Source organism: Enterobacter sp. QK-SA4, assembly GCF_056856775.1.
Genome location: NZ_JBXFXH010000007.1, coordinates 3,178,545 through 3,293,887, shown reverse-complemented (window position 1 = coordinate 3,293,887; position 115,343 = coordinate 3,178,545). Strand labels below are relative to the sequence as shown.

General features: G+C 56.6%; 100 protein-coding genes and 4 pseudogenes (2 of these 104 cut by a window edge). 61 read left to right on the top strand and 43 right to left on the bottom strand.

The annotated features are described in order from the left end of the window. On the top strand, positions 1 to 645 hold the 3' portion of the coding sequence (gene fsa / locus AC1VYI_RS17545) for a fructose-6-phosphate aldolase (protein WP_134866616.1). 18 nt of this gene lie to the left of the window's left edge; the window shows 645 of its 663 coding nt (coding positions 19–663); its start codon lies off the left edge, out of view; its stop codon occupies positions 643 to 645. 98 nt (positions 646 to 743) lie between these two features. Here the strand turns inward: fsa and moeB are convergent, their stop codons facing one another. Continuing rightward, on the bottom strand, positions 744 to 1,496 hold the full coding sequence (moeB, locus tag AC1VYI_RS17540; protein WP_134866615.1) for a molybdopterin-synthase adenylyltransferase MoeB: 753 nt from the start codon (positions 1,494 to 1,496) through the stop codon (positions 744 to 746). Position 1,497: 1 nt separating this feature from the next. Then, positions 1,498 to 2,730: a molybdopterin molybdotransferase MoeA gene (gene moeA, locus AC1VYI_RS17535; RefSeq protein ID WP_134866614.1), complete on the bottom strand. Its 1,233-nt coding sequence runs from the start codon at positions 2,728 to 2,730 to the stop codon at positions 1,498 to 1,500. A 188-nt stretch (positions 2,731 to 2,918) separates the two neighbouring features. Here moeA and iaaA point away from each other — a divergent pair, with 188 nt between their 5' ends. From iaaA to gsiD, 5 genes are read left to right on the top strand one after another with little or no spacing between them, the layout of a single operon-like run. Then, on the top strand, positions 2,919 to 3,857 hold the full coding sequence (gene iaaA, locus AC1VYI_RS17530; protein ID WP_226483662.1) for a beta-aspartyl-peptidase: 939 nt from the start codon (positions 2,919 to 2,921) through the stop codon (positions 3,855 to 3,857). An 11-nt stretch (positions 3,858 to 3,868) separates the two neighbouring features. After that, positions 3,869 to 5,740: a glutathione ABC transporter ATP-binding protein GsiA gene (gene gsiA / locus AC1VYI_RS17525; RefSeq protein WP_482882152.1), complete on the top strand. Its 1,872-nt coding sequence runs from the start codon at positions 3,869 to 3,871 to the stop codon at positions 5,738 to 5,740. Between the two features lie 23 nt (positions 5,741 to 5,763). Further along, positions 5,764 to 7,302: a glutathione ABC transporter substrate-binding protein GsiB gene (gene gsiB / locus AC1VYI_RS17520; protein WP_134866612.1), complete on the top strand. Its 1,539-nt coding sequence runs from the start codon at positions 5,764 to 5,766 to the stop codon at positions 7,300 to 7,302. A 5-nt stretch (positions 7,303 to 7,307) separates the two neighbouring features. Next, positions 7,308 to 8,228 carry a glutathione ABC transporter permease GsiC gene (gene gsiC / locus AC1VYI_RS17515; RefSeq protein WP_482882146.1) on the top strand — a complete coding sequence of 307 codons (921 nt, stop codon included), beginning with the start codon at positions 7,308 to 7,310 and terminating at the stop codon, positions 8,226 to 8,228. Position 8,229: 1 nt separating this feature from the next. Then, complete coding sequence (gsiD, locus tag AC1VYI_RS17510; RefSeq protein ID WP_023310912.1) at positions 8,230 to 9,141, top strand: glutathione ABC transporter permease GsiD; 912 nt, start codon at positions 8,230 to 8,232, stop codon at positions 9,139 to 9,141. Between the two features lie 114 nt (positions 9,142 to 9,255). Here the strand turns inward: gsiD and rimO are convergent, their stop codons facing one another. After that, positions 9,256 to 10,581, bottom strand: coding sequence for a 30S ribosomal protein S12 methylthiotransferase RimO (rimO, locus tag AC1VYI_RS17505; protein ID WP_023310913.1), 1,326 nt, complete (start codon positions 10,579 to 10,581; stop codon positions 9,256 to 9,258). A gap of 216 nt (positions 10,582 to 10,797) precedes the next feature. Between rimO and bssR the strand changes: the two genes are divergently transcribed. Together bssR and AC1VYI_RS17495 are read left to right on the top strand one after the other, a co-directional pair. After that, positions 10,798 to 11,181, top strand: coding sequence for a biofilm formation regulator BssR (bssR, locus tag AC1VYI_RS17500; RefSeq protein ID WP_023310914.1), 384 nt, complete (start codon positions 10,798 to 10,800; stop codon positions 11,179 to 11,181). A 106-nt stretch (positions 11,182 to 11,287) separates the two neighbouring features. Further along, positions 11,288 to 12,406 carry a PQQ-dependent sugar dehydrogenase gene (locus AC1VYI_RS17495; RefSeq protein ID WP_059446367.1) on the top strand — a complete coding sequence of 373 codons (1,119 nt, stop codon included), beginning with the start codon at positions 11,288 to 11,290 and terminating at the stop codon, positions 12,404 to 12,406. Here the strand turns inward: AC1VYI_RS17495 and AC1VYI_RS17490 are convergent, their stop codons facing one another. After that, positions 12,407 to 13,033, bottom strand: coding sequence for a glutathione S-transferase family protein (locus tag AC1VYI_RS17490; protein WP_045403705.1), 627 nt, complete (start codon positions 13,031 to 13,033; stop codon positions 12,407 to 12,409). 240 nt (positions 13,034 to 13,273) lie between these two features. On the opposite strand from AC1VYI_RS17490, the gene dacC reads away from it, so the two are divergent. Further along, a complete protein-coding gene (gene dacC / locus AC1VYI_RS17485) occupies positions 13,274 to 14,479 on the top strand; it encodes a serine-type D-Ala-D-Ala carboxypeptidase (protein ID WP_023310917.1) in 1,206 nt (401 codons plus the stop codon). A gap of 97 nt (positions 14,480 to 14,576) precedes the next feature. Here dacC and deoR read toward each other — a convergent pair whose 3' ends face one another. The 3 genes from deoR to AC1VYI_RS17470 form a co-directional block, all read right to left on the bottom strand. After that, positions 14,577 to 15,335: a DNA-binding transcriptional repressor DeoR gene (deoR, locus tag AC1VYI_RS17480; protein WP_008503427.1), complete on the bottom strand. Its 759-nt coding sequence runs from the start codon at positions 15,333 to 15,335 to the stop codon at positions 14,577 to 14,579. A 67-nt stretch (positions 15,336 to 15,402) separates the two neighbouring features. Further along, the gene (gene ybjG, locus AC1VYI_RS17475) at positions 15,403 to 16,011 is read right to left on the bottom strand and encodes an undecaprenyl-diphosphate phosphatase (RefSeq protein WP_226483664.1); all 609 of its coding nucleotides are present in this window, start codon (positions 16,009 to 16,011) and stop codon (positions 15,403 to 15,405) included. A gap of 7 nt (positions 16,012 to 16,018) precedes the next feature. After that, positions 16,019 to 16,747, bottom strand: a complete 729-nt coding sequence (locus tag AC1VYI_RS17470; protein ID WP_134866611.1) for a phosphatase PAP2 family protein — start codon at positions 16,745 to 16,747, stop codon at positions 16,019 to 16,021. A 168-nt stretch (positions 16,748 to 16,915) separates the two neighbouring features. On the opposite strand from AC1VYI_RS17470, the gene AC1VYI_RS17465 reads away from it, so the two are divergent. Then, positions 16,916 to 18,148 (top strand): MFS transporter, encoded by a 1,233-nt coding sequence (locus AC1VYI_RS17465; RefSeq protein ID WP_134866610.1) that lies wholly within the window; start codon positions 16,916 to 16,918, stop codon positions 18,146 to 18,148. Positions 18,149 to 18,238: 90 nt separating this feature from the next. On the opposite strand, the gene AC1VYI_RS17460 is transcribed toward AC1VYI_RS17465, so the two are convergent. Next, entirely contained in the window at positions 18,239 to 19,051 is an 813-nt protein-coding gene (locus tag AC1VYI_RS17460) for a Cof-type HAD-IIB family hydrolase (protein WP_045355702.1), read from the bottom strand. Then, positions 19,041 to 20,255, bottom strand: a complete 1,215-nt coding sequence (locus tag AC1VYI_RS17455) for an MFS transporter (RefSeq protein ID WP_134866609.1) — start codon at positions 20,253 to 20,255, stop codon at positions 19,041 to 19,043. The genes AC1VYI_RS17460 and AC1VYI_RS17455 overlap by 11 nt, the downstream gene beginning before the upstream one ends. Positions 20,256 to 20,336: 81 nt before the next feature. On the opposite strand from AC1VYI_RS17455, the gene AC1VYI_RS17450 reads away from it, so the two are divergent. Continuing rightward, positions 20,337 to 20,888: a TetR/AcrR family transcriptional regulator gene (locus tag AC1VYI_RS17450; RefSeq protein ID WP_047742376.1), complete on the top strand. Its 552-nt coding sequence runs from the start codon at positions 20,337 to 20,339 to the stop codon at positions 20,886 to 20,888. 21 nt (positions 20,889 to 20,909) lie between these two features. Here the strand turns inward: AC1VYI_RS17450 and arsC are convergent, their stop codons facing one another. The 4 genes from arsC to AC1VYI_RS17430 form a co-directional block, all read right to left on the bottom strand. Continuing rightward, on the bottom strand, positions 20,910 to 21,341 hold the full coding sequence (gene arsC / locus AC1VYI_RS17445; RefSeq protein WP_023310924.1) for a glutaredoxin-dependent arsenate reductase: 432 nt from the start codon (positions 21,339 to 21,341) through the stop codon (positions 20,910 to 20,912). A 12-nt stretch (positions 21,342 to 21,353) separates the two neighbouring features. Next, positions 21,354 to 22,643, bottom strand: a complete 1,290-nt coding sequence (locus AC1VYI_RS17440; protein ID WP_045403700.1) for an arsenic transporter — start codon at positions 22,641 to 22,643, stop codon at positions 21,354 to 21,356. 40 nt (positions 22,644 to 22,683) lie between these two features. Next, positions 22,684 to 23,004: a metalloregulator ArsR/SmtB family transcription factor gene (locus AC1VYI_RS17435; RefSeq protein ID WP_134866607.1), complete on the bottom strand. Its 321-nt coding sequence runs from the start codon at positions 23,002 to 23,004 to the stop codon at positions 22,684 to 22,686. Positions 23,005 to 23,255: 251 nt separating this feature from the next. Next, on the bottom strand, positions 23,256 to 24,941 hold the full coding sequence (locus tag AC1VYI_RS17430; RefSeq protein ID WP_029739442.1) for an aspartate:alanine antiporter: 1,686 nt from the start codon (positions 24,939 to 24,941) through the stop codon (positions 23,256 to 23,258). A 273-nt stretch (positions 24,942 to 25,214) separates the two neighbouring features. On the opposite strand from AC1VYI_RS17430, the gene AC1VYI_RS17425 reads away from it, so the two are divergent. Then, positions 25,215 to 25,589, top strand: a complete 375-nt coding sequence (locus AC1VYI_RS17425; RefSeq protein ID WP_023310928.1) for an inner membrane protein YbjM — start codon at positions 25,215 to 25,217, stop codon at positions 25,587 to 25,589. 30 nt (positions 25,590 to 25,619) lie between these two features. Here the strand turns inward: AC1VYI_RS17425 and AC1VYI_RS17420 are convergent, their stop codons facing one another. Then, positions 25,620 to 25,889 (bottom strand): GrxA family glutaredoxin, encoded by a 270-nt coding sequence (locus tag AC1VYI_RS17420; protein ID WP_006809455.1) that lies wholly within the window; start codon positions 25,887 to 25,889, stop codon positions 25,620 to 25,622. 184 nt (positions 25,890 to 26,073) lie between these two features. On the opposite strand from AC1VYI_RS17420, the gene nfsA reads away from it, so the two are divergent. The 11 genes from nfsA (at position 26,074) to AC1VYI_RS17365 (ending at position 36,795) form a co-directional block, all read left to right on the top strand. Then, on the top strand, positions 26,074 to 26,796 hold the full coding sequence (gene nfsA, locus AC1VYI_RS17415) for a nitroreductase NfsA (RefSeq protein WP_045354408.1): 723 nt from the start codon (positions 26,074 to 26,076) through the stop codon (positions 26,794 to 26,796). A 69-nt stretch (positions 26,797 to 26,865) separates the two neighbouring features. Then, entirely contained in the window at positions 26,866 to 27,768 is a 903-nt protein-coding gene (rimK, locus tag AC1VYI_RS17410) for a 30S ribosomal protein S6--L-glutamate ligase (RefSeq protein ID WP_023310930.1), read from the top strand. A gap of 63 nt (positions 27,769 to 27,831) precedes the next feature. Beyond that, on the top strand, positions 27,832 to 28,308 hold the full coding sequence (locus tag AC1VYI_RS17405) for a YbjN domain-containing protein (RefSeq protein ID WP_014169308.1): 477 nt from the start codon (positions 27,832 to 27,834) through the stop codon (positions 28,306 to 28,308). A gap of 351 nt (positions 28,309 to 28,659) precedes the next feature. Beyond that, a complete protein-coding gene (potF, locus tag AC1VYI_RS17400; protein ID WP_045354411.1) occupies positions 28,660 to 29,772 on the top strand; it encodes a spermidine/putrescine ABC transporter substrate-binding protein PotF in 1,113 nt (370 codons plus the stop codon). Positions 29,773 to 29,915: 143 nt separating this feature from the next. Then, positions 29,916 to 31,049, top strand: coding sequence for a putrescine ABC transporter ATP-binding subunit PotG (gene potG / locus AC1VYI_RS17395; RefSeq protein WP_023310932.1), 1,134 nt, complete (start codon positions 29,916 to 29,918; stop codon positions 31,047 to 31,049). A 10-nt stretch (positions 31,050 to 31,059) separates the two neighbouring features. Then, positions 31,060 to 32,013, top strand: a complete 954-nt coding sequence (potH, locus tag AC1VYI_RS17390; protein WP_134866605.1) for a putrescine ABC transporter permease PotH — start codon at positions 31,060 to 31,062, stop codon at positions 32,011 to 32,013. Continuing rightward, a complete protein-coding gene (gene potI, locus AC1VYI_RS17385; RefSeq protein WP_023310934.1) occupies positions 32,010 to 32,855 on the top strand; it encodes a putrescine ABC transporter permease PotI in 846 nt (281 codons plus the stop codon). The genes potH and potI overlap by 4 nt, the downstream gene beginning before the upstream one ends. 65 nt (positions 32,856 to 32,920) lie before the next feature. Then, positions 32,921 to 33,394 (top strand): YbjO family protein, encoded by a 474-nt coding sequence (locus AC1VYI_RS17380; RefSeq protein ID WP_023310935.1) that lies wholly within the window; start codon positions 32,921 to 32,923, stop codon positions 33,392 to 33,394. A gap of 40 nt (positions 33,395 to 33,434) precedes the next feature. Further along, positions 33,435 to 34,562: a 23S rRNA (uracil(747)-C(5))-methyltransferase RlmC gene (rlmC, locus tag AC1VYI_RS17375; protein WP_134866604.1), complete on the top strand. Its 1,128-nt coding sequence runs from the start codon at positions 33,435 to 33,437 to the stop codon at positions 34,560 to 34,562. A gap of 72 nt (positions 34,563 to 34,634) precedes the next feature. Next, positions 34,635 to 35,342: a response regulator transcription factor gene (locus AC1VYI_RS17370; protein WP_023310937.1), complete on the top strand. Its 708-nt coding sequence runs from the start codon at positions 34,635 to 34,637 to the stop codon at positions 35,340 to 35,342. Further along, positions 35,326 to 36,795: a sensor histidine kinase gene (locus AC1VYI_RS17365; RefSeq protein WP_482882098.1), complete on the top strand. Its 1,470-nt coding sequence runs from the start codon at positions 35,326 to 35,328 to the stop codon at positions 36,793 to 36,795. Before AC1VYI_RS17370 ends, AC1VYI_RS17365 begins: the two co-directional genes overlap by 17 nt. Positions 36,796 to 36,871: 76 nt before the next feature. Here the strand turns inward: AC1VYI_RS17365 and artJ are convergent, their stop codons facing one another. The 6 genes from artJ to AC1VYI_RS17335 form a co-directional block, all read right to left on the bottom strand. Further along, entirely contained in the window at positions 36,872 to 37,603 is a 732-nt protein-coding gene (gene artJ / locus AC1VYI_RS17360) for an arginine ABC transporter substrate-binding protein ArtJ (protein WP_021240923.1), read from the bottom strand. 174 nt (positions 37,604 to 37,777) lie between these two features. Continuing rightward, entirely contained in the window at positions 37,778 to 38,446 is a 669-nt protein-coding gene (artM, locus tag AC1VYI_RS17355; protein ID WP_023310940.1) for an arginine ABC transporter permease ArtM, read from the bottom strand. After that, positions 38,446 to 39,162: an arginine ABC transporter permease ArtQ gene (artQ, locus tag AC1VYI_RS17350; RefSeq protein ID WP_023310941.1), complete on the bottom strand. Its 717-nt coding sequence runs from the start codon at positions 39,160 to 39,162 to the stop codon at positions 38,446 to 38,448. The genes artM and artQ overlap by 1 nt, the downstream gene beginning before the upstream one ends. Positions 39,163 to 39,168: 6 nt before the next feature. Continuing rightward, positions 39,169 to 39,900, bottom strand: a complete 732-nt coding sequence (gene artI / locus AC1VYI_RS17345) for an arginine ABC transporter substrate-binding protein ArtI (protein ID WP_008500032.1) — start codon at positions 39,898 to 39,900, stop codon at positions 39,169 to 39,171. Positions 39,901 to 39,919: 19 nt separating this feature from the next. Beyond that, the gene (gene artP, locus AC1VYI_RS17340) at positions 39,920 to 40,648 is read right to left on the bottom strand and encodes an arginine ABC transporter ATP-binding protein ArtP (protein WP_023310942.1); all 729 of its coding nucleotides are present in this window, start codon (positions 40,646 to 40,648) and stop codon (positions 39,920 to 39,922) included. Between the two features lie 226 nt (positions 40,649 to 40,874). Further along, complete coding sequence (locus tag AC1VYI_RS17335; protein ID WP_134866603.1) at positions 40,875 to 41,393, bottom strand: lipoprotein; 519 nt, start codon at positions 41,391 to 41,393, stop codon at positions 40,875 to 40,877. Positions 41,394 to 41,491: 98 nt separating this feature from the next. On the opposite strand from AC1VYI_RS17335, the gene AC1VYI_RS17330 reads away from it, so the two are divergent. The 3 genes from AC1VYI_RS17330 (at position 41,492) to AC1VYI_RS17320 (ending at position 43,525) form a co-directional block, all read left to right on the top strand. Continuing rightward, entirely contained in the window at positions 41,492 to 41,815 is a 324-nt protein-coding gene (locus AC1VYI_RS17330; RefSeq protein ID WP_023310944.1) for a heavy metal-binding domain-containing protein, read from the top strand. Next, positions 41,812 to 42,642, top strand: a complete 831-nt coding sequence (locus tag AC1VYI_RS17325) for an N-acetylmuramoyl-L-alanine amidase (protein ID WP_134866602.1) — start codon at positions 41,812 to 41,814, stop codon at positions 42,640 to 42,642. The genes AC1VYI_RS17330 and AC1VYI_RS17325 overlap by 4 nt, the downstream gene beginning before the upstream one ends. 259 nt (positions 42,643 to 42,901) lie before the next feature. Next, positions 42,902 to 43,525, top strand: coding sequence for a helix-turn-helix domain-containing protein (locus tag AC1VYI_RS17320; RefSeq protein ID WP_134867389.1), 624 nt, complete (start codon positions 42,902 to 42,904; stop codon positions 43,523 to 43,525). 18 nt (positions 43,526 to 43,543) lie between these two features. Here the strand turns inward: AC1VYI_RS17320 and AC1VYI_RS17315 are convergent, their stop codons facing one another. The 3 genes and pseudogenes from AC1VYI_RS17315 to AC1VYI_RS17305 all read right to left on the bottom strand — a co-directional run bounded on the left by AC1VYI_RS17315 (position 43,544) and on the right by AC1VYI_RS17305 (position 46,500). Then, positions 43,544 to 44,158, bottom strand: coding sequence for a hypothetical protein (locus AC1VYI_RS17315; RefSeq protein WP_103142224.1), 615 nt, complete (start codon positions 44,156 to 44,158; stop codon positions 43,544 to 43,546). Then, positions 44,158 to 45,474 (bottom strand): annotated as a pseudogene (locus AC1VYI_RS17310) (ExeA family protein); the annotation flags it as partial. The gene AC1VYI_RS17315 and the pseudogene AC1VYI_RS17310, both read right to left, overlap by 1 nt. 57 nt (positions 45,475 to 45,531) lie before the next feature. Next, positions 45,532 to 46,500 carry an IS5 family transposase gene (locus AC1VYI_RS17305; protein WP_165789347.1) on the bottom strand — a complete coding sequence of 323 codons (969 nt, stop codon included), beginning with the start codon at positions 46,498 to 46,500 and terminating at the stop codon, positions 45,532 to 45,534. Positions 46,501 to 46,535: 35 nt separating this feature from the next. Between AC1VYI_RS17305 and gspM the strand changes: the two genes are divergently transcribed. The 5 genes and pseudogenes from gspM (at position 46,536) to AC1VYI_RS17280 (ending at position 53,247) form a co-directional block, all read left to right on the top strand. Continuing rightward, on the top strand, positions 46,536 to 46,886 hold the full coding sequence (gene gspM, locus AC1VYI_RS17300; RefSeq protein ID WP_264181483.1) for a type II secretion system protein GspM: 351 nt from the start codon (positions 46,536 to 46,538) through the stop codon (positions 46,884 to 46,886). Then, positions 46,883 to 47,680 (top strand): prepilin peptidase, encoded by a 798-nt coding sequence (locus AC1VYI_RS17295; RefSeq protein WP_226483671.1) that lies wholly within the window; start codon positions 46,883 to 46,885, stop codon positions 47,678 to 47,680. The genes gspM and AC1VYI_RS17295 overlap by 4 nt, the downstream gene beginning before the upstream one ends. Positions 47,681 to 47,939: 259 nt before the next feature. Next, the gene (locus tag AC1VYI_RS17290; protein WP_226483673.1) at positions 47,940 to 50,687 is read left to right on the top strand and encodes a glycosyl hydrolase family 18 protein; all 2,748 of its coding nucleotides are present in this window, start codon (positions 47,940 to 47,942) and stop codon (positions 50,685 to 50,687) included. 133 nt (positions 50,688 to 50,820) lie between these two features. Further along, on the top strand, positions 50,821 to 51,273 hold the full coding sequence (iagB, locus tag AC1VYI_RS17285) for a type III secretion system invasion protein IagB (RefSeq protein WP_047742339.1): 453 nt from the start codon (positions 50,821 to 50,823) through the stop codon (positions 51,271 to 51,273). A gap of 143 nt (positions 51,274 to 51,416) precedes the next feature. Continuing rightward, positions 51,417 to 53,247, top strand: a pseudogene (locus tag AC1VYI_RS17280) (glycoside hydrolase family 19 protein). Positions 53,248 to 53,316: 69 nt separating this feature from the next. On the opposite strand, the gene AC1VYI_RS17275 reads toward AC1VYI_RS17280, so the two are convergent. The 4 genes from AC1VYI_RS17275 to poxB all read right to left on the bottom strand — a co-directional run bounded on the left by AC1VYI_RS17275 (position 53,317) and on the right by poxB (position 58,628). Continuing rightward, on the bottom strand, positions 53,317 to 54,330 hold the full coding sequence (locus AC1VYI_RS17275; RefSeq protein ID WP_482882078.1) for an NAD-dependent epimerase/dehydratase family protein: 1,014 nt from the start codon (positions 54,328 to 54,330) through the stop codon (positions 53,317 to 53,319). Positions 54,331 to 54,422: 92 nt separating this feature from the next. After that, complete coding sequence (locus tag AC1VYI_RS17270; protein ID WP_226483675.1) at positions 54,423 to 55,859, bottom strand: SDR family oxidoreductase; 1,437 nt, start codon at positions 55,857 to 55,859, stop codon at positions 54,423 to 54,425. A gap of 10 nt (positions 55,860 to 55,869) precedes the next feature. Then, positions 55,870 to 56,871, bottom strand: a complete 1,002-nt coding sequence (gene ltaE / locus AC1VYI_RS17265) for a low-specificity L-threonine aldolase (RefSeq protein ID WP_023310967.1) — start codon at positions 56,869 to 56,871, stop codon at positions 55,870 to 55,872. A 38-nt stretch (positions 56,872 to 56,909) separates the two neighbouring features. After that, positions 56,910 to 58,628 carry a ubiquinone-dependent pyruvate dehydrogenase gene (gene poxB / locus AC1VYI_RS17260; RefSeq protein WP_134866601.1) on the bottom strand — a complete coding sequence of 573 codons (1,719 nt, stop codon included), beginning with the start codon at positions 58,626 to 58,628 and terminating at the stop codon, positions 56,910 to 56,912. 151 nt (positions 58,629 to 58,779) lie between these two features. Here poxB and AC1VYI_RS17255 point away from each other — a divergent pair, with 151 nt between their 5' ends. Continuing rightward, complete coding sequence (locus AC1VYI_RS17255; RefSeq protein ID WP_045403617.1) at positions 58,780 to 59,214, top strand: DoxX family protein; 435 nt, start codon at positions 58,780 to 58,782, stop codon at positions 59,212 to 59,214. A gap of 90 nt (positions 59,215 to 59,304) precedes the next feature. Here AC1VYI_RS17255 and hcr read toward each other — a convergent pair whose 3' ends face one another. From hcr to aqpZ, 4 genes and pseudogenes are all read right to left on the bottom strand, one after another. After that, positions 59,305 to 60,273, bottom strand: coding sequence for an NADH oxidoreductase (hcr, locus tag AC1VYI_RS17250; RefSeq protein WP_134866600.1), 969 nt, complete (start codon positions 60,271 to 60,273; stop codon positions 59,305 to 59,307). A 10-nt stretch (positions 60,274 to 60,283) separates the two neighbouring features. After that, positions 60,284 to 61,936: a hydroxylamine reductase gene (hcp, locus tag AC1VYI_RS17245; RefSeq protein WP_023310971.1), complete on the bottom strand. Its 1,653-nt coding sequence runs from the start codon at positions 61,934 to 61,936 to the stop codon at positions 60,284 to 60,286. A gap of 144 nt (positions 61,937 to 62,080) precedes the next feature. Continuing rightward, positions 62,081 to 62,980 carry a LysO family transporter gene (locus AC1VYI_RS17240; protein ID WP_134866599.1) on the bottom strand — a complete coding sequence of 300 codons (900 nt, stop codon included), beginning with the start codon at positions 62,978 to 62,980 and terminating at the stop codon, positions 62,081 to 62,083. Between the two features lie 181 nt (positions 62,981 to 63,161). Continuing rightward, positions 63,162 to 63,725: pseudogene (gene aqpZ / locus AC1VYI_RS17235) on the bottom strand (aquaporin Z); the annotation flags it as partial. A gap of 68 nt (positions 63,726 to 63,793) precedes the next feature. On the opposite strand from aqpZ, the gene AC1VYI_RS17230 reads away from it, so the two are divergent. Beyond that, entirely contained in the window at positions 63,794 to 64,774 is a 981-nt protein-coding gene (locus AC1VYI_RS17230) for an IS5-like element ISKpn26 family transposase (RefSeq protein ID WP_000019450.1), read from the top strand. A 148-nt stretch (positions 64,775 to 64,922) separates the two neighbouring features. On the opposite strand, the pseudogene AC1VYI_RS17225 reads toward AC1VYI_RS17230, so the two are convergent. Next, a pseudogene (locus AC1VYI_RS17225) lies at positions 64,923 to 65,057 on the bottom strand (aquaporin); the annotation flags it as partial. Between the two features lie 372 nt (positions 65,058 to 65,429). On the opposite strand from AC1VYI_RS17225, the gene AC1VYI_RS17220 reads away from it, so the two are divergent. Beyond that, positions 65,430 to 67,088, top strand: a complete 1,659-nt coding sequence (locus tag AC1VYI_RS17220) for an ATP-dependent endonuclease (RefSeq protein ID WP_029739481.1) — start codon at positions 65,430 to 65,432, stop codon at positions 67,086 to 67,088. Here the strand turns inward: AC1VYI_RS17220 and AC1VYI_RS17215 are convergent. Next, positions 67,085 to 68,041 (bottom strand): VirK/YbjX family protein, encoded by a 957-nt coding sequence (locus AC1VYI_RS17215; RefSeq protein WP_059445586.1) that lies wholly within the window; start codon positions 68,039 to 68,041, stop codon positions 67,085 to 67,087. The genes AC1VYI_RS17220 and AC1VYI_RS17215 overlap by 4 nt on opposite strands. A gap of 159 nt (positions 68,042 to 68,200) precedes the next feature. Between AC1VYI_RS17215 and macA the strand changes: the two genes are divergently transcribed. Continuing rightward, positions 68,201 to 69,316, top strand: coding sequence for a macrolide transporter subunit MacA (macA, locus tag AC1VYI_RS17210; RefSeq protein ID WP_134866597.1), 1,116 nt, complete (start codon positions 68,201 to 68,203; stop codon positions 69,314 to 69,316). Beyond that, entirely contained in the window at positions 69,313 to 71,253 is a 1,941-nt protein-coding gene (macB, locus tag AC1VYI_RS17205) for a macrolide ABC transporter ATP-binding protein/permease MacB (protein ID WP_134866596.1), read from the top strand. Before macA ends, macB begins: the two co-directional genes overlap by 4 nt. A 70-nt stretch (positions 71,254 to 71,323) precedes the next feature. Here the strand turns inward: macB and cspD are convergent, their stop codons facing one another. Beyond that, positions 71,324 to 71,545, bottom strand: coding sequence for a cold shock-like protein CspD (gene cspD / locus AC1VYI_RS17200; protein ID WP_006809408.1), 222 nt, complete (start codon positions 71,543 to 71,545; stop codon positions 71,324 to 71,326). A 267-nt stretch (positions 71,546 to 71,812) separates the two neighbouring features. On the opposite strand from cspD, the gene clpS reads away from it, so the two are divergent. From clpS to AC1VYI_RS17185, 3 genes are all read left to right on the top strand, one after another. Further along, complete coding sequence (gene clpS, locus AC1VYI_RS17195) at positions 71,813 to 72,133, top strand: ATP-dependent Clp protease adapter ClpS (RefSeq protein ID WP_006174393.1); 321 nt, start codon at positions 71,813 to 71,815, stop codon at positions 72,131 to 72,133. A 27-nt stretch (positions 72,134 to 72,160) separates the two neighbouring features. After that, complete coding sequence (clpA, locus tag AC1VYI_RS17190) at positions 72,161 to 74,440, top strand: ATP-dependent Clp protease ATP-binding subunit ClpA (protein ID WP_008499992.1); 2,280 nt, start codon at positions 72,161 to 72,163, stop codon at positions 74,438 to 74,440. 260 nt (positions 74,441 to 74,700) lie between these two features. Next, complete coding sequence (locus AC1VYI_RS17185; RefSeq protein WP_134866595.1) at positions 74,701 to 75,150, top strand: hypothetical protein; 450 nt, start codon at positions 74,701 to 74,703, stop codon at positions 75,148 to 75,150. A gap of 71 nt (positions 75,151 to 75,221) precedes the next feature. Here the strand turns inward: AC1VYI_RS17185 and infA are convergent, their stop codons facing one another. The 5 genes from infA to trxB form a co-directional block, all read right to left on the bottom strand. Continuing rightward, positions 75,222 to 75,440, bottom strand: a complete 219-nt coding sequence (gene infA, locus AC1VYI_RS17180; RefSeq protein ID WP_002211347.1) for a translation initiation factor IF-1 — start codon at positions 75,438 to 75,440, stop codon at positions 75,222 to 75,224. 284 nt (positions 75,441 to 75,724) lie between these two features. Then, positions 75,725 to 76,429: a leucyl/phenylalanyl-tRNA--protein transferase gene (gene aat / locus AC1VYI_RS17175; protein ID WP_126302804.1), complete on the bottom strand. Its 705-nt coding sequence runs from the start codon at positions 76,427 to 76,429 to the stop codon at positions 75,725 to 75,727. Between the two features lie 45 nt (positions 76,430 to 76,474). After that, positions 76,475 to 78,196 (bottom strand): heme ABC transporter ATP-binding protein/permease CydC, encoded by a 1,722-nt coding sequence (gene cydC, locus AC1VYI_RS17170; protein WP_047742315.1) that lies wholly within the window; start codon positions 78,194 to 78,196, stop codon positions 76,475 to 76,477. Beyond that, positions 78,196 to 79,962: a heme ABC transporter permease/ATP-binding protein CydD gene (gene cydD, locus AC1VYI_RS17165; RefSeq protein ID WP_063930847.1), complete on the bottom strand. Its 1,767-nt coding sequence runs from the start codon at positions 79,960 to 79,962 to the stop codon at positions 78,196 to 78,198. The genes cydC and cydD overlap by 1 nt, the downstream gene beginning before the upstream one ends. A gap of 114 nt (positions 79,963 to 80,076) precedes the next feature. Further along, complete coding sequence (gene trxB / locus AC1VYI_RS17160; RefSeq protein ID WP_023616696.1) at positions 80,077 to 81,045, bottom strand: thioredoxin-disulfide reductase; 969 nt, start codon at positions 81,043 to 81,045, stop codon at positions 80,077 to 80,079. Positions 81,046 to 81,589: 544 nt separating this feature from the next. On the opposite strand from trxB, the gene lrp reads away from it, so the two are divergent. From lrp to AC1VYI_RS17110, 10 genes are all read left to right on the top strand, one after another. Continuing rightward, the gene (gene lrp / locus AC1VYI_RS17155; RefSeq protein ID WP_000228469.1) at positions 81,590 to 82,084 is read left to right on the top strand and encodes a leucine-responsive transcriptional regulator Lrp; all 495 of its coding nucleotides are present in this window, start codon (positions 81,590 to 81,592) and stop codon (positions 82,082 to 82,084) included. A gap of 135 nt (positions 82,085 to 82,219) precedes the next feature. Next, the gene (gene ftsK / locus AC1VYI_RS17150; protein WP_134866593.1) at positions 82,220 to 85,930 is read left to right on the top strand and encodes a DNA translocase FtsK; all 3,711 of its coding nucleotides are present in this window, start codon (positions 82,220 to 82,222) and stop codon (positions 85,928 to 85,930) included. Between the two features lie 128 nt (positions 85,931 to 86,058). Then, complete coding sequence (gene lolA / locus AC1VYI_RS17145; protein ID WP_134866592.1) at positions 86,059 to 86,673, top strand: outer membrane lipoprotein periplasmic chaperone LolA; 615 nt, start codon at positions 86,059 to 86,061, stop codon at positions 86,671 to 86,673. Positions 86,674 to 86,682: 9 nt separating this feature from the next. Beyond that, the gene (gene rarA / locus AC1VYI_RS17140; RefSeq protein WP_134866591.1) at positions 86,683 to 88,026 is read left to right on the top strand and encodes a replication-associated recombination protein RarA; all 1,344 of its coding nucleotides are present in this window, start codon (positions 86,683 to 86,685) and stop codon (positions 88,024 to 88,026) included. A 92-nt stretch (positions 88,027 to 88,118) separates the two neighbouring features. Then, positions 88,119 to 89,411 carry a serine--tRNA ligase gene (gene serS / locus AC1VYI_RS17135; RefSeq protein WP_008499983.1) on the top strand — a complete coding sequence of 431 codons (1,293 nt, stop codon included), beginning with the start codon at positions 88,119 to 88,121 and terminating at the stop codon, positions 89,409 to 89,411. A 211-nt stretch (positions 89,412 to 89,622) separates the two neighbouring features. Further along, positions 89,623 to 92,067 (top strand): dimethylsulfoxide reductase subunit A, encoded by a 2,445-nt coding sequence (gene dmsA / locus AC1VYI_RS17130; protein ID WP_134866590.1) that lies wholly within the window; start codon positions 89,623 to 89,625, stop codon positions 92,065 to 92,067. Between the two features lie 10 nt (positions 92,068 to 92,077). Then, on the top strand, positions 92,078 to 92,695 hold the full coding sequence (locus tag AC1VYI_RS17125) for a DMSO/selenate family reductase complex B subunit (RefSeq protein WP_023310987.1): 618 nt from the start codon (positions 92,078 to 92,080) through the stop codon (positions 92,693 to 92,695). 1 nt (position 92,696) lies between these two features. Beyond that, positions 92,697 to 93,560, top strand: coding sequence for a dimethyl sulfoxide reductase anchor subunit family protein (locus tag AC1VYI_RS17120; RefSeq protein WP_045404119.1), 864 nt, complete (start codon positions 92,697 to 92,699; stop codon positions 93,558 to 93,560). A gap of 275 nt (positions 93,561 to 93,835) precedes the next feature. Next, positions 93,836 to 94,984, top strand: a complete 1,149-nt coding sequence (locus AC1VYI_RS17115) for an MFS transporter (RefSeq protein WP_045404121.1) — start codon at positions 93,836 to 93,838, stop codon at positions 94,982 to 94,984. Between the two features lie 123 nt (positions 94,985 to 95,107). Then, the gene (locus AC1VYI_RS17110) at positions 95,108 to 95,629 is read left to right on the top strand and encodes an anti-virulence regulator CigR family protein (protein ID WP_226483677.1); all 522 of its coding nucleotides are present in this window, start codon (positions 95,108 to 95,110) and stop codon (positions 95,627 to 95,629) included. A gap of 36 nt (positions 95,630 to 95,665) precedes the next feature. Here the strand turns inward: AC1VYI_RS17110 and pflA are convergent, their stop codons facing one another. The 4 genes from pflA to ycaO all read right to left on the bottom strand — a co-directional run bounded on the left by pflA (position 95,666) and on the right by ycaO (position 101,969). Next, positions 95,666 to 96,406 (bottom strand): pyruvate formate lyase 1-activating protein, encoded by a 741-nt coding sequence (gene pflA / locus AC1VYI_RS17105; protein ID WP_023310991.1) that lies wholly within the window; start codon positions 96,404 to 96,406, stop codon positions 95,666 to 95,668. 204 nt (positions 96,407 to 96,610) lie between these two features. Beyond that, complete coding sequence (gene pflB, locus AC1VYI_RS17100) at positions 96,611 to 98,893, bottom strand: formate C-acetyltransferase (protein ID WP_023310992.1); 2,283 nt, start codon at positions 98,891 to 98,893, stop codon at positions 96,611 to 96,613. A gap of 51 nt (positions 98,894 to 98,944) precedes the next feature. Continuing rightward, positions 98,945 to 99,802, bottom strand: coding sequence for a formate transporter FocA (focA, locus tag AC1VYI_RS17095; protein ID WP_008499974.1), 858 nt, complete (start codon positions 99,800 to 99,802; stop codon positions 98,945 to 98,947). 406 nt (positions 99,803 to 100,208) lie between these two features. Further along, a complete protein-coding gene (gene ycaO / locus AC1VYI_RS17090; RefSeq protein WP_196350250.1) occupies positions 100,209 to 101,969 on the bottom strand; it encodes a 30S ribosomal protein S12 methylthiotransferase accessory factor YcaO in 1,761 nt (586 codons plus the stop codon). A gap of 127 nt (positions 101,970 to 102,096) precedes the next feature. Between ycaO and AC1VYI_RS17085 the strand changes: the two genes are divergently transcribed. From AC1VYI_RS17085 to kdsB, 12 genes are all read left to right on the top strand, one after another. Further along, on the top strand, positions 102,097 to 102,789 hold the full coding sequence (locus AC1VYI_RS17085; protein WP_023310994.1) for a DUF421 domain-containing protein: 693 nt from the start codon (positions 102,097 to 102,099) through the stop codon (positions 102,787 to 102,789). Between the two features lie 162 nt (positions 102,790 to 102,951). Further along, positions 102,952 to 104,040, top strand: coding sequence for a 3-phosphoserine/phosphohydroxythreonine transaminase (gene serC / locus AC1VYI_RS17080; RefSeq protein WP_226483679.1), 1,089 nt, complete (start codon positions 102,952 to 102,954; stop codon positions 104,038 to 104,040). 69 nt (positions 104,041 to 104,109) lie between these two features. Beyond that, positions 104,110 to 105,393, top strand: a complete 1,284-nt coding sequence (gene aroA / locus AC1VYI_RS17075; RefSeq protein WP_063408041.1) for a 3-phosphoshikimate 1-carboxyvinyltransferase — start codon at positions 104,110 to 104,112, stop codon at positions 105,391 to 105,393. Positions 105,394 to 105,578: 185 nt separating this feature from the next. Further along, complete coding sequence (cmk, locus tag AC1VYI_RS17070) at positions 105,579 to 106,262, top strand: (d)CMP kinase (protein ID WP_013097305.1); 684 nt, start codon at positions 105,579 to 105,581, stop codon at positions 106,260 to 106,262. Positions 106,263 to 106,373: 111 nt separating this feature from the next. After that, positions 106,374 to 108,047, top strand: coding sequence for a 30S ribosomal protein S1 (gene rpsA, locus AC1VYI_RS17065; protein WP_008499966.1), 1,674 nt, complete (start codon positions 106,374 to 106,376; stop codon positions 108,045 to 108,047). Positions 108,048 to 108,217: 170 nt separating this feature from the next. After that, positions 108,218 to 108,505 (top strand): integration host factor subunit beta, encoded by a 288-nt coding sequence (gene ihfB, locus AC1VYI_RS17060; protein ID WP_008499965.1) that lies wholly within the window; start codon positions 108,218 to 108,220, stop codon positions 108,503 to 108,505. A 215-nt stretch (positions 108,506 to 108,720) separates the two neighbouring features. After that, positions 108,721 to 110,985, top strand: a complete 2,265-nt coding sequence (locus AC1VYI_RS17055; protein WP_226483681.1) for a ComEC family protein — start codon at positions 108,721 to 108,723, stop codon at positions 110,983 to 110,985. Positions 110,986 to 111,021: 36 nt separating this feature from the next. After that, positions 111,022 to 112,770: a lipid A ABC transporter ATP-binding protein/permease MsbA gene (gene msbA / locus AC1VYI_RS17050; protein WP_023310998.1), complete on the top strand. Its 1,749-nt coding sequence runs from the start codon at positions 111,022 to 111,024 to the stop codon at positions 112,768 to 112,770. Further along, positions 112,767 to 113,744: a tetraacyldisaccharide 4'-kinase gene (lpxK, locus tag AC1VYI_RS17045; protein ID WP_134866588.1), complete on the top strand. Its 978-nt coding sequence runs from the start codon at positions 112,767 to 112,769 to the stop codon at positions 113,742 to 113,744. Before msbA ends, lpxK begins: the two co-directional genes overlap by 4 nt. Before the next feature lie 44 nt (positions 113,745 to 113,788). Next, a complete protein-coding gene (locus AC1VYI_RS17040) occupies positions 113,789 to 115,018 on the top strand; it encodes a winged helix-turn-helix domain-containing protein (protein ID WP_226483683.1) in 1,230 nt (409 codons plus the stop codon). A gap of 45 nt (positions 115,019 to 115,063) precedes the next feature. Continuing rightward, positions 115,064 to 115,246 (top strand): protein YcaR, encoded by a 183-nt coding sequence (gene ycaR, locus AC1VYI_RS17035; protein ID WP_006174474.1) that lies wholly within the window; start codon positions 115,064 to 115,066, stop codon positions 115,244 to 115,246. After that, positions 115,243 to 115,343, top strand: the 5' end (the start) of a protein-coding gene (kdsB, locus tag AC1VYI_RS17030) for a 3-deoxy-manno-octulosonate cytidylyltransferase (protein ID WP_023311001.1). It continues 646 nt past the right edge of the window; 101 of the gene's 747 nt are visible here — the first part of the coding sequence; the start codon lies at positions 115,243 to 115,245; its stop codon lies off the right edge, out of view. Before ycaR ends, kdsB begins: the two co-directional genes overlap by 4 nt.

Sequence of the window (115,343 nt, the reverse complement as noted above, 5' to 3'; positions counted from 1 at the left end):
ACATCTGACGTTGCGGCAGTCAACAAGCTGGCGCGTATCTTCCCGCTGGCGGGCGTGACCACCAACCCAAGCATTGTGGCGGCAGGTAAAACGCCGCTGGACGAGCTGCTGCCTGCGCTGCACGACGCGCTGGGCGGTAGAGGCCGTCTGTTCGCCCAGGTGATGGCGACCACCGCCGAAGGGATGGTGGAGGACGCGCGTAAGCTGCGCGCCATCATTAACGACCTGGTAGTAAAAGTGCCGGTGACCGCCGAAGGGCTGGCGGCGATCAAGATGCTGAAAGCGGAAGGGATCCCGACGCTGGGTACGGCGGTTTACGGTGCCGCACAGGGGATGCTCTCGGCGTTGGCGGGGGCTGAGTATGTGGCGCCTTACGTTAACCGCGTGGACGCGCAGGGCGGGGACGGGATCCAGACCGTGGTTGAACTGCAACAGCTGCTGACGCTGCACGCCCCGCAGTCAAAGGTGCTGGCCGCGAGCTTCAAAACGCCGCGTCAGGCGCTGGACTGCCTGCTGGCAGGCTGCGAGTCAATCACGCTGCCGCTGGACGTGGCGCAGCAGTTTATTACCTCTCCGGCCGTGGATGCGGCGATTGTGAAGTTTGAGCAGGACTGGCAGGGGGCGTTTGGACGGACGTCGATCTGATGCTGTTGCCGGGTGGCGCTAGCGCTAACCCGGCCTACGATTTTCTCCCTCTCCCTGTGGGAGAGGGCCGGGGTGAGGGCATCAGGCCGCAACAGGGTTTAACCTCCGCAAACCTCACACCCCGGGTTACGCATCAGCTTCATCTCACGGAACTGGCAGGTCATCGCGTCATACATCACGATTTTCCCCGCCGCAGGCGTGCCGTAGCGCGCCAGCACTTTGATTGCTTCCATCGCCTGCAGGGAGCCAATCACGCCGACCAAGGGTGCCATCACGCCCGCTTCAACGCAGGTCAGCGCGTTCTCGCCGAACAGGCGGCTCAGGCAGCGGTAGCAGGGTTCACCTTCCGCGTACGTGAAGACGCTGATTTGCCCCTCCATGCGGATCGCCGCGCCGGAGACCAGCGGGATTTTGTGGGCAAAACAGCCTGCGTTCAGCTGGTTACGGACGGCGACGTTATCGGTGCAGTCCAGCACCAGGTCATGCTGCGCAATCTGCGCCGACAGCGCGCCGTTATCCAGCATCGCGTCAATCAGGGTGAACTGAACGTTGGGGTTGATGCGCGCCAGCGCCGAGCGGGCAGAGTCCACTTTCGGCTGGCCAACCGTCGCGTCGCTGTGCAGCGTCTGGCGCTGGAGATTTGACACCGACACGGTATCGAAATCCAGCAGCGTCATCCTGCCCACGCCCGCTGCCGCAAGATACTGCGCGGCGGCGCAGCCAAGACCGCCGAGCCCAACAACCAGCACGCTTGCTGCTTTAAGCGCTTCCTGACCCTCGAAGTCAAACCCGCGCAGCACGATCTGGCGGTTGTAGCGCATCATCTCCGGGTCGCTCAGCTCCACCGTCATGTCAGCCTCCGAACAGGTGGTTAAAACGCTCGATCTCAACCCACTCGCCTGCTTCCACATTGCCGCGCTCGCGCTCCAGCACGATAAAGCAGTTGCCCTGGCTGAAGGAGCTGAAAATGTGTGAGCCCTGGTGCCCGGTGGTGCTCACTTCCAGCTCGCCGTCCGCGTTGCGCGCCAGAATGCCGCGCTGGAAATCGAGACGACCCGGCGATTTTTTCAGGCGCGTGGCGGCGCGCACGCGCTGGCGTTCCGGCAGCGGGCTGGCGCTGTTGCCTGAAAGCTTTCCCAGCAGCGGGATCACCAGCTGGTAGAAGGTGAGTGCCGCCGAGACCGGGTTACCCGGCAGGCCGCAGAACCAGCCGTGCGTGAGCTTGCCAAACGCGAACGGTTTGCCCGGCTTGATGGCCAGCTTCCAGAAGGCGATTTCCCCCAGCTCTTCAAGGATGGTTTTGGTGTAATCCGCTTCGCCCACGGAGACGCCGCCAGAGCTGATAACCACGTCGGCGGCGTTATCCGCCTCGATAAACGCGGCGCGCAGTTTTTCCGGATCGTCAGGAATAATGCCGAGGTTAATCACCTCGCAGCCCAGCTGCTCCAGCATCAGGTGTACCGCCAGGCGGTTGGTGTCGTAAATCTGACCGTCCTGCAGCGGCTGGCCCGGAAGCTGCAGCTCGTCACCGGTGGAGAAAACGGCAACGCGCACTTTACGGATAACGTCGATTTCAGCCACGCCGAGCGACGCCAGCACCGGCAGCTCACCTGCCGTCAGCTTCTGCCCGGCAGAAAAGACCGTCGCGCCAAGGGTGATATCTTCGCCCGTGCGGCGGATGTTCTGGCCCGCTTTAACGTTCGCGGTAAAACGCACGCCGCCGTCGGTCTGTTCTGTCTCTTCCTGCATCACAACGGCGTCGCAGCCGGCCGGAACCGGCGCGCCGGTCATGATGCGCACGCAGGTGCCCGCAGGCCATTCACCGCTAAACGGCTGGCCCGCAAAGGCTTTACCCGCCACCGGCAGGGCGTCACCCGTCTGGAGATCCGCCAGGCGTACCGCGTAACCGTCCATCGCGGAATTATCAAACCCCGGCACGTTGAGCGGAGAGACGATATCGCGTGCGGCAATACGGCCAAAACAGCGCACGAGGGGCAGCGTCTCAACGTCATGCAGCGGGGAAACTCGGTCAAGCATCTGCGTGAGTGCCGTCTCAAGCGGCATCAGTCCGGCGGTAAAATCCATGGTGGGCTCCTGCGGAGTAACAACGAAAGCGCTCATTATGGCAGAAAAGTGCGGCTAACTGTATGACCCGATGGGTGTACGCTTTACATCACAGTTACGTCTTTCTATATTCAAAAATCATCTGAAGTTTCGTCGACGATAATGATATTTATAGAAAAAGCCGCAAATCAGGCTAACGGGTGATGCGAATGGTTAATGCGGTAATCGCAATTCATGGTGGCGCCGGGGCAATCACCCGAGCACAGCTCAGTCCCGAGCAGGAAAAGCGCTATATCGACGCGCTGTACGCCATTGTGGAAACGGGCCAGAGAATGCTGGAAGCGGGCGAAAGCGCGCTGGACGTGGTCACCGAGGCGGTGCGCCTGCTGGAAGAGTGCCCGTTATTTAATGCGGGGATCGGTTCGGTCTTTACCCGGGATGAAACGCACGAGCTGGATGCCTGCGTGATGGACGGCGTCACCCTGAAAGCGGGCGCCGTGGCGGGCGTGAGCCATCTGCGTAATCCGGTGCTGGCGGCGCGTCTGGTGATGGAGGCGAGTCCGCACGTGCTGCTGACGGGGGCCGGGGCGGAGGCGTTTGCCTTCGAGCACGGGATGGAACCGGTATCGCCGGATCTGTTTTCCACGGAGGAGCGCTACCAGCAGCTGCTGGAGGCCCGTTCGGCGGGCATGACGCAGCTTGACCATGCAGCGCCGCTCGATGAGCGCAGCAAAATGGGCACGGTGGGCGCGGTGGCGCTCGATAAAGCCGGAAACCTCGCGGCGGCAACTTCCACGGGCGGAATGACCAACAAGCTGCCCGGGCGCGTCGGCGACAGCCCGCTGCCCGGCGCGGGCTGCTATGCCAATAACGCGACGGCGGCGGTGTCGTGTACCGGAACTGGGGAAGTGTTTATCCGCGCCCTTGCGGCCTATGACATTACCGCGCTGATGGATTACGGCGGCTTAAGCCTGAGCGAGGCCTGCGAGCGCGTAGTGATGGAAAAACTACCTGCCCTGGGCGGCGTCGGCGGGCTCATTGCGGTGGATCGCGAGGGCAACGTGGCCCTGCCGTTCAACAGCGAAGGCATGTATCGCGCCTGGGGTTATGCCGGTGATGAACCGAGCACGGGCATCTATCGTGAATAAGGGGGCAGCGCGTGCCGCACAGTGAAGAACTGGACAACCGCGAAGTGCTGGCTGTCCATCAGCTCAATATTGCGTTTCAGGAAGAGCGGCAGTTCATCCCCGCAGTAGAGAATTTATCGTTCACGCTCAGGCGCGGCGAGACGCTGGCGATTGTTGGCGAGTCCGGTTCCGGGAAATCGGTCACCGCGCTGGCGCTGATGCGCCTGCTGGAACAGACGGGCGGGCAAATCAGCAGCGAGAAAATGCTCCTGCGCCGCCGCAACCGTCAGGTCATTGATTTAAATGAGCTAAGCGGCGCGCAGATGCAGGGCGTGCGCGGGGCGGATATTGCGATGATCTTCCAGGAGCCGATGACCTCCCTGAACCCGGTTTTCCCGGTCGGGGAACAAATCGCCGAGTCTATCCGCCTGCATCAGGGGCTGAGCGGCGATGAAGCGCTCAAAGAGGCCCGGCGGATGCTGGAGCTGGTGCGCATTCCGGAGGCGCAGGCCATTCTGGGTCGCTACCCGCATCAGCTTTCCGGCGGCATGCGTCAGCGGCTGATGATTGCCATGGCGCTCTCGTGCCGTCCGGCGGTGCTGATCGCCGATGAACCGACGACGGCGCTGGACGTGACGATTCAGGCGCAGATCCTGCAGCTCATCAAAGTGCTGCAGCAGGAGATGGAGATGGGGGTGATTTTCATCACCCACGATATGGGCGTAGTCGCCGATATCGCCGATCGGGTGCTGGTGATGCACAAAGGCAGCGCGGTGGAAACCGGCCCGGTCGAGCAGATTTTTCATGCGCCCATGCATCCTTACACCAAAGCGCTGCTGGCGGCGGTTCCGCGCCTGGGGGCGATGAACGGCAGCGATTTGCCGCGCCGCTTCCCCCTGATTTCTCTTGAGGCGTCTGAGCAGCAGGAGGATGAGCGCGAGCAGGACACCGTGGTGCCGGGCAAGCCCATTCTGGAAGTGCGCGATCTGGTCACCCGTTTTCCGCTGCGCAGCGGCATACTGAACCGCGTTAAGTGCGAAGTGCACGCGGTGGAAAACGTCAGCTTCGATCTCTGGCCGGGCGAAACGCTGGCGCTGGTGGGGGAGTCCGGCTGCGGTAAATCCACCACCGGGCGCGCGTTGCTCCGTCTGGTGGAATCTCAGGAAGGCAGCATTACCTTTAACGGTGAGCGCATTGATACCCTTCCGGACAGCAGGCTGCAGGCGGTGCGGCGGGATATTCAGTTTATTTTCCAGGACCCGTATGCCTCTCTCGATCCGCGCCATACGGTGGGGTATTCGATCATGGAGCCGCTGCGGGTGCATAACCTGCTCGACGGCGAAGCGGCCCAGCGCCGCGTGGCCTGGCTGCTGGAGCGCGTCGGCCTGAAGCCGGAGCACGCCTGGCGTTATCCGCACGAGTTTTCCGGCGGACAGCGACAGCGTATCTGCATCGCCCGCGCGCTGGCGCTGAACCCGAAAGTGGTGATTGCCGATGAGTCCGTCTCGGCGCTGGATGTCTCTATCCGGGCGCAAATCATCAACTTACTGCTGGATTTACAGCGGGATATGGGCATTGCCTTCCTGTTTATCTCGCACGATATGGCGGTGGTCGAGCGCATCAGCCATCGCGTGGCGGTGATGTTTATGGGGCAGATCGTGGAGATTGGTCCGCGAAGGGCGGTGTTTGAAAACCCGCAGCATCCGTACACCCGCAAGCTTATCGCGGCGGTCCCGGTAGCCGATCCCGCGCATCGTCACGGCCAGCGCGTGCTGCTGCAGGATGAAATGCCGGGCAATATTCATAAACGCGGCGAGGCCGTGGAGCGCGTGACGCTGCGCGAGGTCGAGCCGGGTCATTTCGTCGCTCCCCCGCGTCAGGACAACGCTTTTTCGCGGTTATAACTTACAACAGGCAGGAGAACACAATGGTTACATTTGTAGCGCGTAGATGGTTGTTAGCCGCGAGCGTGACGGCAGCCCTGGCCGCTGCCCCCGCGTTCGCTGCCAAAGACGTGGTGGTTGCCGTCGGCTCGAATTTCACCACGCTCGATCCGTATGACGCTAACGACACGCTCTCTCAGGCGGTGGCGAAATCGTTCTATCAGGGCCTGTTTGGCCTCGATAAAGAGATGAAGCTCAAAAACGTGCTGGCGGAGGGGTACACCGTATCCGAGGACGGGCTGGTGTATACCATCAAGCTCAGAACCGGCGTGAAGTTCCAGGACGGGACAGACTTCAATGCGGAGGCGGTCAAGGTAAACCTCGACCGCGCCAGCAATCCTGAAAACAGCCTCAAGCGTTATAACCTCTATAAAAACATCGCCAAAACCGAGGTGGTTGACCCGACGACGGTAAAAATCACCCTGAAAGAGCCGTTCTCCGCGTTTATCAATATCCTGGCGCATCCGGCAACGGCGATGATTTCCCCTGCCGCGCTGAAGAAATACGGCAAGGAGATCGGTTTCCACCCTATTGGCACCGGCCCTTATGAACTGCTTACCTGGAACCAGACCGATTTTGTGAAGGTGAAGAAATTCGCGGGCTACTGGCAGAAAGGGCTGCCGAAGCTGGACACCATCACCTGGCGCCCGGTGGTGGACAACAACACCCGCGCGGCGATGCTGCAAACCGGCGAGGCGCAGTTTGCCTTCCCGATCCCGTACGAGCAGGCCGCCATTTTGCAGAAAAACAGCAAGCTGGAGCTGGTCGCCAGCCCGTCGATCATGCAGCGCTACATCAGCATGAACGTCACGCAAAAGCCGTTCGATAACCCGAAGGTGCGTGAAGCCATCAACTACGCCATTAACCGTCAGGCGCTGGTAAAGGTCGCCTTTGCCGGATATGCCACTCCGGCCACCGGCGTGCTGCCACCGGCGATCGCCTATGCGCAAAGCTATCAGCCGTGGCCGTACGATCCGGCTAAAGCGCGCGAGCTGCTGAAAGAGGCGGGCTTCCCGAACGGTTTCAGCACCACGCTGTGGTCCTCGCATAATCACAGTACCGCCCAGAAGGTGCTGCAGTTTACCCAGCAGCAGCTGGCGCAGGTGGGTATCAAGGTACAGGTGACCGCGATGGATGCCGGACAGCGTGCGGCAGAAGTGGAGGGGAAAGGGCAGAAAGAGAGCGGCGTGCGGATGTTCTATACCGGCTGGACGGCCTCGACCGGTGAAGCCGACTGGGCGCTGTCGCCGCTGTTTGCCTCGCAGAACTGGCCGCCAACCCTGTTCAACACCGCGTTTTACAGCAACCCGCAGGTGGACAAAGACCTGGCCGATGCCCTGAAAACCACCAAACCGGAAGAGAAGGCGCGCCTCTACAAAGACGCGCAGGATATTATCTGGAAAGAGTCACCGTGGGTGCCGCTGGTGGTGGAGAAACTGGTGTCAGCCCATAACAAAGCGTTGACCGGGTTCTACATCATGCCGGACACGGGCTTTAGCTTTGACGACGCGGATTTAAAATAAACCTCATGCTGAATTACGTTTGTAAACGCCTGCTGGGGCTTATCCCGACGCTGCTGATTGTGGCGGTCCTGGTGTTTTTGTTTGTCCATATGCTGCCGGGCGATCCGGCGCGTCTGGTTGCCGGCCCTGAGGCGGATGCCACCGTTATTGACCTGGTGCGTAAGCAGCTTGGTCTCGACCAGCCGCTGTATATGCAGTTTATCCACTATATCTGTAACGTTCTGCAGGGCGATTTTGGTATTTCGATGGTGTCGCGCCGTCCGGTGTCGGAGGAGATTGCCAGTCGCTTTATGCCGACATTCTGGTTAACGATAGCCAGCATGAGCTGGGCGGTCGTGTTTGGGCTTGGCGCCGGGATTATCGCGGCCGTCTGGCGCAACCGCTGGCCGGACAAGCTCGGCATGGCGCTGGCGGTGACCGGCATCTCCTTCCCGGCGTTCGCGCTGGGAATGCTGCTGATGCAGATCTTCTCCGTCGAACTGGGCTGGCTGCCGACCGTCGGGGCCGATACCTGGAAGCATTACATCCTGCCTTCCATGACGCTGGGGGCTGCCATTTCGGCGGTAATGGCCCGCTTTACCCGCGCCTCGTTCGTTGACGTGCTGAGCGAAGATTATATTCGCACCGCGCGGGCGAAAGGGGTCAGCGAGAAGTGGGTCATTCTCAAGCACGGGTTTCGCAATGCGATGATCCCGGTGGTGACGATGATGGGGCTGCAGTTTGGCTTCCTGCTCGGCGGCTCGATCGTCGTGGAAAAGGTCTTCAACTGGCCGGGGCTGGGACGCCTGCTGGTCGACTCCGTCGAGATGCGCGACTACCCGGTGATCCAGGCGGAAGTCCTGCTTTTCTCGCTGGAGTTTATTCTTATCAACTTAGTGGTGGACGTGCTCTACGCCGCCATTAACCCGGCCATCAGGTACAAGTAAGATGAGATTGTTGAACTGGCGACGTCAGGCCGTTTTAAACGCGATGCCGGGGCTAAAACCGGACCACGTCCGCACCCCGTGGTCTGAATTCTGGCGGCGTTTTCGCCGTCAGCCGGTCGCGATGACCGCGGGGCTGTTTGTGCTGCTGCTGATTGCAGTGGCGGCGATTGCGCCGTGGGTGGCACCGTTTGATGCGGAAAACTATTTTGACTACGACCGTCTGAACGACGGACCGTCGATGCTGCACTGGTTCGGCGTGGACTCACTCGGGCGCGATATCTTTAGCCGCGTGCTGGTCGGGGCGCAGATCTCGCTTGCCGCCGGGGTGTTCGCGGTGCTGATCGGCGCGGCCATCGGTACCGTGCTGGGTCTCGTTGCCGGGTATTACGAAGGCTGGTGGGACCGCATCATCATGCGCATCTGCGACGTGCTGTTTGCGTTTCCCGGCATTCTGCTGGCGATTGCCGTGGTGGCGATCATGGGCAGCGGCATGGCGAACGTCATCATTGCGGTCGCGGTCTTTTCGATTCCGGCGTTCGCGCGGCTTGTGCGCGGCAACACGCTGGTGCTGAAACAGCAGACCTTTATCGAGTCCGCCCGCAGCATGGGGGCCAGCGATGCCACCATCCTGTTCAGCCATATTCTGCCGGGTACGGTGTCGTCCATCGTGGTCTATTTCACCATGCGTATCGGCGTGTCGATTATCTCGGCGGCCAGCCTGTCGTTTCTGGGGCTAGGCGCGCAGCCTCCGACGCCGGAGTGGGGCGCGATGCTGAACGAGGCGAGGGCGGATATGGTGATTGCGCCGCACGTGGCGATCTTCCCGAGTCTGGCGATTTTCCTGACCGTGCTGGCGTTTAACCTGCTGGGGGACGGACTGCGCGACGCGCTGGATCCGAGGATTAAGGGATAGGCTTTTGCTTGCCCCTCACCCCGGCCCTCTCCCCAAAGGGGCGAGGGTGAAAAACCGCACCGAGCAGTCCCCTCTCCCCAGTGGGGAGAGGGTTAGGGTGAGGGGGAAAGGAGATTAAACCCGGCTACCCCACAGGTCATACTCGTCCGCGTTTTCAACCTTCACGCGAATAATATCACCCGGCTTGACGTTGGTTTCGCCGTTCAGGTACACCGCGCCGTCGATCTCAGGGGCGTCCGCCATGCTGCGGCCAATCGCGCCTTCTTCGTCCACTTCGTCAACGATGACCATGATCTCGCGGCCCACTTTTTCCTGCAGACGCTCGGCAGAGATCTGCTGCTGCAGCTGCATGAAGCGGTTCCAGCGCTCTTCTTTCACCTCTTCCGGCACCTGGTCCGCCAGCTCGTTGGCGGTTGCGCCTTCTACCGGGCTGTACTTGAAGCAGCCTACGCGGTCCAGACGCGCTTCTTTCAGGAAGTCGAGCAGCATCTGGAAGTCTTCTTCGGTTTCACCCGGGAAGCCGACGATGAAGGTGGAGCGCAGGGTCAGATCCGGGCAGATTTCACGCCACTGCTTGATGCGCGCCAGCTGGCGATCAACGGAGCCAGGACGCTTCATCAGCTTCAGGATACGCGGGCTGGCGTGCTGCAGCGGGATATCCAGGTACGGCAGAATTTTGCCTTCCGCCATCAGCGGGATCACGTCGTCAACGTGCGGGTACGGATAGACGTAGTGCAGACGCGTCCAGATACCGAGTTTAGACAGCTGCTCGCACAGGCCGACCATGCTGGTTTTCACCGGCTCGCCGTTGTGGAAACCGGAGCGGTGTTTAACGTCCACCCCGTAAGCCGAAGTGTCCTGGGAGATGACCAGCAGCTCCTTCACGCCCGCGTCGGCCAGACGTTTAGCTTCCGCCAGCACTTCGCCAATCGGACGGCTCACCAGATCGCCACGCATGGACGGGATAATGCAGAAGGTGCAGCGATGGTTGCAGCCTTCGGAAATTTTCAGGTACGCGTAGTGGCGCGGCGTCAGCTTAACGCCCTGCTCCGGCACCAGGCTCAGGAACGGGTTGTGCTTTGGTTTAGGCACGTAGTGATGAACATGTTCCAGCACCTGCTCGTAGCTGTGCGGGCCGGTGATCTCCAGCACCTTCGGGTGCACTTCGCGGATCTGGTCTTCTTTCGCGCCCAGACAGCCGGTAACAATCACTTTGCCGTTTTCCGTCAGGGCTTCACCGATGGCTTCCAGTGATTCCTGAACCGCGCTGTCGATAAACCCGCAGGTGTTCACGATCACCATATCGGCGTTGTCGTAGCTTGGCACCACGTCATAGCCCTCGGTGCGCAGTTCGGTCAGGATGCGTTCGGAATCCACGAGGTTTTTCGGGCAGCCCAGGGAGACGAAGCCGATTTTCGGCTGGTGCGTAACATTGCTCATAGGTTAAAAATTCATCAATTATGGAGTTATCAGGGCGGGATTTTACAGCGTATCGCGGGGGATTTATACACTCTTTGCAAGGCGGATGCGCCGGGCGGACGTTGTAACATTGTAAATAATGTTAATCAGTTAATAAAAATTGATCCCAGGCATTAAACTGTACAAAAAATGTACTTATCCTGACTATGCACAATGGCTGACAGAGGAGGAAAGAGCATGACCGTTGACAGACTTAAACGCGATCTGCTTAACAAGCTGATCAACGCCCGAATCGACCTGGCCGCGTACCTGCAGTTGAGGAAGGCAAAAGGGTATATGTCAGTCAGCGAAAGCGAACATCTGCGTGATAACCTGTTTGAACTTTGCAATTTCATGCGTGAAAAAGCACCGACCCTGAAGGCGAAATACGGCGAAAGTGAGCTGATCGCCCTGCGCCGCGCCGCTGAGGTGCTTTCCATCGCTGGGGTATGTTTGATGAACGGACGCCACGACTGCCCGAATTTTATCGCTGTTAACGCGGAGAAGCTTGAAAACTGCCTGACCACGCTCTCTCTATGCATCATGTGCCTGAACGAGCACGAGAAGCTTGAACAGCACTGACCCAGGGGGAGGCAACTCCCCCTTTTGATTAAGCTTTTGTAAAAGTGGTAACGCGCCCGGATGCAGTGGCTAACCTTTATGCCATATGCCGATAAAGGAGCGCGTTATGCCTCGATCCTCGCTAATTTCCCTGCCTGCGCTGTTAATTCCGTTTTCGCTTCTTGCTGCCCCGGAGGCGGTCAAGGTCGAGGTGCTGCAAAACAAACTCGATCATCCCTGGTCTCTGGCGTTTCTGCCGGACAATAAAGGCCTGCTGGTGACCCTGAAGGGCGGTCAGCTCAAACGCTGGCAGGCCGGAAAAGGGCTGTCCGATCCGATTGTCGGCGTGCCGAAGGTCTGGGCAAACGGTCAGGGAGGATTGCTGGACGTAGTCCTCGCCCCGGATTTTGAAAAATCGCGCCGCGTCTGGCTGAGCTTCGCCGAAGCCGGAAGTGACGGCAAAGCCGGAACGGCGGTGGGCTATGGCCGGTTAAGCGATGATTTTACGCGCATTGAAACCTTCCAGGTGGTGTTCCGCCAGATGCCGAAACTCTCCACCGGTAACCATTTTGGCGGGCGGCTGGTATTCGACGGCAAAGGCTCGCTCTTTATCGGACTCGGCGAGAACAACCAGCGTCCGACGGCGCAGGATCTGGATAAATTGCAGGGTAAAGTGGTGCGCCTCACAGAAGACGGAAAAGTGCCGCCGGATAACCCGTTTGTGAATACCCCCGGCGCGCGACCCGAAATCTGGTCTTACGGCATTCGCAACCCGCAGGGGATGGCGATGAATCCCTGGAGCGACGCGCTGTGGCTGAACGAGCACGGCCCGCGCGGCGGGGATGAGATCAACATTCCGGAGAAAGGAAAGAACTACGGCTGGCCGCTGGCGACGCACGGCATTAACTACAGCGGTCTGAAAATTCCTGAAGCCAAAGGCGAACACGTTGAGGGAACCGAAAAACCGCTGTTCGTCTGGAAAGTGTCGCCCGCCGTGAGCGGTATGGCGTTTTACAACAGCGACGTTTTCCCGCAGTGGAAAAACAAGCTGTTTATCGGCGCGCTGAAGGAAAAGGACGTTATCGTGCTGAGCGTGGAGGGCAATAAGGTCACGGAGGACGGGCGAATTCTGGGCGACCGGGATAAACGTATTCGCGATGTGCGGGTGGGGCCGGACGGCTATTTATATGTGCTGACCGACGAGACGGACGGGCAGCTGTTAAAAGTCAGCCCGTCCGGTGCGTAATCAGGTGACCGGGATCATTACCACGTTGCGGTACGCCGGGCGATCGCTCAGCTGTTTCAGCCAGCGCTCAAGGTGAGGGCGCGGCGTCCACTTCAGGCCCATGTTGGTCAGGTTCCAGACGAACGGCGCCACGGCGATATCGCCTGTGCCGAACGCCTCGCCGGAGAACCAGGCGTGCTTCGCCAGCTCGTCATCCATCATCGCGAAAAGATTTTCGCAGGCATCCTGCGCGGCGTGAATCGCGGGATAATCGCGTTCGGCTTCCGGCGTGCGGATAAGTCCCATCAGGATCACGCGGTGGGTCGGGGATAGCGTCTGGTTCGCCCAGTCCATCCACTTTTCACCCTGGGCGCGCTGCGCCGGGTTTTCTACCCACAGACGCCCTTGACCATACTGGGCGGCGAGGTAGCGCACAATGGTGTTAGATTCCCAAAGCGTCGCGTCGGTTTCATCATCGCGCAGCAGCGGCACCAGGCCGTTCGGGTTCATGGCCAGATAGTCGGCCTCTTTATTCACGCCGAACGACATGCCGGCCATGATTTGATTGAACGGTAAATCCAGCTCCTCGAGCGTCCAGAGCACTTTCTTAACGTTGGTCGAGTTGTTCCTGCCCCAAAGCGTAATCATATTTACTCCTGATGAGATGTGAATCCGGGTCAGCTTTCGCCATGGTGAGATAAACCTAACAATTACGCAACAGAAGACAAAAAAATCGTCTGAATCAAAGCGTATCTGAATGTTATTGCATAAACTTTAATAACTTTACCCTCGTTGGGTTTCTTTAACCGTTTTAGTGCGCTATTACTCATCGCTTCTTGCGACACGGTGATGTGACGTAATTTTTGAATGGACACTCGGGTGGCATTTATGACGCGTAAAATGACTTCTCTGCGCAGCCTTGCGACAGGCTCTGCGCTCCTTTTCCTGTTTGCACCAACGCTCTACGCAGCTGAACAGGCTGCGCCCGAAGCGCCGCCTGTGGATGCGCGCGCCTGGATCCTGATGGACTATTCCAGCGGTAAAGTGCTGGCGGAAGGCAATGCGGATGAGAAACTCGATCCGGCAAGCCTGACCAAAATCATGACCAGCTATGTGGTAGGCCAGGCGTTGAAAGCGGGCAAGATCAAGCTGGACGATATGGTGACCATCGGTAAGGACGCGTGGGCGACCGGCAACCCGGCGCTGCGGGGCTCTTCGGTGATGTTCCTGAAGCCGGGGGATCAGGTCTCCGTTTCCGATCTGAACAAAGGGGTAATTATTCAGTCGGGAAATGATGCATGTATCGCGCTGGCCGATTACGTTGCCGGCAGTCAGGATTCTTTCATTGGTTTGATGAATGGCTACGCGCAGAAATTGGGCTTAACCAACACCACGTTCAAAACGGTTCACGGTCTGGATGCACCGGGACAGTTCAGTACCGCGCGCGACATGGCGCTGCTGGGGAAAGCGCTGATCCACGACGTGCCGGATGAATACGCCATCCACAAAGAGAAAGAGTTTACCTTCAATAAAATCCGTCAGCCGAACCGCAACCGCCTGCTGTGGAGCAGCAACGTTAACGTGGACGGAATGAAAACCGGCACCACGGCGGGCGCAGGCTATAACCTGGTGGCCTCCGCGACCCAGGGCGACATGCGCCTGATTTCGGTGGTGCTGGGCACCAAAACCGACCGTATTCGCTTTAATGAGTCAGAAAAACTGCTGACCTGGGGCTTCCGCTTCTATGAGACCGTGACGCCGATTAAACCGGATGCCACGTTCGTCAGCCAGCGCGTCTGGTTTGGCGACAAGAGTGAAGTCAATCTCGGGGCGGGTGAAGGCGGCTCGGTGACCATTCCGCGCGGTCAGCTAAAAAACCTGAAGGCCAGCTATACCCTGACCGACCCGCAGCTCACGGCTCCGCTGAAAAAAGGCCAGGTGGTCGGGACGATTGATTTCCAGCTAAACGGGAAGTCGATTGAACAGCGTCCGCTGATTGTGATGGAAGCGGTGGAAGAGGGCGGCTTCTTCAGCCGGATGTGGGATTTCGTGATGATGAAATTCCACGGGTGGTTTGGCAGCTGGTTCAGCTAAGTTTTTTGCCGGGTAGCGCTGCGCTTACCCGGCCTGTGTTTTTTCTCCCTCTCCCTGTGGGAGAGGGCCGGGGTGCGGGCATCAGACTGCACCCCTCTTAATACATCAACTTCACCTGCTGCGCCTTTGCGTGGGCCACAATCTCGTCGTCCGGGCGGCAGTCGCTGACGATGGCGTCAAACTGCGCCAGCTCCCCCATTCTTGCCGAACGCACCTTGCCAAACTTGCTGTGATCGACCACCAGCACATGATACTGCGCCGCGCTTAACGCCCAGTGCTTCACCGGCAGCTCTTCCAGGTTAAAGCAGGTCGCGCCCTGACGCACGTTGACGCCCGCGGCGGAATAAAACGCAATGTCCGGGCAGAGATTGCTGAGCGTATCTTGCAGGTTAAGCGGCTTAAAGATGGCGTTGCTGGCGTGAAACTCGCCGCCGCAGAGGATCACCCGGCACTCGGGTTTCTCCTGCAGCGCCAGAAAGGTGTTCAGGGAGTAGCACACGGCGGTAAAAGGGATGCTGCTGTCGATAGCTTCGATAATCCACGGCGTGGTGGTTCCGCAGTCAAAAAACAGCGTCTGGTGCGGCTGTACCAGTGAGGCCGCAAGCCGGGCGGCCTTACGCTTCTCTTCCACCAGGCGCGTCTTCTGGTCGCTGATCAGATAATGGCTGGCGCTACGCGGCTCAAGCACAATATACCCGCCAAGCAGCACGACGGGCGCGCTTTCGCTGTTCAGATCCCGACGAATGGTCATCTCTGAGACGCCGAGGAGGTTGGCGGCTTCCTTAAGATGCAGCTTATCGCTGCGCTTCAGCGCCTGTAGCAGCTGAGCAATGCGGTCATCGCGACGTGTTTCCATAGTTCCTCGGGATAAAAAAGTGAACCCCCGCAGGGCGGGGGTTCAAGTGTAACCTGTCAGGTTGGGGTTAGTCACGTATCCAGCCTTTGCGGATCGGGATAGCGAAAATGGCGCGATAGAGCGAAGACAGCGTGCGGTAGAGCGCTTCACCGAAGAGGCTCCACAGGATAGCCGCGCTCACGCAGCCAATCATCCCGACCAGGAAACCGCCCACCATATCCAGCGGCCAGTGAACGCCCAGGTAAACGCGAGACCAGGCGATTGCCAGGGCCGCCACCATCAGGACCGCGCCGGACCACAGGCGATGCCAGAACAGGAAAGCCAGCGCGAAGGTGAAGATCACCGTACCGTGATCGCTCGGGAACGAGTCATCCGGCGCGTGGTGCAGGAAGGTATAGCCGACATGATCGACAAAAGGACGATCGTGCGGGAAGACATGGCCGAGAATGTAGCTGGCCAGGACGCTTACCCCGAGCGCCATCGCCACTTTAATCACCAGCTGGCGCTGCGCCTTCACCTGGCTGCGGGGCCCCCACAGCCAGAGAATCGCAGCCAGTGCAGGCACGATGCTGATCAGATCTTTTGCCAGAAAGGTGGCAAAATCGATCGTCCACTCAGGCGAGGCTGGCGTGGCGTTGATCAGATAAAACAGCTGATAATTCAGATTCTCTAACATAGCGTTATCACTCTTTAGCAAACCGGGTGGAAATAAGTCCGTAGACAACCACCTGGGAAAACCAGACCCACCACCCGGCCCACAGGTTGTGAGAGAAAAAATGCGCCCCGCGCATGACCTGGCCGTAGCCCATCGCCAGACCTAACACCACGCCCAGCGCGACGAAGCACCAGGCGAGACGCGGACGCTCGCGCCAGAAGGCAAAAAACAGCCCCATCACCATAAAGCCGCTGGAGGCATGACCGCCGGGAAAACAGCGCCCCGGACCGCTGTCAGCAGGGACGGCGCTGAACAGGGGATAAGACATAGCCTTACCGCCATATTCCACCAGATCCCACGGGCAGCTGTGATGGCTCACGCTTTTCAGCACGCCTACCACCAGCGCGCCAACGCCCATCAGCAGCGCCGCCGTGACCAGCCTTGCGTTGCGCTTGTAGGCGCCGTAAAACAGCGCCACGGCACCTAAGCCGATGGCGATGTACTTCGCCAGGCGGTGGTTCAGCAGATCCAGCAGGTGGTCCTTCTGCAGCGGGAAGGTCTGCGTTGCCGCGTCATACCAGAAGCCGGTTACCCATCTGTCGAGCGCTTCACTACGCGATAGCCACGTAAACACCACGGCAAGGGCGATCAGTACGAAAAGCTGATAACCATAAAAGCGGGTCGGTAAGCGGTAAAGTCGTTTTGTCTTATTTGTCTGTAAGTTAGACAATTCTGAACGGCTGGAGGTGAGTGCCATAATTTGGGATCGTTGACGAGTAATCGGGCTATCATAGAAGCGTCAACTTAAGGAAACCTTAAACGAAGACGATATGTGCTTTATTTCTGTTTATCCTCGATAAATCACTATCTCGGGCTGCGGCATTTCATTAAACTCGTCGCGATTTTGTCATTATAAAGAGATTGCATGTTAAACCGTTCTTCTTCTGGTTCACGTCTGGGTCGTCAGGCGTTGCTTTTCCCTCTGTGTCTGGTGCTCTACGAATTCTCTACCTATATCGGCAACGATATGATCCAGCCCGGTATGCTGGCCGTTGTGGCGCAGTACAACGCGGGTATTGAGTGGGTGCCGACCTCCATGACCGCCTATCTGGCCGGCGGCATGTTTTTACAGTGGCTGTTAGGGCCGCTGTCGGATCGTATTGGCCGCCGTCCGGTAATGCTCACGGGCGTGGTGTGGTTTATCGTCACCTGTCTCGCCACGCTGCTGGCGCAAAACATTGAACAATTTACCCTGCTGCGTTTCCTGCAGGGGGTGAGCCTGTGCTTTATCGGCGCCGTGGGGTATGCCGCCATTCAGGAGTCGTTTGAAGAGGCGGTGTGTATCAAAATTACCGCGCTGATGGCGAACGTGGCGCTGATCGCCCCCTTACTCGGGCCGCTGGTGGGGGCCGCGTGGGTGCACGTTGCGCCCTGGGAAGGCATGTTTGTGCTCTTTGCGGTTCTTGCCGCCATCGCGTTCTTTGGCCTGCACCGGGCGATGCCGGAAACGGCCACCCGCATCGGCGAGAAACTCTCGCTGAAAGAGCTGGGTCGGGATTACAAAGAGGTGCTGAAGAACGGCCGCTTTGTGGCGGGCGCGCTGGCGACCGGGTTCGTTAGCCTGCCGCTGCTGGCGTGGATCGCGCAGTCGCCGGTCATTATCATCAGCGGTGAAAAGCTCAGCAGCTACGAGTATGGCCTGCTGCAGGTGCCGATCTTTGGCGCGCTGATTATCGGGAACCTGGTGCTGGCACGTTTGACGTCACGACGCACCGTGCGTTCCCTGATTATCATGGGCGGTTGGCCGATTGCGGCAGGGTTGATTCTGGCTGCGGTGGCTACCGTCGCGTCATCCCACGCCTACCTGTGGATGACGGCGGGGCTCAGTCTTTATGCCTTCGGGATTGGCGTGGCCAACGCCGGGCTGGTGCGCCTGACGCTGTTTGCCAGCGAGATGAGTAAAGGCACGGTGTCAGCTGCGATGGGGATGCTGCAGATGCTGATTTTTACCGTCGGTATCGAAGTGAGCAAGCATGCCTACGCGATGGGCGGCAACGGGCTGTTCAGCCTGTTTAACCTCGCCAACGGCGTGCTGTGGGTTGGCCTGATGGTGGTGTTCCTGAAAGACAAACGCGTCGGGAACGCCCTGCAACCTTAACCTGTTTATTCCCTCTTCCTGTTGGCGAGCACGGAACAGTCCCCTCTCCCTGTGGGAGAGGGCTAGGGTGAGGGCACCAGACCGCACCGGTCAATTAAACGGTGCCTCCCCGTTCAACACCTTCTCAATCACGTTTAAAACGCCTTCATCATTATTATGCGGCGCTTCAAAACGCGCTGCCGCTTTGATATGCGGTCTGGCATTCGCCATCGCAAAGCTGAAACCGGACTGGCGCAGCATCTCCACGTCGTTGCCGCTGTCGCCGAAGGCCACCACTTCGCTATCGTCAATGCCCCAGCGCTTTTGCAGGATCCGCAGGCCGTTGGCTTTATGCACGCCGGGGATGATCAGGTCGATACTGCCGTGGCCGGTGGTGACGGGGACCATGATGTCACTCAGCTTTTCATGCAGCAGCGCCTGAATACGCGGAATTTCATCGTCAGACACGTTGAGCCCGAACTTGAAGAAAATATCGTTCAGGTTGTCGAAATTACTCACCATTTCCAGACGGTGATAGTACTTCGCCGCGATCTCCTTAAAGCCCTCGTCATAGCATTTCAGCGTGTACGCGCTGCTTTTCCCGCAGGCGATAATCTCAATGCCCGGAACCTCGTTTAACACGTTCGCGACGGTCTCGAAATGGGCTTTCGACAGTTCGCCGTTAAAAACATCTTCACCTTCGCTTACGACCCAGCCGCCGTTTTCGGCGACGAACGCAATCTCATGCGCAATCTCCGGGAAAAAGGAGATCAGCTGGTAATACTGGTTGCCGCTGGCGACCACGAAGCGAATGCCTTGCGCCTTCATGCGGGCATACTGCGCCAGAAAACGCGGGCGATTATAGGTCTTGGCATCGCTCAGAAAAGTGCCATCCATGTCGACGGCGATCAGTTTAACGCTCATATCCCTTCTCCAGTGTCGTTTGATTTGTTTCCGGCTTTGCCACCGCGCGCGCCACCAGCGCGGCGATGATGACCAACCCTAACACCACCAGCATGGCGCTGCGCAGCCCGTAGTGCTCGCCGAGGAAGCCGAGCAGCGGCGGCCCGACCAGGAAGGCGAGATAGCCCGTGGTTGCCACCACGCTGACGCGCGTCGGGGCATCCGGGCCGGTATCGCTGGCGGCTGAAATGGTCAGCGGGAAGCCGAGGGACGCGCCCAGCCCCCAGAGGATCACCGAGACGCCGGCAATCCAGTCCACATCCACAAAGATGATCATCGCGATACCCAGGCCGCCCAGCAGGGCGCTGGCGCGCACCACCGCCACGCGGCTGTAGCGGTCGATAAACCAGCCGCCGGTGAAGCGCCCGACGGTCATCCCCAGCGTAAACCCGGCGTAAATCAGCGAGCCGGAGGTTGGGCTAAAGCCGTGACCGTCTACCATCAGCAGCGGCAGCCAGTCGTTGGCAGAACCTTCCGCGAATGCCATCGCTAGCACCACCACGCCGATCAGCATCAGCTGGAAATCGCGGTAGAAGGGCAGCCCTTTTTCGGCTGAGTGCTGTTCGTCAGCGGAGTTTTTGCCGGTACCGTCCGGGATGGCCCGGATGCCGGTCAGAATCGGAACGATACACACCAGCGCCGCCAGCAGGATATGCAGATTCGCGCTCACGCCGGTGGCCGTCAGCGCCATCCCCACGCCCGCACCGGCCAGCGTGCCGAGGCTATAGAAGCCGTGCATCATTGGCAGCACGGTTTTGTTCATCTCACGTTCGACCGCCGCCCCTTCAACGTTGATAGCAACTTCAGCCGAACCGAAGCTGCCGCCAAATACCGTCAGCCCGAGGGCGAACAGCACCGGCGAGGCAAACCACAGCGCCGCGCTCAGCACTATCATCCCGAACACCGCGAAGCACATGGTGGTGCGAATTACCGCCCGCGTACCGAAGCGCTTTACCAGCCACGCGGAGCAGAGAATGCCGCTCATGGAGCCTATCGACAGGCCGAACAGTACGATGCCCATCTCGGCGGTAGAAACGGACAAAATATCGCGAATGGCGGGGGTGCGCGTGGCCCAGGAGGCCATCAGCAGGCCGGGAATGAAGAAGAACATAAACAGCGCCCACAGGCGTCGCTGCAGGGCTTTACGGGGAGAGGTCAGCGTCATCGGGATAGCACCAGAAGTACAACAATAGCGACAACACTAGCAAGTTTGTGTACATTTGTACACAAACCACGTGAGGAATTTATGAGCAGACCACCGAACGATCCGCATCGCCGGGAGAAGATCCTGCAGGCAACGCTCGATACCATCGCCGAACACGGCATTCACGCCGTCACGCACCGTAAAATCGCCACCTGCGCGGGCGTGCCGCTTGGGTCGATGACCTACTATTTCGACGGTATGGAGCCGCTGCTGGAGGAGGCCTTCACGTGGTTTACCCGCCAGATGTCGCAGCAGTACCGGGATTTCTTTGCGGGCGTCACCGGGCCGGAAATGGCGTGCGAATCCATCACCACGCTGATCCACAGCTCGCAGGTGACCACGCCGCACAACATGGCGCTGATGTATCAGCTCTATGCCTTTATGCACCGCAGCGCGGCGCTCAAAACGGTGATGCAGGACTGGATGAAGATGAGCCAGACCACGCTGGAGCAGTGGTTCGACCCGGTGACCACCCGCGCGCTGGACGCGTTTATTGAAGGGATGACGCTGCACTACGTGACCGACCGGGCGCCGTTAACCCGCGAAGAGATCCGGGCGATGGTGGGGAGGATTGCGGGCGAGGGGAATCCTTAGGTAACACTCGCCCTGCCAGTTTTACCTGTGTTCGATTTTTTTCCCGCTGGCGTCCACCACCGCTTCGCCATCCTCTTTCGTAAACGCCCCTTTCTGCGCATCCGGCAGGATGTCGAGGACGACTTCAGACGGGCGGCACAGGCGGGTGCCCAGCGGCGTCACCACGATCGGACGGTTAATCAGGATCGGGTGTTGCAGCATAAAATCGATAAGCTGGTCGTCGGTGAAGTTATCTTCAGCAAGGCCGAGCTGTTCATAGGGCTCCACGTTTTTACGCAGCAGATCTCGAACTGAAATGCCCATCTCGGCAATCAGAGCGGTCAGCGTATCGCGCGACGGCGGGGTTTCCAGATAGAGGATAATCTCTGGCTCGGTGCCGCTGTTGCGGATCATCTCCAGCGTGTTGCGCGAGGTTCCGCAGGCCGGGTTGTGATAAATGGTGATGTGGCTCATATCAGTGGCTCATTACAGTGTGAAGGAGAGACGTAGCGCCAGCGCGGCGAGCGTCACAAACAGGACCGGCAGCGTCATAATGATGCCCGTCCGGAAATAGTAGCCCCAGGTGATCGTCATGTTCTTCTGCGCCAGCACGTGGAGCCAGAGCAGGGTGGCGAGGCTGCCGATAGGCGTGATTTTCGGCCCCAGATCGCAGCCAATCACGTTGGCGTAAATCATCGCTTCCTTAATCAATCCTGTCGCCGTACTGCCCTCGATGGAGAGCGCGCCAATCAGCACCGTGGGCATATTGTTCATTATGGATGACAGAAACGCAGTGATGAACCCGGTTCCCAGCGTGGTGGCCCACAGACCGTGTCCGGCCAGGCTATCCAGTACGCCTGAGAGATATTCCGTCAGCCCGGCATTGCGCAGGCCGTACACCACCAGATACATCCCCAGCGAGAAGATGACGATTTGCCACGGTGCGCCGCGCAGCACTTTTCCGGTGTTTATCGCATGTCCGCGTTTTGCGACGGCGAATAAAATCAGCGCGCCGACGGTCGCAATGGCGCTGACAGGAATGCCGAGCGGTTCAAGCACGAAGAAGCCGACGAGAAGTAGCAGCAGCACAATCCAGCCCGTTCTGAACGTCGGGAGATCGTGAATGGCCCGAGTGGGCTCGCGGAGTTTTGCCAGGTCATATTTCGGGGGGATTTCCTTGCGAAAGAACAGATGCAGCATGACCAGAGTTGCGGCAATCGCGGCGATATCCACCGGGATCATTACCGAAGCGTATTCGCTGAACCCCAGCTTAAAGAAGTCTGCCGACACGATGTTGACCAGGTTGGACACAATCAGCGGCAGGCTGGCGGTATCGGCGATAAAACCCGCTGCCATCACAAACGCCAGCGTGGCCTGCTTGCTGAACCCCAGCGCGAGCAGCATGGCGATGACGATAGGCGTTAGGATCAGCGCCGCACCGTCATTGGCAAACAGCGCCGCCACGGCTGCACCCAGCAGCACGATATAAGTAAACAGCAATCGCCCGCGACCGTTCCCCCAGCGGGCGACGTGCAGCGCCGCCCACTCGAAAAAGCCGGACTCGTCCAGCAGCAGGCTGATGATAATGACGGCAATGAACGTCGCCGTAGCGTTCCAGACGATATTCCACACCACAGGTATATCGTTAATGTGAATCACGCCGCTGGCCAGCGCCAGCACGGCACCGATGGTCGCGCTCCAGCCGATACTGAGTCCCCTGGGCTGCCAGATGACCAGTACCAATGTGAATAAAAAAATCGCTCCCGCCAGAAACATCGCTTACTCCGTTATATCTGTTTTTGTGAATGTATTGTTATCAACACGAGCCTGAAAGTCGATTTTTCAGCTTCATGCGCGTCTCTTCCCGCAGGCAGTTCCAGCTGTTGTCGATAACGACTGCCGCCCACGCAGGCATGTTGGGAGAGAGACGGTAATGGACCCATTTCCCTTCACGGCGATCGATAACCAGCCCGGACTCGCGCAGCATCGCCATGTGGCGGGAGACCTTAGGCTGCGACTCGGCGGTCGCGGCGCAGAGATCGCAGACGCACAGTTCGCCCGCTTCACGGAGCAGCATGACGATGGCGAGCCGCGTTTCGTCGGAGAGGGTTTTGAAGAGCTGGAGCGGGTGGAGCATGGGATTTCCTGCAGGTGTGATTTTATATATGTTTAATCATATGTGTTTTCGTGGCAAGAGAGAAGAAAAGAATAGAGGAAGGTGAATTTCAGGCAACAAAAAACCCATCAACCTTGAACCAAAACGGCGGGGTTGATGGGCTCCACAAATTGGGGACATCAAAGAAAAGCAGTGGCACTAGTTATGACTGCCCCCTGATAAAAAAGTTCTGCGCGTAACGAAAATATTTTCCCCGCACGCAAACTTAGGAGTTATCCGAGTCCAGGCCAGATGATAACGATCAGCGTACCCGCCAGCGTCAGCAGCACGTTAGCGATAGCATATGTGCCCGCATAGCCCAGCGCCGGGATGTTGCTGCGTGCGGTATCGCTGATGATTTCCATGGCTGGCGCACAGGTACGCGCGCCCATCATTGCCCCAAAGAGCAGGGCGCGGTTCATGCGCAGCACGTAGGCGCCGAACAGGAAGCAGATCACCACCGGCACCAGGCTGACGATCAGTCCGGACACCAGCATCTGCCAGCCGACGGCGCCCAGGCTGTGGCCGATACCGCTTCCCGCGCTTAAGCCCACGCCCGCCATAAAGACCATCAGACCGAACTCTTTCACCATGTTCAGCGCGCCCTGCGGGATGTAGCCGAAGGTCGGGTGGTTGGCTCGCAGGAAGCCCAGCATGATCCCGGCAAACAGCAGCCCGGCGGCGTTACCGATGCCGAAGCTAAAATTGCTGAACTGGAAGGTGATCATCCCGATCATCAGGCCAACGATAAAGAAGGCGCAGAAGGCCAGCAGGTCGGTGACCTGGCTGTGAATGGAGATAAAGCCGATGCGGTCGGCAACGGTTTTCACGCGTCGTGCGTCGCCGCTAACCTGCAGCACGTCGCCTTTGTTGAGCACCACGTTGTCGTCGATCGGCATCTCTATCTGGCTGCGGATCACGCGGTTGAGGAAGCAGCCGTGGTCGGTCAGCTTCAGCTGGGCCAGTCGGCGGCCCACGGCGTTATGGTTTTTCACCACGATCTCTTCGGTGACGATACGCATGTCGAGCAGGTCTCGGTCGAACACCTCTTTGCCGTTACGGAAGCTCGGGTCGAGACGGGCGTGGGCATCCGGGTAACCCACCAGCGCGATATCGTCGCCCATCTGCAGCACCGCGTCGCCGTCCGGGTTCGCCAGAATGCCGTTACGGCGTATACGTTCGATATAGCAGCCCGTCTGGCGGTAAATCCCCAGCTCGCGCAGGTTTTTGCCGTCAGCCCATGCCACCAGCTCTGGCCCGACGCGATAGGCGCGGATTACCGGGAGATAGACTTTACGTTTGGAATCGGTATCGAGACCGCGCTCGCGCGCGATTTGCTGGGCGCTGGTCTGCAGATCCTGGTGCTGCAGTTTTGGCAGGTAGCGTGCGCCGACAATCAGGCTCACCAGACCAATCAGATAGGTCAGGGCATAGCCCAGGCTCAGGTGATCGAGCGCGGTAGAGAGCTGCGCGCCGGCCATGCCGGAATGGCGAAGGGTATCACCGGCACCCACCAGCACGGGGGTGGAGGTCATAGAGCCTGCCAGCATACCGGCCGTTAACCCGATATCCCAGCCAAACAGTTTACCCAGCCCTAACGCGATCAGCAGCGCGCTGCCGACCATCACCAGCGCCAGCATCAGATAATTTTTGCCGTCGCGGAAGAAAATTGAAAAAAAGTTCGGTCCCGCTTCCACGCCAACACAAAAAATAAACAGCATAAAGCCTAAGTTGAGCGCGTCCGTGTTAATGCTGAAGTGCTGCTGGCCTAATAATAAGGAGACGACTAAAACGCCAATGGAATTACCAAGTTGAACTGAACCCAGGCGCAATTTACCCAGGCAAAGGCCCAGCGCCAGTACCACAAATAATAACAGGATGTAATTCCCATTTAACAAGTCTGCGACGTTTATATTCACGGAGGCTAACTTCTTGTTTACTAGTAAGTTGTTGAATGAAAGGACTATTTGGGCTACTGTTTTCTGGGCGAGGGAACGCGTTCAACCCTCCCTGTTACCTAATTTATTCCCTAAAACATTAGCTGGCCGATAGTTTAATCGTATTAGCTACTGACAGCTACCTATTATCGCATCACCCTGTGCGTACTTTGGCATGGATTGCCGCACTGCTTTATCTGACTGGGCGTCTACCCGACGAAGGTGTATTTGATAGAGATAAGTCAGGAGGATAATTTGAACATTAAACGAAACTGGGCGGGGGTGATCAGCTGCTTTTTGCTGTTTACCGTCGTGTGCATGTCGCTCGCTTTTAATGTGAAAGGGGCATTCAGGGCTGCCGGACATCCGGAGCTGGGGCTGCTCTTTTTTACCCTGCCGGGAGCCGCTGCCAGTTTTCTTTCCCGTAAAGGGGAGGTGGTCAAGCCGCTTATTGGCGCAATGCTGGCGGCACCGCTGTGTCTGCTGCTGATGCGCATGCTGTATGTATCAACGCGAAGTTTCTGGCAGGAGCTGGCGTGGTTGCTGAGCGGCGTCTTCTGGTGCGCCCTCGGCGCGCTGTGCTATTTGTTTGTGTGCAGTCTGATTAAGCATCGACGGCACCATAATTAAAAACGCCCTCAGGGTGAGGGCGTCTTAGCATTACTGAGCGGCAAACAGTCCCAGATGCTCTTTGGCGTAAGCTTCAAAGTCAGTGCAGCCGCCGATGTGTTTCTGATCGAGGAAGATCTGCGGTACGGTTTCAACCGGCTTGCCGACGGTTTTTTCAAGATCCGCTTTGGTGATGCCTTCCGCGTGGATATCCACGTAGCGGAAGTTGAAGTCATCGCGCTCTTCGGTCAGTTTCTCAGCCAGCTCTTTCGCGCGCACACAGTAAGGGCACCCTGGACGACCAAAAATTACTGCAAACATTTCTCTCTCCTCAAAAAACAAGCCTGACGGCGAATAGGACATATAGTGCCCGATAACCTGCCGCCATTAAAGAAGGTTTCGCCTGTCGCTTTGATACAGTAAGGCTATGTTTCGCCAATTACACCGCGCAAATCATTGCCTATACTGGCTGCCATACGGTTTAAGCAAGACAAAGAGAGACAAGATGACGCCAACCATAGACCTGCTCACATCCCACCGTTCCATTCGCCACTTCACCAATGAGCCGATTACCGAGGCGCAGCGCGAAGCGATTATTAACAGCGCCAGGGCGACGTCCAGCTCCAGCTTTCTGCAGTGCAGCTCGATTATCCGCATCACCGATCCGGCCATGCGTGAACAGTTGGTCACGCTGACCGGCGGGCAGAAGCATGTGGCCCAGGCCGCGGAGTTCTGGGTGTTCTGCGCCGACTTTAACCGCCACCTGCAGATCTGCCCTGAGGCAGAGCTGGGGCTGGCCGAACAGCTGCTGCTGGGCGTGGTGGATACCGCACTGATGGCGCAAAACGCCTTTACGGCGGCGGAGTCGCTGGGTTTGGGCGGTGTCTACATCGGTGGCCTGCGTAACAACATTGAAAGCGTGACCGAGCTGCTGAAGCTGCCAAAACACGTTCTGCCGCTGTTCGGCCTGTGCCTCGGCTGGCCTGCGGATAACCCGGATCTGAAGCCGCGCATTCCTGCCGCCATGCTGGTGCACGAAAACCACTACCAGCCGGTCGATCGGGACGTCCTGAATCAATATGATGAAGAACTGGCGAACTACTACCTGACGCGCGGCAGCAATAACCGTCGCGATACCTGGACTGACCATATTCGTCGCACCATCATTAAAGAAAACCGCCCGTTTATTCTTGATTACCTGCACAAACAGGGCTGGGCGACGCGATAGTCCATTCCGCCTGCGCCTGCCTGCGTATATGATATGCAGGCTTTTTCCATGTCTTCAGAGAGGTGCAGGGTGAAAATTGCCATATTGTCCCGGGATGGAACGCTCTATTCATGTAAGCGCCTGCGAGACGCGGCGGCGAAACGCGGGCATCAGGTTGAGATCCTCGACCCGATGTCCTGCTATATGAACATTGACCCGGCCGCCTCGTCGATTCACTACAAAGGACGCAAGCTGCCGCACTTTGATGCCGTGATCCCCCGCATCGGCTCCCAGATAACCTATTACGGCACCGCCGCGCTGCGCCAGTTCGAGATGCTGGGCAGCTATCCGCTCAACGAATCCGTCGCCATATCCCGCGCCCGCGACAAGCTGCGCTCGCTGCAGCTCCTTGCCCGTCAGGGGATCGATCTCCCCGTCACGGGGATTGCCCATTCACCGGACGACACCAGCGATCTTATCGATATGGTGGGCGGCGCGCCTTTGGTGATTAAGCTGGTGGAAGGCACGCAGGGCATTGGCGTGGTGCTGGCGGAAACGCGTCAGGCGGCGGAGAGCGTGATTGACGCCTTTAGGGGCCTCAATGCGCACATCCTGGTGCAGGAGTACATCGAAGAGGCGAAAGGGCGCGATATTCGCTGCTTCGTGGTCGGCAATGAGGTAGTGGCGGCCATTGAGCGCCAGGCGAAAGAGGGCGATTTCCGCTCTAACCTTCACCGGGGCGGCATTGCAAGAATCGCGGATATCAGCGATCGCGAACGGGAAATTGCCGTGAAAGCGGCGCAAACCCTGGGGCTGGACGTGGCGGGCGTAGACCTTCTGCGGGCGACGCGCGGGCCGCTGGTCATGGAGGTGAACGCCTCGCCGGGGCTGGAAGGCGTGGAAAAAACCACAGGAGTCGATATTGCGGGTAAAATGATCGCATGGATCGAGCGTCATGCCACGCCGGGCTACTGTCTGAAAACGGGCGGTTAAATGGTATTGAACGCACTTTTTGCGTACCCTATGCACAGATTATATTGAAGAGGCTGCAAAGCGATGGATTTACAGGTCGTACCTACACTGGATACGTTACGTCAATGGCTTGATGATGCCGGAATTACGTTCTTCGAATGCGATTCCTGCCAGGCGCTGCATCTGCCTCATATGCAGAATTTCGACGGCATTTTCGATGCCAAAATCGATCTCATTAACGACGTCATCCTTTTCTCCGCGCTGGCCGAAGTGAAGCCGTCCGCGCTGCTGGCGCTGGCCTCCGACCTGTCAGCGATCAACGCCAGTTCTTTGACGGTGAAAGCATTTCTCGACATACAGGATGATAATCTGCCAAAACTGGTCGTTTGCCAGTCTTTATTCTCCGGTGCCGGGCTGTCGTTCAAGCAGTTCTCCTGGTTTATGCGCTTGAGCGAAGAGCAAATTTCCATGGTCATGATGGAAGCCAATGCACATCATCTGCTGTATAGCGCGGAAGATGATGCAGAGAATAATGATGCATCTCCCAATTTTCTTCACTAAGCCTGTCTGACTTTTGCGCAGTCGCTGCCATAGCGGCTGCAGAAGGCCATTTTTTCTGCTGCTTTTAACCTTTCTTTAAAGAATTTTTCACCTCCCTGAAGGCCGTTTCGGCTTATCACGTAGACATAACCTGCATAAAAAATTGATAAAAGGCGTTTTTTCTTCTGGGCTATAGCCGGAGACACGGGCTACAGTTATTCTTGCGATGCTTAAAAAAGCGAGCGGAAGCTGCCGGGTAAAGAGGTTTCTTTTTATTTTGGGCAGAGCGACAAACTATGCATGATTATTGCATATCTTCAGATTGCACAGTTTTAGTTCGTTTGTTAACGAGCTTTCAGAAGGAATAAAGATATGATCGCCTTGAATAAAAAATGGTTATCGGGTCTGGTTGCGGGTGCTCTGATGGCCGTCTCTGCCGGCTCGCTCGCTGCGGAACAAAAAACGCTGCACGTTTACAACTGGTCTGACTATATTGCGCCGGACACGGTGGCGAATTTTGAAAAAGAGACCGGCATTAAAGTGGTCTACGACGTATTCGATTCCAACGAAGTGCTGGAAGGAAAACTGATGGCGGGCAGCACCGGGTTTGATCTCGTGGTGCCTTCTGCAAGCTTCCTCGAGCGCCAGCTGACGGCAGGCGTCTTCCAGCCTCTGGACAAGAGCAAGTTACCGAACTGGAAAAACCTCGATCCGGAAGTGCTGAAGCTGGTGGCGAAGCATGACCCGGACAACAAATACGCGATGCCTTACCTGTGGGCGACCACCGGTATCGGCTACAACGTGGATAAAGTCAAAGCGGTGCTGGGCCCGGACGTCAAGCTGGACAGCTGGGACGTGGTGCTGAAGCCAGAAAACCTTGAGAAGCTGAAAAGCTGCGGCGTCTCCTTCCTCGATGCGCCGGAAGAGATTTTCGCGACCGTGCTGAACTACCTGGGCAAAGACCCGAACAGCAGTAAAGCCGATGATTACACCGGCCCGGCGACCGATCTGCTGCTGAAGCTGCGTCCAAACATTCGTTACTTCCACTCGTCTCAGTACATTAACGACCTGGCGAACGGCGACATCTGCGTCGCGATCGGCTGGGCTGGAGACGTGTGGCAGGCGGCTAACCGCGCGAAAGAGGCGAAAAACGGCGTGAACGTCTCTTACTTCATTCCGAAAGAGGGGGCGCTGGCGTTCTTCGACGTCTTCGCGATGCCGGCTGACGCCAAAAACAAAGACGAAGCGTATCAGTTCCTCAACTACCTGATGCGTCCTGAGGTGATCGCCCACATCAGTGACCACGTTTACTACGCGAACGGTAACAAGGCCTCCCTGCCGCTGGTAAGCGAAGAAATCCGTAATAACCCGGCTATCTATCCGCCAGCGGATGTGTTCGCCAAGCTCTTCACCCTGAAAGTTCAGGATCCAAAAATTGACCGCGTGCGTACCCGCGCGTGGACCAAGGTGAAAAGCGGTAAATAACGGCGTTGGGTATTGTTGCCCGGTGGCGCTATCGCTTACCGGGCCTTTACAACCCGTAGGCCGGGCAAGCGTTAGCGCCGCCCGGCGATGCGCACCCTGACGGTGCGTTTGCACCAGTACTGATCTATGCCGGAGAACACCCCGTGAATGACGCGATCCCCCGCCCGCAGGCGAAAGTCCGTAAAGCGCTGACCCCGCTTCTTGAAATTCGTAACCTCACCAAATCTTTCGATGGCCAGCATGCCGTGGACGACGTCAGCCTGACTATCTATAAAGGCGAAATTTTTGCCCTTCTGGGGGCTTCTGGCTGCGGTAAATCGACCCTGCTGCGTATGCTGGCCGGTTTTGAACAGCCCACCGCCGGGCAAATCATGCTCGATGGCGTGGATCTCTCCAGCGTGCCGCCGTATCAGCGCCCGATTAACATGATGTTCCAGTCCTACGCGCTGTTCCCGCACATGACGGTGGAGCAGAACATCGCCTTTGGCCTGAAGCAGGACAAGCTGCCGAAGGCCGAAATTAACGCGCGCGTGGCCGAAATGCTGAGCCTGGTGCATATGCAGGAGTTCGCGAAGCGTAAGCCGCATCAGCTGTCCGGCGGCCAGCGCCAGCGCGTGGCCCTGGCCCGCAGTCTGGCAAAACGCCCGAAACTGCTGCTGCTCGATGAGCCGATGGGCGCGCTGGATAAAAAACTGCGCGACCGTATGCAGCTCGAAGTGGTGGATATCCTGGAGCGCGTGGGGGTGACCTGCGTGATGGTCACCCACGACCAGGAAGAGGCGATGACCATGGCCGGACGCATCGCGATCATGAACCGCGGGAAGTTCGTGCAGATCGGCGAGCCGGAAGAGATTTACGAGCACCCGACGACCCGCTACAGCGCGGAGTTTATCGGCTCGGTCAACGTTTTCGAAGGGCTGCTGAAAGATCGTCAGGAGGATGGCCTGGTCATCGAATCGCCGGGGCTGCAGCATCCGCTTAAGGTCGATCCTGACAACTCGGTGGTGGATAACGTGCCGGTCTACGTCGCGCTGCGTCCGGAGAAAATCATGCTCTGCGAGGATCCGCCTGCCGATGGCTATAACTTTGCCGTGGGCGAAGTGGTCCACATTGCCTATCTGGGCGATCTGTCAATCTACCACGTGCGGCTGAAAAGCGGGCAGATGCTCAGCGCGCAGCTACAGAACGAACATCGCTACCGCAAGGGGCAGCCGACCTGGGGCGACGAAGTGCGCCTGTGCTGGGACGCTGACAGTTGCGTCGTGCTGACGGTATAAGGAGCGGCAAATGAGTGCACTTGAACCTCCAGCCCGCGCAGAAAAGCCGGGCGGCCTTGCCCAGTGGCTGACGCGCATGCAGATGAAACACGGCCGCAAGCTGGTCATCGCCATGCCGTACGTGTGGCTGATCCTTCTGTTCCTGCTGCCGTTCCTGATTGTTTTCAAGATAAGCCTGGCGGAAATGGCGCGGGCGATACCGCCTTACACCAACCTGCTGGACTGGGCCGACGGGCAGCTGACGCTGACGCTTAACCTCGGCAACTTCCTGCAGCTCACCGACGACCCGCTCTATTTCGAATCCTATCTGCAGTCGCTGCAGGTGGCGGCGATCTCGACGCTCTGCTGTCTGGTCATGGGCTACCCGCTGGCGTGGGCGGTGGCGCACAGCAAACCGTCGACGCGCAACATCCTGCTGCTGCTGGTTATCCTGCCGTCGTGGACCTCGTTCCTGATCCGCGTTTATGCCTGGATGGGGATCCTGAAAAACAACGGCGTGCTGAACAACTTTCTCATGTGGCTCGGGGTTATCGATCAGCCGCTGACGATCCTGCACACCAACCTCGCGGTCTATATCGGCATTGTGTACGCCTACCTGCCGTTTATGGTGCTGCCGATCTATACGGCCCTGACGCGCATTGATTATTCGCTGGTGGAAGCGTCGCTCGATCTCGGCGCCCGCCCGTTAAAAACCTTCTTCAGCGTCATTGTCCCGCTGACCAAAGGCGGCATTATCGCCGGGTCAATGCTGGTCTTTATCCCGGCGGTCGGGGAGTTTGTGATCCCGGAACTGCTCGGCGGCCCGGACAGCATCATGATTGGCCGCGTGCTGTGGCAGGAGTTCTTCAATAACCGCGACTGGCCGGTGGCGTCGGCGGTGGCGATTGTCATGCTGCTGCTGCTGATCGTGCCGATCATGTGGTTCCACAAGCATCAGCAGAAACAGATGGGAGATCACGGATGAACAACTTACCGGTAGTGCGCTCCCCGTGGCGAATTGCGATCCTGGTTATCGGCTTTACCTTCCTGTATGCGCCGATGCTGATGCTGGTGATCTACTCCTTCAACAGCTCTAAGCTGGTAACGGTCTGGGCGGGCTGGTCGACGCGCTGGTACAGCGAGCTGTTCCACGACGATGCGATGATGAGCGCGGTGGGGCTGAGCCTGACGATTGCCGCCCTGGCGGCGACAATGGCGTCGGTGCTGGGCACGATCGCCGCGCTGGTGATGGTGCGCTTCGGGCGTTTTCGCGGCTCAAACGGGTTCGCCTTTATGATCACCGCGCCGCTGGTTATGCCGGACGTGATCACCGGACTCGCGCTGCTGCTGCTGTTCGTGGCCCTGGCGCACGCCATCGGCTGGCCGGCGGATCGCGGCATGCTCACCATCTGGCTGGCGCACGTCACCTTCTGTACGGCCTACGTGGCGGTAGTGATCTCCTCGCGCCTGCGCGAGCTGGATCGCTCCATTGAAGAGGCGGCGATGGATCTTGGCGCGACGCCTCTGAAGGTCTTTTTCATCATCACCTTGCCGATGATTATGCCGGCGGTGATCTCCGGCTGGCTGCTGGCGTTTACGCTGTCGCTGGACGATCTGGTTATCGCCAGCTTTGTCTCCGGACCGGGCGCGACGACGCTGCCGATGCTGGTCTTCTCCAGCGTGCGCATGGGGGTCAACCCGGAGATTAACGCCCTGGCTTCCATCATCCTCGGCGTGGTCGGAATTGTCGGATTTATCGCCTGGTATTTGATGGCGCGCGCGGAAAAACAGCGCGTGCGCGATATCCAGCGTGCAAGACGCGGCTGAAGGATTTAAAATTTCCAGTGATGTGCCGCGCATGACGCGGCACTGTTTTTCAGGGAAGTAAAACATTGGGATTATTAAAAAAATCACGTACTACGCACGCGCGTCCTAACGTACCTGCACTGGTTCAGGTGGCGGCGCTCGCCATTATTATGATCCGCTGCCTGGACGTGCTGATGATTCTGAACACCCTGGGCGTGCGCGGCATCGGTGAATTCATTCACCGCAGCGTGCAGACGTGGAATCTGACGCTGGTCTTTTTGAGCAGCCTGGTGCTGGTGTTTATCGAGATCTACTGCGCGTTTTCGCTGGTCAAAGGGCGCAACTGGGCGCGCTGGGTCTATCTGCTGACGCAAATTACCGCCGCCAGCTATCTGTGGGCCGCCTCTCTGGGATACGGCTACCCGGAGCTGTTCAGCATTGCCGGGGAATCCAAGCGCGAGATCCTGCGCGCGCTGTTTATGCAAAAACTTCCGGATATGCTGGTGCTCTGTCTACTCTTCGTTCCGGCCTCAAGCCGGCGGTTCTTCCGCCTGCAATAATGTGTATAATCGCAGCCCTCGTGATTCTTAAGGTTTTCATATGCAGTGCGCACTCTATGACGCCGGACGCTGCCGCTCCTGTCAGTGGATAGAACAGCCGGTTTCTCAACAACTCACCGCCAAAATGGCCGACCTGCAACAGCTGCTGGCAGCACACGCGGTGGGCGAGTGGTGCGCACCCGTCAGCGGCCCGGAGCTGGGCTTTCGTAATAAAGCCAAAATGGTGGTCAGCGGCAGCGTTGAAAAACCGCTGCTGGGGATGCTGCACCGCGACGGCACGCCGGAAGACCTGACCAGCTGCCCGCTGTATCCCGCCTCCTTTGAGCCCGTATTTGCCGCGCTGAAACCATTTATTGCGCGCGCGGGGTTAACGCCCTACAGCGTTGCCCGCAGGCGCGGCGAGCTGAAATACCTTCTGCTGACGGAAAGCCAGATCGACGGCGGCATGATGCTGCGCTTCGTGCTGCGTTCGGAAGCCAAGCTCGAGCAGCTGCGCGCGGCGCTGCCGTGGCTGCAGGAACAGCTGCCGCAGCTGAAGGTCATTACCGCAAATATTCAGCCGGTGCATATGGCGATCATGGAAGGGGAGAAAGAGATTTTCTTCACCGACCAGCACGCGCTGGCCGAAAACTTCAACGGCGTGCCGCTGTGGATCCGCCCGCAAAGCTTCTTCCAGACTAACCCAACCGTGGCTAGCAGCCTGTACGCCACCGCCCGCGACTGGGTTCGTGCGTTAAACATCCATCATATGTGGGATCTCTTCTGCGGCGTGGGCGGGTTTGGTCTGCACTGCGCCACGCCAGAGATGCAGCTCACCGGAATAGAGATTTCTGCTGAAGCGATTGCCTGCGCGAAACAGTCTGCCGCCGGGCTGGGGTTAACGAATCTTCACTTCCAGGCGCTGGACTCCACGCAGTTTGCGACCGGCCAGGGCAACGTGCCGGAGCTGGTGCTGGTCAACCCGCCGCGCCGCGGCATCGGCAAGGCGCTGTGCGACTACCTGAGCCAGATGGCGCCCGAGTACATCGTCTATTCCAGCTGTAACGCCCAGACCATGGCGAAAGACATTGGCAGCCTGCCGGGCTACCGCATTGAACGCGTTCAGCTTTTCGATATGTTCCCGCATACCGCGCATTATGAAGTGTTGACGCTGCTCGTGAAATCTTAAACAAAATGTGAAGTCTTCCCCCGCTCGAAATCAGGTAAGCTTACGTCATAAGAAATGATTGAAGGCTTACCCATGAAGCAGATCCTGCTGGTGGAAGACGACCATGATATCGCGGCGCTTCTGCGACTCAATTTAGAAGACGAAGGCTATGCCATCACCCACGAGCCCGACGGGGGCAAGGCCTTACTGCGTCTTGAAAAACAGCCTTGGGATGCGGTGATCCTCGACCTGATGCTGCCCAGCGTTGACGGTCTGGAGATTTGCCGCCGTATCCGTCAGATGACGCGCTACCTGCCGGTGATCATCATCAGCGCCCGCAGCAGCGAGACCGACCGCATTACCGGGCTGGAAACCGGCGCCGATGATTATCTGGCTAAGCCGTTCTCGGTGCAGGAACTCATTGCGCGCATCAAAGCGCTGTTCCGCCGCCAGCAGGCGATGGGGCAGGTGCAAACCGACGGTCAAATTCAGGCCCACGGTCTGACCATCGATCCGCTGGCGCGCAGCGTGCTGCTTCACGGCCAGGTGGTGGATCTCACTCCGCGTGAATTCGAGCTGCTCTACTTCTTTGCCCGTCATCCTGGCGAGGTCTTTTCGCGTCTGGCGCTGCTGGAGCAGGTCTGGGGCTATCAGCACGAAGGCTATGAGCATACCGTTAACACCCATATCAACCGCCTGCGCATCAAGATTGAGAAGGACGCCGCCGAGCCGGAGATTATTCGCACCGTCTGGGGCAAGGGCTATAAATTTGCGGAGCCAAATCATGATGCGCCGCTTTAGCCTGAGTCAGCGTCTGACGCTGCTGTTCATCCTGCTGATGATGCTCTGCGCCACCGTCGCCTGCGCTGTACAGCTCTACACCAGTACGCAGTACGGTAACGCGATGGTGCAGCGGCTGTCGGGCGGGCTGGCGCAGCAGATAGTCCAGCGTGAACCGATTCTGGACGCGCAGGGCAGGGTCGACCGAAGGGCTCTCAAGCCGCTGTTCGATCGGCTGATGACCTTTAATCCGAGCGTTGAGCTGTATGTTGTCTCCCCGGACGGCGATATCCTGGCCGATGCCGCACCGCCGGGCCACATTCAGCGACAAAAAATCGATCTGGCCCCGGTTCAGACCTTCCTGAGCGGTACCGCCATACCGATCCTGGGCGACGATCCTCGCAGTCAAAATAAAAAGGTCTTTAGCGCCACGCCGCTACGGCAGGACGGCGAGCTTAAGGGCTACCTGTACATTATTTTGCAGGGCGAAGAGTCAAACGCCCTGGCGGAAATGGCCTGGCATAAGGCGCTGTGGAGCACGGTGCTGTGGTCATTGCTGTGGGTTGCGCTGTTTGGCCTGCTGGCAGGTTTACTGGTCTGGTACTGGGTCACGCGCCCGGTAAAACAGCTGACGGTGGAGCTCGCCGGGCTGGAGCAGGACAGCATCAGCGCTATCAGACAGCTGGCGGCGCAGTCATCGGACGCGGCAGCAAAGGATGAAGTGGCGATCCTGCGCAACAGCTTTATCGAGCTGGCGCGCAAAATCACCCGCCAGTGGGACCAGCTGGCCGACAGCGATCGCCAGCGCCGGGAGTTTATCGCCAACATTTCGCACGATCTCCGTACGCCGCTGACCTCGCTGCTGGGCTATCTGGAAACCCTGTCGCTAAAAGCCGCCACGCTGACGCCGCAGGAGCACCAGCAGTATCTCGCCACCGCGCTGCGTCAGGGACAAAAAGTCCGTCATCTTTCGCAGCAGCTGTTCGAGCTGGCGCGCCTTGAGCACGGCGGCATTAAGCCGCAGCGCGAGCGTTTCGCGATGGGGGAGCTGATTTCCGACGTGGCGCAGAAGTTTGAGCTCACCGCCCGCACGCGAGAAGTGAATCTGCATATTGACGTGCCGGGACCGCTGCCGCTGATTAACGCCGACGTGTCGATGATCGAACGCGTGGTGACCAACCTGCTCGATAACGCGATGCGCCATACGCCATCTGGCGGAGAAATTCGTCTGGCGGTGTGGCAGGAGAATGAACGGCTTCAGGTCGAAGTGGCTGACAGCGGAACGGGCGTGGACGCCTCGCTGCGCGACGATCTGTTCCAGCGGCCGTCGGCATTGAATACCCAGGCATCGCGGGAGAATCGCGGCGGGTTGGGGCTGTTAATCGTGAAACGTATGCTGGAGCTGCACGGCGGCGGGATCAGGCTGATGGAGTCGGTGAGCGGGGCGCGGTTCAGGTTCTTTGTGCCGCTGTGAGAGTGCCGGGTGGCGCTGCGCTTACCCGGCCTACAGACTACCACCCCCGTAGGCCGGGCCACCCGGCAAAAAAATCTTACTGCGGGAACCACTGCTCGCTGATTTTCTGATACGTACCGTCCGCTTTAATCGCTTTCAGCGCGCCGTTCAGTTTTTCCAGCAGGGCCTTGTTATCCGGACGTACCGCGATGCCCAGACCCGTACCGAAGTACTGCGGATCGGTCACTTTCTCGGTTGCGGTGCCCAGCTGCGGGTTGGTTTTCAGCCACTCGTTCACCACGGCGGTGTCGCCGAAGACGCCGTCGATACGGCCATTTTTCAGGTCGATAATCGCGTTCTGGTAGCTGTCATAGGCCACGGTTTTCACTTCAGGATGTTTGTCCTGCAGGTACTTCTGGTGCGTGGTGCCGTTTTCCATCCCGATGCGTTTGCCTTTCAGCTGATCGAAAGAGGTATACGCGCCTTTCTTCGCAATCACCACCGCCGAGTTGGCGTAGTACGGGTCGGTGAACGCGACCTGCTTGCTGCGCTCAGGCGTGATGTCCATCCCGGAGATCACCGCGTCGTATTTTTTAAATTTCAGCGACGGGATCAGGCTGTCGAAGGCATGGTTGGTAAAGGTGCAGTCGGCCTGCATTTGTTTGCACAGCGCTTTCGCCAGATCGATATCGAAACCCACGATCTGGTTGCTGGCATCCAGCGATTCAAACGGCGGATAGGTGGCGGACACGCCAAAATTGATTTTATCAGCTGCGGATGCGCCAGCGGCGAAGGTGGCGAGTAATGCGGCCAGAACTAACTTTTTCATTGTAATGCTCCCGTCTGTCTTATTTATGCGCCGTGTCTGCGGCATGGATGTACAATGCCATTTAATGAATTTATATGCAATAAAAATGATTAAGTATTGTTTGTGTGCTAAAAAAAAAGCGGATAACCCATCAGGTTACCCGCTTCATGCATACAGTTTTATGCACTCGCGTAGTTAATTTCTGCGCTCAAACGCCAGCGCTTTACGCTCGATCAGGCGCATCATCAGCGTCAACAGGCCGTTAACCACCAGATAGACCACGCCTGCCGCACCGAACACCATCACGTCATAGGTGCGTCCATACAGCAGCTGTCCGTGACCCATCACCTCCATCAGGGTGATGGTGTAGGCCAGGGAGGTACTCTTGAACACCAGCACCACTTCGTTGGAGTAGGAGGAGAGCGCGCGCTTAAAGGCGTACGGCAGCAGGATCGCCAGCGTGTCTTTCTTGCTCATGCCCAGCGCTCCGCAGGACTGCCATTGTCCTTCCGGAATGGCGCGGATCGCCCCGTAGAACAGCTGGGTGGTATAGGCCGCACTGTTAAGCGAAAGGGCAATCAGGGCGCACAGCCACGGTTCAGAGAGCAGATGCCAGATAACCGGATATTCCTGCAGCGACGGGAACTGGCCCGGGCCGTAGTAAATCAGGAAGATCTGCACCAGCAGCGGCGTACCGGTAAACAGGGTGATGTAGCCGCGCACAATCCACACCAGCACCGGCGTTTTCAGCGTCAGGATGATGGTGAAGATAAGGGCCAGGATCAGCGCCACGATAATGGACGCCACGGTCAGCGTCAGGCTGGTGTGCAGCCCTTTCATCAGCTCGGGGAAATATTCAAGCATCAGCCTGGTCTCCGTTCAAAGCGCGTCGCACGCAGGTCAATACGCTTGAGGATGTACTGACTGAGCAACGTGATCACCAGGTAGATAGCCGCCGCCACAATGTACCAGGTAAAAGGCTCCTGGGTGCGGGTGGCGATGCTTTTGGTTTGCAGCATCAAATCATTGACGCTAATCAGGCTCACCAGCGCGGTATCTTTCAGCAGCACCAGCCACTGGTTGCCGAGGCCCGGCAGGGCATGACGCCACATCTGCGGCATGACCAGGCGGAAGAAGATCGCTGATTTCGACAAGCCTAACGCCTGGCCGGACTCCCACTGCCCCTGCGGCACGGCTTTCAGCGCACCGCGCAGGGTTTGCGACGCGTACGCGGAGTAGAGCAGGGAGAGAGCAATCACGCCGCACAGGAACGGGCTAACGTCGAAGTTTTCAATCTGCATCTGCACCGGGATCTGCGCAAAGCCAAGATTGATCGTGAAGCCGTCCGACAGCGTCAGCAGCAGCTGTGAGGAGCCGAAATAGATAAACAGGACCACCAGAATTTCCGGTAGCCCACGCAGCACGGTGACCAGCGCGGAGCCTGTCCAGGCGACGGGGAACCATTTCGCGGATTCCCACACCGCAAAGAACATCGCCAGCACGAGGCCGATAATCAGTGCGCAAACGGCAAGGCCGACGGTCATCCCGGCGGCGCTTGCTAAAGGAAAAATTTCATTCATCAGGAATTACTTCTGGAACCATTTTTTGTAGATGGTTTCGTAGGTGCCGTCTTTCTTCACTTTTTCCAGCGCAGCGTTGAATTTCTGCTGCAGCTCAGTGTTGCCCTGACGAACGGCAATCCCCAGACCGGTACCGAAGTAATCCTTATCGGTCACTTTGTCGCCCACTGGCGCCAGCTTGTCGTTGGCTTTCAGCCACTCGGTAACAACCGCGGTATCACCAAATACGCCGTCGATACGGCCATTTTGCAGATCCAGCTTCGCGTTCTGGTAGCTGTCATACGGAACGGTAGTGATTTCCGGATGTTTATCCATGATGAATTTCTGGTGCGTGGTGCCGTTCTGCACGCCAACTTTTTTGCCTTTCAGCTGATCGACAGAGGTGAATTTACCTTTCTGACCAATGAACAGGGCGGAGTTGTCGTAGTAAGGGGTAGTGAACAGCACCTGCTTTTCACGCTCCGGGGTGATGTCCATACCGGCCATCACGGCGTCGATACGGCGGAACTTCAGGCTTGGGATCAGGCTGTCGAACGCCTGGTTGCTGAAGGTACAGGTCGCGTCGATCTCTTTACACAGGGCGTTAGCCAGGTCCACGTCGAAGCCAACAATTTTGTTGTTCGCATCAATCGACTCAAACGGAGGGTAAGAGGCTTCCGTGGCGAAACGAATGGTCTGGGCTGCGGTAGCAGAAAGGGTAACGCCAGCAAGCAGCACGGCAAGTAATACTTTTTTCATTATATTTCCCCTGACACAATCAATGAGATAAATAGTTTTTGAAGGCATCGGTTTGCGGGTTCGCGAAGCAGCTCGCATCACCTTGCTCAACGATATACCCGTTTTCCATGTAGACCACACGGCTGGCGGTTTTACGCGCCACTTCCACTTCGTGGGTGACGATAACCTGCGTAATATTGGTTTCCGCCAGCTCGCGAATGATGCTGACGATCTGGGCGGTAATTTCCGGGTCCAGCGCCGCGGTTGGCTCATCAAACAGCAGTACCGCAGGCTCCATCATCAGCGCGCGGGCAATGGCTACGCGCTGCTGCTGACCACCGGAAAGGTGCAGCGGGTAGCGGTCGCTGTAGGGCTTAAGGCGCAGACGATCCAGCAGCTTTTCAGCGCGCGCGATCGCCTGATCCTTACTTAATCCCAACACGCGGCACGGCGCTTCAATCAGGTTTTGCAGGACGGTCAGATGCGGCCAGAGATTGTATTGCTGGAAGACCATGCCGACGTTTTGACGCAGTTCGCGAATCGCTTTATCAGACGGCGTTTTCGCGAAATCAAAATGGTTACCGGCAATTGCCAGCGTACCTGAACGGGGCATTTCAAGCAGATTAAGGACGCGCAGAAGGGAGCTTTTGCCTGCACCGCTTGGGCCAAGCAAAACCAGCGTTTCGCCTTCCGGGCAGTTCAGCGTGATGTCAAACAGCGCCTGGTGTGCGCCGTAGAAGCAGTTAATGCCGTTTAGTTTAATACTCATCGGGGCAGTCTTTACTCATCCAGGCAATCTATAGCAATTGAGGCCGCAGATAGTACCGTTGACAGAATAGTTATGCAATATTTATGCGTTAAAAGTTAAATATAACCCGCGTTTCCTCTTAAACATAGCACAAAATAGCGAACGGTAAGGTCGGCGAGTATAAATGTCGGCATTCCGCATGAAATGCCGCACATTTTACGGGGGTTACCAGGTTATATCGGCGGGTTTAGCGATTCTCAATCGACTGGCGAAGCGTGCCTGCCGGGGCATGAACGCTACCGCCAACGTAGCGCACGTCGTCTACCGCCCAGCACTGTCCTTCACGGATCATCAGCACTTCATCCTGCCAGGTTTGGGTTCCCTGCGTCAGCTTCACGCGCAGCGGAATATTGCGGGCATCGGTATTCGGGATGGTTGACGCGCTGGCTACTTCAGCGCTGTCCGGCAGCGTGGTACGGCTGGAGAACGGATCGGATTTCATCAATGTGTTGTGCTGAGGATCGCGGGTGGCGTCGTTAAGCAGTTTTGCCAGACCGTCGCTCAGATACGGGCGCAGGCCGGTGAGATCGTTGCTGCGGTGCTGGATGCGATAATCATAGAACTGCTGCGCCACGGCGTCCGGGCCGCCCTCAATGCAGGGGCCGCTGCGGGTACCGATATCCTTAAAGGCTGGCGTGACCGTGGTGGTACAGGCGCTGAGCACCAGCGCGCAGGGCACCAAAAGTGTTAAAGCAGAATAGCGCATGTTGATTTCCTTATTTATTAACTATCCTTTCAATCATAGCGTAACGAACCGATAATGCTGTGCCTAAGGCATTGAACGCTAAAGTAAGGAGAGAAACCATGCAGTTTTCAACAACGCCAACCCTGGAAGGGCAGACAATAACCGAGTACTGCGGTGTGGTTACCGGCGAAGCCATTCTCGGCGCCAATATCTTCCGCGACTTTTTTGCCGGTATCCGCGACATCGTTGGCGGCCGCTCGGGCGCATATGAAAAAGAGCTGCGCAAAGCGCGTGAAATCGCCTTTAAAGAGCTCGGCGAGCAGGCGGAAGCCCTCGGTGCGGACGCGGTCGTGGGGATTGATATCGACTACGAAACGGTCGGAAAAGATGCCAGCATGCTGATGGTGAGCGTAAGCGGTACGGCGGTGAAAACCCTCCGATGAGGCGTTCGCTTGCCACGCTCCTGCTGGCGCTGCTGCTGGCAGGATGCGTTACGGAAAAGGGGATCGTTGATAAAGGCGCCTACGAGCTGGACACGCGCCATCAGGCGCTGGCGGCTTACCCGCGCATCAAGGTGCTGGTGATCCACTATACCGCGGATGATTTTGACAGTTCGCTGGCCACCCTGACGGATAAGAACGTCAGCTCTCACTATTTGATTCCGGCTAACCCCCCTGCACCAGACGGTAAACCGCGCATCTGGCAGCTGGTGCCTGAAAGCGAACTGGCCTGGCATGCGGGCATTAGCTTCTGGCGCGGCACCAACCGCATTAATGATACGTCGGTCGGCATTGAGCTGGAGAACCGCGGCTGGCAAAAAACGTCGGGCGTTAAGCAATTTACGCCGTTTGAGCCTGCGCAAATTGCGGCGCTGGTGCCGCTCGCCAAAGACATTATTACCCGCTACAACATCAGACCTGAAAATGTGGTGGCCCATTCGGACATCGCCCCACAGCGCAAAGACGATCCCGGCCCGCTGTTTCCGTGGCAGGCGCTCGCCAGACAGGGCATTGGCGCATGGCCCGACCCGGCGCGGGTGGCATTTTACCTGAACGGTAAGCCGCGAGATGAACTTGTGGAGCAAAAGGTACTGCTCGATCTGCTGGCGCGCTACGGCTATGAGGTGACCGATAACATGACGAACGCGCAGCAGAAGCGCGTGATCGTCGCGTTTCAGATGCATTTTCGCCCGGCGCGCTGGGACGGCGTGGCCGATCGCGAAACGCTGGCTATCGCGGAGGCGCTGTTAGAGCGCTACGGGCAGGGGTAATCCTTCGGGTTACCCGACTCCACTTTTTCACGGTCTTCTTTTGGACTGATTTTTTAATCACATTCACCGCGTTGATGTTTTATAGTTTCCTCAGTCGAAATTACTCGCAAACGTGTTTGACAATATATCGACACGACAAATAAGAAACACTGATGTGCTAACGTCTTAGCTTTACTTTGCATTTGTTAAATGGACTACGCATTTATGCGCTGTGATTGCGCACGTTCACCTTTTCAATTTAATTTTAACAGGTATAACTATGTTAAGTATCTATGGTAAAAATAGCCGTCCACAAGCTGAACTCGACGCTATTATCGCGGCAACTGAAGGTTTTGAAGAAAGAACCTTACGCAAATGGCAGCGTATCAGTACCGAGAACAACGAAAATATTCATTTTATCGTTAGCGGTGAAGTTGAATTCCGCCGCGAGTCGGATGAATTGTGTATGTTCACTCTGCAGAATAAATGTATTTTCGGTCTCTCCTCTATTTATTACAACTCAACGCATATGTACGGCCTGGTTCGTGCCAGTACCGTCGTAAGAACCCTTAAAAAAGAGGATTTTTTCCGTCTGATGAGCGAAAAAAACCTGTGGGAAGCCTTGAGTAAAGTCCTCTCCTGGTATGTTTGCCTGCTCAGCAAGCGTGACGAAGTGCTGGTGGCCCGCAGCGCATACTCGATTGTTCGCGAATTCTTGCTGGAAATTAACGAACTGATGGTGCAACATCAGCGCGATATCAATATTTACGACTATATTCAGGAATATACCAGCCTGGCCCGAAGTACCATCATAAAAATTCTCGCCGACCTGAAAAAAGGTAATTATATTCAGGTTGATAAAGGCCGTCTAATGCATTTGTCAGCACTGCCGGAGAAATATTAATCGCTGTTCATCTCCTTTTTAAGTAAAAGGGTTGCTATGTTTCAGTGAGTTATTTGCCTGCGTTTCTGCCGTGGTTTCATCCTCTGGAGGCGTGGGCATTTTCCCTTGCGAATAATCTTTTTCCTGTTCTTTTAACGCCTTCATCAATAATGCCTTGATAGCCCCGTCATCAACTGTCTGACCGGTATTATCCTGTTCGGGGATAGCAGAATTCTTCACTTCTGTTCCTGGCAATGTATCCCGGGAAATATCATGCGGCATTTCACCGTCGGGCGCCTGCTGCCAGTCGGCATCGCCGCTATCAATGGGCATCTCCTGCAGCGGCGGCATCTCTTTTGTCACCGGTTCTTGCTTTGGTTCAGGCTGCGGGAACGGTTTACTGACATAGACATAATGCATATCCGATAGCGTCGTTTCTGGCTTAACGGCGCTCGCTTTTATTGGCTCAGGTAACGGATGGCGCAGATCCCAGTAGAGATGAGCGTAGAGTCCCGCAGCGATCGTCATCACTATTCCCACCAACCAGATCAGGGTTGCACAGACCACTTTTTTCAGCGAGGGGCGCCGGTAAGAAAACCAGACCGGTGCGTTCAGGATAGCGCTGCGCTGGGCAGCCAGAGTAATTGTCGACATTATGAATGCTTCTCCTGCGCGTTGGGGGTCGCAGATATATTTGCGGGCTGAATAAGTACGCTTGGCGTAGTCCGGGTTTCACGCATTAACTGCATCAATGTATCTTCACCCGCAATCCCGTCCACATGCAGATGCATTTTCTGCTGAAACTCGCGGGTACGTTGCATCAGTTCGGCCGTCCACACCTTTGTGTGGGTTTCGGGTAGATTCAGCGCCAGACTAAGCTGCCGATCCATCCAGCCCAGATCTTTGGCGCTGCTTTCGGCGCTCACGGCATCTTTCCCCTGCGGTGTAAGGCGGTGCAATTGGGTGTAATTGCCCGTAGCATGCTGGTTAAACCAGCTCCGGCTTACCTGCCAGGTGCGATTATTCATCAGCAGATCCAGCGATTTATCATCTACTCTGGCCACCACGGCATAATTCAGGTGATCGCCTGTTTTGATCTCGCCGATCCACGGGTAACCCTCTTTTGCCAGCTCTTCGACCGGAGCGCTGCCCTCCTTACACATCAGGTTGACCTGCCCGGCGTTCTGGCAGAGCGCCTCTTCCATCGTGGCGTCATAACCCCACATGGTATAGAGCTGATGCATCGCATCTGGCTTGTTCACCACTTCATTATCAATAACCGGCCCCGCTGGGGCGTCGGTTTTTGGTGCCTGCGGTTTCCAGCTGGCCATCACGGGCAGCTGTACCGGCAATCTGGCGGTAAGGGTGGGCATCAATGTCCAGCCGCAGGCGGCAAACAGTACGGAGGCAAAAAGGCCCATAACGGCAAGGCGTTTGCCCTTCGGTTTCGCCGGCAGAACTTCTCCGGCGGCGAGGCGCAGATGGCGCGGCGATACCTGCGCTGAACGCTCGGTCCAGGCGGCTAGCATCGCAAGGTGCGCCAGCTCGTTGAGTTTGCCAGCCTGTCCTTTGGTCAGAACGTGCATCTTACGCATGCGGGCCCGGGTGAATGGCGTCGCGTCGCTGCCATGCGCTTCGCACTGGGCCTGAACATAGCTCAGGGACTCGCGGCAGGTGAGGGGCCGGAGCGTGTGATGCGTATGAAGAGATTCACGCAATCCGGACTGCAGGAGGATGGCTTCCTGGTCGGCCGATCCCATCAGCACAACCGACAGAGGCACATCCAGCTCCTGCGCGCGGGTTAACAACATGGACAGTGCGTCATGGCAATTCGCTTTCATCGACTGAATATGCGAAATGACCAGCACTTTACGCGTGGTTTTGCGGGACAACATCTCGTCCTGCCACTGGCGCAGCACAGCATCAATCGCCTGGATCCGGGTTTTGCTCTCTTTAGTGGTGGTGTTGAGTGGCTTTGTTGAATAAATCAGATTTCGGGTAAGTCTCCCCCGTAGCGGGTTGTGTTTTCAGGCAATACGCACGCTTTCAGGCATACCTGCTTTCGTCATTTTGTTCAGCGCTCGTACCAGGGCCATAGCCTCCGCAACCTGACCATCGTAGTCACGCAGCGTCAGTGAACCCCCGAACAGCTGTTTTACCCGGTACATCGCCGTTTCCGCTATCGAGCGACGGTTGTAATCTGTTGTCCATTTCCACCGCGCATTACTCCCGGTCATTCGCTGATTAGCCACTGCACGGTTACGGTCTGCATATTCACCGGGCCAGTAACCCGCACCTTTTCGGGGAGGGATAAGGGCGCTGATTTTCTTACGCCGCAGTTCATCGTGACAGAGCCGGGTGTCGTAAGCGCCGTCTGCCGATGCTGCCCTGATTTTTCTGTGAGTCTGCCGGATAAGACCCGGGAAGGCTTCTGAGTCCGTCACATTGTTCAGCGACAGGTCTGCACAGATGATTTCATGTGTTTTGCTGTCAACTGCCAGATGCAACTTTCGCCATATACGACGGCGTTCTTTGCCGTGTTTTTTGACTTTCCATTCGCCTTCACCAAAGACCTTCAGCCCGGTGGAATCAATCACCAGATGCGCGATTTCACCCCGGGTGAACGTTTTGAAACTGACATTAACCGACTTTGCGCGCTTGCTGACACTGGTGTAATCCGGGCAGCGCAACGGAACATTCATCAGTGTAAAAATGGAATCAATAAAACCCTGTGCAGCCCGCAGGGTCAACCTGAACACGCGTTTAATGACCAGAACGGTGGTGATGGCGAGATCAGAATAGCGCTGAGGTCTTCCCCGTGATGAAGGCGTTGCCGACTCATACCAGGCCTGAATAGCTTCCTCATCCAGCCAGAAAGTTATGGAGCCACGGTTGATGAGGGCTTTATTGTAGGTGGGCCAGTTGGTGATTTTGAACTTTTGCTTTGCCACGGAACGGTCTGCGTTGTCGGGAAGATGCGTGATCTGATCCTTCAACTCAGCAAAAGTTCGATTTATTCAACAAAGTCACGCTGATCAAAAATAACGAGGCCGTGTTATTTAAGCAAAAGCAGACGCTGAACTGGATGCGCCAGGAAATTGATAAGAACCATCTCCAGTCCAGAATCGTCAATACCCCGAACCCGCGCAGCGTGGTGGAAGAAAGTGCCAAAGTCGTGCACGTCGCGTTGACAGACGTGCGTCAGCAAGAGCAGTCGCTGACCTTTGATATCGAGCGCGTCAATGTTTCTGCCCTGCAAAACTGGCTGCGTGAGATGAACGTCTCTTCCGGCATACGTCTGGAGAAACTCGCGTTAACGCCGGTGGATCGTCAGAGTGACGTGAAAGCGCACATTACGCTGAGCTGGGCGAAAAGCGCATGAACCCGCTAATGCTGTTGCAGCAGGCGAATCTGCCGGGTCTGTGCGTGATGAGCGGAGCGCTGGGCGCGATCCTCGGCAGTTTCCTGGGCGTAGTGGCGGAGCGTATTCCGCCGCTGGTAATGGAAGAAGAGGGAGCAGGCAATCTGCTCTTTCCCGCCTCTCACTGCCCGGATTGCCACCACGCCCTGGGCGCGTGGGAAAATATTCCCATCATTAGCTGGTGCGCGCTGCGCGGTCGCTGCCGCCACTGCCATAGCGCGATTCCGCTGCGGCTGCTGCTGGTGGAAGTCTGTAGCGCTCTCTTCTTTGCCGCCAGCGCCATGCTGGCACCCTCGTTTACGGCGCTGATCGCGCTGTGGTTGATGTGGAGTCTGCTGCTGCCGCTGGTGGTGATCGACGCGCGCCATATGCTGCTGCCGGACTGCCTGACCCAGCCGCTGCTGTGGACGGGGCTGATGTTTCATGCCCTGTTCCTTACGCTACCGCTGACCGATGCTATCTACGGCGCGGTGGCGGGATATCTGTCGCTCTGGCTGGTTTACTGGGCATTCCGCCTCCTGACCGGGCGGGAAGGATTAGGCTATGGTGATTTTAAGCTGCTGGCGGCGCTGGGCACCTGGTGCGGCTGGCAAGCGTTACCCTCTATTGTGCTGATCGCAGCGCTGGGGGGCATTATCATGCATTGCCTGTTAAAGCCCTTTGAGAATAAAAATAATCTTATTTCCTTTGGTCCCTGTATTGCTTTTTCCGGGCTGGTTGTATTTATCGCGAAAATTCCACACATCATCTTTTAAATAATGCGGTCAAGTTTTTTTTGAGGTTTTTTCATCGGGGGAATGAAAGGAGAAAATAAATTCCCCACTGTATTCTTCTCTCCGCAATAAAACATTTGTCGAAGGTTTTATGAGTGGAGGAAGGTACGGCACAATAATAAACAGATCTTTCGCGAACCAGAAACGTTCACGATTAATTTATCAGTAAATAACGTTCGTCCATGTTTAATGGATAAGCATGGGTATTTAATTTCACAAATCGTATTATCAGGATCAAATAATGAAATTTCTGAAGCCTAAATATCTGGCACTCTTCGTTGCAGCGGCTGCAAGCCCGGTGTTCGCAGCTGTGCCAGGTAAAGCAACTATCGCCAGTGGGAATGATAAATTTGCCATTGTCGAAGTTGATCAGTCTGCTTCTGCCTACAACAGCCTCGTCAAAGTCCATGATGGCGCCGATGTTAAAGTGCAGTGGGACGTCTGGAACGGCGCGGCGCCGACGTCAGCGAAAGTGCTACTCGACGGCAAAACCGTCTGGACCGGCGCAGGCAGCATGTCCGGTACGGCAACATTTAGAGTGACGAAAGGCGGTCGCTATCAGGAAACGGTTGAACTCTGTAATGCCAGCGGCTGCAGCACCAGCGCCAGCAAACTGATTATCGTCGCGGATACCGACGGTAGCCATCTGCTGCCACTCAACACCACCATGCAGGAAAATAATAAAACCCTCTCTAAGCACACCGATAAAGTGGTCGGTGCCTATTTCCCTGAGTGGGGTGTTTACGACCGTAACTTCCCGGTGGATAAAATCCCGGCCGCCAACCTCAACCACATTCTGTACGGCTTCATTCCGATCTGCGGCGGCGATGGCATCAACGACAGCCTGAAAACCATCGAAGGCGGTAACAGCTTCGAAGCGCTGAAACGCGCCTGTGCGGGCCGTCAGGACTTCCAGGTGGCGATTCACGACCCGTGGGCCGCCCTGCAGAAACCTCAGGCTGGCGTCAGCAACTGGGACGACCCCTACAAAGGCAACTTCGGCCAGCTGATGGCGATGAAGAAAGCCAATCCAGGGCTGAAAGTGCTGCCGTCTATCGGTGGCTGGACGCTGTCTGACCCGTTCTTCAAAATGCACGACCCGGCGATCCGCGCGCGCTTCGTCGCGTCCGTAAAAGATTTCCTGAAAACCTGGAAATTCTTCGACGGCGTAGACATCGACTGGGAATTCCCTGGCGGCGGCGGTCAGAACGAAACGCTGGGCAACCCGCAGCAGGATAAAGAGACGTATACCGCACTGATGCGCGAACTGCGCACCATGATGAATGAACTGTCAGCCGAAACCGGCCGTACCTTTGAACTGACCTCAGCAATCGGTTCAGGCAGCGACAAAATTGAAGACGTTGATTACACCGCTGCCCAGCAGTACATGGATCATATCTTCCTGATGAGCTACGACTTCTACGGCGGCTGGAGCAACACCGATCTGGGTCATCAGGCGGCACTGCGTGCGCCGGCGAACAAACCGGATACTAATTACACCACCGAAAACGGCGTGAATGCGCTGCTGGCACAGGGCGTACAGCCCGGCAAAATTGTCGTGGGGACGGCCATGTACGGTCGCGGCTGGACCGGCGTTCACGGTTACAGCAATAACAACCCGTTCACCGGCACGGCAACGGGCATGGTGAAAGGGACCTGGGAGCCGGGCGTGGTTGACTATCGTCAGATCGTTAACGAGTACAAAGGCAAAGCGGGCTGGGAATACAACTATGATGCCACCGCTGAAGCGCCGTATCTGTTTAACAAAACCACCGGCGATCTGATCACCTATGAAGACGCGCGTTCCGCAACGGCGAAAGGTCAGTATGTGCTGGCGAAAAACCTGGGCGGTCTGTTTGCCTGGTCCATCGACTCCGATACCGGAGACATTCTGAACGCGATGAATGAAAGCCTGACGGGCGGCGGCGCTGCGCCGGTTGATCCGGTAGTAACCAACCATGCGCCTGTGGCGACTGCCGCTGACCAGAGCGTAACCGGTCCGGCGACGGTGACGCTGGATGGCTCGGCTTCCACCGATCCGGATGGCGATGCCATCACCTACAAGTGGACGCAGATCTCTGGTCCATCCGTGACCATCACCAACAGCACCAAAGCGAAAGCGACCTTTAACGTTGCCGCTGTCACCAGTAACCAGACTCTGGCGTTCCGCCTGACGGTTACTGACGCGAAAGGGTTGAGCAGCACCGCTGACGTCCAGGTCGTGAACAAAGCGCCGAAAGCAAACCAGGTGCCGGTCGTGAACCAGATGGAAGCCGTGACGCTGGAAGCGGGCCAGAGCTACTCTCTGCACGCGCAGGCGAGCGATCCAGATGGCGACGCGCTGACCTACTCCTGGAGCGTTCCTGCGAATATGCAGGCGACAGGCGCAGACACCGCGAACCTGAACATCACCGCGCCGGACGTGGACACGGAATCAACTTACACGCTGACCGTGGTGGTAAGCGATGGCAAGTCCAGCGTACAGACTAACGTACTGGTAACGGTAACGCCTAAAGCGGCTGAAACGCCGTCTGACGAAGGCAATACCCCTTCCGATGAAGGCAACACGCCGTCTGACGAAGGTAACACGCCGTCTGACGAAGGTAACACCCCATCCGATGAAGGTAACACGCCGTCTGACGAAGGTTCTGCCACCAATAGCTGCGATAACCCTGTTGACGCCAATGCCAGTAAGTATGCTGCCTGGAGCGCAAGCAAGGTTTACAACGCCGGGAATACCGTCAGCTTCGACAACCTGGTCTGGAAAGCAAAATACTGGACTCAGGGCAACCAGCCGGGCTTCGGCGTGGATGCATGGGAGCTGGTCAGTCAGGTGAAATTCAACTGGCGCTCCGACGTGGTTTATAACGGCGGCGACATCACGACCTACAACGGTTACACCTACACCGCCAAATGGTGGACGAAGGGTGATAAACCGGGTAGCAGCGATGTATGGGTGAAAAAAGGCCCGGCGACTGACTGCCAGTAAGTCACTGCCATCACGATGCGGGTAAGAAACTTGCCCGCTATTACGGTCCACGTCCCGAGACGGACGTGGACCGTAAATCAGGAAACAGAGCAATAAGCGCGTAAGGAGACAATGAAAAAGAGCCGGACTGAAAATGAAAACGTTATTTTTATTGTTGCTGATAATAAGCCATAGCGTCTTTGCCAACTGCTGGGATAAAGCCGCCAGTTATTATCATGTGGATCCTTATCTGTTGTATGCCATTGCTAATGTTGAATCGGGAATGAATCCCAACGCGATTGGACAGAATAATGATGGCACGCGTGATGTCGGCCTGATGCAGATTAACAGCTCACATTTTTCCGAGCTGGAGCGAAAGGGCATCAATGAGTACCGGTTAATTACCGAGCCCTGTACCTCGATTATGGTTGGTGCATCGATATTATCCGGAATGATCAATATTTATGGCTATAACTGGGAGGCGGTCGGCGCCTATAACGCGGGACTGAAAAAAGAGAATTTCGCGCAGCGCATGGTCTATGCCCGTAAGGTCTGGAATAAATATCAGAAGTTAAAACGTAGCACCCGTAACCGTTATTATTATTGATTTTTATTTTTTGAAGAGTACCGACTGGTGTTCTTCATAAAACGAAAACTGCTCCCGGGTTTATTTATTAAATGATTAATAAATAAACCGCGAAACAAATTAACTTTTATAGACCCTTAATATCATTAAGAGGACCATTGAATATGAACAAAAGGACATTACTCAGTGTTCTTATTGCGGGCGCATGTGTTGCACCGTTTATGGCTCAGGCAACCCTGCTGCAGGCCAGCAGCGAACCTTACACCGTTAAGGCCAGCGATCTGCAGAAGAAAGAGCAGGAGTTGACCAACTTCCCGCTGATGGCTTCGGTGAAGTCAACCATCCGCACGCTGGACAACAGCCTGGTGGAACAAATTGAGCCGGGTAAATCGACAAATCCGGAAAACGTCAAGCGCGTGGAAGGGATTATCAAGGCCAGCGACTGGGATTACCTCTTCCCGCTGCGTGCGCCGGAATATACCTACAGCAACTTCCTGAAAGCGGTGGGTAAATTCCCGGCGCTGTGCCAGACCTATACCGATGGTCGTAACAGCGATGCCATCTGCCGTAAGTCTCTGGCAACCATGTTCGCGCACTTCGCGCAGGAAACCGGCGGCCACGAGTCCTGGCGTCCGGAAGCCGAGTGGCGTCAGGCGCTGGTTTACGTGCGTGAGATGGGCTGGAGCGAAGGTCAGAAGGGCGGCTACAACGGTGAATGTAACCCGGATGTCTGGCAGGGTCAGACCTGGCCGTGCGGTAAAGACAAAGATGGCGATTTCGTTAGCTACTTTGGTCGCGGTGCGAAACAGCTCTCCTATAACTACAACTACGGCCCATTCTCTGAAGCGATGTACGGCGACGTCCGCGTACTGCTGGACAAACCTGAGCTGGTGGCGGACACCTGGCTGAACCTTGCTTCCGCGATCTTCTTCTTCGCCTACCCGCAGCCGCCAAAACCGAGCATGCTGCAGGTTATCGACGGCACCTGGCAACCGAACGATCACGATAAGGCGAATGGTCTGGTACCGGGCTTCGGCGTGACCACGCAGATCATCAACGGCGGCGTGGAGTGCGGTGGCCCGACTGAGATCGCCCAGTCTCAAAACCGTATCAAATACTACAAAGAGTTCGCCAACTACCTGAAGGTGCCTGTTCCGTCTAATGAAGTGCTGGGCTGCGCCAACATGAAGCAGTTCGACGAAGGCGGTGCCGGCGCGCTGAAGATCTACTGGGAACAGGACTGGGGATGGAGCGCGGATACCCCCTCAGGCCAGACCTACTCTTGCCAGCTGGTGGGTTACCAGACGCCATTCAGCGCCTTTAAAGAGGGTGACTACACCAAATGCGTGAAGCATTACTTCAATGTCAACGTGGTGGGTGAAGAACGGAACTTCCGACGGCGGTAGCGTCACGCCAACGCCAACGCCGACCCCTGTCGACCCAACGGACGAAGGCAATACCACGCCGGTGCCTGACGATAACACCCCGGCTCCGGACGATAATACGCCAGCGCCGGTAAACCATGCGCCGGTAGCAAAAATCGCCGGTCCGGTGGGGGCTGTTGAAGCGGGTAAATCAGTTTCTCTGAACGCGTCTGGCTCGACTGACGAAGACGGTAACCACCTGACTTATACCTGGACGGCTCCGAACGGTCAGACCGTAAGCGGCGAAGATAAAGCGATTATTACCTTCAATGCGCCGGAAGTGGCTGCGGCAACGCAGTACCCGATCAACCTGACCGTCAGTGACGGCGAGCTGAGCAGCACCACCAGCTATACGCTGAACGTTCAGGCTAAGCAGACCGACGGCGGCCAGACCGGGACTTACCCGACCTGGACCTCCAAAACCAAATGGAAAGCGGGCGATATCGTGAACAACCGCGGCCAGCTGTTCCAGTGCAAACCTTATCCGTACAGCGGCTGGTGCAATAACGCGCCATCCTACTACGAGCCAGGTAAAGGGATTGCATGGCAGGACGCGTGGACAGCGCTGTAATCAGCAAAATAACAAACGGCAACCTTCGGGTTGCCGTTTTTTTCTCGTCGTAAAAATGCAGGACCCGATCTACCGATGAAGCTTCCCGTGATCCCGCAGCCACGCCGCCGTACGCGTAATCCCTTCATCCAGCGTCACGATCGGTTTGTACCCAAGCTCGTTCTCCGCTCGCGAAATATCCAGCGTGAAATCAAAGTTAAGCTTCGATACGCCGTAATGCGTCAGCGCAGGCTCTTTGGCCGATTTACTGCCAAAACGCTCCATGCTGCGGGCAATCATATCCAGCATTGGGTAAGGGACTGAACGGATGCGGCAGTCGATCTGCAGCTCGTCAATTAAGCGCTGCACAATGCTGCGCAGCGTGCAGGGTTCGCCGTTCGTGATGTTGTAGGCGCGACCGGAGATGAGCTTATCGCAGTCCGGCTGGCTTGCCAGCCACATGGCGTGGACGGCGTTTTTGTAATAGGTCATATCCACCAGCGCATCGCCGCCGCGCGGCAGCAGCACGCTGCCGTAGTGGTGCATCATCTGCGCCAGGCGCGGAATAAACACTTTGTCGTGCGGCCCGAACAGGCTCTGCGGACGTAAGACCGTAAAACGGGTGTGCGGGTTCGACTGTGCCAGCAGGTCAATTACCTCTTCGCTGGCCGCCTTGCTGCGGGCAAACTCGCAGGCGAAGCGAGCCGGACGGAAATCTTCCTGCACGTCACGATGGTGGTGATAGTCGAAATAGAGCGACGGTGACGAGATATGAATAAAGTTGCGCACGCCCCAGGCGACGGCCCATTCACCCAGACGACGGGTGGCCCGCACGTTGGCGAGATCGAAGGCTTCCTGGGTCCCCCATGGGGAGGTAAAACTGGAACAGTGCCACAGCGTGTCGATACCGGCGAGCATCACTTTCGCCTGCGAGGAGACCAGCTCCGTCAGGTCAGCATGGACGAACTCCGCGCCCATTTTTTGCAGCAGTTTTCCCATCGCTTCGTTGCGACCGGTAGCCCTGACGCTGATGCCCTTGTTGCGCAGAAATTCGACCGCATTTCGGCCTAAGCCGCTGGTCGCCCCGGTAACCAGTACCTTCATAGCTATCCACTGTGTTGAAAAGAATTTCGTGCGCATTCTTTCGTGAATTACGGCGCTATGCAATGGGAAAGGTGAAAGAAAGAGAGTTTTATTTAGATCTTTTCCGTCTTTTGTTCTGCCCGTTGCGCAATGCGTTTCGCCATCCCCCGGAAGATAAACAGGTGGGCAGGGATCATCAACAGCCAGTAGAACAGACCCGGCATTCCGTGGGGATGCCACCAGGCGCGGACGTCCAGTTCACGACAATCGCCTTTGTCTTTCAGGGTAAAGCAGAGCCGGCCCAGCCCCGGGGCTTTCATGCCGAACAGCATCGCCAGCTGTTTTTCCGGCTCGACGATGATGACCTTCCAGCTGTCGACCGCATCGCCCACCTCAAGATACGGGCGTGCCGGGCGGCCTTTTGCCAGCCTGTGCCCCACCAGCAGATCCATTGCCCCGCGCGTTTGCCAGAGGATATTGCCGAAGAAATAACCGTCTTTGCCGCCAATCTGGTTCACCACCTCCCACAGCGCGGCCAGGCTGGCGTGGGTTTTCACCGTGCAGCCCGCCTGTTTCGGGTAATAGCCGTACTCCGGGCGCCAGCGGGCAAACGCCTGGGCGTCGTAACCCCAGTCGCTGGAGTTCACCAGCTGCTCTTCTTCTTTCAGCGTATTGCGCACGGCATCATCAAAGCGGATCAGGTCCTGTGGAATGAGTGCCCGCAGTTCGCGATCGTCCGCCAGTAAATCGTGTTTGAGCCCCTGGATCAGCGCTTTGGCGGTCGTCGGCGGCACCGAGGTGATCACATTCAAAAACCACACCGAAATCCAGCGGGTCGGAAAGGGGATGGGGATCAGCCAGCGGCGGCGGCCGCTGACGCGCATGAAATGCTCGAACTGCTCCTGATAGCTCAGCACTTCAGGACCTGCCGCCTCGAGCACGCGGTGTTGCTCCGCCGGGTGATCCAGCAGGGCCACCAGATAATGCAGTAAATTCTCAAGCGCAATCGGCGTGGTGCGCGAGCGCACCCAGCGCGGCGGCGTGAGCACCGGCAGGTTGTAAACCATATCGCGCATCACTTCGAAGGCGGCGGAGCCTGCGCCGACGATGATTCCGGCGCGCAGTTCAGTGACGGGGATATTCGCCCCGCGCAGGGTTTCAGCCGTCAGCTGACGGGCGCGCAGGTGATCGGACTGCTCGCGTTCAGGCGCCTGGAGCGAGCTTAAAAAAATGACCTGCTTCACCGGGGTTTGCAGCAGGGCATCGCGGACGTTCATCGCCACCTGCCGCTCGTGGGCGATAAAATCCCCGCCTTCGCCCATGCTGTGCACCAGGTAGTAAAGCGTGTCGACCCCTTCCAGCAGGGCGGGAAGTTCCTTCGGCCAGTTGAGGTCAACGCTGTGGCAGGTAACGCCAGGCAAACTAAGCTTTTGCAGGCGTTCGGTGTTGCGTGCCGCTGCCAGCACCTGGTGCCCCTGCTGGCTTAACGCCGCGGTGAGATGCTGACCGATGTACCCGCTGGCGCCGAGCACCAGAATTCGTTGCGGCACGTGATGCTCCTTATCGCTGTAAAAACGCCTGCCAGTGTTTCACCACGTCGGCCAGCTGCTCGCGGCTCACGTCGAGATGCATGACCAGGCGCACGACAGGTGAGGCGTTGATCAGCACGCCACGTGCTTTCATGAACTCGCCAAGCGCAGCGGCGCGATCCTCGCCCACGCGGACGAACAGCATATTGGTGTCGTGGCGCATCACGTCGGCGCCAATTTCGCGCAGCTGCGCCGCCATCCACGCGGCGTTGTCGTGATCGTCCTTCAGGCGCGCCACGTTGTTTTTCAGGGCATACAGCCCGGCCGCCGCCAGAATACCCGCCTGACGCATGCCGCCGCCGGTCATTTTACGCCAGCGGTTGGCGCGCTTGATATAGTCCGCGTTGCCCACCAGCAGAGAGCCCACCGGCGTGCCCAGCCCTTTAGAGAGGCAGATGGTGAACGAGTCGCAGTATTGCGCAATCTCTTTCAGCTCGCAGCCGTACTCCACGACGGCATTAAAGATGCGCGCGCCGTCAACGTGCAGGCCGAGCCGGCGCTCGCGGGTGAATTCCCACGCTGCTTTCAGGTATTCGCGCGGCAGCACTTTGCCGTTGTGGGTGTTTTCGAGGCTGAGCAGCCGGGTGCGGGCGAAGTGAATATCGTCGGCTTTGATTTTCGCCGCGACTTTATCGAGCGGCAGGGAGCCGTCCGGCGCGGCGTCAATCGGCTGCGGCTGAATGCTGCCGAGCACGGCGGCACCGCCGGCTTCATACAGATAGTTATGCGCGCCCTGGCCGACGATATACTCTTCACCGCGCTCGCAGTGGCTGAGCAGCGCGACCAGGTTAGCCTGCGTTCCGGTCGGCAGGAACAGCGCGGCCTCCTTGCCGCTCAGTTCAGCCGCGTAGCGCTGCAGTTCGTTAACCGTCGGGTCATCGCCGTAGACGTCGTCCCCTACCGGGGCGGCCATCATCTCTTCGAGCATGGCGCGGCTCGGGCGGGTTACGGTATCACTGCGTAAATCAATCATTTCACATCCCTTTATTTTAAGAGGTCGTGCGAAATGTTTTACCTGAGCCAGTTGGTTTTTGCCAGTTCGATCACCTCGTCGCCGCGCCCGCTGATGATGGCGCGCAGCATATACAGGCTAAAGCCTTTGGCCTGCTCAAGCTTGATCTGCGGCGGGATCGCAAGCTCCTCTTTGGCGACGACGACATCCACCAGCACCGGACCGTCGATGGAAAACGCACGCTGCAGGGCTTCGTCCACCTCTGAGGCTTTCTCCACGCGAATACCTGTGATGCCGCAGGCCTCGGCGATGCGCGCGAAGTTGGTGTCGTGCAGCTCGGTGCCGTCCGTGAGATAGCCTCCGGCCTTCATCTCCATCGCCACGAAGCCCAGCACGCTGTTGTTGAAAACCACGATTTTCAGCGGCAGCTTCATCTGTACCACCGACAGGAAATCCCCCATCAGCATGCTGAACCCGCCGTCGCCGCACATCGCCACTACCTGACGCTCCGGCGCCGTCGCTTTTGCGCCCAGCGCCTGCGGCATGGCGTTGGCCATCGAACCGTGGTTGAACGAGCCGAGCAGGCGGCGTTTTCCGTTCATCTTCAGATAGCGTGCCGCCCAGACGGTTGGCGTGCCCACGTCGCAGGTAAATATGGCATCGTCGTCAGCGAAATGGCTGATCTGCTGCGCCAGATACTGCGGGTGAATGGCTTTGTCGCTCGGTTTGGCGAGGTCGTCCAGCCCCTTGCGGGCGTCGCGATAGTCGCTCAGGGCTTTATCAAGGAACTTGCGGTCCGTTTTTTCTTCCAGCAGCGGCAGCAGGGCGGCAAGGGTGGATTTGATGTCGCCCATCAGCGCCATATCGACCTTGCTGTGCGCGCCGATGCTGGCCGGGTTGATATCAATCTGAATGATTTTCGCATCCGTCGGGTAGAACGCGCGATACGGGAACTGGGTACCCAGCAGGATCAGCGTGTCGGCGTTCATCATGGTGTGGAAGCCGCTGGAGAAACCGATCAGACCGGTCATCCCCACATCAAAGGGGTTGTCGTACTCGACGTGCTCTTTGCCGCGCAGGGCGTGGACAATCGGCGCTTTCAGCTTCCCGGCAAATTCAAGCAGCTCCTTGTGCGCGCCCGCGCAGCCGCTGCCGCACATCAGGGCGATATTGCTGGAGTAACGCAGCAGCTGAGCCAGCTTTTTCAGCTCTTCTTCCGCAGGGGTTACGACGGGCTGCGGGGCGTGATACCAGTGGGTGCTGGCCCCTTCCGGCGCGGCCTTGAGGGCCACATCGCCCGGGATAACGACCACAGAAACGCCGCGGTTCAGCACGGCCTTGCGCATGGCGATCGCCAGCACCTGCGGGATCTGCTCCGGGGATGAAACCAGCTCGCAATAGTGGCTGCATTCACGGAACAGCTCCTGCGGATGCGTCTCCTGAAAATAGCCGCTGCCGATTTCGGAAGAGGGGATATGGGCGGCAATCGCCAGCACCGGCACGTGGTTACGGTGACAGTCGAACAGCCCGTTAATCAGATGCAGGTTGCCGGGACCGCACGATCCGGCGCAGACGGCCAGTTCGCCCGTGAGCTGTGCTTCAGCGCCTGCGGCGAAGGCGGCAACCTCTTCATGACGGGTAGGCATCCATTCGATAGTCTTCATCTTGTTGAGGCTGTCGCTAAGTCCGTTCAGGGAATCGCCGGTTACGCCCCAGATACGTTTCACGCCAGCCTGTTCGAGCGTTTTCGCAATATATGCAGCCACGGTTTGTTTCATGGTTGTCCGTCTCCTTTTTGTGATATCGCTTACAAGCTTAGAAGAAAGTCTCCGTATTGCCCGTCATCTCCCCCCAATTAAAAGGTGCTTTTCACGCGCAATTATTCGGCATAATCTGGTTGTACCTCGGTGAAAACAGGAATCATTTCAAATGGTTAAATCATTGTTAATTGCTGTTAATGAAAAGCTATCGTGCGACGATCTTGGCAAACTCTTGTTACGACTTGCCGTCGGCGGGCTGATGCTTTTTCACGGTTTGCACAAGCTTTTTGGCGGCGTGGGCTTTATCAGCGGCATGCTGGTGGAAAAAGGGCTACCGGGATTTATCGCCTACGGCGTGTTGGTTGGAGAAGTGGTGGCACCGGTTCTGATTATTGTCGGGCTCTTTACGCGTCCGGCCGCGCTGGTGCTGGCCTTTACGATGATTGTGGCGTGGCTGATGGTGGGAATGGGTGAAACGCTCGCCCTTGATAAGGTGGGCGCATGGGCGATTGAAAGCCTGGTGTACTTCTTTATCGGCTCTCTGGCGATCGCGTTTTTAGGGGCGGGGCGGTTTGCGCTGGGTAAAGCACCCGCGTGGCGGTAGGGTTGTTGTCGGTCGGGTAAACGCAGTGCCACCCGACAAAAAGCCCGGTGGCGTTGACGCTTACCGGGCCTACGATCGAAAGTTGACCGTTTATGCGAGGACGAGATCGCCCTGCGGATGGCACGAGCACGCCAGCACGTAACCCTCGGTAATTTCCGCATCGGACAGCGTCATGGTGCTGGTGACGGTATACTCTCCGGAAACCACCTTCGTCTTACAGCAGCCGCACACGCCCGCGCGGCAGGCCGCCGCTACCGGCACCTTGTTGCTTTCCAGCGCCTCCAGCAGCGTGGTTCCCACGCGACCAAAGAAGGTCTGCGCAGGCTGCAGCTTGGTGAACTTAACGCCGCCGGTGGCCGCTTCCGCCACCGGCGTGAAGAACTGCTCTTTGAAGAAGCGGGTCACGCCAAGCGCTTTCACCTCTTTTTCCACGATATCCATGTACGGCGCCGGGCCGCAGGTCATCACGGTGCGGTTCGCGATATCCGGCACGCTTTGCAGGAGCTCGCGGCTCAGGCGACCGGGCACAAAGCCGTGGGTCGCGTTGTGCTCCGCCACCAGCGTCACCGGATAATTACGCCACTCCCCGGCAAAAATCACATCTTCCGGGGAACGGACGCTGAAGATCGCCTGCACGTCGGCCTGCGGGCGGTTCTTCGCCAGCCAGCGGCGCATCGACATAATCGGCGTTACGCCACAGCCCGCCGCCAGCAGCAGGAATTTATCGTCTGCTTTGTCGTCACAGGTGAAATCGCCTTGCGCGTCAGACAGCCAGATATAATCCCCGCGCTTGACGTCCCGCGTCAGCCACTGCGAGCCCGCGCCGTCGTCAATACGACGGACGGTGAGCGTAATGTACTCGCTCACGCCCGGCGTGGAGGAGATCGTGTAGGCGCGCAGCGTATCCGACGAATTGCGAACGCTGACCAGCGCATACTGGCCTGCACGGTACGGATAGTAGTCGTGGCACAGCAGCGACAGCGTCCACACATCCGGCGTCTCCTGATGGATGTGATGAACCTGCATCCGCCACGGACATTGTGAGGTTGGCATGGTCATGAATAACTCCTTACGCGCTCAGCAGCTGTTTCATATCATCTTCAACGTTGGTCACGGAACGCAGGCCGAATTTCTCGTTCAGCACGGCCAGCAGGTCCGGCGTCAGGAAGCCCGGCGCGGTCGGTCCGGTCACGATGTTGGTGACGCCGAGAGAGAGCAGGGTCAGCAGGATGACTATCGCCTTCTGCTCAAACCATGACAGCACCAGCGACAGCGGCAGGTCGTTCACGCCGCAGCCCAGTTTCTCCGCCAGGGTGACCGCCAGAATGATGGCCGAGTAAGCATCGTTACACTGGCCCGCATCGATCAGGCGCGGCAGACCTTCGATGTCGCCGAAATCCAGCTTGTTGAAACGGTATTTGCCGCACGCCAGGGTCAGGATCAGGCAGTCTTCCGGCACGCGGGTGGCGAAATCGGTGAAATAGTTACGCTCGCCGCGCGCGCCGTCGCAGCCGCCGACGAGGAAGATGTGGCGCAGCTTTTCACGGCTGACGAGATCGATCAGCGAATCAGCGGCACCCAGCAGGGTTTCACGACCAAATCCGACGGTGATGAGATGTGGGATCTCGCTGTACGGGAAGCCCGCCATCTGCTGCGCCTGGGCGATAACCGGACCGAAATCGTCACCTTCAAGATGGCTCACGCCCGGCCAGCCGACGATGCTGCGGGTCCAGATGCGGTCATCGTACGCGCCGACGGTCGGGTCGATGATGCAGTTAGAGGTCATCACGATAGGGCCAGGGAAGCGGGCGAACTCCACCTGCTGGTTTTGCCAGCCGCTGCCGTAGTTACCGATCAGATGCTTAAATTTACGCAGTTCCGGGTAGCCGTGTGCCGGCAGCATTTCGCCGTGGGTATAAACGTTAACGCCGGTGCCTTCGGTTTGCTTCAGCAGGTTGTAGAGATCTTTCAGGTCGTGACCGGAAATCAGAATGCACTTGCCTTCGGTTGCCTTGACGTTGACCTGCGTCGGCGTCGGGTGGCCGTAGGTGCTGGTTTCACCGGCGTCAAGAATGCTCATCACGCGGAAGTTCATCTGGCCGATTTCCATTGAGCATTCCAGCAGGGCATTCATATCGGCAGGCCAGGTACCCAGCCACGCCATGATTTTGTGGTACTGGGCGTAAATCTCATTGTCGTACTGACCCAGAACGTGCGCGTGTTCCATATAGGCCGCAGCGCCTTTCAGGCCGTACAGGCACAGCAGGCGCAGGCCGAGAATGTTCTCGCCAATCGCCGCTTTGTCTTTATTCGGGGTGAACTCTGCCGCCTGACGCTGGAGGTCGCCGAGATCGTCGCTGACCAGCTGCAGTTCAGACATCGGGTTTTCCACGCGGGCGCTGGCGTCCGCCTTCAGGCACTGGGCTTTCAGCGCTTCACGCAGGGCAATCGCTTCGCGGGCATAGCCGACAATGCGCGGAGAGTCGAAGTTAACGTTGGTCAGCGTGGAGAAGAAGGCGCGCGGGGCGAAGCTGTCGACGTAGTGGTCGACAATGCCGTATTCGCGGGCTTTGAACGCCCATGCGGAAAGGCCTTGCAGGGCGGCAATCAGCAGGTCCTGCAGGTCAGATGTTTCTGCGGTTTTGCCGCACATACCCTGTGCGTAAGAGCAGCCATTGCCTGCCGGGGTACGGATGGTTTGTTCACATTGCACACAAAACATAATCACACCTGTTAAAGTTATATTTAATATACATGTTTAAGGTTATGCCTGTGCCAGAACGGAGAAAAGGGCTTTCTGCTACAAAATAGAGGGAGATTGATTTAGCGCAATTTTGGCGGCAGGAAACCTACCGCCAAAGAAGTATCAGGCAGAGAAGAAGGCCATCATGACCGGAACCAGCAGGCTTAAAATAAAGCCGTGCACGATAGCCGCGGGAACCATCTCCAGCCCTCCTGAGCGTTGTAGTACCGGCAGGGTAAAGTCCATCGACGTTGCGCCGCACAGGCCCAGCGCGGTAGAACGACTGCGGCGAACCAGGCTCGGGATCAGCATGATGGCAATCAGCTCGCGCGCCAGATCGTTAAAGAAGGCGGCGCTGCCGATTACCGGGCCGAATGATTCGGTCAGCAGAATACCGGAGAGCGAATACCAGCCAAAACCGGATGCCATCGCCAGGCCGGTTTTCAGCGGCAGATCGAGAATAAAGGCGTTGATGACGCCCGCCACCATTGAACTGGCGACAACCATAACGGCAACCATCATCCCCCGACGGTTCAGGACAATTTGTTTTAGCGTCATGCCATTATTTCGTAGCTGAATACCAATCAGGAACAGGAGGAAGATCAGCGTATATTCACTGGCCTCTGTCGCGTGCTGTAAAAATGCCCAACCTGTCAGCCCAAGAAGAAAACCGATCACCACGACGCCGCATAATTTTAATGATTCAAGCGCCATTGCAATTCGAGAAGGGAGCTTTTCCTGATGATAGTTATTTTTCCATGGAATAGTGCGTTCCAGCCACAGCAGCGCGGCAATATTGCACAGCAAAATAACCACCACGGTGACGACAGAATAATGGAGGATGGAGAGTAAATTCGCCGACAGGTTGTCCAGAAATGCCAGGCTAATCCCCATAAAGAAAAGAATAACGTAGACAATCCAGCTCAGGAATCGATTAATGAGCCTTAATGCGGATTCACGATGCAGCGGAATAAGATAGCCCACGATCAAGGGCAGCAAAATGATGAGGAGTCCTGAAAACATGAACAGCCGGTCCTTTTGAGTATCGGTTAAGCGCCAGTGACACTACCCAATAAAGGCTGTTCAGTAAAGCGGCAAAAGAAAGCCGGGTGGCGGCTACGCCTTACCCGGCTTGTGTCTATGTGGGGTGTGCGGCCTGTGGCCCTCACCGCGGCCCTCTCCCACGGGGAGAGGGAGGGAAAGATTAATCGCGTTTTTCCAGCAGGGTGCGATACAGCACGCCACCCAGGATACCGCCGATAATTGGCATCACCCAGAACAGCCACAGCTGCTCAAGCGCCCAGCCGCCCTGGAAGATGGCGAGGGCGGTGCTGCGTGCCGGGTTAACGGAGGTGTTGGTGACCGGAATAGAAATCAGGTGGATAAGCGTCAGCGCCAGACCAATGGCAATCGGGGCAAAACCGGCTGGCGCGTGTTTGTCCGTTGCGCCGTGGATCACCAGCAGGAAGCCGGCGGTCAGCACGATTTCAATCACGATGGCAGACAGCATGGAGTAACCGCCCGGAGAGTGTTCGCCGAAGCCGTTAGAGGCAAAGCCGCTGGCCGCCGCGTCGAAGCCGGCTTTACCGCTGGCAATCACGTACAGAACGCCCGCCGCAATAATACCGCCAACTACCTGCGCCACAATGTAGCCAATTACGTCTTTCGCCGGGAAACGGCCGCCCGCCCATAAACCTAACGTCACAGCCGGGTTAAAATGACCGCCGGAAATATGTCCCACGGCAAATGCCATGGTTAATACGGTTAAGGAAGGTGCGAACAAGTTCCTGATATGAGATCATCATATTCATCCGGAGCGCATCCCAGAGGGACATCATGAGCCATCAACTCACCTTCGCCGATAGTGAATTCAGCACTAAGCGCCGTCAGACCCGAAAAGAGATTTTCCTCTCCCGCATGGAGCAGATTCTGCCATGGCAGAATATGACCGCTGTCATCGAGCCGTTTTATCCCAAGGCGGGCAATGGCCGACGGCCCTATCCGCTGGAGACCATGCTGCGTATTCACTGCATGCAGCATTGGTACAACCTGAGCGACGGTGCCATGGAAGATGCCCTGTACGAAATCGCCTCCATGCGCCTGTTTGCCCGATTATCCCTGGATAGCGCCCTGCCGGATCGCACCACCATCATGAATTTCCGCCACCTGCTCGAGCAGCATCAACTGGCCCGTCAATTGTTCAAGACCATCAATCGCTGGCTGGCCGAAGCAGGCGTCATGATGACCCAAGGCACTTTGGTGGATGCCACCATCATTGAGGCACCCAGCTCGACCAAGAACAAAGAGCAGCAACGCGATCCGGAGATGCATCAGACCAAGAAAGGCAATCAGTGGCACTTTGGCATGAAGGCCCACATTGGTGTCGATGCCAAGAGTGGCCTGACCCACAGCCTGGTCACCACCGCGGCCAACGAGCATGACCTCAATCAGCTGGGTAATCTGCTTCATGGAGAGGAGCAATTTGTCTCAGCCGATGCCGGCTACCAAGGAGCGCCACAGCGCGAGGAGCTGGCCGAGGTGGATGTGGACTGGCTGATCGCCGAGCGTCCCGGCAGGGTAAAAACCTTGAAGCAGCATCCGCGCAAGAACAAAACGGCCATCAACATCGAATACATGAAAGCCAGCATCCGTGCCAGGGTGGAGCACCCGTTTCGCATCATCAAGCGGCAGTTCGGCTTCGTGAAAGCCAGATACAAGGGGCTGCTGAAAAACGATAACCAACTGGCGATGTTATTCACCCTGGCCAACCTGTTTCGGGTGGACCAAATGATACGTCAGTGGGAGAGATCTCAGTAAAAACCGGAAATAACGCCAGAAATGGTGGAAAAAATAGCCTAAATAGGCTGATTCGATGTGTTTGCGGGAAAAAAATCGGCCCAGATCCGCGAAATTTTAATCAGCGAGTCAGCTTGGGAAGAAATGACCTGCTTATTCGCACCTTCCTTAAACCAAACGCCAGCGCGACGCCGACAAAACCGATACCTAATTCCGGGAATGCTGCTGCCAGAACGGCGCTACCGCAGCCACCAAATACCAGCCAGAATGTACCAAAGCATTCTGCTGCCAATTTTCTAAACATAACCACCTCAAATAATTTTCCGCACGCTTTCCCGCGCACGGGATATATCGCCATAAAGGGATGACGACTCAAAGAGCCCGTATTTTAAAAACCAACAACACCCCTTCGCCACTTAAATAAATTCGATTAATTTGATTTAAGGCAATGTGATGTCAATCCTTGTTCAAATCAGCGGTAAATAGAGCATAGACCAATTTGCGGGCGGTAGTATCTTGTGAGATGTGGGTTATTTCAAATGAAACCTGATGGATAAATTCTGAATTTTTCGTGCTTCCGCCAGGATATGGAGGCGGATTGCAGTGTCAAGCCCGTGTGCATCCCGCTATACTGCTGATTACTTGAAGGAAAAAGTGATCATATCGCGGGGGATTTATGCTTCTCGAACGTGTGGAAATTGTCGGGTTTCGCGGTATTAACCGCCTGTCGCTGCAGCTGGAGCAGAACAACGTCCTGATCGGCGAGAACGCGTGGGGTAAGTCCAGCCTGCTGGATGCATTGACGCTACTGCTTTCGCCCGAAGACGATCTGTATCACTTCGTTCGCGACGATTTCTGGTTTCCGCCCGGCGACGTAACGGGACGCGAGAAGCACCTGCATATCATCCTGACGTTCCGCGAATCCGAGCCCGGACGTCACCGCGTGCGTCGCTTCCGCCCGCTGTCACCCTGCTGGGTGCCGTGCGACGACGGTTTCCACCGGATTTTCTATCGGCTTGAAGGCGAGATGGCGGAGAACGAGGGGGTACTCACCCTGCGTGATTTTCTCGATGAGAAAGCCAACCCGATCCCGCTCGACAATATCGACGATCTTGCCCGCCACCTGATCCGCCTGACGCCGGTGTTACGCCTGCGCGATGCGCGCTTTATGCGGCGTATTCGTAACGGAACCGTACCCAATATGCCGGAAGTGGAAGTCACCGCCCGCGAGCTGGATTTTCTGGCCAGAGAGCTGGTGTCGCGTCCGCAGAATCTTACCGATGGTCAAATTCGTCAGGGGTTGTCCGCAATGGTGCAACTCCTGGAGCACTATTTTTCCGAGCAGGGAACCTCGGAGTCGCGCCACCGTCTGATGCGCCGCCGCTCTCATGATGAGCAGCGAAGCTGGCGTTATCTCGACATCATTAACCGGATGATCGACCGGCCCGGCGGCCGTACCCATCGGGTGATTTTGCTGGGTCTGTTTTCAACGCTTCTGCAGGCCAAAGGCACCGTTCGTCTTGACCGGGACGCCCGGCCTCTGCTGCTGGTGGAAGACCCGGAAACGCGCCTGCATCCCATCATGCTCTCCGTGGCATGGCATCTGCTGAACCTGCTGCCGCTCCAGCGCATTACGACCACCAATTCCGGAGAGTTATTATCGCTGACGCCGGTTGAACACGTCTGTCGCCTGGTGCGTGAATCCTCCCGCGTCTCCGCTTTCCGGCTTGGGCCGGGCGGTTTGAATGCGGAAGACGGGCGGCGCATCGCGTTTCATATTCGCTTTAACCGGGCGTCGTCGCTCTTTGCCCGCTGCTGGCTGCTGGTGGAGGGGGAAACGGAAACCTGGGTCATCAACGAGCTGGCGCGCCAGTGCGGCCACCACTTTGATGCGGAAGGCATTAAGGTAATCGAATTCGCCCAGTCGGGATTAAAGCCGCTGATAAAATTCGCCCGCCGGATGGGGATCGAGTGGCACGTTCTGGTAGACGGTGATGAGGCGGGTAAAAAATATGCCTCGACCGTGCGGAGCCTGCTGAATAACGAGCGCGAGGAAGAGCGCGACCATTTAACCATGCTCCCCGCGATGGACATGGAACACTTTATGTATCGTCAGGGGTTCGACGACGTCTTCCACCGCATTGCCATGGTACCGGTCGATGTCCCGATGAACATGCGGCGGGTGATCGCCAAAGCCATTCACCGTTCGTCAAAACCGGATTTAGCCATTGAAGTGGCGACGGAAGCGGGCAGGCGGGGCGTGGAGGCGGTACCGACCCTGTTACGGAAGATGTTCTCCCGCGTGCTGTGGCTGGCACGCGGGAAAGCGGATTAGCGTTGGGTCGCCTGTTTCATCTGCTGAATCAGGCTATCCAGCAGCGCGTAGCGGCGGCGATATTCGGAGCGTTTTTTGCTGGCGATCTCTTCCATCGGTTTACGCGGCATGACGAGTGGCAGCATAAAATTACCGTTATCCTGCTTTTCACCGCCGATGGAGAGCCAGAAACTGTCGTAATCGGCCAACAGTTTGCCCTCTTTTTTCTTGCGGTAGCGCCAGCTGCGATAAATATGGGTATCGTTACTGACGGCGACAATCTGCTCTACCGGGAACGCGGCGCCGAGCGTCATGGCGGCCTCGACCAGCAGACGTTTCGGGAACAGGCCGTGGCAGGCTTTCGTCGCTCCCTGGATCAGCTCATGGGGAACATGCGCTTTTGCGCCCTGCAAGCCGCCAATGAACAGCGTCGATTTTCCCTCAAACTGGCATAGCGTAAAGGTCATCTCCGCCAGCGCCGTATTTTGACTGTCACAGAAAACGAGGGTAGCTTCTCCCTCTTTATCCATAAACGCGTCGGCACACAGGCGGACGGTAAATTGCTGTTCATCTTTTCCGGTTAAGGTCAGCAGAGTCACGCCCTGCTTTGAAAGGTAACCCTTTGTCAGCGTCGCCGGCAGCTGGCGGCACATCATCTGATAGTGCCAGGACAGCGATTCCAGCACACGCTGTCGATCCATATTGACCGTTAACCACGGACGATGAAGGCGGCAGGGCAGCCCAGGCTGAACCTGGAGCATTTGCATCAGGTGCGGATGTTTCGCAAGATCAGACAGCAGTCGAGCGGTGCTGAGCGGTGTCGCCAGTGAGCGCAGCATGAACTTGCGTCGATAGGCGGGTTTTTCCCATGCCAGCCCGGGTGCGATCTCACCGAAAGCCAGGTTTTTGAAGAGCTGCCAGCCGGATTTTGGCTGCGGCAGGTTTGAAAGTGATGTATCGACGATAGAAGACATGGTAGATCCTGATCCTTTTGGAATATCGCTATTTCAGCAGGAGAAATGTCAACATCTCGTAAACAAATTAGGACGATTTCGGAGAACAGGGCTTTCGTTGAAGAGTCGTTTAGTTAGAATCAACGCTTATCATTGCCAGAACATTTATTTGGAATATTTATGAACCTCAAGGGAAAACGCAGAACGCTGTTTCTGCTGCTGGCGGTCGTGGTTTTAGCCGGTGGGTACTGGCTATGGCAGGTGCTGAATGCGCCGGCGCCGCAGTATCAGACGCTGATTGTTCGCCCGGGCGAACTGCAGCAAAACGTCCTCGCGACGGGCAAGCTTGACGCGCTGCGCAAGGTTGACGTCGGCGCTCAGGTCAGCGGCCAGCTGAAAACGCTGTCGGTTGAGATTGGCGACAAGGTGAAAAAAGGCCAGCTGCTCGGCGTTATCGATCCTGAGCAGGCTGAGAACCAGATCCGCGAGGTGGAAGCCACGCTGATGGAGCTGCGCGCGCAGCGTGCCCAGGCGCTGGCAGAACGTAACCTGGCTCAGGTAACGTTGACCCGTCAGCAGGCGCTGGCCAAAACCCAGGCTATTTCGAAACAGGATTTAGATACTGCCACCACTGAACTGGCGGTGAAACAGGCGCAAATTGGCACGATTGACGCGCAGATCAAACGCAATCAGGCCTCGCTGGATACGGCAAAAACCAACCTCGACTACACCAAAATCGTCGCGCCAATGGCGGGTGAAGTGACCCAGATCACCACGCTGCAGGGCCAGACGGTGATTGCCGCGCAGCAGGCGCCGAACATTCTGACCCTGGCGGACATGAGCACCATGCTGGTCAAAGCCCAGGTCTCAGAGGCGGATGTGATCCATCTTAAGCCGGGGCAGAACGCCTGGTTTACGGTGCTTGGCGACCCGCAGACGCGCTACGAAGGCATGCTGAAGGACATTCTGCCGACGCCGGAGAAAGTTAACGACGCAATTTTTTACTATGCCCGCTTTGAGGTGCCAAACCCGCAGGGCGTGCTGCGTCTGGACATGACCGCACAGGTGCATATCCAGCTGACCGGCGTGAAGAACGTGCTGACCATTCCGCTCTCTGCGCTCGGCGAGTCCGCCGGTGATAGTCGTTATAAAGTGAAAGTGCTGCGCAACGGCGAAACGCGCGAGCGCGAGGTCGTGATCGGCGCGCGCAACGACACCGACGTGGTGGTGGTGAAAGGACTGGAAGAGGGCGAGGAGGTTGTTGTCAGCGAAACCCTGCCCGGAGCCGCTAAATGACGGCGCTGCTTGAGCTAAATAACATTCGTCGCAGCTATCCGTCAGGCGACGGCACGGTGGAGGTGCTGAAGGGCATCTCCCTGCGCGTGGAGGCGGGCGAGATGGTGGCGATTGTCGGCGCGTCGGGTTCCGGTAAATCGACGCTGATGAACATTCTCGGCTGTCTGGATAAACCGACCAGCGGGACCTATCGCGTGGCCGGGACGGATGTCTCCACGCTGGACGGCGACGCGCTGGCGAAGCTGCGCCGGGAACACTTCGGCTTTATTTTCCAGCGTTACCATCTGCTTTCTCACCTTAACGCGGCCCAGAACGTGGAAGTGCCCGCGGTGTATGCGGGCGTCGAACGGAAAAAGCGCCTTGAGCGCGCGCAGATGCTGCTGACGCGTCTGGGGCTGGCGGAGCGGGTGGAGTACCAGCCGTCGCAGCTGTCCGGCGGCCAGCAGCAGCGCGTGAGTATTGCCCGGGCACTGATGAACGGCGGGCAGGTGATCCTCGCGGATGAACCGACCGGCGCGCTCGACAGCCATTCCGGCGAAGAGGTGATGGCGATCCTGCACCAGCTTCGCGATCGGGGGCACACCGTCATTATCGTGACCCACGATCCGCAGGTGGCGGCGCAGGCGGAGCGAATCATTGAGATCCACGACGGCGAGCTGGTCAGCAATCCACCGCCGCGTGAGTCCAGGGCTGCGGCGCCGAAAGAAGCGCTACCGGCATCAACCGGCTGGGGACAGTTCTCCAGCGGCTTTCGCGAAGCGCTGACCATGGCCTGGCTGGCGATGGCGGCTAACAAAATGCGCACCCTGCTGACGATGCTCGGCATCATTATCGGTATCGCCTCGGTGGTATCGATCGTGGTGGTGGGCGACGCGGCCAAGCAGCTGGTGTTGGCCGATATCCGCGCCATCGGCACTAATACCATTGACGTCTATCCGGGCAAAGATTTTGGTGACGACGAGCCGCAGTATCAGCAGGCGCTGAAGTATGACGATCTGGCGGCAATTCAGAAGCAGCCGTGGGTGAACTCCGCCACGCCTGCGGTTTCGCAGAACCTGCGTCTGCGCGTGGGCAACGTTGACGTGGCCGCCAGCGCTAACGGCGTCAGCGGAGACTACTTCAACGTCTACGGCATGACCTTCAGCGAAGGCGCCACCTTCAACGCCGAGCAGCTGGCGGGCCGGGCGCAGGTGGTGGTACTGGACGCGAACTCGCGCAGGCAGCTCTTCCCCAATAAAGCCAGCGTGGTAGGCGAAGTGATCCTGGTCGGCAACATGCCTGCCACGGTCATCGGCGTGGCGGAAGAGAAGCAGTCGATGTTCGGCAGCAGCAAGATCCTGCGCGTCTGGCTGCCCTACACCACCATCTCCGGGCGGATTATGGGGCAGTCCTGGCTCAACTCCATCACCGTGCGCGTGAAGGAGGGCTACGACAGCGCGCTCGCCGAACAGCAGCTTGAGCGACTGTTAACCCTGCGCCACGGGAAGAAAGATTTCTTCACCTGGAATATGGACGGCCTCTTGAAAACGGCGGAAAAGACCACACGTACTCTTCAGCTGTTTCTCACGCTGGTGGCGGTGATCTCGCTGGTCGTCGGCGGCATTGGGGTGATGAATATCATGCTGGTGTCGGTCACCGAGCGCACGCGAGAGATCGGTATTCGCATGGCGGTCGGCGCCCGGGCCAGCGATGTGCTGCAGCAGTTTTTGATTGAGGCGGTTCTGGTGTGTCTGGTCGGCGGGGCGATGGGCATTGCGCTCTCGATGATGATCGCGTTTGCGCTCCAGCTCTTTTTACCCGGCTGGGAGATTGGCTTCTCGCCGGTTGCCATTATCACCGCGTTTTTGTGTTCGACCTTTACCGGCATTTTGTTTGGCTGGTTGCCCGCCCGCAACGCGGCGCGGCTGGATCCGGTGGACGCGCTGGCTCGGGAATAACCCGAAAATAAAAATGCCAGCCGATCGGGCTGGCATTTTGACTGCGGGATGTACACAATAAAACAGAGAGCTATGCAACCGTCTCTGCTTCAACGGGTACGATTAGGCTTGCATGATTGCCTTTTGGTCCCTGATGTACATCGAACCGGACGGACTGCCCGGCTTTGAGCGTTCTGTAACCATCCATCTGAATGGTGGAATAGTGAGCGAAGATATCCTCGCCGCCGCCTTCGGGGCAGATGAAGCCAAACCCTTTGGCGTTGTTGAACCACTTAACAGTACCCATTTCCATGCTTCGACATCCTTCGTAAATCTTATAAGTTAAGATGGAATGAACCGGTGGTGGAGTGGGGGCTGTTCAAAACCTCGCCATCTCACGCTTGTACAATTTAGAGAAACGAAAGAAGTCGTCAAGCGTTTGGCGCTGGAGATGGGACAATAATCAACCAAAGTTTGAAGCAGTTAACGCTATTGCAACAGTTTGTGACAGACATCGCGGATGACAGTAATAGATGATTGTTATCTAACATCTGAGGTAGATTCAAAGTGGTTATGCATAATGGGTAAGACCAACGATTGGCTGGATTTCGACCAGCTGGCGGAAGACAAAGTGCGCGACGCGCTAAAACCGCCATCTATGTATAAAGTTATGTTAATGAACGATGATTACACGCCGATGGAATTTGTTATTGACGTGCTACAAAAGTTCTTTTCTTATGATGTAGAACGTGCAACGCAACTGATGCTTACCGTTCATTATCGTGGCAAAGCTATCTGCGGCATCTTTACAGCCGAAGTGGCGGAAACCAAAGTGGCGATGGTGAACGACTATGCGAGGGAGAACGAGCATCCGTTGCTGTGTACGCTGGAAAAGGCCTGATAAGGCATAAAATTGGGGGAGGTGCCTATGCTCAATCAAGAACTGGAACTCAGTTTAAATATGGCTTTCGCCAGAGCGCGTGAGCACCGACATGAGTTTATGACCGTCGAGCATTTACTGCTCGCACTGCTTAGCAACCCATCTGCCCGCGAAGCGCTGGAAGCCTGCTCCGTGGATCTGGTGGCGCTACGTCAGGAACTCGAAGCCTTCATCGAACAAACCACACCGGTGCTGCCAGCCAGTGAAGAAGAGCGCGACACGCAGCCGACGCTCAGCTTCCAGCGCGTGCTGCAGCGCGCGGTATTCCACGTCCAGTCTTCCGGGCGTAGCGAAGTGACTGGCGCAAACGTCTTAGTCGCCATCTTCAGCGAGCAGGAGTCACAGGCTGCCTACCTGCTGCGCAAACACGAAGTCAGCCGCCTCGACGTGGTTAACTTTATTTCTCACGGAACGCGCAAAGACGAGCCTAACCAGGCATCGGATTCCAGCAATCAGGTCAATAACAATGAAGAGCAAGCAGGCGGGGAGGATCGTATGGAAAACTTCACCACCAATCTTAACCAGCTTGCTCGCGTTGGCGGTATCGACCCGCTGATTGGTCGCGATAAAGAGCTGGAGCGCGCGATCCAGGTGCTGTGCCGTCGCCGCAAGAACAACCCGCTGCTGGTGGGTGAGTCAGGCGTGGGTAAAACCGCGATTGCCGAAGGGCTTGCCTGGCGCATTGTCCAGGGTGACGTGCCGGAAGTGATTGCCGACTGCACCATCTACTCGCTGGATATCGGCTCGCTGCTGGCGGGCACTAAATACCGCGGTGATTTTGAAAAACGCTTCAAGGCGCTGTTAAAACAGCTGGAGCAGGACACCAACAGCATCCTGTTTATCGATGAGATCCACACCATCATCGGCGCAGGTGCGGCCTCCGGTGGCCAGGTGGATGCCGCGAACCTGATCAAACCGCTGCTCTCCAGCGGCAAGATCCGCGTGATTGGCTCCACGACCTACCAGGAGTTCAGCAACATCTTTGAGAAAGACCGTGCGCTGGCGCGCCGCTTCCAGAAAATCGACGTGACCGAACCGTCCGTCGAGGAAACGGTGCAGATCATCAACGGCCTGAAGCCGAAGTACGAAGCGCACCACGACGTGCGTTACACCGCGAAAGCGGTCCGTGCGGCGGTGGAGCTGGCGGTGAAATACATCAACGACCGTCATCTGCCGGACAAGGCGATTGACGTGATTGATGAGGCAGGGGCGCGTGCGCGCCTGATGCCGGCCAGCAAGCGTAAGAAAACCGTTAACGTGGCGGATATCGAGTCCGTGGTGGCCCGCATCGCGCGTATCCCTGAGAAGAGCGTTTCTCAGAGCGACCGCGACACGCTGCGCACCCTCGGCAATCGCCTGAAAATGCTGGTCTTTGGTCAGGATAAAGCCATTGAGGCCTTAACCGAAGCGATCAAGATGGCCCGCGCCGGGCTGGGGCATGACCACAAGCCTGTCGGTTCCTTCCTGTTCGCTGGCCCAACCGGCGTGGGGAAAACCGAGGTGACGGTTCAGCTCTCCAAAGCGCTGGGCATTGAGCTGCTGCGCTTTGATATGTCCGAGTATATGGAGCGTCACACCGTCAGCCGTTTGATTGGTGCGCCTCCGGGCTACGTGGGCTTTGACCAGGGCGGCCTGCTCACCGACGCGGTGATCAAGCATCCGCACGCGGTACTGCTGCTCGATGAAATCGAGAAAGCGCACCCGGACGTGTTCAACATCCTGCTGCAGGTGATGGACAACGGGACGCTGACCGACAACAACGGGCGCAAGGCGGACTTCCGCAACGTGGTGCTGGTGATGACCACCAACGCCGGCGTGCGTGAAACCGAGCGTAAATCCATCGGCCTGATCCACCAGGATAACAGCACCGATGCGATGGAGGAGATCAAGAAGATCTTTACACCGGAGTTCCGTAACCGTCTGGACAACATTATCTGGTTCGATCACCTGTCTACCGAGGTGATCCATCAGGTTGTGGACAAGTTCATCGTCGAACTGCAGGTTCAGCTGGATCAGAAAGGCGTGTCGCTGGAAGTGAGCCAGGAGGCCCGCAACTGGCTGGCCGAGAAAGGCTACGACCGAGCGATGGGTGCCCGTCCGATGGCGCGCGTGATTCAGGACAACCTAAAGAAACCGCTGGCGAACGAGCTGCTGTTTGGCTCGCTGGTGGACGGCGGTCAGGTGACCGTGGCGCTGGATCAGGCGAAGAACGAACTGACGTACGATTTCCAGAGCGCGGCGAAGCACAAGCCGGAAGCGGCTCACTGAGTGAGTTGAACGTTAATGTTAAAAACCGGGCATTTGCCCGGTTTTTTTATGCCTGCTTTTCTCCCTTTCCCCGTGGGAGAGGGCCGGGGTAAGGGCATCAGGCCGCAGAGGAATTTTGCGAGGCGCTTTCCAGTTTCTTTCGAAGTCAGTTGCTGGATAAATCCACAGTAATAAAATGGCGGCGCACCTGCAAAATCAGGTGCCGGGATTGGCGTCCTGAAAGTGTGCACAAACAATCTTACGTGCATAAAGGATCACATATGACTGATATTAATAATTTCGCCCAACTTTACACCGAACTCTCCCTCAACCCCGATCTCCCAACCCTGGCCGAGCGCTGCAAACTGCTCACCGAAATTCTCCTCGACTGTAAATCACTCCCTCAAACGCAGCCAGTTTGCCGCTGTCTAGGAGCCTGGCTAGAAGAAGTGAAATCCAGCCTCAAAGAATCAATGCGTGATTTTCGGGTGGTGGAATTTGAGGACGAAGCGGAACAACCGCGACAAAAAGAGTGGTTGCTGGAAGATACAGAAACCAAATGCGACTACTGCCGGGCGTTAAATCATGTGCTGCTGGTGTCGCATTTTGACCGCGATATGTTGCCGCACCTCACGGGATTACTCCATGACATGGCTCATTCTATGGCGGGGAATTTAATCGCTCCTGTACAACCGTGGATGACAATACATCTTCCGACGCAGCAACACTAAAGCCATAAATAAAAAAGGCCGGGATTATCCCGACCTTTTAAATATTCATCTGCCATTACAGGCGAAAACAATTAGCGACTACGGAAGACAATGCGGCCTTTGCTCAGGTCGTACGGGGTCAGTTCAACAGTCACTTTGTCGCCCGTCAAAATGCGGATGTAGTTTTTGCGCATTTTACCGGAGATGTGCGCAGTTACCACGTGACCGTTTTCCAGCTCTACGCGAAACATGGTATTAGGCAACGTATCAAGTACGGTACCCTGCATTTCAATATTGTCTTCTTTGGCCATCTAATCCTCTGGGGTATCACTACCAAGTTTTGAACCGGCAAGATAATGCCGAAATTCATCAATTAAGTAAAGAATTGCGCGATTAAAACGCAGCAAAACAGTTTCGGCGCATTGCCCAAGCGTCACGGTACAACCGAACAGGAAGCGCATTCGTAAAGGGGAGACAACAGGATAAACGTCAGGACGTTATCTGAAGCGAGGGTCCCAAACGGCGGCGGGGCAACAGGCAGAAGCTACTCTGCGGCATAATTATAACACCCTCACAAAAAATATGCGGAAAACATTTATGCATTGGGCATAAAGAGCGTTCTCGGTATCCAGAAGTCGCGCGGTAGCTTCTCCTGACGGCTGGCATCCAGATGCTCGATATACTGGCGTCGCGGGATTTCAACAGCCCCCAGGGAGGCCGTGTGCTCGTTGAGCACCTGACAATCGATCAGGCGTCCGCCGCGCTGGGCAAACGCCTCGCAGAAGACCAGCAGCGCGGTTTTCGAGGCGTTAACCGCACGAGAGAACATCGACTCGCCGCAAAACAGCGTCCCCTGCGCCACGCCGTACATGCCGCCGACGAGTGCTCCGCCTTCCCACACCTCGATGGAGTGGGCGTAGCCAAGCTCATGGAGCTGGAGGTAGGCGGTAATGATATCGCGGGTTATCCATGTCCCTTCATAGCGGTCTTCGGCACAGCCTTCAATGACCTGACCAAAGGCGTGATTGAGGGTGACGCGGTAGGGTGATTTCGCATGGAAACGCTTCATGCTGCGGCTCGCGTGAAACTGCGCTGGCCACAGCACGGCACGCGGATCGGGGGACCACCATAAAATCGGATCGCCGGGGGAAAACCAGGGGAATATACCGCGCTGGTACGCCATTAATAGCCGAGCGGGGCTGAGGTCACCTCCAAGGGCCAGCAGCCCGTTGGGCTCACGCAGCGCCCCTTCCGGAGAAGGGAACGCGATGTTATGACGAGAAAGCTGGACCAGGCGCATGACAGCAAAACTCCAGTACGCGAGTGAGGACGCTACAAATATAGTCTACAGACGCTGTTTAAACTGGTAGTAGCGACCCTGTTTCGCCAACAGCTCTGCGTGACTACCTTGCTCAATAATGTGTCCGTTGTCCATCACAATTATCCGATCAAAACTCGCCAGTCCGCGCAGGCGGTGTGTGACCATCAGCACGGTTTTGCCTGTCATGGCATTCGCCAGTAAATCAAGGATTTGGCTTTCGGTTGTGGCATCCAGCCCTTCGGTGGGTTCGTCGAGCAGCATCAGCGGCGCATCGTGCAGCAGCGCGCGCGCAATAGCCAGACGGCGCAGTTCACCGCCCGAGAGCTGACGGCCGCCTTCGCCCAGCCAGCTGTTCAGCCCGTCGTCCTCAAGCAGTTTTTGCAGCCCGACCTGCTCCAGCACGGCGCGAAGCGCATCATCAGAGGCCTCTGGCGCGGCCAGCAGCAGGTTATCGCGCAGGGTGGCGCTAAACAGATGCACGCGCTGCGGAACGACGCTCACCGTCTTGCGCAGGGCCTGCTCGCTGAAATCGTTCAGCAACGTGTTATTAAAACGAATATGGCCGCGCTGCGGATCCCAGGCGCGGGTCAGCAACTGCAGCAGCGTCGATTTACCGCAGCCGGTACGGCCGAGGATCGCCATCCGCTGACCTGCGTTAACAGAAAGGTTGATACCGTCCAGCGCGTTCTGCGCCTGTTTGTCATAGGCGAAGGTGACATCTTCAAGCGTCAGCGCAACCTGCTCTGGTACCGCGGTCTGCCCGGCACTGAACGTGACTTCAGGCTCCTGCTCGGCAATCTGCGTGATGCGCAGGGCAGAGGCGATCACCTGGCCCAGATGCTGGAAGGCGCCCGTTACCGGGGCTAGCGCCTCAAACGCCGCCAGCGCGCAGAAGACGAAAAGGGCAATAAGAGGACCCGGCTGTGAATTCCCCCCGACATCGCCGGAAGCCAGCCACAGCATGGCAATCACCGCCACGCCGCCGATTAACATCATCAGGGCCTGAGAGAAGGCCGTCAGCTCCGACTGGCGGCGCTGGGCCTCATGCCAGTTAAGCTCCGTACTTTCCATCCGGGCGCGATAGCGCTTGCTGGCGCCAAAAATCGTCAGCTCTGCCTGCCCCTGAAGCCAGGAGGTGAGCTGCTGGCGGTAGTCCCCGCGCAGGCGCGTCAGGTTTTCCCCGGTAGATTTCCCGGCGCGGTAAAACAGCGGCGGCAGTATGATGAGCGTCAGCAGCATGATCCCGCCCAGCGTCAGCGCAACGGAAACATCCAGAACAGACAGCCCCAGCGTGACCACCACAATCACCACAAACGCGCCAACGATCGGGGAAATCACGCGCAGGTAAAGGTGATCCAGCGTGTCGACATCCGCAACGACACGGTTAAGTAGCTCACCCTGACGAAAACGCGCCAGCCCGGCAGGGGAGAGGGGCAGCAGTTTGCTGAAGGTGTAGATGCGCAGGTGCTGCAGCACGCGGAAAGTGGCGTCGTGGCTGACCAGCCGTTCGAAATAGCGTCCGGCTGTACGGGTGATGGCGGTACCGCGAACGCCGGCAGCCGGGAGCATATAGTTGAAGCTGTATAAACCGGCGAAGCCCGCGACGGCCGAGGCCGACAGGAACCAGCCGGAAAGCGTGAGCAGGCCAATGCTGGCGAGCAGTGTGACAATCGCCAGCACAATCCCCAGCGTCAGCATCCATTTGTGGCGTTTATAGAGCGCAAGATAAGGCAGCAGAGCACGCATCAGATGTCCTCCTGACGGTTCGCCAGCAGGGCGGCAAACGGTCCCTGCGCGGCAACGAGAGAGGCGTAATCGCCTTGCTCAACAATACGGCCGTTCTCCATGACCCAGATCTGGTCCCAGTCGGCAATCCCCTCCAGCTGATGGGTGACCATCAGGGTGGTTTGCTGCCGGGAGGCGGCGTTCAGGGCCTCCATTACGCGCTGTTCGCTGTGGGCGTCCAGGCTGGCGGCGGGCTCATCCAGCAGCATCAGCTGGCATGGATTAAGCAGCGCGCGGGCAACGGCTACGCGCTGCGCCTGTCCGACCGACAGCCCGGCGGACTGATCGCCGACAACGGTATCTACCCCCTGCGGAAGCAGCGGCAGAAACTCGCTGACCCAGGCGCGATCGAGCACCGATTGCAGTTCATCTTCACGCGCGTCCGGGCGCGCCAGCAGAACGTTTTCACGCAGCGTAGAGGCTGGAAGCTGCGGGTTTTGTCCTACCCAGCTGAGCTGTTTACGCCAGGCGTCTGGATCGAGGTTGCGCAGTTCGGTTTTGTTGATCCGCAGTGAACCCGTGTAGGCCATAAAGCCGGATAGCGCATTCAGCAGAGAACTTTTACCGGAACCGCTGGTGCCGACGAGCACCACCCGTTGTCCGGCAGGTAAGGTAAAGTTCAGCGGACCCGCGAGCACTTTGCCTTCCGGTGACAGAATAGAAAAGTCCTGCGCTTCAATGGTCACGGGGTCTTTAGCATTCAGCGTCACGTCACCGCGCTCCGGGTGTGCCAGCGGCGTTTCCAGGAACGTTTTCAGGCTATCGGCTGCTCCAACCGCCTGCGCTTTGGCGTGATAGAAGGTCCCCAGATCGCGGAGCGGCTGGAAAAATTCCGGGGCCAGGATCAGCGCCAGGAAACCGGCAGAAAGGGTCACCGCCGTGCCGTAATGGCCGAAATCCAGCGCGCCAAGGTAGGAGAAGCCAAAGTAGACCGCCACGAGGGCAATCGACAGCGAGGTAAAGAATTCCAGTACGCCGGAGGATAAGAAGGCAAGGCGTAACACTTCCATGGTGCGCTGACGAAAGTCCTGCGATGCCCGGCGAATATTTTCGGTTTCCGCTTCACCGCGGCCAAAAATGCGTAACGTCTCCATGCCGCGCAGACGATCGAGGAAATGACCGCTCAGGCGACCCAGTGCCAGGAAGTTACGGCGGTTGGCATCCGCTGCCCCCATGCCGACCAGCGCCATAAACAGCGGGATCAGCGGGGCGGTGCCCATCAGAATCAGCGCAGCCATCCAGTTCACCGGGAAGATGGCGATCACAATCAGCAGCGGAACGAAGACGGCAAGGGCCATTTGCGGCAGATAGCGCGCATAGTAGTCGTGCATATCGTCAATCTGCTCAAGGATCAGCGTCGCCCAGCTACCGGCCGGTTTACCCTGGATCCACGCGGGCCCCGCTTCCTGAAGACGATCGAGCACCTGACGGCGGATCTCGTAGCGGATGTGCTGTCCGGCGTGAAAACCGACGCGCTCACGCAGCCACACCACCCAGGCGCGCAGGATAAAAATCAGGATCAGGACAATAAAAGGCAGCAACAGCGCTTCGCGCGGGATGTTCTCCATGATCATGTGATTAAGAATGCGGGCCAGCAGCCATGCCTGGGCAACAATCAACAGACCGCTAACGAACCCCAGGAGACGGGAAATCGTAAGCCAGCGGCGGGAAATAACGCTTTGCTGTTTCAGCCAGCGTGTTAACTCTTGTTGACGGTTTTTTTCCATTGCGTACTTTGCAGGTGACGTTATTAGAAATTGGGCAGCGCAATGTTACAACGGGGAGACAATAAAGGCGACTTATCGCCGCCTTTATTTACGTTTGTTACTGACTTGTAAAGATTATTTACCTTGTTCAGCCAGTCCATCGAGGTAGCGCTCAGCGTCCAGCGCGGCCATACAGCCGGTGCCAGCAGAGGTAATCGCCTGACGATAAATATGGTCCATCACGTCGCCAGCCGCGAACACGCCCGGGATGCTGGTCTGGGTCGCGTTACCGTGAATGCCGGACTGCACTTTGATGTAGCCATTTTCCAGCTCCAGCTGACCGTCGAAGATCGCGGTGTTCGGGCTGTGACCGATCGCCACAAACAGACCCGCCACTTCAAGCGTTTCGACGTTGTCAGTGTTCTGGGTATCACGGATACGCAGACCGGCAACGCCCATCTGGTCGCCCGTCACCTCTTCCAGGGTACGGTTGGTATGCAGCACGATGTTGCCGCTGGCCACTTTATCCATCAGGCGTTTGATCAGGATCTTCTCCGCGCGGAAGGTTTCGCGACGGTGGATCAGGTGCACTTCAGAGGCAATGTTCGCCAGGTAGAGCGCTTCTTCTACTGCGGTGTTGCCGCCGCCGATGACCGCGACTTTCTGATTGCGGTAGAAGAAACCGTCACAGGTTGCGCAGGCAGAGACGCCGCGACCTTTGAACGCTTCTTCGGATGGCAGACCGAGGTAACGGGCAGAGGCGCCGGTGGCAACGATCAGAGCGTCACAGGTGTATTCGCCGCTGTCGCCCGTCAGGCGGAACGGACGGTTCTGCAGATCGACCTTATTGATGTGGTCGAACAGAATTTCAGTTTCGAATTTAGCGGCATGCTCGTGCATACGTTCCATCAGCAGCGGCCCGGTCAGGTCGTTCGGGTCCCCTGGCCAGTTTTCCACTTCGGTGGTGGTGGTCAGCTGACCGCCTTTTTCCATTCCGGTGATGAGTACCGGGTGCAGGTTAGCGCGTGCAGCATAGACCGCTGCGGTATATCCCGCAGGTCCAGAACCAAGGATTAGCAGCTTACTGTGTTTGGCCGTGCCCATGAGATCCCCATTGTTGTTGGCAGACATTTGGCTGGATTGTAGGGAATTTGTTGTCGTAAAAAAAGAGCGCAGCAATTTTGATATCAATCTGTGTAATAGCCACGGACGATGAGTAGCGCGCTATAACATCACGCCTTCGCCTGAAAACCGGTCGTTTGTAAGGCAATAAAATGAGGATTAATACCCTGCCGTAATGAATATCTGGCATGTTGTACTAAAAAACGATGTTTTGCTTTGACAATCCCCTGCGCTTTTGCGAAAACATTCAAGGAAGAAAAAAAACCGCGTTAACCGTATGCCGCATAGGCATGCACGTAAATGCCATTTTTACCGGGTCAGTGAAATCTACGCATGGCGTGGACAGACGCCATACGTGATGTCGGTGACTGCCTTCGGGCAACGGTCTTCTTACCAACAGAACCCGAATCCGCATCGCGTCTAATACAAAACCAGGCGATGTGATGACTAACGGGTACAGGCTCTGAACAGTGATGTGCACAGGGTCCAGGCAGGAGTAGGGAAGGAATACAGAGAGACAATAATAATGGTAGATAGCAAGAAGCGCCCTGGCAAAGATCTCGACCGTATCGATCGTAACATTCTTAATGAATTGCAAAAGGATGGGCGTATTTCCAACGTCGAGCTTTCAAAACGTGTGGGACTTTCCCCGACGCCGTGCCTTGAGCGTGTGCGCCGGCTGGAAAGACAGGGTTTCATTCAGGGCTATACTGCTCTGCTGAACCCGCATTATCTGGATGCCTCACTTCTGGTATTTGTTGAGATTACTCTGAATCGTGGTGCGCCGGATGTGTTTGAGCAATTTAACGCCGCTGTACAAAAACTTGAAGAAATTCAAGAGTGTCATCTGGTATCCGGTGATTTCGACTACCTGTTGAAAACCCGTGTACCTGATATGTCCGCCTACCGTAAGCTGCTGGGGGAAACCCTGCTGCGTCTGCCAGGCGTGAACGACACCCGTACGTATGTGGTGATGGAAGAGGTCAAACAGAGCAATCGTCTGGTTATTAAGACGCGCTAACACGGAACAGGTGCAAAATCAGCGTAGTTTGATTACACTCCTGTTAATCCATACAGCAACAGTGCCGGGGAGTCCCGGCGCTGTTGTCCGTTTTAGCAAAAAGGCAGGATATGCCTGATACCTGGAGAGCCTTTTTTGAGCCAGGAATACACTGAAGACAAAGAAGTCACACTATCGAAGCTAAGCAGCGGACGTCGTCTCCTCGAGGCTTTGCTGATTGTTATTGCCCTTTTTGCCGTCTGGCTGATGGCAGCCTTACTCAGTTTCAACCCCTCAGATCCCAGCTGGTCACAAACTGCATGGCATGAGCCTATCCATAATTTAGGCGGTGTCCCCGGTGCCTGGCTTGCGGACACGCTGTTTTTCATTTTCGGTGTGATGGCCTACACCCTTCCCGTTATTATCATTGGCGGATGCTGGTTTGCGTGGCGTCATCGTCAGAACGATGATTACATCGACTATTTTGCCGTGTCGCTGCGCCTGATTGGCGCGCTGGCGCTGATCCTCACCTCGTGCGGGCTGGCGGCAATCAATGCGGATGATATCTGGTACTTCGCCTCTGGCGGGGTGATCGGCAGTTTACTCAGTTCTGCGCTGCAGCCGATGCTGCACAGCAGCGGCGGCACGCTGGCGCTGCTGTGTATCTGGGCGGCCGGGCTGACGCTGTTTACCGGCTGGTCCTGGGTGAGCATTGCCGAGAAGATCGGCAGTTTTATCCTCACCATTCTGACCTTCGCCAGCAACCGTACCCGTCGTGACGATACGTGGGTTGATGAAGACGAATACGAAGATGAAGAGGAAGATGACGCGCCTGTGCAGCGTCGCGAGTCTCGTCGTGCGCGTATTCTGCGCGGCGCGCTGGCCCGTCGTCAGCGTGTTGCTGAGAAATTTGCCAACCCGCTGGGTCGTAAAACCGATGCGGCGCTCTTCTCCGGTAAGCGCATGGATGAAGACGAGCAGGTGGCGTATCGCGCTGCAGGTGTCGCCGTCGATCCTGACGATGTGCTCTTCTCCGGCAGCCGGGCCACTCCGGGTGACTTCGACGAATACGATCCGCTGTTAAATGGCCATTCGGTTACCGAGCCGGTTGCGGCCGCCGCAGCCGCGACGACCGCTGCGCAGGCGTATGCCGCGCCTGTCGACGCCGTGATGCCATCCGCGCCGGTTTCGCCGCCGGAATCCGTTATTCAGCAGCCTCAGGTTGACTGGCAGACTGCGCCAGGCGTTCACACGCCGGAGCCGGTTATCGCGCCTGAACCTGAAAGCTACATTCCTGTGCAGCAGGAGCAGTGGCAGCAGCCTTATCAGCCGCCGCAGCCTGCGTATGAACCGCAAGATTACCCGCACTATGAACAGCCTGTGGCCCAACCTTATCAGGAGTATGTGCCTGAGCCGGTTGAACCTGTGCAGCCTTATGTAGAGCCGCAGCCTGAAGCTGAAATCGTTGAAGAGGTAAAACCCTCTCGTCCACCGATGTACTATTTTGAAGAAGTTGAAGAGCGTCGTGCGCGTGAACGCGAGCAGCTGGCGGCCTGGTACCAGCCTGTGCCTGAACCGGTGCAGGAGTCGGTGACGAAAGCGCCTTCTGTTTCCGTTCCACCGATCGACCCGACGCCTGCAGTCGCACCCGTAGCGGAAAGCGTGAAGCAGGCTACCGCGGCCGCTGCCGTAGCTGCACCTGTCTTTAGCCTGGCGACAGGGGGCACGCCACGTCCTCAGGTGAAGGAGGGGATTGGTCCGCAACTGCCTCGCCCTAACCGCGTTCGTGTACCCACCCGCCGTGAGCTTGCCTCTTATGGCATCAAGCTGCCTTCCCAGCGTATGGCCGAAGAGAAAGCGCGCGAGCCTGAATACGAAGACGACGCCGATGAAATGCAGCAGGACGAGCTGGCCCGTCAGTTCGCCGCGCAGCAGAATCAGCGCTACGGTGATGAATACCAGCACGATGAACCTATGCTGGAAGACGAAGAGGACGCGGCTGAAGCAGAATTAGCGCGCCAGTTTGCCGCCACCCAGCAGCAGCGCTATTCCGGTGAGCAACCGGCTGGTGCAAATCCGTTCTCGCTGTCGGATTTTGAATTCTCGCCGATGAAGGATCTGGTGGATGATGGCCCGAGCGAGCCGTTATTTACCCCGAGCGTGATGCCGGAAGCGGAGCCTGTGCGCCAGCAGCCAGCACCACAGGCCTACGCGCAGCCGCACCAGCCTGTTCAGCAACCGTATGCGCAGCAGCATCAACCTGTTCAGCAACCGCAGCAATCGCAGCAGCCACCGCAGTTCCAGCAGCCTGCGCCTCAGCCGCAGGAAAGTCTGATTCACCCGCTGCTGATGCGTAACGGTGACAGCCGTCCGCTGCAGCGTCCAAGCACGCCGCTGCCGTCTCTGGATCTGTTAACGCCGCCGCCGTCAGAAGTTGAGCCGGTCGATACCTTCGCGCTTGAGCAGATGGCGCGTCTGGTGGAAGCACGTCTGGCTGACTTCCGTATCAAGGCGGACGTGGTGAACTACTCGCCGGGTCCTGTGATCACCCGTTTTGAACTGAACCTGGCGCCCGGCGTTAAAGCTGCGCGTATTTCCAACCTGTCCCGCGACCTGGCGCGTTCTCTGTCGACCGTGGCGGTGCGTGTGGTGGAAGTTATCCCTGGCAAGCCGTACGTTGGGCTTGAGCTGCCGAACAAGAAACGTCAGACCGTCTACCTGCGTGAAGTGCTGGATAACACCAAATTCCGCGATAACCCGTCCCCGCTGACCGTGGTGTTGGGTAAAGATATCGCTGGCGATCCGGTCGTGGCCGATCTCGCCAAAATGCCTCACCTGCTGGTTGCGGGTACCACCGGTTCCGGTAAGTCAGTCGGTGTGAACGCCATGATCCTCAGCATGCTCTATAAAGCGCAACCGGAAGATGTGCGTTTTATCATGATCGACCCGAAAATGCTCGAACTGTCGGTCTACGAAGGCATCCCACATCTGCTGACCGAAGTGGTCACCGACATGAAAGATGCCGCCAACGCCCTGCGCTGGAGCGTCAACGAGATGGAACGCCGCTACAAGCTGATGTCTGCGCTGGGCGTGCGTAACCTGGCCGGTTATAACGAGAAAATTGCCCAGGCTGTGCGCATGGGGCGTCCGATCCCGGATCCTTACTGGAAGCCGGGTGACAGCATGGATGCTCAGCATCCGGTGCTGGAAAAGCTGCCTTATATCGTCGTGCTGGTTGATGAATTCGCTGACCTTATGATGACCGTCGGTAAGAAAGTAGAAGAGTTGATTGCCCGTCTGGCGCAGAAAGCGCGTGCGGCCGGTATTCACCTTGTGCTGGCGACCCAGCGTCCTTCCGTGGACGTTATCACCGGTCTTATCAAAGCGAACATTCCGACGCGTATCGCCTTTACCGTATCCAGTAAAATTGACTCCCGTACCATTCTTGACCAGGGCGGCGCAGAGTCGCTGCTGGGTATGGGTGACATGCTCTATTCAGGCCCGAACTCCACCTCTCCGGTGCGCGTCCACGGTGCGTTTGTACGCGATGAGGAAGTTCACGCCGTCGTGCAGGACTGGAAAGCGCGCGGTCATCCGCAATACGTTGACGGTATTACCAGCGACACGGAAAGCGAAGGCGGCGGCGGTGGCTTCGACGGCGGCGAAGAGCTGGATCCGTTATTCGATCAGGCGGTTAACTTCGTTACCGAAAAACGCAAAGCGTCAATCTCAGGCGTGCAGCGTCAGTTCCGCATCGGCTATAACCGCGCGGCGCGCATCATTGAGCAGATGGAAGCGCAGGGCATTGTGAGCGAGCAGGGGCATAACGGTAACCGCGAGGTGCTGGCGCCTCCGCCGTTTGATTAACCTTCAGCGATTGCAAAGAAGGGTAAATCAGCCAAAATTAAGCATTTTCTTCTGTCGCCTGCCTTCGGGCAGGTCCAGAATAGAAAGCGGAAACCCCATATCGGGAAGACGTATTTTAAGGAATAACAATGAAAAAAATCGCCATCGCCTGTGCATTACTCACCAGTTTTGGCGCCAGCAGCGTCTGGGCTGATGCAGCCAGCGACCTTAAAAGCCGACTGGATAAAGTAAGCAGCTTCCACGCCAGCTTCACGCAAAAAGTGACGGACGGCAGCGGCAACGCGGTGCAGGAAGGCCAGGGAGATTTGTGGGTAAAACGCCCAAATCTGTTCAACTGGCACATGACCCAGCCGGATGAGAGTATCCTCGTGTCTGACGGCAAAACCTTATGGTTCTTCAACCCGTTCGTTGAGCAGGCAACGGCGACCTGGCTGAAAGATGCCACCAGCAATACGCCGTTTATGCTGATTGCTCGTAACCAGTCCAGCGACTGGCAGCAGTACAATATTAAACAGACGGGTGACGAGTTTGTCCTGACGCCGAAAGGCAGCAACGGCAACCTGAAGCAGTTCACCATTAACGTAAGCACCAACGGTACGATTAATCAGTTCGGCGCGGTTGAGCAGGACGATCAGCGCAGCAGCTACCAGCTCAAGTCTCAGCAGAACGGCGCCGTTGATGCATCGAAATTCACCTTTATCCCGCCGCAGGGCGTAACGGTGGACGACCAACGCAATAAGTAAGAGGCATGAGTGGGCAATCTGTCGCTCGATTTTTCAGATAACGCGTTTCAACCTCTGGCCGCCCGTATGCGGCCAGAAAATTTAGCGCAGTACATCGGCCAACAGCATCTGCTGGCTGCCGGTAAGCCATTGCCGCGCGCCATTAAGGCCGGGCATCTTCACTCCATGATCCTCTGGGGACCCCCTGGCACCGGCAAGACTACGCTTGCAGAAGTGATCGCCCGCTATGCCAACGCGGACGTCGAACGTATCTCGGCGGTTACCTCCGGCGTGAAAGAGATCCGTGAGGCGATCGAGCGTGCGCGGCAGAACCGCAATGCCGGGCGGCGTACCATCCTCTTCGTGGACGAAGTCCACCGCTTCAACAAGAGCCAGCAGGATGCCTTCCTGCCGCATATTGAAGACGGCACGATCTTCTTCATCGGTGCGACCACCGAAAACCCGTCGTTTGAACTGAACTCGGCGCTACTTTCCCGCGCGCGCGTTTACCTGCTCAAATCGCTCACCACCGATGATATCGAAAAGGTTCTCACCCAGGCGATGGACGACAAAGCGCGCGGCTACGGCGGACAGGATATCGTTCTGCCTGACGACACGCGTCGTGCAATTGCCGAGCTGGCCAACGGCGATGCGCGTCGTGCGCTGAATACGCTGGAAATGATGGTCGATATGGCCGAAATCGACGATGCCGGGAAGCGGGTGCTGAAACCGGAACTGCTCACCGAAATTGCGGGGGAGCGCAGCGCGCGTTTCGATAACAAAGGCGACCGTTTTTACGACCTGATCTCGGCGCTGCATAAGTCCGTGCGCGGCAGCGCGCCGGATGCGGCGCTTTACTGGTACGCGCGCATTATCACTGCGGGCGGCGATCCGTTATATGTCGCCCGTCGCTGTCTGGCGATTGCGTCAGAAGATGTCGGCAATGCCGATCCTCGCGCCATGCAGGTTGCACTGTCGGCCTGGGACTGCTTCACCCGCGTTGGGCCCGCGGAAGGCGAACGAGCCATTGCGCAGGCAATTGTCTATCTGGCCTGTGCGCCGAAAAGTAATGCGGTTTATACCGCGTTTAAAGCGGCGATGTCCGATGCGCGTGAACGTCCGGACTACGATGTGCCGGTTCACCTGCGTAACGCGCCGACCAAACTGATGAAAGAGATGGGATATGGGCAGGAGTATCGTTACGCTCATGATGAACCCAATGCCTACGCTGCCGGGGAGGAATATTTCCCGCAGGAGATGGCACAAACGCGCTATTATCACCCCACAAACAGAGGTCTTGAAGGCAAGATTGGTGAAAAGCTCACCTGGCTCGCCGGACAGGATCAAAATAGCCCTATAAAACGCTACCGTTAGTTCAATCGTTGCGGTAATGTTGGCAATGTATCCTTGTGGCCGCAGGCTGTGGTCACATTTTCCTATTTTAATTCGATAAGCACAGGATAAGCATGCTCGATCCCAATCTGCTGCGTAATGAGCCAGACGCAGTCGCTGAAAAACTGGCACGCCGGGGCTTTAAGCTGGATGTAGATAAGCTGCGCGCTCTCGAAGAGCGTCGTAAAGTTCTGCAGGTACAAACTGAAAATCTGCAGGCAGAGCGTAACTCTCGATCGAAATCCATCGGCCAGGCGAAAGCGCGCGGGGAAGATATTGAGCCATTACGCCTGGAAGTGAACAAACTGGGTGAAGAACTGGATCAGGCAAAAGCTGAGCTGGACGTTCTTCAGGCCGAGATTCGTGATATTGCCCTGGCTATCCCGAATATTCCTGACGACAGCGTGCCTGTCGGCAAAGATGAAAACGACAACGTTGAAGTGAAACGCTGGGGTACGCCTCGTGAGTTTGACTTCGAAGTGCGCGATCACGTGACGCTGGGCGAAATGCACGCGGGCCTGGACTTTGCGGCAGCGGTTAAGCTGACCGGCTCCCGTTTTGTGGTGATGAAAGGCCAGATTGCCCATCTGCACCGCGCGCTGGCGCAGTTCATGCTGGATCTGCACACCGAGCAGCATGGCTACAGCGAAACCTACGTGCCGTATCTGGTCAACCACGATACGCTGTACGGTACGGGTCAGCTGCCGAAATTTGCAGGCGATCTGTTCCATACCCGTCCGCTGGACGAGGAAGCAGACAGCAGCAACTACGCGCTGATCCCAACCGCTGAAGTGCCGCTGACTAACCTCGTGCGTGATGAGATTATCGATGAAGACGACCTGCCAATTAAGCTGACGGCGCACTCTCCGTGCTTCCGTTCTGAAGCAGGTTCTTACGGTCGCGACACGCGCGGTCTGATCCGTATGCACCAGTTCGACAAAGTTGAGATGGTGCAGATTGTCCGTCCTGAAGAGTCCATGGACGCGCTGGAAGAGATGACCGGCCACGCTGAGAAAGTGCTGGAGCTGCTGGGTCTGCCGTACCGTCGTATGGCCCTGTGCACCGGTGATATGGGCTTTGGCGCCTGCAAAACCTTCGATCTGGAAGTGTGGGTGCCTGCGCAGAACACCTACCGTGAAATCTCCTCCTGCTCTAACGTCTGGGATTTCCAGGCGCGTCGTATGCAGGCACGCTGCCGCAGCAAATCTGACAAGAAAACCCGTCTGGTGCATACCCTGAACGGTTCTGGTCTGGCTGTGGGCCGTACGCTGGTTGCCGTGCTGGAAAACTATCAGCAGGCAGACGGTCGTATTGAGATCCCTGAAGTGCTGCGTCCATACATGAAAGGCCAGCAGTACATCGGCTAATTCTTTGCCTCACAACAAAAAAGCGCCTTAAGGCGCTTTTTTTATGCCGCTGAATTGACACGACGCAATACCCCCTCCCTCTAAAGTAGTAATACTCCTCCGAATGAAAGTCAGCATAAAAAGCTGATTATGTAAAAATTCGTTGTATATAAAACTACATAGCGGTTTGCGCCGCCACTCTTTTCTTTGTGAGCAACCAAAGTGAGTCTCTATGAAAATCAACGCGCCTGAAGCATTAATGGCTGCCGAGGTCACTCGCCGTGGGTTGATGAAAACCACGGCAATAGGCGGCCTGGCCGTAGCCAGCAGCGCTTTCACGCTCCCTTTTACCCGACTGGCTTCAGCGGCGGATGCATTATCCCCAGCTTCAGCTCCGGAAAAAGTGGTGTGGAGTGCCTGTACCGTTAACTGCGGTAGCCGTTGTCCGCTGCGTATGCACGTGGTGGATGGCGAAATTAAATATGTTGAAACCGACAATACCGGGGACGATAACTATGAAGGGTTACATCAGGTTCGCGCCTGCTTGCGCGGCCGCTCCATGCGTCGTCGCGTGTATAATCCGGACCGCCTGAAATATCCGATGAAGCGCGTCGGTAAGCGTGGGGAAGGGAAGTTCGAGCGGATTAGCTGGGATGAAGCCTACGACATTATCGCCACCAATATGCAGCGCCTTATCAAAGAGTACGGCAACGAATCCATCTACCTGAACTACGGCACCGGGACGCTCGGCGGTACGCTGACCCGCTCCTGGCCACCGGGTAAAACGCTGGTGGCACGCCTGATGAACTGCTGCGGCGGTTATCTCAATCACTATGGTGACTACTCATCGGCGCAGATTGCTGCGGGACTCAACTACACCTACGGCGGCTGGGCGGACGGCAACAGCCCGTCTGATATCGAAAACAGTAAGCTGGTGGTGTTGTTCGGTAATAACCCGGGCGAAACCCGCATGAGCGGCGGCGGGGTAACCTATTACCTTGAACAGGCCCGCGCCAAATCCAATGCCCGCATGATCATCATCGACCCACGCTATACCGATACCGGCGCCGGACGTGAAGACGAGTGGATCCCAATCCGTCCGGGTACCGATGCAGCGCTGGTCTCCGCGCTGGCGTGGGTGATGATCACCGAAAACCTCGTCGATCAGCCTTTCCTGGATAAATACTGCGTCGGCTATGACGAGAAAACCCTGCCAGCCAGCGCGCCTGCTAACGGTCATTACAAAGCCTATATTCTCGGGCAGGGCAGCGACGGCGTGGCGAAAACGCCCGAGTGGGCGTCCACCATCACCGGTATTCCGGCCGAGCGTATCGTTCAGCTGGCGCGTGAGATTGGCTCGGCCAAACCGGCCTACATTAGCCAGGGCTGGGGACCGCAGCGCCATGCGAACGGCGAAATCGCGACCCGTGCGATCTCCATGCTCTCCATTCTGACCGGCAACGTCGGTATTCACGGCGGTAACACCGGCGCGCGTGAAGGCTCGTATGAAGTGCCGTTTGAACGTATGCCGACGCTGGATAACCCTGTTCAGACCAGCATCTCCATGTTTATGTGGACCGATGCGATCGAACGTGGTCCTGAAATGACCGCCCTGCGCGACGGCGTGCGCGGCAAGGACAAGCTGGACGTGCCGATCAAGATGATCTGGAACTATGCCGGTAACTGTCTCATCAACCAGCACTCCGAAATCAACCGCACCCATGAAATCCTGCAGGATGATAAGAAGTGCGAGATGATTGTGGTGATCGACTGCCACATGACCTCCTCGGCGAAATATGCCGATATCCTGCTGCCGGACTGCACCGCCTCTGAGCAGATGGATTTCGCGCTGGACGCCTCCTGCGGCAACATGTCCTACGTGATCTTCACCGATCAGGCGATCAAACCGCGCTTCGAGTGCAAAACCATTTATGAGATGACCTCTGAGCTGGCGAAACGTCTTGGCGTTGAGCAGCAGTTTACCGAGGGACGTACACAGGAAGGGTGGATGCGCCATCTGCATGAACTCTCCCGTAAGGCGGTCCCTGACCTGCCGGATTTCGATACTTTCCGCAAGCAGGGTATGTACAAACAGCGCGATCCGGAAGGGCACCACGTGGCTTACAAAGCGTTCCGTGAAGATCCGCAGGCAAATCCGCTGACCACGCCGTCGGGCAAAATAGAAATCTACTCCGAAGAGCTGGCAAAAATCGCGTCGACCTGGGAGCTGCCGGAAGGGGACGTTATCGATCCGCTGCCGATCTATACGCCAGGTTTCGAAAACTACAACGATCCGCTGACGGCGAAATTCCCGCTGCAGCTGACCGGTTTCCACTACAAAGCGCGCGTGCACTCCACCTACGGTAACGTCGACGTACTCAAGGCCGCCTGCCGTCAGGAGATGTGGATCAACCCGATGGATGCCAAAGCGCGAGGCATCAGCAATGGCGATCGCGTGCGTATCTTCAACGGTCGCGGGGAGGTGCACATTGAAGCTAAGGTGACGCCGCGCATGATGCCAGGCGTAGTGTCGCTGGGAGAAGGGGCCTGGTACAGCCCTGATGCCAACCGCATCGACCAGGCGGGCAGTATTAACGTACTGACCACGCAGCGTCCGTCGCCGCTGGCGAAGGGCAACCCATCCCACACAAACCTTGTCCAGGTTGAAAAGGTTTAAGGAGTAGCCGATGACAACCCAGTATGGATTTTTTATCGATTCCAGCCGTTGCACCGGGTGCAAAACCTGCGAGCTGGCCTGTAAAGATTACAAAGACCTGACCCCGGACGTCAGCTTCCGCCGCATCTACGAATACGCCGGGGGCGACTGGCAGGAAGATAACGGCGTCTGGCATCAGAACGTCTTTGCCTATTACCTGTCGATTGCCTGCAACCACTGTGAAGATCCGGCCTGCACCAAGGTCTGCCCGAGCGGGGCGATGCACAAGCGTGAAGACGGTTTTGTGGTGGTGGATGAAGATGTCTGCATCGGCTGCCGGTACTGCCACATGGCGTGCCCGTACGGCGCGCCGCAGTACAACGCCGCCAAAGGTCATATGACCAAATGCGACGGTTGCCACACCCGCGTGGCGGATGGCAAAAAGCCGATTTGCGTTGAGTCCTGCCCGCTGCGCGCGCTGGACTTCGGTCCTGTTGAAGAGCTGCGTCAAAAACACGGTCAGCTTGCCGCAGTGGCACCGCTGCCGTCTGCGCACTTCACGAAGCCGAGCATTGTGATTAAACCTAACGCCAACAGCCGTCCTACAGGTGACACTACCGGCTACCTGGCAAATCCGAAGGAGGTGTGAGATGGGAAGTGGATGGCATGAATGGCCGCTGATGATCTTCACGGTCTTTGGTCAGTGCGTGGCGGGCGGTTTCATTGTGCTTGCGCTGGCGCTGTTAAAAGGGAACCTCAATGCCGAACAGCAGCAGCGTTTAGTGTTGAGCATGTTTGGCCTGTGGGTGCTGATGGGAATTGGCTTTATCGCCTCTACGCTGCACCTTGGTTCGCCGATGCGCGCGTTTAACTCTCTGAACCGCGTGGGGGCCTCATCCCTTAGTAACGAGATTGCCAGTGGGGCAATTTTCTTTGCCGTCGGGGGGCTGGGCTGGCTGCTGGCCGCTTTGAAGAAATTGCCTGCGGGTCTGCGCAGCCTGTGGCTTATCGTGACCATGGTGCTGGGCGTGGTGTTCGTGTGGATGATGGTGCGCGTCTATAACACCATAGATACCGTTCCAACCTGGTACAGCGTCTGGACGCCGATGAGCTTCTTCCTGACGATGTTTATCGGCGGGCCGCTGCTGGGCTACCTGCTGCTGCGCGTGGCGGGCGTAGACGGGTGGGCAATGCGTTTGCTGCCCGCTGTTTCTCTGCTGGCGCTGGTGGTGAGTGCGATGGTCGCCCTGATGCAGGGGGCTGAACTGGCAACCATTCACAGCTCTATCCAGCAGGCTTCTGCCCTGGTGCCGGACTACGGTGCGCTGATGGCCTGGCGTATCGTTCTTCTGGTCGCCGCGCTGGTATTCTGGATTGCCCCTCAGCTCAAAGGCTATCAGCCGGCGCTGCCGCTGCTGTCACTGGCTTTTGTGCTGGTACTGGCGGGTGAACTGATTGGCCGCGGCGTGTTCTACGGGTTGCATATGACCGTTGGTATGGCTATCGCCAGCTAACGTTGCATTGAGTTATATCAAGCCGGGCCTGAGTGCCCGGCTTTTTCTTTTTTCGATCATGAAATTTTTCGACTGTCGTTTTGTTTTAATTTCGCCCATTAATAAATAAAAACAGACACATAATTAATATCTATAGCAGGCGTGGCATTAGCAGGATAAGTTTTTTAAATCGACAGGGAACATATTGTGCGAGGCGGCTAAATCAGTGGATTGACTTTGTTTTTGCCAGTGGCATGATGCGCACGAAATCTGAACTTCCTCACGGTTTTTAATCCATGACCACCTATACCCGGCCAGTGCTTCTGTTGCTCTGTGGCCTGCTTCTGTTGACCCTGGCGATCGCAGTGTTAAATACGCTCGTCCCGCTATGGCTCGCCCATGAAAACTTACCGACCTGGCAGGTGGGTATGGTCAGCTCGTCCTTTTTTACCGGGAACCTGCTGGGTACGCTAATGACCGGGAGCCTGATTAAGCGCTTTGGCTTTAATCGCAGCTATTATCTGGCTTCGCTGATTTTCGCCGCCGGGTGTGCAGGGCTGGGCCTGATGGTCGGCTTCTGGAGCTGGATGGCGTGGCGCTTTATCGCTGGCGTAGGCTGCGCGATGATTTGGGTGGTGGTTGAAAGTGCGCTGATGTGCAGCGGCACCTCCCGCAACCGTGGACGCCTGCTGGCGGCCTATATGATGGTTTATTACGTCGGCACCGTGCTGGGGCAACTGATGGTCAGCAAGCTGCCAACCGATCTGATGAGCGTTCTGCCGTGGGTAACGGGCATGGTGCTGGCCGCGATCCTGCCGCTGCTCTTCACGCGCATTGTGAACCAGAACAGCGAGCATCAGGAAGCGACCCACGTCTGGCCGATGCTGAGACTTCGTCATGCGCGTCTGGGCGTTAACGGCTGCATTATCTCGGGGATTGTACTGGGCTCGCTCTACGGCCTGATGCCGCTCTATCTGAATCATCAGGGCGTCAGCGATTCCGGAATTGGTTTCTGGATGGCGGTGATGGTGAGTGCGGGGATCGTCGGGCAGTGGCCGATTGGCCGACTGGCGGATCGTTTCGGCCGTCTGCTGGTGCTGCGCGTTCAGGTCTTTGTGGTGATTATGGGATGCCTTGCCATGCTCAGCAACGCCGCGATGGCGCCTGCGCTGTTTATTCTCGGGGCCGCCGGCTTTACGCTCTATCCGGTTGCGATGGCCTGGGCCTGTGAGAAAGTTGAACATCACCAGCTGGTGGCAATGAACCAGGCGCTGTTACTGAGCTATACCATCGGCAGTTTATTAGGGCCGACGTTTACCGCGATGCTGATGCAGAATTATTCCGATAATTTATTGTTTATCATGATCGCCAGCGTATCGTTTATTTATCTTTTAATGCTGCTGCGCAAAGCGGGAGAGCACCCAACGCCAGTGGCACATGCCTGATTAAATAAAAGCCTGTCGATGACAGGCTTTTTTGTCCCCATCACAACTAAGAGTTTTACTTATTGTTTGTTTATTGCGTCAGACGATAATTCATGTGAGTCCTACCACTATAAGGCAGCAATCATGTCTATTCGTCGTTTTTCCACTACCGCACTTGCCGTAGTGTTGTCTTTAACGTTTGCAACGGCTCCGGTCATGGCTAATCCTGGAAACGGGAATGGCGGTGGTCACGGAAACGGTGGCGGACAAGGTAATGGCGGTAATCATGGTAACGGGAATTCTGGTAACCATGGCAATAAGCAAAATAACGGTCAGGATAACCCTGGAAAATCGGATAAAAGTTTTAAAAGCAGTAAAGATGTCGGTAACGATGTCGACGCTCGCGTGAGCTTCGATCATGCCCGCCACCTGGCGCTGAATTATGGCTTAACGGGCTATGACTCTCTGCCTCCGGGTATCGCGAAAAACCTGGCGCACGGTAAGCCGTTGCCTCCGGGGATTGCGAAGAAAACCGTGCCGGCCTCAATGCTGGGCCAGCTTCCTTCCTACCCTGGCTATGAATGGCGTGTGGTCGGAGACGACCTGGTCTTAATTGCGCTGAGTACAGCCATCGTGACGTCCGTTATTAACGGCGTCTTTAAATAGAATATAAAAAGGCCCGGTTCTCACCGGGCCTTTTCTTTAATACATCACCTTGTGGCCGTACTGTTCAAGAATACCTTTGACGCGTTCCATCGTCTCTTTTTTCGGCGGCTTCACGCCATCAAGTTTGTACTCTTCGCCCATCGCCACCCATTTATGTTTACCCAGCTCGTGATAGGGCAGAAGCTCGATTTTCTCGACGTTACCCATGTCGCGGGTAAATTCCCCCAGGCGGTGCGCGGAGTCGTCATCATCTGACCAGCCGGGAACCACCACGTAGCGGATCCAGGTTTTGATGCCTTTATCGGCAATGTATTTGGCAAATTCCAGCGTGCGGTGGTTTGAGACGCCAACAAGGTTCTGGTGGATCTCATCGTTCATCTGTTTGAGATCGAGCATCACCAGATCGGTCACTTCAAGCAGCTCGTCGATAACCGGATCGTAACGGCGTACGAAGCCGTTAGTGTCGAGGCAGGTATGAATGCCTTCTTTATGGCAGGCGCGGAACCAGTCGCGGACAAATTCAGCCTGCAGAATCGCTTCACCGCCGGATGCGGTGACGCCGCCACCGGACGCGTTCATAAAGTGGCGGTAGGTCACCACCTCTTTCATCAAGTCTTCAACGGTCACTTCTTTACCGCCGTGCGTATCCCAGGTGTCACGGTTATGGCAGTACAGGCAGCGCATCAGGCAGCCCTGGAAAAAGGTGATGAAGCGGATACCCGGGCCATCGACGGTGCCACAGGATTCAAAGGAGTGAATGCGACCAATAATTGACATTGCGGTGATATCTCCAGCATCGGCCCGTCCGGGGCCTGAGTATGCACAGCTCAAAGCCGGCTGTGTTGAAGTCTGTTTTGGCTGATATCCATAGAGTATAGATAGCGGACAAAAGAGACTGAGGTGGAGAGGGTGCTAAAAAGGCCCCACTGACGTGGAGCCTTTATTGTACGCTTTTTAACGCGTGATTTCAGTCAATTCCACTTACATGGACTGAGTGAAAGTACGGGTGATAACGTCCTGCTGCTGTTCTTTAGTCAGGGAGTTAAAACGTACTGCGTAGCCAGATACGCGGATGGTCAGCTGAGGATATTTCTCAGGGTGTTCCATCGCGTCGAGCAGCATTTCACGGTTCATTACGTTCACGTTCAGGTGCTGACCACCTTCGATGGACGCTTCGTGGTGGAAGTAACCATCCATCAGACCCGCGAGGTTAGTTTTACGCACTTCGTCGTCTTTACCCAGCGCGTTTGGCACGATAGAGAAGGTGTAAGAGATACCATCTTTCGCGTAAGCAAACGGCAGTTTAGCGACGGAAGTCAGAGAGGCAACCGCACCTTTCTGGTCACGACCGTGCATTGGGTTAGCACCTGGGCCGAATGGCGCGCCAGCACGACGACCGTCTGGGGTGTTACCGGTTTTCTTACCATACACAACGTTAGAGGTGATGGTCAGAACAGACTGAGTCGGGATAGCGTTACGGTAGGTAGTCAGTTTCTGAATTTTCTTCATGAAACGTTCTACCAGGTCAACCGCCATGTCATCAACGCGAGAATCGTTGTTACCAAACTGCGGATATTCGCCTTCGATTTCGAAGTCGATAGCCAGACCGTCTTCGTCACGAATTGGTTTAACTTTCGCATATTTGATTGCAGACAGGGAGTCAGCTGCAACGGACAGACCAGCGATACCACACGCCATGGTGCGGATAACGTCACGGTCATGCAGCGCCATCAGAGAGGCTTCGTAGCTGTACTTGTCGTGCATGTAGTGGATAACGTTCAGCGCAGTGACGTACTGTTTCGCCAGCCAGTCCATGAAGTGATCCATGCGGTCCATCACTTCGTCGAAGTTCAGAACGTCGCCTTTGATCGGTTCAGACTTAGGACCAACCTGCATTTTCAGTTTTTCATCAACGCCGCCGTTGATTGCGTACAGCATGGTTTTCGCCAGGTTTGCACGCGCACCGAAGAACTGCATTTGCTTACCAACAACCATTGGGCTTACGCAGCAAGCGATAGCGTAATCGTCGTTGTTGAAGTCCGGACGCATCAGGTCATCGTTCTCGTACTGCAGAGAAGAGGTGTCGATGGACACTTTAGCGGCGAATTTCTTGAAGTTCAGAGGCAGTTTTTCAGACCACAGAACGGTGATGTTCGGCTCCGGAGAAGGACCCATGGTGTACAGGGTGTTCAGGAAGCGGAAGCTGTTTTTGGTTACCAGAGTACGGCCGTCAACGCCCATACCGCCGATGGATTCAGTTGCCCAGATTGGGTCACCGGAGAACAGCTCATCGTATTCAGGGGTACGCAGGAAGCGAACCATACGCAGTTTCATGACCAGGTGGTCAATCATTTCCTGAGCGTCTTGCTCGGTGATTTTGCCTGCTTTCAGGTCACGTTCGATGTAGGCATCCAGGAAGGTGGATACGCGACCGAAGGACATTGCTGCACCGTTCTGAGACTTAACTGCGGCCAGGTAGCCGAAGTAGGTCCACTGGATAGCTTCCTGAGCGTTGGTAGCCGGACCAGAGATATCGCAGCCATATTTCGCCGCCATCTCTTTGATCTGACCCAGCGCGCGGTGCTGTTCAGCGATTTCTTCACGCAGACGGATAGTCGCTTCCAGGTTTACGCCATTTTCCAGGTCAGACTGCAGGGAAACAAACTGCGCGTACTTGTCTTTCATCAGGAAGTCGATACCGTACAGCGCAACGCGACGGTAGTCACCGATGATACGGCCACGGCCATACGCATCTGGCAGACCAGTCAGAACGCCAGATTTACGGCAGTTCAGAATGTCTTTGGTGTAAACATCGAATACACCCTGGTTGTGGGTTTTGCGGTATTCGGTGAAGATTTTTTTCAGCATTGGATCCAGCTCGCGGTTATACGCTTTGCAGGAACCTTCAACCATTTTGATACCACCGAACGGGATGATTGCGCGTTTCAGTGGTGCTTCAGTCTGCAGACCAACGATTTTCTCAAGGGCTTTGTTGATGTAGCCAGCATCGTGAGAAGTGATGGTGGAAGCAACGGAGGTGTCAAAATCAACTGGCGCGTGAGTGCGGTTTTCCAGTTTAACGCCTTCCATTACGCTGTCCCACAGCTTGGTGGTCGCGTCAGTTGCGCCAGCCAGGAAGGATTCGTCACCTTCATACGGGGTATAGTTTTTCTGAATGAAGTCACGTACGTTTACTTCATTCTGCCAGTCACCTTTCGCAAAACCTTCCCAGGCTGTGGCTAACTTTTCATTAAGCTCGGACATGTAACACCTACCTTCTTAAGTGGATTTTTTATTTACTGCCTGAGAAAACCATCAATGATGATCGTCGCCACGCAGGTAAATGACCCAGTATGTCAACCCAACTAACAGACCCCCACCGATAATGTTCCCGATAGTGACAGGGATCAGGTTATCAGTAATGAAATTCATAATAGTCAGGTGAGAGAAACTTTCCGGGGATGAACCAACTGCGGTCCAGAACTCCGGGCTCGCAAAGTCGCGGATGACAATGCCCATTGGGATCATGAACATATTCGCGATACTGTGCTCAAAGCCGCTGGCAACAAACATCGCAACCGGCAGAACCATAATTAAGGCTTTGTCCATCAGGCTACGACCCGAGTAGCTCATCCATACAGCCAGGCAGACCATCAGGTTAGCGAGGATGCCGAGAGCAACGGCTTCGATAAATGTGTGGTGCATTTTGTGGTCGGCGGTTTGCAGGACGTTAAGGCCCCAGCCACCGTTGGCGGTCATGTACTCGCCAGAAAGCCACATCAACAAAACAAAGAGCAGACAGCCAACCAGGTTACCCACGTAGACGTTAAGCCAGTTACGTGCCAGCTGACCCCAGGTAATTCTTCCGCTGGCCTTTGCCACGACAATCAGCACCGTTGAGGTGAAGAGGTCGGCGCCGCAGATGACGCAGAGAATCAGACCCAGTGAGAAGCAAATGCCGCCAATCAGTTTGGCCATGCCGAAAGGCATTCCGGCAGTACCGGTGGTGGCGGTGATGTAGAAGACGAAAGCGATAGAGATGAACACACCAGCCGTGATCGCCAGATAGAACGTCTTCATCGGGTGTTTCGTTGCTTTATAGACACCCGCTTCTTCGGCAACTTTGGCCATCGCAGCAGGGAGTAAAAGATCAAAAGGGTTGTCAGCTTTCACACTAACTCTCTCTTTATTAAGTCGGCGACGAGATACTAACAAAGCATTATAGAAGAGAAATTGATATAGATCATATCTCGCCTAGCTTATAGGCCCGCAGTGTGTATGGTTTTACAACAAATGCGGAGTAAGTAATTGATTATCCGTATAAAAATAAATTTTAAAAGTTATGAAAAGAGTTGAATTTTTTCGTTCGGCCACCCCTGACGCAGTTAATTAATATGGAGTATTTACCATAAAAAGTAACAGTAAAGCCCAGGTAAATATTATTATATTTACCCATGTTTAACTTTATTATTACAATCAACAGTCATTGCCGAAGAAAATAAAAAACGGGGCAATGAAATTGCCCCGTAATATAGCCCAGACGATTGAATACGCCTACTGCTGGTAATGTTATGTGCGCTTATTTTAACCAGTAAGCGGCTTTTGCTTTCTGCAGCTTTTCGTAGGCCTTCAGCAGCGACTGATGCGCCGGGAAGGCTTTCAGATCGCTATCAACAGCCTGCAGGCCATAGAACGGCGCTTCGCCGCTCAGGGCCGCGCTGGCTGCTTCTACGGCCTCAGCTCCGTACATACGCACGAAAGCATTCAGGTATTGCAGCGGCTCGCGGTCCTCTTCCTGGGCCAGCAGCAACAGGGTTTGCAGGCAGCGGTAATAATTGGTGCGTTCGGCAGAGAAGACAGACTGGTTGAATTCCATGGTCCACTCGGTCCAGGCCAGGGCCTGATCCAAATCGCCACCCGCCAGGGCCAGCATCGCTTTCAGCTCACCGATGCGCAGGGTATACCAGCCGTTGTCTTTACCGGTCGCCAGGCCCAGCAGTTCGCGTACGCGGGTAAAGTCATCATGGCCTTCTTCGTCCAGTTGGGCGATCAGGTTCAGATAATCTTCTTTCTCCCACTCGCTGCCCGGCAGAGCCAGCAGCGTTTCGCGCAGATGGGCACCCATGCTGTTGTTCGCCAGCCACAGATCTTCAGCCGGGTAGATGTCGGACATGCCCGGAACGATAATGCGGCACGCGTAGACGCCAAGATGTTCGTAGTCGGCAATGTAGACTTCCTGATCTTCCGCGTTGAAGATAGCCATCAGCGTGGCGAACTCTTCTTCCGTGGTACCGGCAAAGCTCCAGTCCACGAACGGATAGTCGGCGTCCTGCTTGAACATATCCCAGGAAATTAAACCGCTGGAGTCAATGAAGTGGGTTTCAAGGTTGGTATGCTCGGCCACTTCTTCATCGTCAAACGTTGGCGGAGTGAAGACGTCGAGATCTTTCAGGCTACGGCCCTGCAGCAGCTCGGTAACGGTACGCTCCAGCGCCACGCCGAAGTCAGGGTGCGCCCCGAATGAGGCGAAGCAGGTGCCGTTGGCCGGGTTAAACAGCACCACGCAGATAACCGGATACTTGCCGCCCAGCGAGCCGTCATAGGCAAAGATTGGGAAACCTTCTGCTTCGAGCTTAGCGATGGACTCCACTACGCCCGGATAGCGCGCCAGCACCTCTGCCGGAATTTCAGGCAGGCTGATGGATTCAGCGATGATGCGGTTTTTAATGTGGCGTTCAAAGACTTCAGACAGACCCTGCACGCGCGCTTCATTGCGGGTGTTACCGGCGGACATACCGTTGGACACATACAGGTTGCCGACGATGTTCATCGGAATATACACGGTCTGCTCGTCAGACTGACGGGTGAACGGCAGGGCGCAGATCCCACGGTCTTCATTGCCAGACTGCAGATCGATCAGCATGCTGGCGGTCAGTTCGTTTTCCGGATCGTAGAAAGCACGCAGGCGCGCGTCGAGAATACCTTCCGGCAGCTCGTCATCTTCGGTCAGCGGGAACCATTTTTCATTTGGATAGTGAACGAACGGGCCGTTAGCGATGGTTTCGCCCAGCCAGAAGTCAGCGAAGAAATAGTTGGTGGACAGACGCTCAAAATACTCACCCAGCGCAGAGGCCAGTGCCGCTTTTTTTGTAGCGCCTTTACCGTTGGTAAAGCACAGGGCACAGTCTTTATCGCGAATATGCACGGACCAGACATGAGGCACCGGATTGAGCCAGGAGGCTTCTTCGATGTTAAAACCCAGGTCGGTCAGTTTCTGCTGGAAGCGAGCGATGGAATCTTCCAGAGCGGCGTCTTTGCCGGGGATAAACGTTTGAGTCATGGCGTTCACTTTTATCGTACGTAAAGCGCGCAATGATACGGGTTTTGCGTGACGGGTGCTATCTTCGGCGAAAATAAAAGGCTGGACTATGCTTAGTGGCAGTAACTGACTGTTAAGGCATAGAAAAATGAAAGCATTTGATCTCCAGCGGATGGCGTTTGATAAAGTTCCTCCTGAATTTCTGGGCGAAGTGGCGCTGCGTAGCCTGTATACCTTCGTCCTCGTCTTCCTGTTTCTTAAAATCACCGGCCGCCGCGGCGTGCGGCAGATGTCGCTCTTTGAGGTGTTGATCATCCTGACGCTGGGCTCGGCGGCGGGGGACGTCGCCTTTTATGACGATGTGCCGATGGTGCCGGTGTTTATCGTTTTTGTCTCACTGGCGCTACTTTACCGTCTTGTCATGTGGCTGATGTCGAAAAGCGAAAAGCTGGAAGATCTGCTTGAAGGGAAGCCTGTCGTTATCGTCGAGGACGGACAGCTGGCCTGGGAAAATGTACAAAGCGCCAATATGACCGAGTTTGAGTTCTTTATGGAGCTTCGCCTGAACAGCGTTGAACAGCTCGGGCAGGTGCGTCTGGCGATCATGGAAACCAACGGGCAGATCAGCGTCTATTACTATTCTGACGACGAGGTGAAGCCGGGGCTGTGTATCCTGCCGGATATGCTGATCGAGCGTTTCAGAACCGTACCGGAATCAGGCGAGTATGCTTGCGTAAGATGTAGCCATGTTGTCGCGATGCAGCCGGGGGATCGTCAATTATGCCCCCGCTGTGCAAATCCGGAATGGACGAAGGTTAGCCGGGCCAAACGCATCACCTGACAGCCATTTTGTCGGTTTTGTCTTAGCGAGGCGGCAGATTGTTTTGTGTGACGCGGGGCACATTTAACGGGTCATAAGTTTTAGACATTGCGGCGCGTGTCACTGAATGATAAAACCGATATCCACAGTTATAACTTATGGCTTTTAGCGTGGTGAGGGGAAATGGCTCAAGTCTTTAATTTCAGTTCAGGTCCGGCAATGTTACCGGCAGACGTGCTTAAACAGGCTCAACAGGAACTCTGTGACTGGAACGATCTCGGTACGTCGGTGATGGAAATCAGCCACCGTGGTAAAGAGTTTATTCAGGTGGCGGAAGAGGCAGAAAAGGATTTTCGCGATCTGCTGAATATTCCCTCGAACTACAAAGTATTGTTCTGTCACGGCGGTGGACGCGGCCAGTTTGCAGGCGTTCCGCTGAATATCCTCGGTGACAAAACGACGGCTGACTACGTTGACGCGGGTTACTGGGCAGCAAGCGCCGTTAAAGAAGCGCATAAATACTGCACGCCGAATGTTATCGACGCCAAAGTAACCGTTGACGGTCTGCGCGCCGTGAAGCCAATGAGCGAGTGGCAGCTTTCCGATAACGCAGCGTATCTGCACTACTGCCCGAACGAAACCATTGACGGGATTGCCATCGACGAGACGCCAAACTTCGGCAGCGATGTCGTGGTTGCCGCCGACTTCTCCTCCACCATTCTGTCTGCGCCAATTGATGTCAGCCGCTACGGCGTTATCTATGCGGGCGCGCAGAAAAATATCGGCCCGGCCGGTTTGACTATCGTCGTCGTGCGTGAGGACCTGCTGGGTAAAGCGCATAAATCCTGCCCGTCGATTCTCGATTACACCGTGCTGAACGATAACGATTCGATGTTCAATACCCCACCAACGTTTGCCTGGTATCTCTCCGGCCTGGTCTTCAAATGGCTGAAGCAAAACGGCGGCGTGGCGCAGATGGACAAGGTCAATCAGCAGAAAGCTGAACTCCTGTATGGCGTGATCGACAAGAGCGATTTCTACCGCAACGATGTGGCGAAAGCTAACCGTTCCCGCATGAACGTGCCGTTCCAGCTGGCGGACAGCAGCCTGGACAAAGTGTTCCTGGAAGAGTCCTTCGCGGCAGGCCTGCATGCGCTCAAAGGTCACCGTGTCGTTGGCGGCATGCGTGCCTCCATCTATAACGCGATGCCGCTGGAAGGCGTTAAAGCCCTGACGGATTTCATGATCGACTTCGAACGTCGTCACGGTTAATTTGCTGTTTTTCACCCCCGCAGCGTCCCTGCGGGGTTTTTATTATGTTGAGTTGAGAGTTTAGTTTTCATGGAATCCCTGACGTTACAACCTATCGCGCGGGTAGATGGCACCATTAATCTGCCTGGTTCAAAAAGTGTCTCGAACCGCGCTCTGCTGCTGGCAGCTCTGGCAAACGGCACCACCGTCCTCACAAACCTGCTGGACAGCGATGACGTGCGCCATATGCTCAATGCGCTGAAAGCGTTGGGCATTCATTACACTCTCTCCGACGATCGTACCCGCTGCGAAGTGACCGGCAACGGCGGCGCGCTGCGCTCGGGCGAAGAGCTTGAGCTGTTTTTGGGCAACGCGGGTACCGCGATGCGCCCGCTGGCGGCGGCCCTGTGCCTGGGTAGCAACAACATTGTGCTGACCGGCGAGCCGCGCATGAAAGAGCGTCCGATTGGTCACCTTGTGGATGCTTTGCGTCAGGGCGGCGCGCAGGTTGAGTATCTTGAGCAGGAAAACTATCCGCCACTGCGTCTGCGCGGCGGTTTTACCGGCGGTCACGTCGAGGTGGACGGCAGCGTCTCCAGCCAGTTCCTGACGGCACTGCTGATGACCGCGCCGCTGGCACCGCAGGATACGGTTATCACAATTAAAGGTGAGCTGGTCTCCAAACCGTACATTGATATCACGCTGCACCTGATGAAAACCTTCGGCGTTGAGGTGGAAAACCAGTCCTATCAGCGCTTCGTGTTGCGCGGGGCGCAGCAGTACCAGTCTCCGGGCAACTACCTGGTTGAAGGGGATGCCTCATCCGCGTCCTACTTCCTGGCAGCGGGTGCGATTAAAGGCGGCACGGTAAAAGTGACCGGTATTGGCCGTAACAGCGTGCAGGGCGACATCCGTTTTGCGGACGTGCTGGAAAAAATGGGCGCCATTGTCACCTGGGGCGATGACTTCATCTCCTGTACCCACGGCGAGCTGAACGCCATCGACATGGACATGAACCATATCCCGGATGCGGCGATGACCATTGCCACGGCGGCGCTGTTTGCTAAAGGCACTACCACGCTGCGTAACATCTACAACTGGCGCGTAAAAGAGACGGACCGCCTGTTCGCGATGGCGACCGAGCTGCGAAAAGTCGGTGCCGAGGTGGAAGAGGGCGAAGACTACATTCGCGTGACCCCTCCGGCAAAACTGCAGTTTGCGGAAATCGGCACCTACAACGATCACCGCATGGCGATGTGCTTCTCGCTGGTGGCGTTGTCAGACACGCCTGTGACCATCCTTGACCCGAAATGTACGGCGAAAACCTTCCCGGACTACTTCGAACAGCTGGCACGCATTAGCACGCTGGCCTGATAACGTATTGCCGCATCGCCCGATGCGGCATTTCCTTACGCTTCATTACGAACACCTCCGCTCATTTCTTCTACACTCTGCTTCAATCATTCCGTAATTTGCACGCAAAGGTAACAGTTGCGCACGTTGGCGCGTATAATGCGCGGCGTTCATGTAAACGGTATGCCTTATTTAAGGAGAAAAAGATGACGGCAGTTGCCCCGGTAATCACCATTGATGGGCCGAGTGGCGCAGGGAAAGGTACTCTGTGCAAAGCGATGGCGGAAGCATTGCAATGGCATCTTTTAGATTCGGGAGCAATCTATCGCGTGCTGGCGCTGGCCGCGCTGCATCACCATGTGGATGTCGCGTCTGAAGAAGCGCTGGTTCCGCTGGCTGCGCATCTGGATGTGCGTTTCGTATCGACCGATGGCAACCTGGAAGTCATCCTTGAAGGGGAAGACGTGAGCGGCGAAATCCGTACGCAGGAAGTGGCTAATGCGGCCTCTCAGGTCGCTGCGTTCCCGCGCGTTCGTGAGGCGCTGTTACGTCGTCAGCGCGCGTTCCGTGAAGCCCCGGGGCTGATCGCTGACGGACGCGATATGGGAACGGTGGTATTCCCTGATGCGCCAGTGAAAATTTTCCTTGACGCCTCTTCGGAAGAACGTGCTCAACGCCGCATGCTTCAGTTGCAGGAAAAGGGGTTTAGTGTTAACTTTGATCGCCTTTTATCCGAGATAAAAGAGCGCGATGACCGCGATCGTAACCGCGCCGTCGCCCCACTTGTTCCTGCAGAAGATGCATTAGTTCTGGATTCAACCAGTTTAACTATTGAGCAAGTGATTGAAAAAGCGCTACAATATGCGCGCCAAAAACTGGCACTCGCGTAATCGCGACCGATTTAGCAGTACCCCCGCTGCAATGGATTGACGGCGGGTATGTGAAACAACCCCATCCGGCACGGAGCCAGGTGGACGTTAATATTAACCTGAAGATTAAACATGACTGAATCTTTTGCTCAACTGTTTGAAGAATCCTTAAAAGAAATCGAAACCCGCCCGGGTTCCATCGTTCGCGGTGTTGTTGTTGCTATCGACAAAGACGTAGTACTGGTTGACGCCGGTCTGAAATCTGAGTCCGCCATTCCGGCAGAGCAGTTCAAAAACGCCCAGGGCGAGCTGGAAATCCAGGTTGGTGACGAAGTTGACGTTGCTCTGGACGCAGTAGAAGACGGCTTCGGTGAAACCCTGCTTTCTCGTGAGAAAGCTAAACGTCACGAAGCATGGATCACGCTGGAAAAAGCTTACGAAGAAGCTGAAACTGTGGTCGGTGTTATCAACGGCAAAGTTAAAGGTGGCTTCACTGTTGAGCTGAATGGTATTCGTGCGTTCCTGCCAGGTTCTCTGGTAGACGTTCGTCCAGTTCGTGACACTCTGCACCTGGAAGGCAAAGAGCTTGAGTTCAAAGTAATCAAGCTGGACCAGAAGCGTAACAACGTTGTTGTTTCCCGTCGTGCCGTTATCGAATCCGAAAACAGCGCAGAACGCGATCAGCTGCTGGAAAACCTGCAGGAAGGCATGGAAGTCAAAGGTATCGTTAAGAACCTCACTGACTACGGCGCATTCGTTGACCTGGGCGGCGTTGATGGCCTGCTGCACATCACCGACATGGCGTGGAAACGCGTTAAGCACCCAAGCGAAATCGTGAACGTGGGCGACGAAATCACTGTTAAAGTGCTGAAGTTTGACCGCGAGCGTACTCGTGTATCCCTCGGCCTGAAACAGCTGGGCGAAGATCCATGGGTAGCTATCGCTAAGCGTTACCCAGAAGGTACTAAACTGACTGGTCGCGTAACCAACCTGACTGACTACGGCTGCTTCGTTGAAATCGAAGAAGGCGTTGAAGGTCTGGTGCACGTTTCCGAAATGGACTGGACCAACAAAAACATCCACCCATCCAAAGTTGTTAACGTTGGTGATGTAGTGGAAGTGATGGTTCTGGATATCGACGAAGAACGTCGTCGTATCTCCCTGGGCCTGAAACAGTGCAAAAACAACCCATGGCAGCAGTTCGCGGAAACCCACAACAAGGGCGACCGTGTTGAAGGTAAAATCAAGTCTATCACTGACTTCGGTATCTTCATCGGCCTGGACGGCGGCATCGATGGCCTGGTTCACCTGTCTGACATCTCCTGGAACGTTGCAGGCGAAGAAGCAGTTCGTGAATACAAAAAAGGCGACGAAATCGCTGCAGTTGTTCTGCAGGTTGACGCAGAGCGTGAGCGTATCTCCCTGGGCGTTAAACAGCTCGCAGAAGATCCGTTCAACAACTGGGTTGCACTGAACAAGAAAGGCGCAATCGTAAACGGTAAAGTGACTGCAGTTGACGCTAAAGGCGCAACCGTAGAACTGGCTGACGGCGTTGAAGGTTACCTGCGCGCTTCTGAAGCTTCACGTGACCGCGTTGAAGATGCCACTCTGGTTCTGAACGTAGGCGACGACGTTGAAGCTAAGTTCACCGGTGTTGACCGTAAGAACCGTGCAATCAGCCTGTCTGTTCGTGCTAAAGACGAAGCTGATGAGAAAGATGCAATCGCAACTGTTAACAAACAGGAAGATGCAAACTTCTCTAACAACGCAATGGCTGAAGCTTTCAAAGCAGCTAAAGGCGAGTAATATCAGGTTCTCAGCATCATTTGCGCTGTAACGCATTTACAGCGTGAAGGATGAGGAGCAAACTTGACAGATTGCAGGATTCGTCCTGTAATCAATAACAAAGGGCGGCTACGGCCGCCCTTGTTTAATGAGCTGTTCAGCTAATTGGTTTGAAAGGAACCGGAGGAATCATGACCAAGTCAGAATTGATTGAAAGACTTGCCAGTCAGCAACCGCATATCCCTGCCAAGGCAGTGGAAGATGCCGTAAAAGAGATGCTGGAGCATATGGCCTCCACTCTTGCCCAGGGCGAGCGCATTGAAATCCGCGGTTTCGGTAGTTTTTCTCTGCACTATCGTGCTCCACGTACCGGGCGTAACCCGAAAACTGGCGATAAAGTCGAGCTGGAAGGCAAGTACGTTCCACACTTTAAGCCGGGTAAAGAACTGCGCGATCGCGCCAATATTTACGGCAACTGAGTTTAGCCAGCCGGTTAAACTGGGTTCGAAAGAAAGCACCTGCGGGTGCTTTTTTTGTCTCTGTCGCTTTCCTTCTGAAGGTGCCCCGCATTTTTCCGTTTTGTTTTCTGCAAACCGATAAAAACAGCACAGCGCGCGCTGTAAAACGTAGTTTTCCCATCTGACAATTCGCTCTGCCTGATTAGATACTGCTCCTCTGAAACAGGGAGGTAGCAATGGGAATTCCCGCGCTTAGCGTCTGCGTCATTCTGGCAATAGCCCCGTTACTCTGGTTACCTGAACTGCCATCACGTCATACCGTGTGGATAATGATTGTTGGCGGGGTCGTGCTGGCCGCACGGCGAAACGTACGACTGAAGTATGCGGGTCTCACGCTGTTATTTTGCGTGTGGGGTATTTTGGCTGCGAAGGAGAGCGTCTGGCCGATGCAGCATTTAACCACGGGGGCCGTGCAGGCTGAGGTAGCGATCACCGCCACAGATGGCGCAACGCAGCATCAGGGAAACATTCTTCGCGTTGATGGCAAGCGCTGGTGGGCCTCTACCGGCATAACGCTGTATGGCAATTATCTGCCACAGAAAGCGTGTGCCGGTCAGCGCTGGAGCATGACGCTCAGGCTCAGACCTGTCCATGGCGAACTGAACGACGGCGGTTATGATTCCCAGCGTAGCGCCTTTGCCCGCCATCAAACGCTGAGCGGGCGTTTCACCCGTGCGGAACTCGTTGATGGACGCTGCAGCCTGCGAGCGCAATATCTCATGTCACTGCACAACCGCCTTTCTGCTTACCGATGGGGGGCAGTTATCCTCGGACTGGGAATGGGTGAACGTCTGGATGTGCCCCGGGAAATACAAGACCTGATGCGTGAAACCGGGACGCTGCATCTGATGGCGATTTCGGGACTGCATATCGCGCTGGCGGCATCCCTCGCCTGGTTACTCGCGCGTGGGATTCAGTTTTTATTACCCAGCCACTGGATCCAATGGCAAATGCCTCTTCTGGCCGGGTTGTGCTTTGCCGCTTTCTACGCCTGGCTTACCGGTCTGCAGCCTCCTGCGCTACGCACGGTCATCGCGCTTGCTGTGCTTGCAATGTTGCGGATCGCTGCCAGGCAATGGTCTCCATGGCAGGTATGGGGGGGCTGTATCGCAGCGATCCTGATAAGCGATCCCTTAGCCATACTCTCGCAGAGTCTGCTTTTGTCTGCATTTGCTGTCGCCGCGCTGATTTTCTGGTTTCAGTGGCTGCCTCTTCCTGGCTGGCACCGGGTACGACGTCTACGGCCGCTGCTGAACCTGATCTATCTGCAGGTCGGTATGCTGATGCTGCTGATGCCGCTACAGGTTCTGATTTTCCATGGATTCAGCATCTCCTCCCTGGTCGCGAATCTCTTTGCCATTCCCCTGGTGACGTTTGTCTCCGTGCCGCTGATCCTGCTCGGCATGCTGCTTCATCTGCTGCCGCTGGCGGCACCGGAAAGCGTCGTCTGGTTCGCAGCCAATAAGTCACTTGCGGGGCTGTTCTGGCTCCTCATGCGCCTGCCTGACGGCTGGCAAAATGTCGACCAACGCTGGCAGTACATGACATTACTGCCCTGGCTTATCATCATCGGATGGCGCTTTCGTGCCTGGAAAACCCTTCCTGCCGTTTGTCTTGCAGGAAGTGTTTTACTCACATTTCCTCTGTGGCGAACGGAAAAAAACGAGAGCTGGACGCTGCATATGCTGGATGTAGGGCAGGGGCTGGCGATGGTCATTGAACGGCAGGGGAAAGCCATTCTCTATGATACCGGGCTTGCCTGGCCGGGCGGGGATAGCGCGCAGCGGTTAATTATCCCGTGGCTTCGCTGGCATCACCTGCGGCCTGAAGGCGTTATTCTCAGTCATGAACACCTCGACCATGCGGGAGGACTCGCATCGTTGCAAAAAGCGTGGCCGGACGCGTGGGTAAGAAGCCCGTTGCGCCAGGCGGGACATCGGCCCTGTTTTCGTGGGCAGAGATGGAAATGGCAGGGACTCTCCTTCACCGTACACTGGCCCCCCGAAAATTACCCGGCTCAGGGAAATAACCATTCCTGCGTGGTAAAGGTGGACGACGGTGGGCAGAGTGTTCTGCTAACGGGGGATATTGAAGCGCAAGCGGAACAGGCTATGCTTAGCCATTACTGGCGTTATCTGACGTCCACGCTCATACAGGTTCCTCATCATGGCAGCAATACTTCGTCGTCATTGCCGCTGGTGCAGCGGGTGGAAGGTCAGATCGCACTGGATTCCGCGGCCCGCTATAACGCATGGCGATTCCCGTCGGCAAAAGTTGTCCGACGCTATCGAAAAGAGGGGTACATCTGGCACGATACCCCTCATTCTGGACAAATATCGGTGACATTCTCGCAACATCACTGGCAAATCCGGCGTTTGCGAGAGCAATTTTTACCCGTTTGGTATCATCAGTGGTTTGGCGAGCCCGTCGATAACGGGTAGAATATGCGGCTATTTCAACGAATGCTGGTTTTTTGAATGCATAACGACAAAGATCTCTCCACGTGGCAAACCTTCCGCCGACTCTGGCCGATGATTGCACCCTTTAAAGCAGGCCTGATCGTGGCGGGTGTAGCGTTAATCCTCAACGCAGCCAGCGATACTTTTATGCTATCGCTCCTCAAACCGTTACTGGACGACGGTTTTGGTAAAACGGATCGCTCAGTGTTGCTATGGATGCCTCTGGTGGTTATCGGACTGATGATCTTACGCGGCATCACCAGCTATATTTCCAGCTACTGTATTTCCTGGGTATCAGGGAAAGTGGTGATGACCATGCGCCGTCGCCTGTTCAGCCACATGATGGGCATGCCGGTCTCGTTCTTTGACAAGCAGTCTACCGGGACGCTGCTGTCTCGTATTACCTACGACTCCGAGCAGGTTGCCTCCTCGTCCTCAAGCGCGCTGATCACCGTTGTGCGTGAGGGCGCGTCAATCATCGGCCTGTTCGCGATGATGTTCTATTACAGCTGGCAGCTGTCGATCATCCTTATCGTTCTGGCGCCGATAGTTTCTATTGCTATCCGCGTCGTCTCAAAGCGCTTCCGCAATATCAGTAAGAATATGCAGAACACGATGGGGCAGGTGACGACCAGCGCGGAACAGATGCTGAAAGGGCATAAAGAAGTTCTGATTTTTGGCGGTCAGGACGTCGAAACCAAACGCTTTGATAAAGTCAGCAACAAAATGCGTCTGCAGGGGATGAAAATGGTCTCGGCCTCTTCCATTTCTGACCCGATTATTCAGCTGATTGCCTCCCTGGCGCTGGCATTCGTCCTGTATGCAGCAAGCTTCCCGAGCGTCATGGAGACGCTGACGGCGGGTACTATCACCGTGGTCTTCTCCTCGATGATCGCCCTGATGCGTCCGCTGAAATCCCTGACGAACGTCAACGCCCAGTTCCAGCGCGGGATGGCTGCCTGTCAGACGCTGTTCAGCATTCTGGATTCCGAACAGGAAAAAGATGAAGGTACACGCGAGATTGAGCGCGCCCGTGGCGACGTTGAGTTCCGCAATGTCACTTTCGCCTATCCTGGACGTGAAACGCCGGCGCTGCGTAATATCAACCTGTCCATTCCGGCGGGTAAAACCGTGGCGCTGGTGGGCCGTTCCGGCTCGGGTAAATCAACTATTGCCAGCCTGATCACCCGTTTCTACGATATTAACGAAGGTGAGATCCTCCTGGACGGTCATGATCTGCGGGAATATACCCTGCAGTCGCTGCGTAACCAGGTGGCGCTGGTCTCCCAGAACGTGCACCTGTTCAACGATACTGTGGCAAACAACATTGCGTATGCGCGCACGGATGAATACAGCCGCGAGCAGATTGAGAATGCCGCGCGTATGGCCTACGCAATGGACTTTATCAACAAGATGGATAACGGTCTGGATACGATAATCGGTGAGAACGGGGTGCTGCTCTCCGGCGGTCAGCGTCAGCGTATCGCCATTGCGCGTGCGCTGCTGCGCGATAGCCCAATTCTGATTCTGGACGAAGCGACCTCCGCACTGGATACGGAATCTGAACGCGCTATTCAGTCTGCGCTGGATGAGCTGCAAAAAAACCGTACCTCGCTGGTGATTGCGCACCGTCTGTCGACTATCGAGCAGGCTGACGAAATCGTCGTGGTTGAGGACGGTATCATTGTTGAACGCGGAAGCCATGCTGATTTGCTGGAACACCGCGGCGTTTACGCCCAGCTTCATAAGATGCAGTTTGGCGAATGATTGCACGCATCTGGTCCGGTGAATCCCCGCTGTGGCTGCTGCTTTTGCCGCTCTCCTGGCTTTACGGCCTGGTGAGCGGCACTATCCGTCTGTTTTACCGTCTGGGGCTGAAGCGTGCCTGGCGCGCGCCGGTTCCGGTGGTGGTGGTCGGTAATCTTACGGCGGGCGGCAACGGTAAAACGCCGGTGGTGATCTGGCTGGTGGAGCAATTGCAAAAACGCGGTATCCGCCCAGGGGTGGTATCGCGCGGATATGGTGGTAAAGCGGGGCGTTATCCGCTGCTGCTGACGGCGGAAACCACGACTGCCGAAGCGGGTGATGAGCCGGTATTGATTTTCCAGCGTACCGGCGCGCCGGTTGCGGTCTCCCCGGTGCGCAGCGACGCCGTTCAGGCACTGCTTGCCGAACATGCGGTACAAATCATTATCACTGACGATGGCCTGCAACACTACGCCCTGGCGCGTGATAAAGAAATTGTGGTGATCGACGGGGTCCGCCGTTTCGGTAACGGCTGGTGGCTGCCGGCCGGACCCATGCGCGAACGCGCTTCGCGCCTTAAGTCCGTTGATGCGGTGATTGTGAACGGTGGTGAGGCAAAAGCGGGTGAAATCCCGATGTACCTGCAGCCAGGCCTGGCGATCAACCTGGTGACGGGTGAGCGCCGGTCGGTTGCTGAGCTGCCTTCACTGGTGGCTATGGCGGGGATTGGCCATCCGCCGCGCTTCTTTGCGACGCTGGAACAGTGTGGTGCCCGGCTGGAAAAACGCGTTCCGCTGGCCGACCACCAGGCGCTGGTGGAAGGGCAGGTAGACGCCCTGACCGTACCCGGGCAGTCGCTGATCATGACCGAAAAAGATGCGGTGAAATGCCGTGCCTTTGCGAAAGATAACTGGTGGTATCTGCCGGTTGACGCTGAACTCAGCGGCGAGCAGCCGGAACGTTTGCTCAAGGAACTGATTGCGTTGGTGAAATAAACGCTTACGCGGTTCTGGTGGCGCTTTGACTGACAGGAAAACGCATGTCTTTACCGCAACTCTCGCTTTCAGCCGCACGTCATTTACACCTTGCCGCGCAGGGGCTGCTTAAAAAGCCCCGCCGCCGCGCGCAGCCTGCCGATATTCTCTCGACCGTCCAGCGCATGTCGCTACTTCAAATCGACACCATTAACATCGTGGCCCGTAGCCCTTATCTGGTGCTGTTTAGCCGCCTGGGGAATTATCCTTCGCAGTGGCTGGATGAGGCGCTCAGCAAGGGGGAGTTAATGGAGTACTGGGCGCACGAAGCCTGCTTCCTCCCCCGCAGCGATTTTGCCCTGGTTCGCCACCGTATGCTTGCTCCGGAAAAGATGGGCTGGAAATACCGTCAGGCGTGGATGCTGGAACATGTGGCCGAAATTGAGCAGCTAATCGCGCATATTCAGGATAACGGTCCCGTACGCTCCGCCGATTTTGAACACCCGCGCAAAGGCACCAGCGGCTGGTGGGAGTGGAAACCGCATAAGCGTCATCTCGAAGGGCTGTTTACCTCTGGCAAAGTCATGGTGATTGAGCGGCGTAATTTTCAGCGCGTGTACGACCTGACGCATCGCGTGATGCCGCACTGGGACGACGAGCGTGACCTGCTTACCCAGGAGGCGGCTGAGGCCATCATGCTTGAAAACAGCGCCCGCAGCCTGGGGATTTTCCGCACGCAATGGCTGGCAGATTACTATCGCCTTCGCCAGCCCGCGTCGAAACCGCTGCTGGACATCTGGCAACGCGAACAGCGCGTCATCCCGGTCACGGTGGAAACGCTGGGCGAAATGTGGCTGCATGCGGATCTTCTCCCGCTACTGCCTCTGGCCCAGGAGGGGAAACTTCAGGCAACCCACAGTGCGGTGTTGTCGCCTTTCGACCCGGTCGTCTGGGACAGAAAACGCGCCGAGCAGCTGTTCGACTTTAGCTACCGGCTGGAATGTTATACCCCGGCGCCAAAGCGCCAGTATGGTTACTTTGTACTCCCGCTGCTGCATAAGGGGCAACTGGTCGGGCGCATGGACGCCAAAATGTACCGCAAGACCGGCACGCTTGAAATCATTGCGCTTTATCTGGAAGAGGGCGTCAGGGTGACGGCGAGCCTGGAAAAAGGGTTAACGTCCGCCATTAGCGAATTCGCGCGCTGGCAGGGCGCCCGCGACGTGACGCTGGGCCGGATACCCGACGGGCTGTTTACATCCTGTCGAAGTGGCTGGGAAACAGGCACTCCCTGAAAAGGGAATGTGTTAAGCTTTAGCGATTACCCATACGGAGGAACTATGGATCACCGTTTACTTGAAATTATTGCCTGCCCGGTATGCAACGGCAAACTCTACTACAGCCAGGACAAACAGGAGCTGATTTGCAAGCTGGACAGCCTGGCTTTCCCGCTGCGTGACGGCATTCCGGTACTGCTGGAAAATGAAGCTCGTTCCCTGGTGGCAGAAGAGAGCAAACCATGAGTTTTGTTGTCATTATTCCTGCGCGTTATGCCTCAACGCGTCTGCCTGGTAAACCGCTGGTGGATATCAACGGCAAGCCGATGATTGTGCATGTTCT

Excerpts from the sequence above, each read along its gene's own strand:
- cspD (WP_006809408.1), bottom strand. The coding sequence starts at position 71,545 with ATGGAAATGGGTACTGTTAAGTGGTTCAACAACGCCAAAGGGTTTGGC.
- ihfB (WP_008499965.1), top strand. The coding sequence starts at position 108,218 with ATGACCAAGTCAGAATTGATTGAAAGACTTGCCAGTCAGCAACCGCAT.
- AC1VYI_RS17215 (WP_059445586.1), bottom strand. The coding sequence starts at position 68,041 with ATGTCTTCTATCGTCGATACATCACTTTCAAACCTGCCGCAGCCAAAA.
- macA (WP_134866597.1), top strand. The coding sequence starts at position 68,201 with ATGAACCTCAAGGGAAAACGCAGAACGCTGTTTCTGCTGCTGGCGGTC.
- AC1VYI_RS17365 (WP_482882098.1), top strand. The coding sequence starts at position 35,326 with ATGATGCGCCGCTTTAGCCTGAGTCAGCGTCTGACGCTGCTGTTCATC.
- AC1VYI_RS17255 (WP_045403617.1), top strand. The coding sequence starts at position 58,780 with ATGGTTAAATCATTGTTAATTGCTGTTAATGAAAAGCTATCGTGCGAC.
- gsiB (WP_134866612.1), top strand. The coding sequence starts at position 5,764 with ATGGTTACATTTGTAGCGCGTAGATGGTTGTTAGCCGCGAGCGTGACG.
- AC1VYI_RS17115 (WP_045404121.1), top strand. The coding sequence starts at position 93,836 with ATGACCACCTATACCCGGCCAGTGCTTCTGTTGCTCTGTGGCCTGCTT.
- AC1VYI_RS17295 (WP_226483671.1), top strand. The coding sequence starts at position 46,883 with ATGAACCCGCTAATGCTGTTGCAGCAGGCGAATCTGCCGGGTCTGTGC.
- ycaO (WP_196350250.1), bottom strand. The coding sequence starts at position 101,969 with ATGACTCAAACGTTTATCCCCGGCAAAGACGCCGCTCTGGAAGATTCC.
- AC1VYI_RS17450 (WP_047742376.1), top strand. The coding sequence starts at position 20,337 with ATGAGCAGACCACCGAACGATCCGCATCGCCGGGAGAAGATCCTGCAG.
- cydD (WP_063930847.1), bottom strand. The coding sequence starts at position 79,962 with ATGGAAAAAAACCGTCAACAAGAGTTAACACGCTGGCTGAAACAGCAA.
- potF (WP_045354411.1), top strand. The coding sequence starts at position 28,660 with ATGATCGCCTTGAATAAAAAATGGTTATCGGGTCTGGTTGCGGGTGCT.
- trxB (WP_023616696.1), bottom strand. The coding sequence starts at position 81,045 with ATGGGCACGGCCAAACACAGTAAGCTGCTAATCCTTGGTTCTGGACCT.
- artP (WP_023310942.1), bottom strand. The coding sequence starts at position 40,648 with ATGAGTATTAAACTAAACGGCATTAACTGCTTCTACGGCGCACACCAG.
- AC1VYI_RS17325 (WP_134866602.1), top strand. The coding sequence starts at position 41,812 with ATGAGGCGTTCGCTTGCCACGCTCCTGCTGGCGCTGCTGCTGGCAGGA.
- AC1VYI_RS17465 (WP_134866610.1), top strand. The coding sequence starts at position 16,916 with ATGTTAAACCGTTCTTCTTCTGGTTCACGTCTGGGTCGTCAGGCGTTG.
- AC1VYI_RS17370 (WP_023310937.1), top strand. The coding sequence starts at position 34,635 with ATGAAGCAGATCCTGCTGGTGGAAGACGACCATGATATCGCGGCGCTT.
- AC1VYI_RS17040 (WP_226483683.1), top strand. The coding sequence starts at position 113,789 with ATGTCTTTACCGCAACTCTCGCTTTCAGCCGCACGTCATTTACACCTT.
- macB (WP_134866596.1), top strand. The coding sequence starts at position 69,313 with ATGACGGCGCTGCTTGAGCTAAATAACATTCGTCGCAGCTATCCGTCA.
- arsC (WP_023310924.1), bottom strand. The coding sequence starts at position 21,341 with ATGAGCCACATCACCATTTATCACAACCCGGCCTGCGGAACCTCGCGC.
- AC1VYI_RS17405 (WP_014169308.1), top strand. The coding sequence starts at position 27,832 with ATGGATTTACAGGTCGTACCTACACTGGATACGTTACGTCAATGGCTT.
- rimO (WP_023310913.1), bottom strand. The coding sequence starts at position 10,581 with ATGAGCAATGTTACGCACCAGCCGAAAATCGGCTTCGTCTCCCTGGGC.
- pflB (WP_023310992.1), bottom strand. The coding sequence starts at position 98,893 with ATGTCCGAGCTTAATGAAAAGTTAGCCACAGCCTGGGAAGGTTTTGCG.
- AC1VYI_RS17110 (WP_226483677.1), top strand. The coding sequence starts at position 95,108 with ATGTCTATTCGTCGTTTTTCCACTACCGCACTTGCCGTAGTGTTGTCT.
- clpS (WP_006174393.1), top strand. The coding sequence starts at position 71,813 with ATGGGTAAGACCAACGATTGGCTGGATTTCGACCAGCTGGCGGAAGAC.
- AC1VYI_RS17055 (WP_226483681.1), top strand. The coding sequence starts at position 108,721 with ATGGGAATTCCCGCGCTTAGCGTCTGCGTCATTCTGGCAATAGCCCCG.
- AC1VYI_RS17440 (WP_045403700.1), bottom strand. The coding sequence starts at position 22,643 with ATGTTTCTGGCGGGAGCGATTTTTTTATTCACATTGGTACTGGTCATC.
- AC1VYI_RS17435 (WP_134866607.1), bottom strand. The coding sequence starts at position 23,004 with ATGCTCCACCCGCTCCAGCTCTTCAAAACCCTCTCCGACGAAACGCGG.
- hcr (WP_134866600.1), bottom strand. The coding sequence starts at position 60,273 with ATGACCATGCCAACCTCACAATGTCCGTGGCGGATGCAGGTTCATCAC.
- AC1VYI_RS17335 (WP_134866603.1), bottom strand. The coding sequence starts at position 41,393 with ATGCGCTATTCTGCTTTAACACTTTTGGTGCCCTGCGCGCTGGTGCTC.
- clpA (WP_008499992.1), top strand. The coding sequence starts at position 72,161 with ATGCTCAATCAAGAACTGGAACTCAGTTTAAATATGGCTTTCGCCAGA.
- nfsA (WP_045354408.1), top strand. The coding sequence starts at position 26,074 with ATGACGCCAACCATAGACCTGCTCACATCCCACCGTTCCATTCGCCAC.
- AC1VYI_RS17125 (WP_023310987.1), top strand. The coding sequence starts at position 92,078 with ATGACAACCCAGTATGGATTTTTTATCGATTCCAGCCGTTGCACCGGG.
- aat (WP_126302804.1), bottom strand. The coding sequence starts at position 76,429 with ATGCGCCTGGTCCAGCTTTCTCGTCATAACATCGCGTTCCCTTCTCCG.
- pflA (WP_023310991.1), bottom strand. The coding sequence starts at position 96,406 with ATGTCAATTATTGGTCGCATTCACTCCTTTGAATCCTGTGGCACCGTC.
- ltaE (WP_023310967.1), bottom strand. The coding sequence starts at position 56,871 with ATGATTGATTTACGCAGTGATACCGTAACCCGCCCGAGCCGCGCCATG.
- ybjG (WP_226483664.1), bottom strand. The coding sequence starts at position 16,011 with ATGTTAGAGAATCTGAATTATCAGCTGTTTTATCTGATCAACGCCACG.
- AC1VYI_RS17420 (WP_006809455.1), bottom strand. The coding sequence starts at position 25,889 with ATGTTTGCAGTAATTTTTGGTCGTCCAGGGTGCCCTTACTGTGTGCGC.
- dmsA (WP_134866590.1), top strand. The coding sequence starts at position 89,623 with ATGAAAATCAACGCGCCTGAAGCATTAATGGCTGCCGAGGTCACTCGC.
- iagB (WP_047742339.1), top strand. The coding sequence starts at position 50,821 with ATGAAAACGTTATTTTTATTGTTGCTGATAATAAGCCATAGCGTCTTT.
- AC1VYI_RS17290 (WP_226483673.1), top strand. The coding sequence starts at position 47,940 with ATGAAATTTCTGAAGCCTAAATATCTGGCACTCTTCGTTGCAGCGGCT.
- rpsA (WP_008499966.1), top strand. The coding sequence starts at position 106,374 with ATGACTGAATCTTTTGCTCAACTGTTTGAAGAATCCTTAAAAGAAATC.
- moeA (WP_134866614.1), bottom strand. The coding sequence starts at position 2,730 with ATGGATTTTACCGCCGGACTGATGCCGCTTGAGACGGCACTCACGCAG.
- AC1VYI_RS17495 (WP_059446367.1), top strand. The coding sequence starts at position 11,288 with ATGCCTCGATCCTCGCTAATTTCCCTGCCTGCGCTGTTAATTCCGTTT.
- cydC (WP_047742315.1), bottom strand. The coding sequence starts at position 78,196 with ATGCGTGCTCTGCTGCCTTATCTTGCGCTCTATAAACGCCACAAATGG.
- aroA (WP_063408041.1), top strand. The coding sequence starts at position 104,110 with ATGGAATCCCTGACGTTACAACCTATCGCGCGGGTAGATGGCACCATT.
- dacC (WP_023310917.1), top strand. The coding sequence starts at position 13,274 with ATGACGCGTAAAATGACTTCTCTGCGCAGCCTTGCGACAGGCTCTGCG.
- AC1VYI_RS17185 (WP_134866595.1), top strand. The coding sequence starts at position 74,701 with ATGACTGATATTAATAATTTCGCCCAACTTTACACCGAACTCTCCCTC.
- potI (WP_023310934.1), top strand. The coding sequence starts at position 32,010 with ATGAACAACTTACCGGTAGTGCGCTCCCCGTGGCGAATTGCGATCCTG.
- AC1VYI_RS17320 (WP_134867389.1), top strand. The coding sequence starts at position 42,902 with ATGTTAAGTATCTATGGTAAAAATAGCCGTCCACAAGCTGAACTCGAC.
- infA (WP_002211347.1), bottom strand. The coding sequence starts at position 75,440 with ATGGCCAAAGAAGACAATATTGAAATGCAGGGTACCGTACTTGATACG.
- AC1VYI_RS17275 (WP_482882078.1), bottom strand. The coding sequence starts at position 54,330 with ATGAAGGTACTGGTTACCGGGGCGACCAGCGGCTTAGGCCGAAATGCG.
- AC1VYI_RS17470 (WP_134866611.1), bottom strand. The coding sequence starts at position 16,747 with ATGGCACTCACCTCCAGCCGTTCAGAATTGTCTAACTTACAGACAAAT.
- artQ (WP_023310941.1), bottom strand. The coding sequence starts at position 39,162 with ATGAATGAAATTTTTCCTTTAGCAAGCGCCGCCGGGATGACCGTCGGC.
- potH (WP_134866605.1), top strand. The coding sequence starts at position 31,060 with ATGAGTGCACTTGAACCTCCAGCCCGCGCAGAAAAGCCGGGCGGCCTT.
- lrp (WP_000228469.1), top strand. The coding sequence starts at position 81,590 with ATGGTAGATAGCAAGAAGCGCCCTGGCAAAGATCTCGACCGTATCGAT.
- AC1VYI_RS17220 (WP_029739481.1), top strand. The coding sequence starts at position 65,430 with ATGCTTCTCGAACGTGTGGAAATTGTCGGGTTTCGCGGTATTAACCGC.
- artI (WP_008500032.1), bottom strand. The coding sequence starts at position 39,900 with ATGAAAAAAGTATTACTTGCCGTGCTGCTTGCTGGCGTTACCCTTTCT.
- cmk (WP_013097305.1), top strand. The coding sequence starts at position 105,579 with ATGACGGCAGTTGCCCCGGTAATCACCATTGATGGGCCGAGTGGCGCA.
- AC1VYI_RS17315 (WP_103142224.1), bottom strand. The coding sequence starts at position 44,158 with ATGTCGACAATTACTCTGGCTGCCCAGCGCAGCGCTATCCTGAACGCA.
- deoR (WP_008503427.1), bottom strand. The coding sequence starts at position 15,335 with ATGGAAACACGTCGCGATGACCGCATTGCTCAGCTGCTACAGGCGCTG.
- AC1VYI_RS17085 (WP_023310994.1), top strand. The coding sequence starts at position 102,097 with ATGAAAGCATTTGATCTCCAGCGGATGGCGTTTGATAAAGTTCCTCCT.
- ycaR (WP_006174474.1), top strand. The coding sequence starts at position 115,064 with ATGGATCACCGTTTACTTGAAATTATTGCCTGCCCGGTATGCAACGGC.
- lpxK (WP_134866588.1), top strand. The coding sequence starts at position 112,767 with ATGATTGCACGCATCTGGTCCGGTGAATCCCCGCTGTGGCTGCTGCTT.
- AC1VYI_RS17455 (WP_134866609.1), bottom strand. The coding sequence starts at position 20,255 with ATGACGCTGACCTCTCCCCGTAAAGCCCTGCAGCGACGCCTGTGGGCG.
- artM (WP_023310940.1), bottom strand. The coding sequence starts at position 38,446 with ATGCTTGAATATTTCCCCGAGCTGATGAAAGGGCTGCACACCAGCCTG.
- gsiC (WP_482882146.1), top strand. The coding sequence starts at position 7,308 with ATGCTGAATTACGTTTGTAAACGCCTGCTGGGGCTTATCCCGACGCTG.
- poxB (WP_134866601.1), bottom strand. The coding sequence starts at position 58,628 with ATGAAACAAACCGTGGCTGCATATATTGCGAAAACGCTCGAACAGGCT.
- AC1VYI_RS17230 (WP_000019450.1), top strand. The coding sequence starts at position 63,794 with ATGAGCCATCAACTCACCTTCGCCGATAGTGAATTCAGCACTAAGCGC.
- serS (WP_008499983.1), top strand. The coding sequence starts at position 88,119 with ATGCTCGATCCCAATCTGCTGCGTAATGAGCCAGACGCAGTCGCTGAA.
- rlmC (WP_134866604.1), top strand. The coding sequence starts at position 33,435 with ATGCAGTGCGCACTCTATGACGCCGGACGCTGCCGCTCCTGTCAGTGG.
- serC (WP_226483679.1), top strand. The coding sequence starts at position 102,952 with ATGGCTCAAGTCTTTAATTTCAGTTCAGGTCCGGCAATGTTACCGGCA.
- AC1VYI_RS17330 (WP_023310944.1), top strand. The coding sequence starts at position 41,492 with ATGCAGTTTTCAACAACGCCAACCCTGGAAGGGCAGACAATAACCGAG.
- artJ (WP_021240923.1), bottom strand. The coding sequence starts at position 37,603 with ATGAAAAAGTTAGTTCTGGCCGCATTACTCGCCACCTTCGCCGCTGGC.
- iaaA (WP_226483662.1), top strand. The coding sequence starts at position 2,919 with ATGGTTAATGCGGTAATCGCAATTCATGGTGGCGCCGGGGCAATCACC.
- AC1VYI_RS17460 (WP_045355702.1), bottom strand. The coding sequence starts at position 19,051 with ATGAGCGTTAAACTGATCGCCGTCGACATGGATGGCACTTTTCTGAGC.
- msbA (WP_023310998.1), top strand. The coding sequence starts at position 111,022 with ATGCATAACGACAAAGATCTCTCCACGTGGCAAACCTTCCGCCGACTC.
- AC1VYI_RS17490 (WP_045403705.1), bottom strand. The coding sequence starts at position 13,033 with ATGATTACGCTTTGGGGCAGGAACAACTCGACCAACGTTAAGAAAGTG.
- AC1VYI_RS17240 (WP_134866599.1), bottom strand. The coding sequence starts at position 62,980 with ATGTTTTCAGGACTCCTCATCATTTTGCTGCCCTTGATCGTGGGCTAT.
- bssR (WP_023310914.1), top strand. The coding sequence starts at position 10,798 with ATGACCGTTGACAGACTTAAACGCGATCTGCTTAACAAGCTGATCAAC.
- AC1VYI_RS17120 (WP_045404119.1), top strand. The coding sequence starts at position 92,697 with ATGGGAAGTGGATGGCATGAATGGCCGCTGATGATCTTCACGGTCTTT.
- moeB (WP_134866615.1), bottom strand. The coding sequence starts at position 1,496 with ATGACGGTGGAGCTGAGCGACCCGGAGATGATGCGCTACAACCGCCAG.
- gsiD (WP_023310912.1), top strand. The coding sequence starts at position 8,230 with ATGAGATTGTTGAACTGGCGACGTCAGGCCGTTTTAAACGCGATGCCG.
- lolA (WP_134866592.1), top strand. The coding sequence starts at position 86,059 with ATGAAAAAAATCGCCATCGCCTGTGCATTACTCACCAGTTTTGGCGCC.
- hcp (WP_023310971.1), bottom strand. The coding sequence starts at position 61,936 with ATGTTTTGTGTGCAATGTGAACAAACCATCCGTACCCCGGCAGGCAAT.